Origin of the sequence: Salmonella sp. SAL04162 (genome assembly GCF_046551535.1) — a bacterium.
Classification (GTDB): domain Bacteria; phylum Pseudomonadota; class Gammaproteobacteria; order Enterobacterales; family Enterobacteriaceae; genus Salmonella; species Salmonella enterica.
In genome coordinates this window covers 1-111385 of the sequence record NZ_JBGDVX010000012.1, presented here as the reverse complement: position 1 = coordinate 111385, position 111385 = coordinate 1, and the positions used below count along the sequence as shown (strand labels likewise).

The 111385-nt window shown below is 52.2% G+C and carries 118 protein-coding genes and 6 pseudogenes (1 of these 124 cut by a window edge); 47 read left to right on the top strand and 77 right to left on the bottom strand.

Translation table 11 applies throughout. The features are described 5' to 3' along the window. The 5 genes in view from lsrF to lsrA are tightly spaced (at most 28 nt apart) and all read right to left on the bottom strand, a layout consistent with a single transcriptional unit that may run on beyond the window. Positions 1 to 721: the 5' portion of a 3-hydroxy-5-phosphonooxypentane-2,4-dione thiolase gene (lsrF, locus tag ACLJRH_RS20755; RefSeq protein WP_023137066.1), read on the bottom strand. Its footprint begins 155 nt before the window's first position; 721 of the gene's 876 nt are visible here — the first part of the coding sequence; its start codon is at positions 719 to 721; its stop codon lies off the left edge, out of view. Positions 722 to 749: 28 nt separating this feature from the next. Beyond that, complete coding sequence (gene lsrB / locus ACLJRH_RS20750; protein ID WP_000090737.1) at positions 750 to 1772, bottom strand: autoinducer 2 ABC transporter substrate-binding protein LsrB; 1023 nt, start codon at positions 1770 to 1772, stop codon at positions 750 to 752. 28 nt (positions 1773 to 1800) lie between these two features. Continuing rightward, positions 1801 to 2802 carry an autoinducer 2 ABC transporter permease LsrD gene (gene lsrD / locus ACLJRH_RS20745; RefSeq protein ID WP_000981826.1) on the bottom strand — a complete coding sequence of 334 codons (1002 nt, stop codon included), beginning with the start codon at positions 2800 to 2802 and terminating at the stop codon, positions 1801 to 1803. Continuing rightward, positions 2799 to 3842, bottom strand: coding sequence for an autoinducer 2 ABC transporter permease LsrC (gene lsrC, locus ACLJRH_RS20740; RefSeq protein WP_000911133.1), 1044 nt, complete (start codon positions 3840 to 3842; stop codon positions 2799 to 2801). The genes lsrD and lsrC overlap by 4 nt, the downstream gene beginning before the upstream one ends. After that, positions 3836 to 5371 (bottom strand): autoinducer 2 ABC transporter ATP-binding protein LsrA, encoded by a 1536-nt coding sequence (gene lsrA / locus ACLJRH_RS20735; RefSeq protein WP_001167248.1) that lies wholly within the window; start codon positions 5369 to 5371, stop codon positions 3836 to 3838. The genes lsrC and lsrA overlap by 7 nt, the downstream gene beginning before the upstream one ends. 255 nt (positions 5372 to 5626) lie before the next feature. On the opposite strand from lsrA, the gene lsrR reads away from it, so the two are divergent. The 3 genes from lsrR (at position 5627) to ACLJRH_RS20720 (ending at position 8631) form a co-directional block, all read left to right on the top strand. Further along, positions 5627 to 6586 carry a transcriptional regulator LsrR gene (lsrR, locus tag ACLJRH_RS20730; protein ID WP_001283049.1) on the top strand — a complete coding sequence of 320 codons (960 nt, stop codon included), beginning with the start codon at positions 5627 to 5629 and terminating at the stop codon, positions 6584 to 6586. Between the two features lie 88 nt (positions 6587 to 6674). Then, positions 6675 to 8267 carry an autoinducer-2 kinase gene (gene lsrK, locus ACLJRH_RS20725; RefSeq protein WP_023137065.1) on the top strand — a complete coding sequence of 531 codons (1593 nt, stop codon included), beginning with the start codon at positions 6675 to 6677 and terminating at the stop codon, positions 8265 to 8267. Between the two features lie 13 nt (positions 8268 to 8280). Then, positions 8281 to 8631, top strand: coding sequence for a cupin domain-containing protein (locus ACLJRH_RS20720; protein ID WP_001173080.1), 351 nt, complete (start codon positions 8281 to 8283; stop codon positions 8629 to 8631). 89 nt (positions 8632 to 8720) lie between these two features. On the opposite strand, the pseudogene ACLJRH_RS20715 reads toward ACLJRH_RS20720, so the two are convergent. The 19 genes and pseudogenes from ACLJRH_RS20715 to ACLJRH_RS20625 all read right to left on the bottom strand — a co-directional run. Continuing rightward, a pseudogene (locus ACLJRH_RS20715) lies at positions 8721 to 8861 on the bottom strand (CDP-diacylglycerol diphosphatase); the annotation flags it as partial. 45 nt (positions 8862 to 8906) lie between these two features. Continuing rightward, positions 8907 to 9032: pseudogene (locus ACLJRH_RS20710) on the bottom strand (hypothetical protein); the annotation flags it as partial. Between the two features lie 97 nt (positions 9033 to 9129). Then, the gene (locus ACLJRH_RS20705) at positions 9130 to 9852 is read right to left on the bottom strand and encodes a GntR family transcriptional regulator (protein WP_001535809.1); all 723 of its coding nucleotides are present in this window, start codon (positions 9850 to 9852) and stop codon (positions 9130 to 9132) included. Positions 9853 to 9914: 62 nt separating this feature from the next. After that, entirely contained in the window at positions 9915 to 10955 is a 1041-nt protein-coding gene (locus ACLJRH_RS20700; protein WP_000557882.1) for an ADP-ribosylglycohydrolase family protein, read from the bottom strand. 9 nt (positions 10956 to 10964) lie between these two features. Further along, positions 10965 to 11924, bottom strand: coding sequence for an aminoimidazole riboside kinase (locus ACLJRH_RS20695; RefSeq protein ID WP_023137064.1), 960 nt, complete (start codon positions 11922 to 11924; stop codon positions 10965 to 10967). 10 nt (positions 11925 to 11934) lie between these two features. Next, entirely contained in the window at positions 11935 to 13269 is a 1335-nt protein-coding gene (locus tag ACLJRH_RS20690) for an MFS transporter (protein ID WP_000777307.1), read from the bottom strand. 262 nt (positions 13270 to 13531) lie between these two features. Further along, complete coding sequence (locus ACLJRH_RS20685) at positions 13532 to 14287, bottom strand: CDP-diacylglycerol diphosphatase (RefSeq protein WP_000750757.1); 756 nt, start codon at positions 14285 to 14287, stop codon at positions 13532 to 13534. A 100-nt stretch (positions 14288 to 14387) separates the two neighbouring features. Then, entirely contained in the window at positions 14388 to 15377 is a 990-nt protein-coding gene (locus ACLJRH_RS20680; RefSeq protein WP_000758711.1) for a sulfate ABC transporter substrate-binding protein, read from the bottom strand. Positions 15378 to 15580: 203 nt separating this feature from the next. Continuing rightward, the gene (gene pfkA / locus ACLJRH_RS20675; protein ID WP_000591793.1) at positions 15581 to 16543 is read right to left on the bottom strand and encodes a 6-phosphofructokinase; all 963 of its coding nucleotides are present in this window, start codon (positions 16541 to 16543) and stop codon (positions 15581 to 15583) included. Between the two features lie 184 nt (positions 16544 to 16727). Continuing rightward, a complete protein-coding gene (gene fieF / locus ACLJRH_RS20670) occupies positions 16728 to 17630 on the bottom strand; it encodes a CDF family cation-efflux transporter FieF (RefSeq protein WP_023137063.1) in 903 nt (300 codons plus the stop codon). Positions 17631 to 17866: 236 nt separating this feature from the next. Next, positions 17867 to 18085: a prophage transcriptional regulator OgrK gene (ogrK, locus tag ACLJRH_RS20665; protein ID WP_000468308.1), complete on the bottom strand. Its 219-nt coding sequence runs from the start codon at positions 18083 to 18085 to the stop codon at positions 17867 to 17869. A gap of 81 nt (positions 18086 to 18166) precedes the next feature. After that, the gene (locus ACLJRH_RS20660; RefSeq protein WP_000882949.1) at positions 18167 to 19330 is read right to left on the bottom strand and encodes a phage late control D family protein; all 1164 of its coding nucleotides are present in this window, start codon (positions 19328 to 19330) and stop codon (positions 18167 to 18169) included. After that, positions 19330 to 19809, bottom strand: a complete 480-nt coding sequence (locus tag ACLJRH_RS20655) for a phage tail protein (protein ID WP_000978885.1) — start codon at positions 19807 to 19809, stop codon at positions 19330 to 19332. Before ACLJRH_RS20655 ends, ACLJRH_RS20660 begins: the two co-directional genes overlap by 1 nt. A gap of 14 nt (positions 19810 to 19823) precedes the next feature. Further along, positions 19824 to 22271, bottom strand: coding sequence for a phage tail tape measure protein (locus ACLJRH_RS20650; protein WP_023223134.1), 2448 nt, complete (start codon positions 22269 to 22271; stop codon positions 19824 to 19826). Further along, positions 22264 to 22383: a GpE family phage tail protein gene (locus ACLJRH_RS20645; protein WP_000785970.1), complete on the bottom strand. Its 120-nt coding sequence runs from the start codon at positions 22381 to 22383 to the stop codon at positions 22264 to 22266. The genes ACLJRH_RS20650 and ACLJRH_RS20645 overlap by 8 nt, the downstream gene beginning before the upstream one ends. Before the next feature lie 32 nt (positions 22384 to 22415). Next, the gene (locus ACLJRH_RS20640; protein ID WP_001031303.1) at positions 22416 to 22691 is read right to left on the bottom strand and encodes a phage tail assembly protein; all 276 of its coding nucleotides are present in this window, start codon (positions 22689 to 22691) and stop codon (positions 22416 to 22418) included. Between the two features lie 56 nt (positions 22692 to 22747). After that, complete coding sequence (locus tag ACLJRH_RS20635) at positions 22748 to 23266, bottom strand: phage major tail tube protein (protein ID WP_001251408.1); 519 nt, start codon at positions 23264 to 23266, stop codon at positions 22748 to 22750. A gap of 12 nt (positions 23267 to 23278) precedes the next feature. Next, the gene (locus ACLJRH_RS20630) at positions 23279 to 24469 is read right to left on the bottom strand and encodes a phage tail sheath protein (protein ID WP_001286720.1); all 1191 of its coding nucleotides are present in this window, start codon (positions 24467 to 24469) and stop codon (positions 23279 to 23281) included. A 59-nt stretch (positions 24470 to 24528) separates the two neighbouring features. Further along, the gene (locus ACLJRH_RS20625; protein WP_010835363.1) at positions 24529 to 25122 is read right to left on the bottom strand and encodes a recombinase family protein; all 594 of its coding nucleotides are present in this window, start codon (positions 25120 to 25122) and stop codon (positions 24529 to 24531) included. Positions 25123 to 25353: 231 nt separating this feature from the next. Between ACLJRH_RS20625 and ACLJRH_RS20620 the strand changes: the two are divergent. Next, positions 25354 to 25830 (top strand): annotated as a pseudogene (locus tag ACLJRH_RS20620) (phage tail protein); the annotation flags it as partial. After that, a complete protein-coding gene (locus tag ACLJRH_RS20615; RefSeq protein ID WP_010835343.1) occupies positions 25800 to 26417 on the top strand; it encodes a tail fiber assembly protein in 618 nt (205 codons plus the stop codon). The pseudogene ACLJRH_RS20620 and the gene ACLJRH_RS20615, both read left to right, overlap by 31 nt. A 4-nt stretch (positions 26418 to 26421) precedes the next feature. Here the strand turns inward: ACLJRH_RS20615 and ACLJRH_RS20610 are convergent, their stop codons facing one another. From ACLJRH_RS20610 to ACLJRH_RS20525, 18 genes are all read right to left on the bottom strand, one after another. After that, entirely contained in the window at positions 26422 to 26955 is a 534-nt protein-coding gene (locus ACLJRH_RS20610) for a tail fiber assembly protein (RefSeq protein WP_022631136.1), read from the bottom strand. A 2-nt stretch (positions 26956 to 26957) separates the two neighbouring features. Then, a complete protein-coding gene (locus ACLJRH_RS20605; RefSeq protein ID WP_023167498.1) occupies positions 26958 to 28520 on the bottom strand; it encodes a phage tail protein in 1563 nt (520 codons plus the stop codon). Positions 28521 to 28576: 56 nt separating this feature from the next. Beyond that, the gene (locus ACLJRH_RS20600) at positions 28577 to 29128 is read right to left on the bottom strand and encodes a phage tail protein I (RefSeq protein ID WP_023223103.1); all 552 of its coding nucleotides are present in this window, start codon (positions 29126 to 29128) and stop codon (positions 28577 to 28579) included. Next, on the bottom strand, positions 29121 to 30029 hold the full coding sequence (locus ACLJRH_RS20595; RefSeq protein ID WP_001121478.1) for a baseplate assembly protein: 909 nt from the start codon (positions 30027 to 30029) through the stop codon (positions 29121 to 29123). Before ACLJRH_RS20595 ends, ACLJRH_RS20600 begins: the two co-directional genes overlap by 8 nt. A gap of 4 nt (positions 30030 to 30033) precedes the next feature. Next, on the bottom strand, positions 30034 to 30381 hold the full coding sequence (locus tag ACLJRH_RS20590; RefSeq protein WP_000127163.1) for a GPW/gp25 family protein: 348 nt from the start codon (positions 30379 to 30381) through the stop codon (positions 30034 to 30036). Further along, positions 30378 to 31013 carry a phage baseplate assembly protein V gene (locus ACLJRH_RS20585; protein ID WP_001093737.1) on the bottom strand — a complete coding sequence of 212 codons (636 nt, stop codon included), beginning with the start codon at positions 31011 to 31013 and terminating at the stop codon, positions 30378 to 30380. The genes ACLJRH_RS20590 and ACLJRH_RS20585 overlap by 4 nt, the downstream gene beginning before the upstream one ends. Before the next feature lie 66 nt (positions 31014 to 31079). Beyond that, on the bottom strand, positions 31080 to 31532 hold the full coding sequence (locus tag ACLJRH_RS20580) for a phage virion morphogenesis protein (RefSeq protein WP_001001780.1): 453 nt from the start codon (positions 31530 to 31532) through the stop codon (positions 31080 to 31082). After that, positions 31525 to 31992: a phage tail protein gene (locus tag ACLJRH_RS20575; RefSeq protein ID WP_000917156.1), complete on the bottom strand. Its 468-nt coding sequence runs from the start codon at positions 31990 to 31992 to the stop codon at positions 31525 to 31527. Before ACLJRH_RS20575 ends, ACLJRH_RS20580 begins: the two co-directional genes overlap by 8 nt. Continuing rightward, positions 31955 to 32200, bottom strand: a complete 246-nt coding sequence (lysC, locus tag ACLJRH_RS20570) for an Rz1-like lysis system protein LysC (RefSeq protein WP_016607902.1) — start codon at positions 32198 to 32200, stop codon at positions 31955 to 31957. The genes ACLJRH_RS20575 and lysC overlap by 38 nt, the downstream gene beginning before the upstream one ends. After that, the gene (lysB, locus tag ACLJRH_RS20565) at positions 32100 to 32525 is read right to left on the bottom strand and encodes an Rz-like lysis system protein LysB (protein WP_000040673.1); all 426 of its coding nucleotides are present in this window, start codon (positions 32523 to 32525) and stop codon (positions 32100 to 32102) included. The genes lysC and lysB overlap by 101 nt, the downstream gene beginning before the upstream one ends. Beyond that, a complete protein-coding gene (locus ACLJRH_RS20560) occupies positions 32513 to 32938 on the bottom strand; it encodes a DNZ54_00345 family protein (RefSeq protein ID WP_000736607.1) in 426 nt (141 codons plus the stop codon). Before ACLJRH_RS20560 ends, lysB begins: the two co-directional genes overlap by 13 nt. A 14-nt stretch (positions 32939 to 32952) precedes the next feature. Beyond that, positions 32953 to 33450, bottom strand: a complete 498-nt coding sequence (locus ACLJRH_RS20555; protein WP_001144101.1) for a glycoside hydrolase family 104 protein — start codon at positions 33448 to 33450, stop codon at positions 32953 to 32955. Then, the gene (locus tag ACLJRH_RS20550) at positions 33450 to 33731 is read right to left on the bottom strand and encodes a phage holin family protein (protein WP_000123124.1); all 282 of its coding nucleotides are present in this window, start codon (positions 33729 to 33731) and stop codon (positions 33450 to 33452) included. The genes ACLJRH_RS20555 and ACLJRH_RS20550 overlap by 1 nt, the downstream gene beginning before the upstream one ends. A gap of 3 nt (positions 33732 to 33734) precedes the next feature. Continuing rightward, entirely contained in the window at positions 33735 to 33938 is a 204-nt protein-coding gene (locus ACLJRH_RS20545; protein WP_000846399.1) for a tail protein X, read from the bottom strand. Continuing rightward, positions 33938 to 34447 carry a head completion/stabilization protein gene (locus ACLJRH_RS20540; RefSeq protein ID WP_000988633.1) on the bottom strand — a complete coding sequence of 170 codons (510 nt, stop codon included), beginning with the start codon at positions 34445 to 34447 and terminating at the stop codon, positions 33938 to 33940. The genes ACLJRH_RS20545 and ACLJRH_RS20540 overlap by 1 nt, the downstream gene beginning before the upstream one ends. Before the next feature lie 99 nt (positions 34448 to 34546). Next, the gene (locus ACLJRH_RS20535; RefSeq protein WP_023223104.1) at positions 34547 to 35290 is read right to left on the bottom strand and encodes a terminase endonuclease subunit; all 744 of its coding nucleotides are present in this window, start codon (positions 35288 to 35290) and stop codon (positions 34547 to 34549) included. A 3-nt stretch (positions 35291 to 35293) separates the two neighbouring features. Beyond that, the gene (locus tag ACLJRH_RS20530; RefSeq protein ID WP_001248558.1) at positions 35294 to 36367 is read right to left on the bottom strand and encodes a phage major capsid protein, P2 family; all 1074 of its coding nucleotides are present in this window, start codon (positions 36365 to 36367) and stop codon (positions 35294 to 35296) included. A gap of 58 nt (positions 36368 to 36425) precedes the next feature. After that, positions 36426 to 37280, bottom strand: a complete 855-nt coding sequence (locus ACLJRH_RS20525) for a GPO family capsid scaffolding protein (protein WP_001074420.1) — start codon at positions 37278 to 37280, stop codon at positions 36426 to 36428. Between the two features lie 173 nt (positions 37281 to 37453). Between ACLJRH_RS20525 and ACLJRH_RS20520 the strand changes: the two genes are divergently transcribed. After that, positions 37454 to 39226: a terminase ATPase subunit family protein gene (locus tag ACLJRH_RS20520; protein WP_000156844.1), complete on the top strand. Its 1773-nt coding sequence runs from the start codon at positions 37454 to 37456 to the stop codon at positions 39224 to 39226. Further along, the gene (locus ACLJRH_RS20515; RefSeq protein ID WP_006678249.1) at positions 39226 to 40260 is read left to right on the top strand and encodes a phage portal protein; all 1035 of its coding nucleotides are present in this window, start codon (positions 39226 to 39228) and stop codon (positions 40258 to 40260) included. The genes ACLJRH_RS20520 and ACLJRH_RS20515 overlap by 1 nt, the downstream gene beginning before the upstream one ends. 340 nt (positions 40261 to 40600) lie before the next feature. On the opposite strand, the gene ACLJRH_RS20510 is transcribed toward ACLJRH_RS20515, so the two are convergent. The 9 genes from ACLJRH_RS20510 to ACLJRH_RS20470 all read right to left on the bottom strand — a co-directional run bounded on the left by ACLJRH_RS20510 (position 40601) and on the right by ACLJRH_RS20470 (position 46850). Next, a complete protein-coding gene (locus ACLJRH_RS20510; RefSeq protein WP_023223105.1) occupies positions 40601 to 42433 on the bottom strand; it encodes a hypothetical protein in 1833 nt (610 codons plus the stop codon). Between the two features lie 116 nt (positions 42434 to 42549). Beyond that, a complete protein-coding gene (locus ACLJRH_RS20505; protein WP_023223106.1) occupies positions 42550 to 44832 on the bottom strand; it encodes a replication endonuclease in 2283 nt (760 codons plus the stop codon). Then, entirely contained in the window at positions 44822 to 45097 is a 276-nt protein-coding gene (locus ACLJRH_RS20500) for a DUF5405 family protein (protein ID WP_000027666.1), read from the bottom strand. The genes ACLJRH_RS20505 and ACLJRH_RS20500 overlap by 11 nt, the downstream gene beginning before the upstream one ends. Next, positions 45094 to 45318, bottom strand: coding sequence for a TraR/DksA family transcriptional regulator (locus ACLJRH_RS20495; protein ID WP_001113272.1), 225 nt, complete (start codon positions 45316 to 45318; stop codon positions 45094 to 45096). The genes ACLJRH_RS20500 and ACLJRH_RS20495 overlap by 4 nt, the downstream gene beginning before the upstream one ends. Continuing rightward, entirely contained in the window at positions 45318 to 45620 is a 303-nt protein-coding gene (locus ACLJRH_RS20490) for a DUF5405 family protein (protein ID WP_001277964.1), read from the bottom strand. Before ACLJRH_RS20490 ends, ACLJRH_RS20495 begins: the two co-directional genes overlap by 1 nt. Continuing rightward, complete coding sequence (locus tag ACLJRH_RS20485; protein WP_000288879.1) at positions 45620 to 45844, bottom strand: DUF2732 family protein; 225 nt, start codon at positions 45842 to 45844, stop codon at positions 45620 to 45622. The genes ACLJRH_RS20490 and ACLJRH_RS20485 overlap by 1 nt, the downstream gene beginning before the upstream one ends. Before the next feature lie 63 nt (positions 45845 to 45907). Next, the gene (locus tag ACLJRH_RS20480; RefSeq protein WP_000217677.1) at positions 45908 to 46408 is read right to left on the bottom strand and encodes a hypothetical protein; all 501 of its coding nucleotides are present in this window, start codon (positions 46406 to 46408) and stop codon (positions 45908 to 45910) included. Further along, a complete protein-coding gene (locus tag ACLJRH_RS20475; RefSeq protein WP_001005164.1) occupies positions 46405 to 46575 on the bottom strand; it encodes a hypothetical protein in 171 nt (56 codons plus the stop codon). The genes ACLJRH_RS20480 and ACLJRH_RS20475 overlap by 4 nt, the downstream gene beginning before the upstream one ends. 2 nt (positions 46576 to 46577) lie before the next feature. Continuing rightward, on the bottom strand, positions 46578 to 46850 hold the full coding sequence (locus ACLJRH_RS20470) for a Cox family DNA-binding protein (RefSeq protein ID WP_001308179.1): 273 nt from the start codon (positions 46848 to 46850) through the stop codon (positions 46578 to 46580). A gap of 136 nt (positions 46851 to 46986) precedes the next feature. Between ACLJRH_RS20470 and ACLJRH_RS20465 the strand changes: the two genes are divergently transcribed. After that, a complete protein-coding gene (locus ACLJRH_RS20465; protein ID WP_000777029.1) occupies positions 46987 to 47280 on the top strand; it encodes a helix-turn-helix domain-containing protein in 294 nt (97 codons plus the stop codon). Between the two features lie 69 nt (positions 47281 to 47349). Then, complete coding sequence (locus ACLJRH_RS20460) at positions 47350 to 48330, top strand: tyrosine-type recombinase/integrase (protein ID WP_000985246.1); 981 nt, start codon at positions 47350 to 47352, stop codon at positions 48328 to 48330. 185 nt (positions 48331 to 48515) lie between these two features. Here ACLJRH_RS20460 and cpxP read toward each other — a convergent pair whose 3' ends face one another. Beyond that, the gene (gene cpxP, locus ACLJRH_RS20455) at positions 48516 to 49016 is read right to left on the bottom strand and encodes a cell-envelope stress modulator CpxP (RefSeq protein WP_001233463.1); all 501 of its coding nucleotides are present in this window, start codon (positions 49014 to 49016) and stop codon (positions 48516 to 48518) included. A 150-nt stretch (positions 49017 to 49166) separates the two neighbouring features. On the opposite strand from cpxP, the gene cpxR reads away from it, so the two are divergent. Further along, positions 49167 to 49865, top strand: a complete 699-nt coding sequence (cpxR, locus tag ACLJRH_RS20450) for an envelope stress response regulator transcription factor CpxR (protein ID WP_001033731.1) — start codon at positions 49167 to 49169, stop codon at positions 49863 to 49865. Continuing rightward, the gene (cpxA, locus tag ACLJRH_RS20445; protein WP_000580402.1) at positions 49862 to 51235 is read left to right on the top strand and encodes an envelope stress sensor histidine kinase CpxA; all 1374 of its coding nucleotides are present in this window, start codon (positions 49862 to 49864) and stop codon (positions 51233 to 51235) included. Before cpxR ends, cpxA begins: the two co-directional genes overlap by 4 nt. A gap of 50 nt (positions 51236 to 51285) precedes the next feature. Here the strand turns inward: cpxA and ACLJRH_RS20440 are convergent, their stop codons facing one another. From ACLJRH_RS20440 to sodA, 3 genes are all read right to left on the bottom strand, one after another. After that, positions 51286 to 51681, bottom strand: a complete 396-nt coding sequence (locus ACLJRH_RS20440) for a nuclear transport factor 2 family protein (RefSeq protein ID WP_000133441.1) — start codon at positions 51679 to 51681, stop codon at positions 51286 to 51288. An 11-nt stretch (positions 51682 to 51692) separates the two neighbouring features. Then, positions 51693 to 52382 (bottom strand): 6-hydroxyaminopurine reductase, encoded by a 690-nt coding sequence (gene yiiM, locus ACLJRH_RS20435; RefSeq protein WP_023137062.1) that lies wholly within the window; start codon positions 52380 to 52382, stop codon positions 51693 to 51695. A gap of 69 nt (positions 52383 to 52451) precedes the next feature. Beyond that, positions 52452 to 53072 carry a superoxide dismutase [Mn] gene (gene sodA / locus ACLJRH_RS20430; protein WP_000122632.1) on the bottom strand — a complete coding sequence of 207 codons (621 nt, stop codon included), beginning with the start codon at positions 53070 to 53072 and terminating at the stop codon, positions 52452 to 52454. A 328-nt stretch (positions 53073 to 53400) separates the two neighbouring features. Between sodA and ACLJRH_RS20425 the strand changes: the two genes are divergently transcribed. From ACLJRH_RS20425 to ACLJRH_RS20415, 3 genes are read left to right on the top strand one after another with little or no spacing between them, the layout of a single operon-like run. Then, complete coding sequence (locus ACLJRH_RS20425) at positions 53401 to 54384, top strand: TRAP transporter substrate-binding protein (protein ID WP_000812816.1); 984 nt, start codon at positions 53401 to 53403, stop codon at positions 54382 to 54384. Between the two features lie 18 nt (positions 54385 to 54402). Next, positions 54403 to 54918, top strand: coding sequence for a TRAP transporter small permease (locus tag ACLJRH_RS20420; protein WP_001091413.1), 516 nt, complete (start codon positions 54403 to 54405; stop codon positions 54916 to 54918). Continuing rightward, positions 54911 to 56218 carry a TRAP transporter large permease gene (locus ACLJRH_RS20415; RefSeq protein WP_000566800.1) on the top strand — a complete coding sequence of 436 codons (1308 nt, stop codon included), beginning with the start codon at positions 54911 to 54913 and terminating at the stop codon, positions 56216 to 56218. Before ACLJRH_RS20420 ends, ACLJRH_RS20415 begins: the two co-directional genes overlap by 8 nt. 157 nt (positions 56219 to 56375) lie before the next feature. On the opposite strand, the gene ACLJRH_RS20410 is transcribed toward ACLJRH_RS20415, so the two are convergent. Beyond that, positions 56376 to 57059, bottom strand: coding sequence for an oligogalacturonate-specific porin KdgM family protein (locus ACLJRH_RS20410; protein ID WP_000378716.1), 684 nt, complete (start codon positions 57057 to 57059; stop codon positions 56376 to 56378). 618 nt (positions 57060 to 57677) lie between these two features. Here ACLJRH_RS20410 and rhaT point away from each other — a divergent pair. Beyond that, the gene (gene rhaT, locus ACLJRH_RS20405; RefSeq protein WP_000063541.1) at positions 57678 to 58712 is read left to right on the top strand and encodes an L-rhamnose/proton symporter RhaT; all 1035 of its coding nucleotides are present in this window, start codon (positions 57678 to 57680) and stop codon (positions 58710 to 58712) included. Here rhaT and rhaR read toward each other — a convergent pair. Beyond that, a complete protein-coding gene (gene rhaR, locus ACLJRH_RS20400; RefSeq protein ID WP_000013292.1) occupies positions 58709 to 59557 on the bottom strand; it encodes an HTH-type transcriptional activator RhaR in 849 nt (282 codons plus the stop codon). The genes rhaT and rhaR overlap by 4 nt on opposite strands. A gap of 152 nt (positions 59558 to 59709) precedes the next feature. Next, the gene (gene rhaS, locus ACLJRH_RS20395) at positions 59710 to 60546 is read right to left on the bottom strand and encodes an HTH-type transcriptional activator RhaS (RefSeq protein WP_000217116.1); all 837 of its coding nucleotides are present in this window, start codon (positions 60544 to 60546) and stop codon (positions 59710 to 59712) included. 287 nt (positions 60547 to 60833) lie between these two features. Here rhaS and rhaB point away from each other — a divergent pair, with 287 nt between their 5' ends. The 5 genes from rhaB (at position 60834) to rhaM (ending at position 66114) form a co-directional block, all read left to right on the top strand. Continuing rightward, the gene (gene rhaB / locus ACLJRH_RS20390) at positions 60834 to 62303 is read left to right on the top strand and encodes a rhamnulokinase (RefSeq protein WP_000143973.1); all 1470 of its coding nucleotides are present in this window, start codon (positions 60834 to 60836) and stop codon (positions 62301 to 62303) included. Then, positions 62300 to 63559: an L-rhamnose isomerase gene (locus ACLJRH_RS20385; protein WP_000211472.1), complete on the top strand. Its 1260-nt coding sequence runs from the start codon at positions 62300 to 62302 to the stop codon at positions 63557 to 63559. The genes rhaB and ACLJRH_RS20385 overlap by 4 nt, the downstream gene beginning before the upstream one ends. A gap of 142 nt (positions 63560 to 63701) precedes the next feature. Further along, positions 63702 to 64529 carry a rhamnulose-1-phosphate aldolase gene (gene rhaD / locus ACLJRH_RS20380; RefSeq protein ID WP_001179685.1) on the top strand — a complete coding sequence of 276 codons (828 nt, stop codon included), beginning with the start codon at positions 63702 to 63704 and terminating at the stop codon, positions 64527 to 64529. Between the two features lie 125 nt (positions 64530 to 64654). Then, positions 64655 to 65803, top strand: coding sequence for a lactaldehyde reductase (gene fucO, locus ACLJRH_RS20375; protein ID WP_000009247.1), 1149 nt, complete (start codon positions 64655 to 64657; stop codon positions 65801 to 65803). Further along, the gene (rhaM, locus tag ACLJRH_RS20370; RefSeq protein WP_000619478.1) at positions 65800 to 66114 is read left to right on the top strand and encodes an L-rhamnose mutarotase; all 315 of its coding nucleotides are present in this window, start codon (positions 65800 to 65802) and stop codon (positions 66112 to 66114) included. Before fucO ends, rhaM begins: the two co-directional genes overlap by 4 nt. Before the next feature lie 88 nt (positions 66115 to 66202). Here the strand turns inward: rhaM and ACLJRH_RS20365 are convergent, their stop codons facing one another. Next, entirely contained in the window at positions 66203 to 66751 is a 549-nt protein-coding gene (locus ACLJRH_RS20365) for a helix-turn-helix domain-containing protein (protein WP_001517951.1), read from the bottom strand. A gap of 100 nt (positions 66752 to 66851) precedes the next feature. Here ACLJRH_RS20365 and ACLJRH_RS20360 point away from each other — a divergent pair, with 100 nt between their 5' ends. Beyond that, positions 66852 to 67511: an AzlC family ABC transporter permease gene (locus ACLJRH_RS20360; RefSeq protein ID WP_023137061.1), complete on the top strand. Its 660-nt coding sequence runs from the start codon at positions 66852 to 66854 to the stop codon at positions 67509 to 67511. Continuing rightward, positions 67511 to 67834, top strand: coding sequence for an AzlD domain-containing protein (locus ACLJRH_RS20355; RefSeq protein WP_000527675.1), 324 nt, complete (start codon positions 67511 to 67513; stop codon positions 67832 to 67834). The genes ACLJRH_RS20360 and ACLJRH_RS20355 overlap by 1 nt, the downstream gene beginning before the upstream one ends. Before the next feature lie 355 nt (positions 67835 to 68189). On the opposite strand, the pseudogene ACLJRH_RS20350 reads toward ACLJRH_RS20355, so the two are convergent. Both ACLJRH_RS20350 and fdhD read right to left on the bottom strand, forming a co-directional pair. Further along, positions 68190 to 69286, bottom strand: a pseudogene (locus ACLJRH_RS20350) (DUF3829 domain-containing protein). Positions 69287 to 69478: 192 nt separating this feature from the next. Next, positions 69479 to 70315, bottom strand: a complete 837-nt coding sequence (gene fdhD / locus ACLJRH_RS20345) for a formate dehydrogenase accessory sulfurtransferase FdhD (protein ID WP_023137060.1) — start codon at positions 70313 to 70315, stop codon at positions 69479 to 69481. A gap of 194 nt (positions 70316 to 70509) precedes the next feature. Here fdhD and fdnG point away from each other — a divergent pair, with 194 nt between their 5' ends. From fdnG to fdhE, 4 genes are read left to right on the top strand one after another with little or no spacing between them, the layout of a single operon-like run. Next, positions 70510 to 73560 carry a formate dehydrogenase-N subunit alpha gene (fdnG, locus tag ACLJRH_RS20340; protein ID WP_077248424.1) on the top strand — a complete coding sequence of 1017 codons (3051 nt, stop codon included), beginning with the start codon at positions 70510 to 70512 and terminating at the stop codon, positions 73558 to 73560. A 12-nt stretch (positions 73561 to 73572) separates the two neighbouring features. Next, entirely contained in the window at positions 73573 to 74475 is a 903-nt protein-coding gene (gene fdxH, locus ACLJRH_RS20335) for a formate dehydrogenase subunit beta (protein ID WP_000331361.1), read from the top strand. Beyond that, positions 74472 to 75107 carry a formate dehydrogenase cytochrome b556 subunit gene (fdoI, locus tag ACLJRH_RS20330; RefSeq protein WP_000829025.1) on the top strand — a complete coding sequence of 212 codons (636 nt, stop codon included), beginning with the start codon at positions 74472 to 74474 and terminating at the stop codon, positions 75105 to 75107. The genes fdxH and fdoI overlap by 4 nt, the downstream gene beginning before the upstream one ends. Further along, positions 75104 to 76033, top strand: a complete 930-nt coding sequence (fdhE, locus tag ACLJRH_RS20325) for a formate dehydrogenase accessory protein FdhE (RefSeq protein WP_000027730.1) — start codon at positions 75104 to 75106, stop codon at positions 76031 to 76033. Before fdoI ends, fdhE begins: the two co-directional genes overlap by 4 nt. 46 nt (positions 76034 to 76079) lie before the next feature. Here the strand turns inward: fdhE and ACLJRH_RS20320 are convergent, their stop codons facing one another. Together ACLJRH_RS20320 and ACLJRH_RS20315 are read right to left on the bottom strand one after the other, a co-directional pair. Next, positions 76080 to 76370, bottom strand: coding sequence for a helix-turn-helix domain-containing protein (locus ACLJRH_RS20320; RefSeq protein ID WP_000362050.1), 291 nt, complete (start codon positions 76368 to 76370; stop codon positions 76080 to 76082). Continuing rightward, positions 76371 to 76682, bottom strand: a complete 312-nt coding sequence (locus ACLJRH_RS20315; RefSeq protein ID WP_001159632.1) for a cytotoxic translational repressor of toxin-antitoxin stability system — start codon at positions 76680 to 76682, stop codon at positions 76371 to 76373. It abuts the gene before it with no gap. Positions 76683 to 76899: 217 nt separating this feature from the next. Between ACLJRH_RS20315 and ACLJRH_RS20310 the strand changes: the two genes are divergently transcribed. From ACLJRH_RS20310 to ACLJRH_RS20300, 3 genes are all read left to right on the top strand, one after another. After that, entirely contained in the window at positions 76900 to 77829 is a 930-nt protein-coding gene (locus tag ACLJRH_RS20310; RefSeq protein WP_001609281.1) for an alpha/beta hydrolase, read from the top strand. An 85-nt stretch (positions 77830 to 77914) separates the two neighbouring features. Next, on the top strand, positions 77915 to 78226 hold the full coding sequence (locus tag ACLJRH_RS20305; RefSeq protein ID WP_000558166.1) for a type II toxin-antitoxin system HigB family toxin: 312 nt from the start codon (positions 77915 to 77917) through the stop codon (positions 78224 to 78226). Then, positions 78223 to 78669, top strand: coding sequence for a type II toxin-antitoxin system HigA family antitoxin (locus tag ACLJRH_RS20300; RefSeq protein WP_001259011.1), 447 nt, complete (start codon positions 78223 to 78225; stop codon positions 78667 to 78669). The genes ACLJRH_RS20305 and ACLJRH_RS20300 overlap by 4 nt, the downstream gene beginning before the upstream one ends. 14 nt (positions 78670 to 78683) lie before the next feature. Here the strand turns inward: ACLJRH_RS20300 and fabY are convergent, their stop codons facing one another. From fabY to ACLJRH_RS20270, 6 genes are all read right to left on the bottom strand, one after another. After that, positions 78684 to 79625 carry a fatty acid biosynthesis protein FabY gene (fabY, locus tag ACLJRH_RS20295; RefSeq protein WP_001518251.1) on the bottom strand — a complete coding sequence of 314 codons (942 nt, stop codon included), beginning with the start codon at positions 79623 to 79625 and terminating at the stop codon, positions 78684 to 78686. Positions 79626 to 79669: 44 nt separating this feature from the next. Beyond that, on the bottom strand, positions 79670 to 80107 hold the full coding sequence (gene dtd / locus ACLJRH_RS20290) for a D-aminoacyl-tRNA deacylase (RefSeq protein WP_000560969.1): 438 nt from the start codon (positions 80105 to 80107) through the stop codon (positions 79670 to 79672). Then, positions 80104 to 80976 carry a virulence factor BrkB family protein gene (locus tag ACLJRH_RS20285; RefSeq protein ID WP_000921423.1) on the bottom strand — a complete coding sequence of 291 codons (873 nt, stop codon included), beginning with the start codon at positions 80974 to 80976 and terminating at the stop codon, positions 80104 to 80106. Before ACLJRH_RS20285 ends, dtd begins: the two co-directional genes overlap by 4 nt. Further along, positions 80970 to 81569 carry a glucose-1-phosphatase gene (gene yihX, locus ACLJRH_RS20280; protein WP_001646959.1) on the bottom strand — a complete coding sequence of 200 codons (600 nt, stop codon included), beginning with the start codon at positions 81567 to 81569 and terminating at the stop codon, positions 80970 to 80972. Before yihX ends, ACLJRH_RS20285 begins: the two co-directional genes overlap by 7 nt. A gap of 190 nt (positions 81570 to 81759) precedes the next feature. Next, complete coding sequence (locus ACLJRH_RS20275; protein WP_023137059.1) at positions 81760 to 82563, bottom strand: DeoR/GlpR family DNA-binding transcription regulator; 804 nt, start codon at positions 82561 to 82563, stop codon at positions 81760 to 81762. Between the two features lie 33 nt (positions 82564 to 82596). Beyond that, positions 82597 to 83493 (bottom strand): sugar kinase, encoded by an 897-nt coding sequence (locus tag ACLJRH_RS20270; protein ID WP_023137058.1) that lies wholly within the window; start codon positions 83491 to 83493, stop codon positions 82597 to 82599. A 164-nt stretch (positions 83494 to 83657) separates the two neighbouring features. Here ACLJRH_RS20270 and yihU point away from each other — a divergent pair, with 164 nt between their 5' ends. The 10 genes and pseudogenes from yihU to ACLJRH_RS20220 form a co-directional block, all read left to right on the top strand. Then, entirely contained in the window at positions 83658 to 84554 is an 897-nt protein-coding gene (yihU, locus tag ACLJRH_RS20265) for a sulfolactaldehyde 3-reductase (protein ID WP_000268248.1), read from the top strand. A 22-nt stretch (positions 84555 to 84576) separates the two neighbouring features. Continuing rightward, entirely contained in the window at positions 84577 to 85455 is an 879-nt protein-coding gene (yihT, locus tag ACLJRH_RS20260) for a sulfofructosephosphate aldolase (protein WP_001067413.1), read from the top strand. 15 nt (positions 85456 to 85470) lie between these two features. Next, a complete protein-coding gene (gene yihS / locus ACLJRH_RS20255; protein ID WP_023223107.1) occupies positions 85471 to 86712 on the top strand; it encodes a sulfoquinovose isomerase in 1242 nt (413 codons plus the stop codon). Between the two features lie 3 nt (positions 86713 to 86715). Then, on the top strand, positions 86716 to 87573 hold the full coding sequence (locus ACLJRH_RS20250; protein ID WP_015406200.1) for an aldose-1-epimerase: 858 nt from the start codon (positions 86716 to 86718) through the stop codon (positions 87571 to 87573). 43 nt (positions 87574 to 87616) lie between these two features. Next, complete coding sequence (locus tag ACLJRH_RS20245) at positions 87617 to 89653, top strand: alpha-glucosidase (protein WP_023137056.1); 2037 nt, start codon at positions 87617 to 87619, stop codon at positions 89651 to 89653. 45 nt (positions 89654 to 89698) lie between these two features. Beyond that, the gene (locus ACLJRH_RS20240; RefSeq protein ID WP_000084250.1) at positions 89699 to 91081 is read left to right on the top strand and encodes an MFS transporter; all 1383 of its coding nucleotides are present in this window, start codon (positions 89699 to 89701) and stop codon (positions 91079 to 91081) included. Between the two features lie 45 nt (positions 91082 to 91126). Continuing rightward, a complete protein-coding gene (locus ACLJRH_RS20235) occupies positions 91127 to 92548 on the top strand; it encodes an MFS transporter (RefSeq protein ID WP_000064888.1) in 1422 nt (473 codons plus the stop codon). 67 nt (positions 92549 to 92615) lie between these two features. After that, positions 92616 to 93308: a porin OmpL gene (gene ompL, locus ACLJRH_RS20230; protein WP_000838829.1), complete on the top strand. Its 693-nt coding sequence runs from the start codon at positions 92616 to 92618 to the stop codon at positions 93306 to 93308. Between the two features lie 157 nt (positions 93309 to 93465). Then, a pseudogene (locus ACLJRH_RS20225) lies at positions 93466 to 93573 on the top strand (cytoplasmic protein); the annotation flags it as partial. Further along, a pseudogene (locus ACLJRH_RS20220) lies at positions 93574 to 93645 on the top strand (hypothetical protein); the annotation flags it as partial. It abuts the pseudogene before it with no gap. A gap of 54 nt (positions 93646 to 93699) precedes the next feature. Here the strand turns inward: ACLJRH_RS20220 and typA are convergent. Next, a complete protein-coding gene (gene typA, locus ACLJRH_RS20215) occupies positions 93700 to 95523 on the bottom strand; it encodes a ribosome-dependent GTPase TypA (RefSeq protein ID WP_000572064.1) in 1824 nt (607 codons plus the stop codon). A 375-nt stretch (positions 95524 to 95898) separates the two neighbouring features. Here typA and glnA point away from each other — a divergent pair, with 375 nt between their 5' ends. From glnA to ACLJRH_RS20195, 4 genes are all read left to right on the top strand, one after another. Beyond that, on the top strand, positions 95899 to 97308 hold the full coding sequence (gene glnA, locus ACLJRH_RS20210; RefSeq protein ID WP_001271699.1) for a glutamate--ammonia ligase: 1410 nt from the start codon (positions 95899 to 95901) through the stop codon (positions 97306 to 97308). Positions 97309 to 97582: 274 nt separating this feature from the next. Further along, a complete protein-coding gene (gene glnL / locus ACLJRH_RS20205) occupies positions 97583 to 98632 on the top strand; it encodes a nitrogen regulation protein NR(II) (RefSeq protein WP_000146189.1) in 1050 nt (349 codons plus the stop codon). Positions 98633 to 98640: 8 nt separating this feature from the next. Beyond that, on the top strand, positions 98641 to 100050 hold the full coding sequence (glnG, locus tag ACLJRH_RS20200; protein ID WP_001188782.1) for a nitrogen regulation protein NR(I): 1410 nt from the start codon (positions 98641 to 98643) through the stop codon (positions 100048 to 100050). 112 nt (positions 100051 to 100162) lie between these two features. Further along, positions 100163 to 100273, top strand: coding sequence for a YshB family small membrane protein (locus ACLJRH_RS20195; RefSeq protein WP_001578131.1), 111 nt, complete (start codon positions 100163 to 100165; stop codon positions 100271 to 100273). 89 nt (positions 100274 to 100362) lie between these two features. On the opposite strand, the gene hemN is transcribed toward ACLJRH_RS20195, so the two are convergent. From hemN to ACLJRH_RS20180, 3 genes are all read right to left on the bottom strand, one after another. Next, on the bottom strand, positions 100363 to 101736 hold the full coding sequence (hemN, locus tag ACLJRH_RS20190) for an oxygen-independent coproporphyrinogen III oxidase (protein ID WP_000003520.1): 1374 nt from the start codon (positions 101734 to 101736) through the stop codon (positions 100363 to 100365). A 188-nt stretch (positions 101737 to 101924) separates the two neighbouring features. Beyond that, positions 101925 to 102440, bottom strand: coding sequence for a Der GTPase-activating protein YihI (gene yihI, locus ACLJRH_RS20185; protein WP_000743292.1), 516 nt, complete (start codon positions 102438 to 102440; stop codon positions 101925 to 101927). Positions 102441 to 102558: 118 nt separating this feature from the next. Next, a complete protein-coding gene (locus ACLJRH_RS20180; protein WP_001541209.1) occupies positions 102559 to 102783 on the bottom strand; it encodes a hypothetical protein in 225 nt (74 codons plus the stop codon). A 239-nt stretch (positions 102784 to 103022) separates the two neighbouring features. Here ACLJRH_RS20180 and yihA point away from each other — a divergent pair, with 239 nt between their 5' ends. Beyond that, complete coding sequence (yihA, locus tag ACLJRH_RS20175) at positions 103023 to 103655, top strand: ribosome biogenesis GTP-binding protein YihA/YsxC (RefSeq protein ID WP_000183327.1); 633 nt, start codon at positions 103023 to 103025, stop codon at positions 103653 to 103655. Between the two features lie 334 nt (positions 103656 to 103989). Here the strand turns inward: yihA and polA are convergent, their stop codons facing one another. Continuing rightward, a complete protein-coding gene (gene polA / locus ACLJRH_RS20170) occupies positions 103990 to 106776 on the bottom strand; it encodes a DNA polymerase I (protein WP_023137055.1) in 2787 nt (928 codons plus the stop codon). A gap of 387 nt (positions 106777 to 107163) precedes the next feature. Between polA and ACLJRH_RS20165 the strand changes: the two genes are divergently transcribed. Then, on the top strand, positions 107164 to 108072 hold the full coding sequence (locus ACLJRH_RS20165) for an acyltransferase (protein WP_000196891.1): 909 nt from the start codon (positions 107164 to 107166) through the stop codon (positions 108070 to 108072). A 12-nt stretch (positions 108073 to 108084) separates the two neighbouring features. Here the strand turns inward: ACLJRH_RS20165 and dsbA are convergent, their stop codons facing one another. From dsbA to ACLJRH_RS20150, 3 genes are all read right to left on the bottom strand, one after another. Continuing rightward, positions 108085 to 108708 carry a thiol:disulfide interchange protein DsbA gene (gene dsbA, locus ACLJRH_RS20160; protein WP_000725364.1) on the bottom strand — a complete coding sequence of 208 codons (624 nt, stop codon included), beginning with the start codon at positions 108706 to 108708 and terminating at the stop codon, positions 108085 to 108087. 16 nt (positions 108709 to 108724) lie between these two features. Then, entirely contained in the window at positions 108725 to 109711 is a 987-nt protein-coding gene (locus ACLJRH_RS20155; protein WP_000999264.1) for a serine/threonine protein kinase, read from the bottom strand. Between the two features lie 76 nt (positions 109712 to 109787). Continuing rightward, on the bottom strand, positions 109788 to 110057 hold the full coding sequence (locus tag ACLJRH_RS20150) for a YihD family protein (RefSeq protein ID WP_000649858.1): 270 nt from the start codon (positions 110055 to 110057) through the stop codon (positions 109788 to 109790). Positions 110058 to 110126: 69 nt separating this feature from the next. On the opposite strand from ACLJRH_RS20150, the gene mobA reads away from it, so the two are divergent. Together mobA and mobB are read left to right on the top strand one after the other, a co-directional pair. Beyond that, positions 110127 to 110711, top strand: a complete 585-nt coding sequence (gene mobA, locus ACLJRH_RS20145) for a molybdenum cofactor guanylyltransferase MobA (RefSeq protein ID WP_023137054.1) — start codon at positions 110127 to 110129, stop codon at positions 110709 to 110711. Further along, on the top strand, positions 110708 to 111223 hold the full coding sequence (gene mobB, locus ACLJRH_RS20140; protein ID WP_023892294.1) for a molybdopterin-guanine dinucleotide biosynthesis protein MobB: 516 nt from the start codon (positions 110708 to 110710) through the stop codon (positions 111221 to 111223). Before mobA ends, mobB begins: the two co-directional genes overlap by 4 nt. Positions 111224 to 111385: the final 162 nt, after the last annotated feature.

Below are 111385 nucleotides of genomic sequence, written 5' to 3'. Positions count from 1 at the left end.
GATAGCACATTTCCAATGCTTCACGTTCAGGCAGTTTTTTACCGCCGGCGATGACAATCGGCACCGGACAACCTGCCGCAATACGCTCAAAACCTTTATCGACATAATACGTTTTGATAATTTGCGCCCCCATTTCCGCAGCGATACGCGTTGCCAGTGAAAAATAACGCTGGTCGCGAGCCATATCTTTACCCACCCCGGTCACTGCCATTATTGGCATCCCGACGCGTAACCCGGCATCAATCAGTTGAATAATATTTTTAATCGACTGATGTTCATGCTCACTACCAATATAAACCTGTGCGGCAGCAGCACAGCTATTCAACCGCACAGCGTCATCCATCGCCACCGCAACCGCCTCATTGCTTAATTCAGTGAGAATAGAATTCGCCCCGGACGCGCGTAAAACGACTGGTTTATTAATTGCCGGAGGTACCACACTGCGTAATATGCCGCGAGTACACATTAAGACATCAGCATATTCAAAGAGCGGCGCAATATTGATATCAATACGCTCAAGTCCGGTTGTCGGCCCCTGGAAATATCCATGATCAAAGGCCAGCATGACCGTTTTTCTGGTCTTGGGATTAAAAATCCTCGCCAGTCTGGACTGCATTCCCCAATCCAGCGCGCCACAGCCTTTTAATGTGAACAAAGTGTTAGTTTGTGGTTTATCGGTGTGAAAATCTTTGCCATCTTTAATATCATCTAAATCAGCCATTCTTTACTCCGTCGATACATAACAGTTATCAGAAATCATATTTGTCGATATTGTCTTTGTTGAAAATGACACGCTCCGGCAATAACACAATGCCGTTACCTTTTGCCTCATAGTGATATCCCTGCTCACTATTAGGTGAAACGGTGACTTTGCCGATGCCGGGAATATCCAGTGAATCACCGACATTCATTGGCATATTTTTCAGCAACGCATTGGCGACATATACGGAAATTTTTCCCTGTTGGACGACATCCCACAGGCCAAACTCTTTAACAGTGCCGCGCTGAACATAAGGGCGCATTACATTCGGCGTACTAAAACCAACAATCGCGAGATTATTGCGTTTAAGGTTCTCCGCCGCCTGTGCCGCAGCAGGTAAAGCGTTAGCATCAGGCGCGATGATGGCATCCAGATCGGGATACGCTTTGATGATCCCTTCCGCCGTCTGGAGCGATTTCGTGGCATCGTTATAGCCAAACTGGGTAGTGACTATCTCCCACCCCGGATGTTCCTGGCTAATTTTGGCTTTAGCTTCTTTCACCCACTGGTTCTGGTCGGTCACCGTTGGGCTGGAATAGAAGAAAGCGACCTTCGCTTTCTCTTTATCCACCTGATGAGCGGCCATCTCTACCAACATGCTGCCGAGCTGTTTTGGCGTCCCTTGATTGATATAGTAAGAACGGCACTCCGGCTTGGTATCGGAATCCCAGGTTAATATTTTCACGCCTCTTTGCATTGCCCGCTTCAACGCCGGGCACAGGCCATCAGGCGAAACGGCAGAAACGATAATGGCGTCATACCCCTGATTGACAAAGTTATTCACCAGTTGAACCTGGCCTGAGACGCTGGGCTCTGTAGGGCCATCGTAAGTTACGTCAATGCCCAGCGCTTTTCCCGCTTCCTGCGCGCCATTGCCGCCGCTGGTAAAAAAGCCCACGCCAACCAGTTTAGGAATAAAAGCAATCCGCTCTGCCGCCTGCACGGTCATTGCCGCAGATGCCAGACCAAACGCAGTGAGTAAGGCGATCATTTTAATGCTGTGTCTTGCCATTTTTTTCTCCATAAATTTCAAAAGGAAATCATGCCTGATGCGCATTGCGACGGCGTGAGTACCATTCAAGGATTTGGTGACGATGCAAACTGACGGAACGACCAACGACAACAACAATGAGAAGCGCACCGGACAATGCGCTGGAAATTTGATTCGGCACTCCGGCCATCTGTAGCCCCTGCTGTAAAAATCCCACCAGCAGCGCCGCCAACGCGGACCCCATAATCGACCCGGAGCCGCCATAAATATTGGCGCCTCCCAGCACAACCGCCGTAATGGCCGGCATCAGGAAAGAGGCGCCCAGATCCGAACGTGCGGAGCCAAAGTAAGAAACCAGTAATACGGCGGCGATAGCGGAGGCGCATCCGGTCATGGCATACACGGTATACAACGTGCGATTCACCGGGATCGCGCTGTACTGCGCGACACGGGCGCTCTGGCCAATCAGGAAAACGTTGCGTCCCATATGCGTGCGATGCATGAGCAGCCAGAAAAACAGACAGCACACAAGAAAAAAAATAAGCGGCATGGGAATACCAAGAAATGAAATATTGGCAAAGTCAGTGAACGCTGTGGGAAATCCACCAATACCTTCATAACCCGTGGCGCCAGCCATACCAGATAACAATAATGCGCTACCACCAAATAAATACATGGTTCCCAGGGTAATCACCAACGGGTTTACGCCGGTATAAATAATAAGTCCGGCATTTATCAGCCCACATATTGCGCCGAGTAGTAGGGTAATAATAATCGCTAAAGGTAGCGGCATACCGAGCTGAAACAGCACACCCAGGGTAATCGCGCATAGCCCGATTGTAGAACCAAATGAAATATCCATGCCACCGCTGACAATAACCATTGTTAGCGGCAAAGCGACAATACCGATACAAATAAAATCGCTAGTGCTAAAAAGTAAGACATTAATATCTAATAAACGTGGATTAATCAGACCGAAAGCCAGAATTTCAAAGATCAATAAGGCTGCCAGCGCAATTTCCCAGCTATAGCGTCGCCATGGATTCATCATGCCACCTCTTTGTTTTTATTCTGTTGTGCGTGCGTTTTTGCTTCCGCCTGTAGTGGAGTGGGTGGTGATATAAAACGGGCATATTTCTGGCGGCGCAGATTGCGTTGTAATGCGCAACGCAGCCGCCCATCGAATACCAGTACGCCCAACAATACCAGGCCAGCAATAAAATCGTTCCACCAGGCGGGGATACGCAGCAGCACTAACACACTATCGATTTGCGTAAGAAAATAAGCGCCGAGAATAGCGCCGATGACCGTGCCTGACCCGCCTAACAGGCTAATTCCCCCCAATACGCAGGCCGCGATGGCTTTCATTTCCAGCCCCGTGCCGGTTTGATTGGGAATGAAGCCAATCTGCGAGGCAAACACGATTCCAGCCAATGCCGCCATACCGCCATTAAGTGAAAATGCCATGATGCGTACCATCTCGGTACGGACACCCAATTGCCGGGCACCCTGCAGGTTATCGCCGGTGGCGTAAAAATTGCGGCCAAAGGCGGTTTTCGCCAGGAGCCAGGCCATAAGCAGCGCTAACACCAGGGTAAACCAGCCGATTGCGGAAATTCCCAGAAACACCGGAGCAGAGAGTTGCTTTAAGCCTGCGGGTAATCCTTCAATCCATTTCCCCCCTGTCCATAGCAGCATGATCCCACGATACAAGCCCAGCGTTCCCAGCGTGGCGACAATGGCGGGTATCTTCAACCAGGCAACCAGTACGCCATTAAAAAATCCGGCGACAATTCCTAATATTAGTGTGGCCAGGCAGGCGACCGGCAGGCTATAGCCGGCGTTTAACATCACTCCCAGCAATACCGCGCACATTCCTGTCGTCGAGCCCACCGATACATCAATATTGCGGGTGAGCATTACCATCGTCGCGCCAATCGCCAACAGCATCAAAATTTGCGCGCTACTGAAAACCATTGTCAGCGTTTGCACGCTCAAATACTGGCTATCCAGCGCGCCAGGAAACACGAATAAACAGACTATTGCCAGCAGCGCCGTCGCTTCCCGGTTATTTTGGATGAATTTCAACATGTTGCCTCCGACGCACCATGTTCGCCAAACGCAACGTGCATGATGGTATCAACGTTAATTTCCTCGCCGCATAACGCAGGCCCCCCCAGTTCCCCCTGGTGCATGACATATACGCGATCGGCCATCTGCTCTATCTCTTCCAGATCGGAGGAAATAAACAGCACCGCGACATTTTGTTGCGCGATACTGCGCAACAGCTGATAAATATCGCTGCGGGCGGAGACATCGACACCGCGGGTCGGTTCATCGACAATCAGTAATTGCGGAGAGGCCTCCAGGCATTTGGCAATCAATACTTTTTGCTGGTTACCGCCGGATAAAGTACGCGCCGCCTGTTCGGCATTATTGAGTTTGATATTTAACGCGCGGTGGTAACGTTCAAGGGTGGCGTTATCCCGCTGGGGCTTTATCCAAAATCCTTTTTGGTTGTGGGTCAGCGAACAGACATTCCATGCCAGGGATGCGTCAAGATACAGCCCGGATGACTGCCGATCTTCCGGCAAATAGACCAGGCCGAGCTGCAACCGCTGTTGGGTTGTCAGGGCGTTAATTTCTTCACCATTGAACAGCATCCGCCCCGCATTGACCGGTCTAATACCGTACAGCGTTTCAGCCAGTTCTGTGCGTCCCGCGCCGACCAACCCGGCCAGACCAAGTATTTCGCCTGCCCGCACCTCAAGGTTGATATTCATAAAACCTTCGCCCGTCAGTGACTCCAGCGCTAATACCGTCGCGCCGCGTTCGTTCTGCGGGCGGCTGCCAGGCAATTCCAGCCACAACTTTTGATTCGCGGAAAGACTGACGCCCTGCGTTGCCGGGGTGATAGCTTGAATAATCTCGTCGGTAGAAAGGTCATGCGTTTTTCCGAATAATGCGATTTTACCGTCACGCATCACGCTAACGCAGTGAGCTAACTGTCTAATTTCTGGTAGCTTATGAGAAATAAATACAATTCCGACACCCTTTTTCAGCAACTCTTGCAAACGCGTAAATAACCGGTCAGTTTCGGCTGGCGTTAACGACGCCGTGGGCTCATCAAGAATTAAGATTCGCGAGTCGCGCATCAAGCCGCGCATAATTTCAACGATCTGGCGGTCTGCAACATCAAGCGTACCCGCAGCGCTCGCCGGATCGAGTTGGCATCCCATCGCCTTTAATAGCTGCTGCATTTTTTCCGTGGAGGCCTGACGTCCCTGCAAGCCAAACAAGATATTTTCCCGCACAGATAAACTCGGAAATAACAGAGGCTCCTGGGGAACCAGGTAAATGCCATACTGGTGCGCCTTCAGAGGCGTTAAATGACTGCAACGCACACCAGCAATATCGATAGTCCCTCCATCTGGCGGGACTATACCGGCAATAATCTTCATTAATGTTGATTTACCCGCACCATTGCCGCCAAGCAATGCGTGCACCTCTCCCGCATGCAGAGTAAAGTCAATTCCCTTTAGTACTTCGACGCCGGAATAACTTTTATAAATGTTCTGCACACAAATCAGAGGGGATGCAGTATTGTGACTGATTTGCATGTTGCCTCCGCTCCCTCAATGTTGACTGACGGGACTGAACAAATGTTTTTTGAAAAAGAAATTGTTCAAAACGGTAGTAGTTATTTGGTCAAAAAACTCTCATCCAGATCACGTTTTCTGAATAAATGAATTTTTAGATGATAAATGTTCAGATTTGGCGCGTTTTTGTGGCGTTAATCACGGTTATTTCGGAGTGATAACTGAACAATTGTGTTAATGATTTAGAAATGTTCAAAGTAAAGCCAGGTTATGACAATGAGCGATAATACGTTGGTATCTGATTATGGAATGTGCGAAGAAGAGCAGGTGGCGCGTATTGCCTGGTTCTACTATCACGATGGATTGACGCAGAGTGAAATCAGCGAGCGTCTGGGGCTAACCCGGCTAAAGGTTTCTCGTCTGCTGGAGAAAGGGCATCAGTCCGGTATTATTCGCGTACAAATCAACTCCCGCTTCGAAGGGTGTCTTGAGTATGAAAATGCCTTGCGCAACCACTTCGCATTGCAGAATATCCGCGTGCTGCCGGCATTACCCGATGCCGATATTGGTCTGCGCTTAGGAATCGGCGCCGCCCATATGTTGATGGAGTCACTGCGGCCACAGCAACTGCTGGCCGTCGGCTTTGGCGAAGCCACGATGACCACATTAAAACGCCTCAGCGGATTTATCTCGGCGCAACAAATCCGACTGGTCACGTTATCCGGCGGCGTGGGGCCGTATATGACCGGAATAGGCCAGCTTGATGCCGCTTGTAGCGTAAGTATTATGCCCGCGCCGCTGCGCGCATCATCGCAGGAAATTGCCTGCACGCTGCGCAATGAAAATAGCGTGCGGGATGTGATGCTCACAGCGCAAGCTGCCGATGCCGCCATCGTGGGGATTGGGGCAATTAACCAGAAAGATCAAGCCAGTATCTTAAAATCCGGCTATATCACTCAGGGTGAACAACTCATGATTGGCCGCAAAGGCGCAGTAGGCGATATTCTGGGCTATTTTTTTGATGCTCATGGCGAAATTATTCCAGACATCAAAATCCATAACGAATTAATTGGCCTGAAGTTAAATTCACTTTCCACGATCCCAACCGTGATTGGCGTCGCCGGCGGCGAACAAAAAGCAGAAGCTATTATTGCCGCTATGCGCGGTAACTATATCAATGCGCTGGTTACCGATCAGAAAACCGCAGGAAAAATAATTCAACTTATTGAAAAATAAAAAAAATAAAATAACACTTACCTCAATTCAATAAACAATAACTGACAGGATTTTATGTAACGATGTAAAAATAGCCGAGGATAAAAAAATGGCTCGACTCTGTACCCATACTGAATCAGGACATTACCTGATGGCTCTTGACGCCGGTACCGGTAGCGTCAGAGCAGTAATTTTTGATCTACAAGGAAAGCAAATAGCTGTCGGTCAAGCGGAATGGCAGCATCTGGCCGTGCCGGATGTGCCTGGTTCGATGGAGTTTGATCTTGCCAAAAACTGGCAACTGGCTTGCCAGTGTATCCGTCAGGCACTACAGAAAGCCGCCATCCCTGCAACGGCTATCGCTGCCGTATCGGCCTGCTCGATGCGTGAAGGCATTGTTATTTATGACAGTAACGGCGAACCAATTTGGGCCTGCGCTAATGTTGACGCCCGCGCGGCGCACGAAGTCAGTGAATTAAAAGAGCTGCACGATAACACCTTTGAGGAGGAAGTTTATCGTTGCTCCGGGCAAACGCTGGCGCTCAGCGCTATTCCGCGTCTGCTCTGGCTTGCCCACCATCGTCCGGATATTTATCATCGCGCGTCAACCGTCACTATGATCAGCGACTGGATGGCCTTTATGCTCAGCGGCGAACTGGCGGTCGATCCCTCCAACGCAGGCACGACGGGGTTATTGGATCTGGTGACCCGCAACTGGAAACGTAGCCTGTTACAGATGGCGGGCCTGCGTTCTGACATTCTCTCGCCGGTAAAAGAAACCGGGACGCTGCTCGGTCACATTTCACAGAAAGCGGCTGAACAGTGCGACCTGCAAGCGGGTACGCCGGTCATCGTTGGCGGCGGCGATGTGCAGTTAGGCTGTCTGGGGCTGGGCGTCGTACGCCCGGCGCAAACGGCCGTGCTGGGCGGAACCTTCTGGCAACAGGTCGTCAATCTTCCCACGCCGGTCACCGACCCAAACATGAACGTTCGCATCAATCCTCATGTGATCCCCGGTATGGTACAAACCGAGTCTATTAGCTTTTTTACTGGGTTAACGATGCGTTGGTTCCGCGACGCCTTTTGCGCCGAGGAAAAACTAATCGCTGAAAGGTTAGGTATTGATGCGTATTCCCTGCTGGAAGATATGGCCAGCCGGGTGCCTCCCGGCGCGTACGGTGTGATGCCCATCTTCTCTGACGTTATGCGTTTTAAACGCTGGTACCACGCCGCGCCGTCGTTTATCAATCTGTCTATCGATCCTGAAAAGTGTAATAAAGCGACCCTATTTCGCGCGCTGGAAGAGAATGCCGCCATTGTTTCCGCCTGCAATTTACAGCAAATTGCCGCGTTTTCCGGCGTACAGGCCGACTCGCTGGTTTTTGCCGGCGGAGGATCTAAAGGCAAATTATGGAGCCAAATCCTTGCCGACGTTACGGGACTCACCGTTCACGTACCTGTCGTCAAAGAAGCTACCGCGTTAGGGTGCGCTATTGCCGCAGGCGTTGGCGTGGGTATCTGGCCGTCGCTGGCGGAAACGGGAGAAAAGCTAGTGCGCTGGGATCGGGAGCATAAACCTAATCCTGAAAATTTCGCTGTCTATCAGCAGGCCAGAGAAAAATGGCAGGCCGTTTATCAGGATCAACGCGCGCTGGTCGATGGTGGCTTAACGACATCCCTCTGGAAAGCGCCAGGCCTGTAACAGGAGAATAAGCATGCAAAAAACGAATGAGAAGAATCATGAATACCGCTTTGGCGATAATGGCCCTAAATACTTAATCCGTGGGCCGGGCTGCGATATGGGCGTCGTCATACTACAACCAGGGCAGTCATTCCCTAACCATCGCCATAATACCGCTTGTGAGATTTTTTATACCCTAAGCGGTGAAGTGTGCCTGTATCTGGAAGGAACACCTCATATCCTGCAAACTGGAGATGTTTTACAGTGCGAACCTGGGGAGGCGCATTATCTCATTAATAACGGCGATAAACCCTGGAAAGGCGTGTTTATTAAATCGCCGCATCTGGAAAATGACAGCCACCCCGCGGATCCACCGGCCTGGTAACGCCCACGCCATCGCCAGATTTTGCCGGATAGCGCCACGAGAGCCTTGTCCGGCCTCCAAACGGCATTCGTTAATGCAATATCAAGCTGTCATTTGATGACCTGTTGGTTCAAGATATCACACTGATGATCCTGAATTTCCTCGGCAGAAGCGCGATTGAAGGTCAGTAAATTACGCTCGGTCGCCAGCAGGACAAAAGAGCCATCGCTTTGGCGTACCCCCGCCAGCGCGATACATCACAGCATCCCCGCCCGCGCAGGAACTTTCCCTGGTCCCATCGCCACAGCAAAAAATAGCAGTGCGGTCATAAACTCCGGCAGTAGCGAAGTCGCCCACAGAAGGATAGTAACGCCAACGATGATGGAAGGGAGGAGCAGAGGATGGGACAACCAGAGCGACATACCTGTCTCCTGACGATTTTTTCAGCAAGAATACGACGGACAGTCAGGCAGGTAAACGCCAGATATAGTGGGGTTATCGCAGGATTAAGCGGACAGATCAGTGATAATGAATTTCACCAAAGTATTCAGACAGCACGTAATAGCGGCAATACTCAAAAGGGCTGTCCTTCCCGGCCTGAAACGTCTGTCTGGCGACGGATAACAGCGGTTTATTGGCGGCGATTTGCAATTTTTCGCACAGGTCAGCGGAAGGTAAAATCGCCTCAACTTTTTCTATCGCCGAGTCGCTTGTGACGTTTAATAACGAATAAAGCGACGTATGCTCCAGCGCCTGCGGTGTGAGTTGCAGATCGGGAAAGAAGCTAAGATCGAGATAGATCTTTTCATGGTTAAACGGACGGTTATTCAGGCAACGAATACGCGAAATATAGAGATAGTGATGCTGTGCGGGCAGGCTCAAGCCGTCTGCCTGAGCGTCGCGCGCGCGGCGCGGCGCGATTTCCAGAATACGGTTCTCAATCGCCACGCTGGCGTCCTGGAGATCGCGGGTAATACCGCGAAACGTGTGCCCGTAGCTCACGCCTTCCGGCACCGAGCACACCACCGAACCACTCCCGCGCTGCGACGAAATAATGCCCGCATTGATTAATTCGCTCCAGGCCTGTTTAACCACAATCAGCGAGACGTTGTAGGCTCTGGCGATCTCTTTTTGCGTCGGCAGTTGACTACCTAAAGGCAGGGATCCATTTTGGATCTGCTGACAGATGATAAAAAATAGTTGCTTATAAAGCGGAGTAAAGCTCGTTTTATCAACCTGCAAGCTGCGCACCTCACGTCTTCGCCAGCAGGGGACGTTTTACCGTCCCCGGCAGGGTGAATTCGCTACCCTGCGATTTGCCTGGCCAGTTCTGCCAAATCGAAATGATTCATACGATCCAAAGTCGTTAAATAATCGGCGGGAAAAGCCTCCACGCCATGGAATGCGCCGGAAATCGCCCCGACCATGGTGGCGACAGTATCAGTATCATTGCCGATATTAACGCCGGAGATAATAGCATCTACGGCAGAATTCGGACAACACGCGAACAGGCCAAAGGCCGCCGGCACCGCTTCACTCACGTGCAGCCCGGAGCCAATAATATCAGCAAGTTCCACCACCGCCGTTTCCCAATGGCGATGACGTTTACCGATATCTACGGCCAGCTCAATGCGTCGGGCAACGGAAGGACCTGCCACCATCATCGCACCTTGCTCCTGCGCCAGCAGATAGCCTCTTTGCGCACCGTAAATACCGGCGGCAATAATGCTGTCTGCGTTGGTCTGCGCTCTTAACGCCTCGCTGGTTGCCGCCGCCATCGCCGCTGCGCCGGACATCGCCAGCACGTTATTATGGGTAAAGCGGCAAATCTGCAGCGCGCAGTCAATCGCCGCGTCAATATCACCCGGATGCAGCACCGCCGCTGGCCAAATCTTCATGGCGGCGCCGTTCGTTGCCTCCGCGTTACCCTTATTAATAATCTGTACCGACTGTTTCTCGCCTTCCAGCTCACCCTGTAAAGAGGCACGGTTATCATTGAATATTGCCTTCATTGCCGCACGCGTCGTCGGGCCGGTAAAGTTGGCGTAGTACGGGTAATCCAGCCACTGCTGAAAAGCCTCGCGCATCGCCTCGTCGCTGACCTGGCGTTGATGGCGCAGCAGCGCATCCATAATGTACTTCGCCTGAATAAAATCATCCGTGCACATCCCCGCTTCGTTGCAGCGGCCAAACGTGTCCGCAGGCGGTTTTTGAAAGGTCGTCACCCAGCCGCCAAAATAGTCTTTTATTTGCTGCTGGGTGCGTACTTCCGTCGCGGCTCCCATCGCGTCCGCGGCGGCGGCACCCACCAGGCATCCCAGTATTTTGTTTTGATCAACGTGCATGATGACTCCTTATTTCACGGTCATGGCTTGTGCCAGCGAATGGCTGGACAGAAAAGTGTTGAGCTGCTCAGGAAACGGCAGAGCGGTCATTGCGCCTTTTGCCGTCACCGCCATAGCGCCGCAGGCATTGGCATTGCTGATGGCTTCCGCCAGCAGGGCATGATCCCAGCAATTTGCGCGGGAAAGGGTGAACAGCAGGCCGCCGACAAAGGCATCGCCTGCCCCGGTGGTATCGACGACATCGACGCGTGGTGCGGGAAAATGGAACTCCCCCTCGGCGGTAATCAACAGCGCGCCATCAGCCCCCAGCGAAATGATCGTGGTGTCACAGCCAAGATCGCGCAGGTAATAACGCGCATCCTGCCAGTGGCTGGCCCCGCTGAGCTGGCACAGCTCATCTGCCGAGACTTTGCAGATAGAAGCCAGCGCGGTGGAGCGGGCGATCAGCTCAGGGATTTCATCGGTATTGCGCCACATTTTGCTGCGCAGATTGACGTCAAACAGTACGTAACCACCCGCTTCACGCATTCTTCTCGCTCCCTCAAGACATGCTTCGCGAGCGGGCCTGTCGGTGAGGCCAATTGAGCTGAAGTAAAACCATTCGTGCTGCCTGAACGGCGGCAGGTCCTGCGGCGAGACGTAGGTATCGGCACCCGGATGCACCAGATAGGTAAAGCTGCGCTCCCCATCAGCCGTCAGGTTGACGATCAGCACCGCGCTGGTCAGGGCCGGATCCATGCGTAGAAAAGAGACATCCACACCGTTATCCTGAAAAACCTGGCGCAGGAAACGGCCGGCGTCATCGTCGCCAAGACAGCCAATAAAACCGCACTCTCCGCCCAGCCTGGCAACGCATACCCCCACATTCGCCGACGCTCCGCCGGGGCATTTCAGATAGCTGTTCTGCTTTTCCGGTACCAGGTCAACGGAGGCATCGCCGATAACCCAAACCTTATTCATGGCCTTCATTTGCGCCTCCTTATGCCTGTTTCTGCGCCAGGGCAAGCTGAATATCTCGATAATATTCATTATTAATCAGATACTTTTTCATAAGCAGCCCAACCGCAAGGTGGAACAGAGCCGGAATGAGCGTCATCATCAGCGCAATACCGGTGAGCGAACGTGCGGTCTGTTCAACATCGGCCTGATAGCCAAAGTGGCTCAGCAGGAATCCGAGTATCCCGCCCGCGATCCCCATCCCAAACTTCTGGAAGAAGAGGATGCCGCCAAACGCCAACCCGGAAACGCGCAGGCCGGTTTTCTTTTCTCCGTAATCCACCGCTTCGGCGATAGAGGACCAGAACACCGGCATTTGCATATCGCAGAAGAAATTAATAAGAAAATAGAACGCAAACGCCAGGACAAGATTTTCACGCCCGACGGAGAAATACATCAGCGCGCTCAGGACAAAGGTAATAATCTGGGTGTAGCGGAACATCTTAATTTTGTCCCAGAACTTGGTTATCCAGGTGGTGGCGATCATCGCTAAAATTGAAGCGATGACGCCGGTAGTCAGGAAGGGTGAAATCAGGTTATCTCCGCCGTTCAGATAATACTTAGCGTAATAAGCGGCAACGGAACCGCGAATAACATAACCGCACATCAGCAGCAGAATAACAACGCCGAGAATAATCCACTGATCGTTACGTAACAGATATTTAAACTGTTTCCCCACCGATAGCGAGGTAATTTCCGGCTCGCTGCGTTCACGCGTGGTAAGAAAACAGAAGATAAACAGCAGGGCGCCCATCGCCCCCATCAGCCCCATCGAAAACTGGTAACCCAGCGCCTTGTTGCCCTGCCCCAGCCAGACGGCAAGCATCGGTACGACGATAGTCACCAGGAAAGCGGCAATCTTGGTCATCACAAAACGATAGCCGTTGGCGCTTAACCGTTCGACGGGGTCGCTGGTAATCACGCCAATCATCGAAATATAGGGAATGGTGATCGCGGTATAGACCAGGGTCATAAGAATATAGGTGCCATAGGCCCACGCCAGCTTGGCCATATAAGCCATATCAGGCGTAATAAACATCAAATACACGGCGAAACCAAAAGGAATGGCAAACCACAGCAGCCACGGGCGGTAACGCCCCCAGCGCGTGTTCAGTTTATCGGTCAGAACCCCCATGGCCGGATCGATAATGGCATCAATCATCCGCACAACCACAAACAGTACGCCAACATCAGCGGCGCTCAGTCCGTAGATATCGGTATAGAAATAGGCGAGGAGCAGCTGCATGGCGATAATCACAACGTTTATCGCCATATCTCCCGCGCCGAAGCCGATTTTTTCCACGATAGAAAGTTTCATGTTGATATTCCTTTACGCTTAACAGCGCAAATCTGGTGAACAATTAATGATGTCACTACATGAAATAAAAACGTTTTTATATAAGCCATCCACCAGACAATCTATGGAGGCTATGAAGAGAGTGTAACTAACCACAAAAAGATATAAAGGTATACCTTTATATCTTTTGATCGGTTTCACATATTTTTATAGACACGATCTTACCCCAGTTTTAAACCGGGATAAGAATCAATAAGATAATGAGCAGGGGGTGGAACGAAAATCAGCGGGAAGACAAAATGGCGCAACTATGGTCCTGAATCTCTTCCGCCGATGCGCGGTTGAAGGTCAGTAAATTACGCTCGGTCGCCAGCAGGACAAAAGAGCCATCGCTTTGGCGTACCACCGCCAGCCCATAGCGTCCCATATGATCGCGCGCTTCCGGCACCTCTTCCGCCAACATCATAAACGGACTACGCTGCGCCAGTTCGCTCTCGGTTACCCGGCGCGCCAGGTATTCATGCCCCATCAGGTCGCCCGGTAGCGGAAGCCAGCGAGTGCTGATGCGCGTGAGATCGTTATCCAGTTGTTCCCGAACGTCAGGACGGATGCAAGAAATATGGATATGCAAATGGTCCTGTGAACGACCAAGCCGCGAATTAATCGCCAGCGAGACTGCGCTATCCGGAATATCATGCCCGTATTTTTTACTCATATAGCCGCGAGCCTGCCAGGCCAGCCAGAAAAAGTTGGGCGTAGCGGGTTCCAGCAATAGCGGGCTTTCTGTACCGTTGATACGGTAGGTGGGCATCAATAAATATTGCAACGGACCGTGACGATCTTTAAAGACGACATAGCCGGCGCGAGGTTTGACTTCCGCGCAAGGCGCTGGGTTTTGATGCTGTAACTGATCGGGCAGGCATTGTTCAAGCACGATTTCCCGTAACGCATCAGGATTGCCGGAAAATTTCCAGTAACCGACGCCCGCCGCGGCGACAATCACTATCACCGCCAGTAAAAAGTAACCTGTTTTTTTCATGTTATGCGTTCCCTGTGACCCATAGACGGGGAAGAGTAACGCAAAATTGTGGCAAAGAAAAAACCCGGTAACATAATACGTTACCGGGTTTATAAACGGTTTAGCGTTTGCTGATTTGGTCGAACGTACCGCCATTAGCGAAGTGATCTTTTTGCGCCTTCGCCCAGCCGCCAAACACCTCGTCAATGGTGAACAGCTTCAGCTTCGGAAACGCATCGTCGTATTTTTTCGCCACGTCAGCATCGCGCGGACGGTAGAAGTTTTTCGCTGCTATCTCCTGCCCTTCCGGCGAGTAGAGATACTTGAGATACGCTTCCGCTACCGCTTTGGTGTCTTTCTTTTCCACCACTTTGTCGACCACGGAAACGGTCGGCTCTGCGAGAATAGATTCACTCGGGGTCACTATCTCGAATTTATCTTTACCCAGTTCATTCGTCGCCAGTAGCGCTTCGTTTTCCCAGGCGATCAGCACATCACCGATACCGCGTTCAACGAAAGTATTGGTTGAGCCGCGCGCGCCGGAGTCCAGCACTTCAACGTTTTTAAACAGGGCTTTGACAAAATCCTGCGCTTTGGCCTGATCGTTATTGTTGTGGTGCAGGGCGTAGCCCCATGCCGCCAGATAGTTCCAGCGTGCGCCGCCAGAGCTTTTCGGGTTTGGCGTAATCACCGACACACCGGGTTTAATCAGATCGTTCCAGTCATGAATTTGTTTTGGATTGCCTTTGCGGACCAGGAAAACGATGGTGGAGGTGTAAGGTGCTGAGTTATCCGGCAGACGCTTGATCCAGTTTTTATCGATACGACCACGTTCCGCAATAGCGTCCACATCGTAAGCCAGCGCCAGCGTCACGACATCGGCTTCAATGCCGTTAATAACGGAAGTCGCCTGTTTACCCGAACCGCCGTGCGATTGGCGGATCACGACGTTGTCGCCGGTTTCCTGCTTCCAGTGCGCGCTAAACGCTTTGTTGTACTGCTCGTACAGCTCACGCGTTGGATCGTATGATACGTTAAGTAACTGAATATCCTTTGCCAGAATGCTGGTTGACGCCAGCAATAATGTGAACCCCACGCCCCACTTTTTCATCGCCCGACTCGCTTATGTTGTGTTGTGATGAGCAAAGCGTGCCAGAAAGAGATCCAAACATTAAAGAATAAAAAAAGATTGGCTATAACTTCGAGGAATAAATCTGAGGGATTACCGGATGGCGGCTAGCGCCTAATCCGGCCTACACGTTTCTGCAACCTGTAGGCCGGATTAGCGTAGCGCCATCAGGCGCGCAAAAACAATCAGTACAGTTTTTTCGCGCACTCCATCCAGTCGCTTTTGAACGGACGCTTCATGTTTTCAATCGCATCGATGATGTCATGATGAACAAGCTGCTCGTTCTGGATACCGACACAACGACCGCCATGGCCTTCCAGCAGCAGGTCAATAGCATACGCGCCCATACGGGAAGCCAGAATGCGATCGTAAGGTACCGGGGAACCACCGCGCTGAATGTGGCCGAGCACCGTCGCACGCGTTTCACGGCCCGTTTCTTTTTCAATAAAGTGCGCCAGTTCGTCAACATCGCACATATGCTCAGTAATAGCGACGATAGCGTGTTTTTTCCCTTTCGCGATCCCGGCTTTGATTTCCGCCACCAGATCTTCGCGATTAAATTCAACTTCCGGCACCACGATAAACTCACAGCCGCCAGCAATAGCCGCCGCCAACGTCAGGTCGCCGCAATAACGGCCCATCACCTCAACGATAGAGATACGCTGGTGAGAAGAGGAGGTGTCACGCAGACGGTCAATCGCTTCCACTACAGTGCCGAGAGCAGTGAAATAGCCGATAGTGTAGTCGGTGCCTTTGATGTCGTTATCGATAGTGCCTGGCAGACCGATGCACGGGAAGCCCATTTCAGTCAGACGTTTTGCACCCATATAAGAACCGTCGCCGCCAATAACTACCAGCGCATCGATACCGCGTTTTTTCAGGTTTTCGATCGCGACAGCGCGAATATTTTCGTCACGGAATTCCGGGAAACGGGCGGAACCGAGGAAAGTACCGCCACGGTTGATCATGTCAGATACGCTGTAACGGTCAAGCTGAACCATACGATCTTCATACAGGCCCAGATAGCCGTCATAAATGCCCATGACTTCCAGCCCTTCCGTCAACGCTGCGCGCACAACACCGCGGATTGCCGCGTTCATGCCCGGCGCATCACCGCCGCTTGTCAACACACCGATTTTCTTAATCATGACTACCTCTGAACTTTGGAATGCAAAATGAAATCTATTGCCGGAAGCCGATTTCGCACTTCGAAACGATCCAACGAATATACAGATAGTATAACAATCCCTTCCTGCTGAATTGATTCAGGTCAGGCCAAATGGCGGTAATTTATACACAAAATGCTGGCCTGGCTCACTTTTTAACAATCAATTATACAAGCTCGAACTTCCTGCCTTCCCTGGGGACGACTGAACAGGGATCCTGATGAATAATGACATCTGAACCCGGAAAACGCCGCAAAATCGCCTGCTCTACCTGTTCAGCCACTAAATGCGCCTGAACGAGCGGCAGATTATCTTCCATTTCCAAATGAATCTGAATAAAGCGGGTCGGCCCTGACTGCCGCGTGCGGAGATCGTGCGCGCCGCTGACTCCCGGCCATGACGTCACGATATCAATAATTTCCTGTCGTTCCGCATCGGGCAGCGCGCGATCCAATAATGACTGCACCGCCTCATACCCCATACGCAACGCGCTATACAAAATATAGATGCCGATACCTAACGCAAACAGGGCATCCGCACGATGCCAACCGTACCAGGATAACCCAAGCGCGATAAGAATCGCTCCGTTCATCATAACATCAGACTGATAATGAAGCATATCCGCCCGTACCGCCTGACTTTGGGTCTTGCGTACCACCCAGCGCTGAAACGTGACCAGTATAATAGTGCATATCAGAGCGATGACGGTAACACCAATCCCCACGCCGGGGTCGTTCATTGGCGTCGGCTTAATCAGATTCTGGATACTGGTCAAAAACAGAAACAACGCCGAACCGGAAATAAACATACTTTGCGCCAGTGCCGCCAGCGACTCCGCTTTACCGTGACCAAACGTATGTTCATCATCTGCGGGTTGCAGCGAATAACGCACGACCAACAAATTCGTCAATGACGCGGCAATATCCACCAGCGAGTCCACCAACGCCGCCAGAATACTCACCGATCCCGTATACCACCACGCAAAAATTTTGATCAAAAGTAACGCTGATGCCATCGCTGTTGCCGCGATAGCCGCCCGGCTAACCAGCCGTCCATAAGTTTGATTCATAAATACTCCCGCTATCTTCTGCCGGTAGTATAACGGATGGTTTAAAACAGTAAGCTAATAACAGAATGACAAACTGGAGATAAAAAAAACCCCCACATCATGTGGGGGAAGACAGGGATGGTGTCACAAAAAAGCACCTAACCTGATGATATAAATGGATTTATGTCAACCGCTGTCCACATAGCGTCCACATCGACCATAAATAAAGCCCCTCAACTGAGGGGCTATTTTTGTGATCACATCCACATAATTTGCTGCCCTGACGGCAACGGGTGCGGCCTTACGGCGTGGACTTCTCCCGGCTTCACGATGTATCTCTGTACCGACTCATAGGTGATGAACGTGGCGCTGCAATTCACGTTCTGACACTGGTGATAACGCTCTTTTGTCGTGTCAGTGATATAGCGGCTTGTACGCGCATGTGCGGCATGCTGGCATAAAGGACAATGAAACATCGCGAGCACCTCTTCCGGTTTTGTTGATAGTGCCATTCTAGTTAATTTATCCTTATAAAACAAACAGATAAATAAAACATATCACTCATTATCTTCTGTTTCGTACTCCACATCAGAAAGCCTGACCTCAAGCTCTAAGGACGTCGTGAAGCCGCTATTATTCAGAAAATGTGTCACCTTAGTGATTGTCCAGTCCTGCTCGTCTATGACGCGCTTAAAGCCTGACACTTTGACCGGCGTTTCCGTGTAAATATCTGCACGACCGGTAGCCAGGATGATGGAGAACTCCGCAACGCCCCGTTGCAGTTTATCCCACTTCGCCTGAGCGGCGCGCATGGCCTGCGCTTTCGTGGCATATACCGTGGTCAGGGCAAAAACGTTGTCAGCCTCACCGGCCATGTATTCACCTTCGCGTGCTTCCGGTACTTTTGGCGCTTTCTTCTGCGTGACTGGTTTCGCTTTCGGGTGCTCCAGTGCGCGCAGGTGTTTCTCTTTCTTTTTGCGTTTCAGTTTTACCTTCTGCTTTTGCGGCTTCGGGTCTTTGGTGTGTAACCACTTTGCCGTTACACCGGTATAGGCTCCACGGTCAGCAATCGCAAAATGATGGCGGTCGCCGTCACTGCGGGTGATGGTAATCTGCGGGATTTTTTTACCGCTGGCCGTCACCCCCTGCCCCGCTTTGAGAAACAACAGTTTTCCCATTTTTACCGACACCTCACCGCCGTTGCGTTCTGCAAGACGGGTCAGGAATTTCGCATCAGACTCCTGCGACTGGTCGATGTGCGGGATTTTAATTCCGGCCAGTGACGGAGCGACACTGGCTTCCAGCTTATTACGGGAGGCTATCGCCTCAACAATCGCACCGAGCGTGGTGTCATGCCATGAGCCTTCACGGCGGGAATTGAGCGTCCCGCGAAAATCTGCACTCCGGGCGCGGATGGTGACCACATCCGGTGCGCCCCGGTGTTCAACCTCATCAACGGTAAATTTCCCTTTGCATACCAGGGCAAAACCTTTCCAGCCGATATACACCGTCAGGACAGCGCCACGAACCGGCAGCCCGACCTGCCCGTCGGCATCGTTCAGCTCAATATCAAGCTGGTCAGCCTCAAAGCCCCGGTTATCCGTCAGGGTCATGCTCATCAGACGGTCGCTGATATTGCCGGTAATATCCCTGCTGTCGAGCATCAGCATGTAATCCGGCGTCAGCGTACTGCCTGCATCAAATGTCAGCGCATCCAGCATTATCCCGCCCCCGTCATACCCGTGAATCTGGTCGCCATACTGCCAGCCTTACCGATGAGCGACTCCGCCTGTTTACCGATATCGCCATAAAGCGCGGCCAGTGATTCATCCACGCGGGTGAGCGACAGCGTAAAATCAATTTTCCGGGGTGTGCCGTCTGCAAAGAAAATACTCCCTGTTTCACTCACCCTGCTGATGACATACATGCCGTAAATCATGCCGGAGCCATCCAGCAACGGCCACGCCCGGCCTTCCTCTGCCATCAGTCTGAGCGTGGTCATCGTCAGCTTGCCGCCGGTCAGTTCGGGATAAAGCACACCGGCAAGCGTGATGTTTTCCTCGCCAACACCGAGAAACTGAAAGGCATCCCGTTTACCGATACGGGAATTTGACGGCCAGCGATAATCTGATTCACGCTGCATGGTCTGGTGTGGCAGCGTCTGGCGCATAAAAACAAACATACCTAACGCGAGCATCATTTTTCGTCACCTCCTTAACCGTCATGCATCATGCTGGCACGGGCGCGCGCACGTTTATCCCGCTCGTATTTTTCGAGCGCATCCTGTAACTGGCGGTCAAGCTGTGTCCCCGGCGCAGTACCACCCGTCAGGCTGATGTGATATTCGTTTTTACTCTGGTCCACATAAGAGCGGCCAGCCGGTGCCGTAACCGGCTGATAAGCCTGATAACCTGCATAAGAGCTGGTCGCCGGAATATAACCACCGGTGCCATACGTGGCGGCATGAGTTCTGGCGGCGGTCTGGTCAAGTGTGTCTGACTCTTTGTTGATAACACCGAGTTTTTCCAGTACCCAGTCAATACCGCTGCGCAGTTTGTTGAACGCATTAAGCGGCAGCATCAGCGCGTCAGCCAGTGCCTGCCCGAACATGACCCCCGTGTCACGGCAACGGTTCAGGGTGTCCTGTGTGGCTTTAACCGGGGCAATCAGGTTTTTAAACCACTGCCACGCGGCCTGTAACTTTTCACCCAGCCAGTCAAAAACCGGTTTAAGTGGCGTGAACAGTTCCCCCACCGGCGCAAATGCCGCTTTCAGCCCTTCCACCACACCGCCAAAGAATGCGCTGACAGGCTCCCAGTATTTACGGATAAGCAACGCCCCGGCGACAATGGCGGCCACCACGGCCACAACCGGCCAGCTAATCGCCCCGATGGCCGTCATAACAGCACTGCCAACCGTCGTGAAGATTGCCCCCATTGCGCCTGCTGCCGCGATGATGGCATTAATGCCGGTGATAACCGGCCAGGCTACAAGACCAATTGCACCGATGATGCCAATAAGCGCCAGTGCGCCACCGACAATAAGGCCGATGGTTGACGCCAGTGATTTGTTTTTCTGGATCCAGCCGTCGAGTTTTAACACATACTTTGTGGCCGTCTGCGTGAGATTACGCAGTGCGCCTTCCTGTTGGTCAAACAGGTCAGTCCCCACCGCCTCATAAGCAGACTGAAACTCCTTAAAGTCACCGCCTAGGTTGTCCTGCATGATATTTACCAGCTCGGCGGTCTTCCCGTCTGAGGCTTTAAACGCAGCGGTCAGTTTGTCCAGCTTTCCGGTTGAGGCGGCAGTCATCAGCACGGCGGCGGCTGAGCTGGCCTCCTCCCCGAAAATAGTTTTCATGTATTCAGCCTGCTGGGCAGTACCGAGCCGGTTTTTCTCAAAACTGGCCTGCATTTCTTTCAGAATGGTAAATATTGGCCGGGTGTTTCCCTTGCTGTCTGAGGTTTTCACTCCAAGCTCTTTGAGTGCATCCCATGCTTTTCCCGTCGGTGCCTGCAGGCGGCTTAACACGGCACGGCTTCCCGTCCCCGCCATTGAGCCTGTGATTTTTGCATCATGCAGCGCCCCGACCATTGCGGCGGTTTCTTCAATGCTGACACCGGCATTTTTTGCCACAGGTGCGGCATAGGTCAGCGCATCGCTCATGCCGTCAAAATCGGCGGCGGTTTTGTTCATCGTCATGGAGAGAACATCCCCGATATGAGCGACCTTATCGTTTGAAAGCTGAAAGGCGGATTTCATCCCCATCAGCAGGGCGGCGTTTTCTTCCATCGTGCGGCGGTTCGCCAGCGCCATATTCAGCGTGACCGGCGTTGCCGCCTGAATGGCATCAACATCCCCACCCGCTTTCGCGATGATTATCTGTGCACCGGCCGCATCATCCGCCGAGGCGGCGGTATTGTCGCCGAGCTGGCGCGCCTGTTTGCGTAGTGCGGTCATTTCGGCGGAGTCTTTTGCCACACCGAGCACGGCCTGCAATTCTGAGTTTTTCTGCGCAAACTCATAACCGGGCATCAGCAACTTAACTCCGGCCATCGTTCCCGCCGCCGCAATCCCCACACCGGCAGCGCCCACTGAGGCCATATTTCCGGCCAGTTCCTTTCCGGCCTGATAACGCTGTTTTACTGCATTAAGTTTTGCCTGTTGTGCACTGACACGCGCCAGCGCGTCACGCTGCCGGTTAAGTTGTGCGGTGGTTTCACTGATACGGTTTTTCAGTCCCTGCTCATCATGTGCAAGATTGCGGGTATTAATTCCCACAACGGCCAGTTCCCGTTGCTGGCGTTTAACGGAATCCGTCAGGCGGTTATATTTCGCCTGTAAGTCCTCCGCCGCACGCTTTGCGGATTCCAGCGCTTTCGCCTGAGCACGGGTCGGACGTTCGGTGTTTTTAAACTGTGTGGCAAGGGCTTCGGCTTCCTGCCGTGCCTTTTCAAGTGCATGACCAGTCACGGCGAGCTGTGCACTGGTCTTGCGGAATCCCTCAATACGGGATGCATGACCGTTCAGCTCGCGCAGTGATTTTTGTGTGTCCCGGATATCCCCCGACAGCGACTTACTCGCTGTGCGGATGGATTTAAACGGGCGGGATGCCTGGTCAACAGCCCTGAGCAATACCTGTAATTTTACATTGTTACTCATTCGTGTTTCCGCTTCGCCGGAGCGCCTTTTCGCGCCATGTGATGAGTTCGGTCAGACTCATGGGATACAGTTCTGATGGCGGCCAGTGAAATATCACTGCCACATCCGCCATCAGGTCATCGACCGACAGATTTTTCGGAAACGTTACTGCACCGAGTTCGGCGACAAAAAACCGACCACCTTACCGGCCAGCGCCACAAGGTCAGGCAGTTCCAGCGCGGCGACTTCCTGCTCGGTCAGCATCGGTGCCGTCATGCGCGGCAGCACTTTAATCAGTGCATCGACTTCGGAGTTCGCGACCGCAGCCAGACTGACACCGCGCAGCGTCCCGGCATTAGGTTTCATCAGCGTGACCTGTTCGATAACCTGCTCACCACGTTTGACCGGATTGTCCAGGGTAATCACATTTTCTTTGTTCATGGTTTCCTCACTTCTGAATCGGGGTTAACCGGTCAGCCTGGCTGACCGGATGAAAATCACAGACCGATATTGCGGCGGTGTTGCTCCAGCCGGTCGACGCCGTTCACCTTCTCAATCATGTTGATGGTGTCAATTTCGACCAGCTCCTTACCGTCCATCGTCAGCCGGAAATAGGTGCAGACCACGGAGATTTTCGACTCGGTATCTTCTCCCTGTTTCCCCTCGCCGGTGTCGATTTCTTTCTGACGTCCACGCATGACCACTTCGACGGCCACCGTTTCGCCGGTATCGTCGCGCTGGTAAGAGCCAGCAAAACGAATCGGCACGGCATCCACGCCGGTTGCGGCGTAAAGCTCCCAGATAACCGAATCCGGGAAGCCCCCGAGCGACCACTCCATTGACAGCGCATCGTCATCAAGGCCGAGGTCTACCGGTGCGCTGCCGTTCATCCCCGCACCGCGATAGTTTTCGAGCTTACGGGTCAGTTTTGGTAGCGTGACGGACTTCGCGACGCCCTGATAGCTGTAGCCGTTCAGAAAGACGTTCATTAACTTGAGTTTGCGCGGCATTGCCATCGGTCAGGCTCCTTAATTGCTGTTAATCGAAGTGACCAGATTTGCCAGGTATTTATCGGTAATACGCTGGCGCAGGGTCAGGTTTTCGAGAGGAGGCACCGGTGTATAGTCGTAGTCGATATACAGTTTTCCGGCCTTGAGGGTTTCCGCATCGTTGGATTCTTCGCTGAACCAGCAGGTCGCATCCACGATATAGCCGTTTGTTTTCAGTTCACGGAATTTGGCATTGATGCCGTCAACGATGTCGCGAATCAGCGTTGCGGTGATGGGCTTGTCCACCGCCCACATGTGCGCCTCAGCCATCGTGTCGGCCAGCACCTGCGCGGTGCGGGTGTAGTTTTCAAAGAGGAACAGCGGGTCATCAGAGCAGGTACGGTTACCCCAGAAGCGGAAACCGTCGCGGCGAATCAGCGTAGTGACGCCTGACTCGTTAAGCAGGTCAGCATCGGTGCCGGACTCCTGCAAATCCCAGAATACAGATGCGCTGATGCCGGTAACACCGTTCACCCCGACATTGGACAGCGTTTTATGCCAGCCCTGCTCCTGGTCGATTCTGGCACGCAGACCCAGCGCACGGGCGGTGGCATACGCGGTGGCGGTGGTGCTGGTGACCGTATCCCATGCGAGGAAATCCGGCCAGATGACCATCAGCTCACGCTGGCTGAAATTCTGGCGGTAGGCTTTCACCTCGGAAATGGTTTTACAGCCCCATGCGCTGATATACCCGAAAGCGCGCAGCTTCTGACAGACTGATGCCAGTGCAACAGCCACCTCTTTGGTGTCCAGTCCCGGCACGCCGAGAATACGCGGTTTAACACCGGTTACCGACTCCGCCGCCAGCAGGGCTTTCAGTCCGGTGTACTGACCGTTTTCGTCGGTGGTGCCGATGATATTGGAAACGGTCTGCGCGAGTTTCGTTTCCTCGTCGTCGCCGGTACCGTCCTCCACACGCACGACAACGGTGACCGGTTTTGACTGGTCGGCGATGGCCTGCAACGACGCCGCCAGCGTGCCTTTTTTACCGGCCTTTGCAATTGCGCTCTGCACATTGGTAATCAGTACCGGTTTATTGAGGGGGAAGGTTTCGGCATCCGCATCGCTGGCCGTACAGACCATGCCGACAATGGCCGTGGATACGGTGGAAATGACGCGGGTGCCGTCGTTAATCTCCAGCACCTGCACGCCGTGATGATAGTCACTCATCCGTTTAACTCCGTGGTTAATGGGTGAGTGGTATTTTCAGTTGTGCCGGAGATGTCAGGCTATTTGTCCCGGTTGGCTAAGGGATGACACAATTTATTCTTTATCGCTGATGAGGGGAATTTTTTATAGAGCGTGGACAGGCCAATATCAAAAATCAGCGCCACGCGTTGACGTGACTTCCCCGCAGCCAGCAACCGCCCGGCTTGCTCCCACTCACTCGCGGTGAGTTTCGGACGTCTGCCACCAATACGACCTTTGGCTCTGGCCGCTTCCAGTCCGGCGCGTGTCCGCTCGACAATGAGTTCTCGTTCCATTTCAGCCAGGGCACCCATCACATGAAAGAAAAAACGCCCCATCGGCGTACTGGTATCAATAGCATCCGTCAGGCTGCGAAAATTAACGCCGCGTTCGCGCAGCTCCTCAACCAGAATGACCAGATGCCGCATACTACGCCCCAGCCGGTCCAGCTTCCAGACTACCAGAGTGTCACCCTCCGATAATGTTCTGAGCAGTTTTTTCAGCCCCGGTCGGTCAGACTTCGTGCCGCTGATTTTGTCCTCAAAAATCAGCTCACATCCTGCACACTCCAGCGCGTTACGCTGCAATTCCGTATTCTGGTCATTTGTTGATACGCGAACATAGCCAATAAGCATGAGCATCCCCCTGAATAAAAACCGGAGATGATGCCAGTTAGCCGTTAACTCTGCATTTTCAAAAACGTTGGTTTAGGAGAAACGATAAATCTGGCAAGAAATGCCGTTCCGGCGACACGCCGGATTAACAGTAAACCACTGACCGGTGATATCACCCTGTGGGCGTCAGATGTGGGGGCATTACCAATTGCCGGAGGACGACTGAATGGTGCGTTAGGCATTGGTGCTGATAATGCGCTGGGTGGTAATTCGATTGTGCTCGGTGATAACGACACAGGAATTAAGCAAAACGGAGATGGTGTGCTTGATATTTACGCGAACTCCGCACATGTACTCCGCTTTATCAGTAGCCTCGTGGAGAGCATGGTTTCCCTGAAAGTAAACGGAAACGCTGTAGCCACAGGCGAAGTACAGGCAGGAAATGGCTCATCGCGCATGACTAATAACGGCGACATCTTTGGTTCTGTCTGGGGGAATAGCTGGCTGAGTCTGTGGATTAATAATAATTTTGTCGCAGATGTTCAGTTAGGGGCTGGCACATCTGTGACTACCTGGAACAATGCGGGGTCATGGCCTAACACTCCCGGATATGTAGTTACTTCCGTCTGGAAAGATAATCAAGGCGAAAATATTGATGGTATTAATTATGCGCCTTTGCAAAAACGAGTCGGGAATCAGTGGTATACCGTACAAGGGGGAACGACATAATGAAAAAATATCAGGATATTAAAAATTTCAGACTTATTGACGCGCCCGTAAACAGAGGGAAAACGCAGTCCGAAATAAACATAGGTGCATATTTTCTGGAGTCAGAAGACGGGCAGGACTGGTATGAGTGTCAGTCATTATTTTCTGATGATACTGCAAAAATTATGTACGATCCTGAAGGGGTTATCTGGAGTGTTGTTAATCAGCCAGTCCCGCAACGTGGAAACACATACGCCGTATCAATGTTGTGGCCGGTTAATATGTCTGTTGCGGAAATAGACGCTGCTGACTGCCCTGATGATTGTCGTGGTGATGGCTCATGGTTGTACAGGGATGGTCAGGTTTTACCCGTTCCGGTGGATTATCAGGCTAAGGCGGAAACCACCCGACAGAAATTACTTAACGATGCAAATAATGTCATTAAGGACTGGCGTACAGAATTAACGCTGGGGATTATTAGTGATGAAAACAAAGTCACTCTAATAAATTGGATGGGATACATTAATAAGTTGAAAGATATTGATTTTTCACAAGTTAATGATGAGGCCACCTTTGAAAAAATAAAGTGGCCTGAATTACCTAAATAATGTCTTACTGACTGGCTGGCTTCTCCGGCCAGTCAGGGTCAGATGAATCAACCCGACTGACCAGAACGCTGTAGAGTTCCCATGCTTCCAGCCGCTTCCGCTCCTCATCGGTTGCGATACCCATCTTTACTGCGCGCGACAGTGGCTTAATAACGACTTCGGCTTCTTCGAGTAACTTCTGTTTTTTCGCCTCTGCCTGCTGGCGTAGCTCCTCCGGCGAATAAACACGTTTACTCACCTGCTCACCATTAAACATCCAGCGTCCTGATACATCCGCCCGGCGATTAGCTGTGATATCAGGTAACTCAACAACGCTGCACCCATCAGGATTTATTGCCGAAACATCTTTGTTAATATCCACAATAACATTATTTTTATCGTAGGCAATTTTTAACGAGTCGGCAGAAAATTTCTTCTGTTCCTCATACCAGTTTTTACCATCTTCATCAAACAGCCACACCACACCAAATTTTTTAGTGAGTTGATACTGGTCAGGCGTTTTTGGATTACCGGCTACGATATTTTTCAGATGCATCATAATTAAATACTCACCACGTTATACCACTGGTTGCCAATTAGTTTTTGTATTGGACGTCTGTGCGCTCCGTCAACCAGTTCATCACTATTGCCATTAGTGATGCCGGTTATTACATAACCAGAAGTATCACTGAACCCCGGACCGTTCCATACCTGCCCATATTGCAGGCTACCCAGCCTGATATCCTGCACGTAACGGCTGTCAAAGTTGGAATAGCTATTCGGTTCCATCTGACCATTTACTCTGAACGAAATACTGCCATCTGTATTTCTCTGGCTGTAGAATTGCCATCCCTGATCGTCGTCCAGTTCAATCACTGTGGGTCTGTCTGCACCACCCCATAAATTAAACGTGGCTGTCATTGTCGAGTTATTATTACTCGTCAGTGAAAACTGTTTTCCGTCACCTACTCGTATGCCACCATTAGTGAGAACATTTACTGACATGTGCAGCCCGGAATTGTCGATATAACCGATCCTGGCATTATTGGCGTAAATACCCAGAACGCCGTCGCCATCCTGTTTAAACCCTGTATCGTTATCACCGAGCACAATCGAATTACCACCCAGCGCATTATCAGCACCAATGCCTAACGCACCATTCAGTCGTCCTCCGGCAATTGGTAATGCCCCCACATCTGACGCCCACAGGGTGATATCACCGGTCAGTGGTTTACTGTTAATCCGGCGTGTCGCCGGAACGGCATTTCTTGCCAGATTTATCGTTTCTCCTAAACCAAGGTATGCGAGAAGACCGGCAACATCCTTTCCACTCAAATGAGTCAGCGTCTCATCCAGTGGCTGCTTACCTGACAGCACATTGTTAATGGTGGTGCTGAATTTCGGGTCATTGTTAATGGCTGCAGCAATTTCTTTTAGTGTGTCCAGCGTGGCAGGCGCACCGTTAATCAGAGCGGTAACAGCGGCCTGAACAAACTCAGTGGTCGCAATCCGCGTGGTGTTATTTCCTGCGGCAGGCGTCGGCGCTTTTGGTTCTCCGGTAAATGTCGGATTATGTTTCTGCGCATACTGGGTATGAGGGTCCTGTGCGGCAATGTGGTTTCTCATCTGGTCATCCACATACAGCTTTAATTCCAGGACTTCATCATCCACGTATTTACGGGTCGCCAGTACCACCGACGGGTCGATTTTCAGCGTGATAGCTTCGGTATTCGTGACAACCAGAATCATGCGGATAGTCTGGGTACGACCACTGCCTTCCTGCAACTGCGGTTTGTACGTTTCCGGGCAGTTCGCCACCGCAATGAGTACGCCTTCATCATCATAAAGCCCAATCTCACGGATCCAGAATCCGCCCTCGTTCTCAGGGATGATTTGCTCCGCAATAATCTGGCTCTGGTTGTTCGGGTCAACACTCAGAAGATTCAGCGGCGCGATGCGTTTCTGGTTAATAAGTTTTGTCTGTGCCGGGTCTGGTGTCGGCAAGACACCATTTGCATCACCAACGGCCATTTGCGTCAGATTCAGCTTACTGCCGAGCATCGTCGCGTTAGCCAGCCGTGCCGCGCCCTGATTAGTCAGAATGGCGTAGTATTTCACTGTCATGCGTTTACTCTCAGGTTATCAATTAAATGAATGGCCGAGGCCGGGAAATAATCCCCTCAGACAATAATGGCCTCCGGGGTGTAGGGATAAACCATCAGGGCGTCGCCGTGATAGCATCCCGCACCGGCAAAAATGTTGCCGGTTGTACTTAAACTGATAGCCAGTCCCGTCAGATGGCGGCTTGCAGGTTTTGCATCAGCAACGAGACGCTCCAGCTCCTGATACATTTCCTCGGTAATACCCTGCTCAAGCACGCCAACAACGATGCGGAACGTCCCCGGCTCCTCGTTGAGCTGCCACCACTCCCTCACCTCAATCAGATAGCCGAGCGGCTCCACCACACGGCGAATCGCACCAATAGTGCCCTTATGGCAGTGAATGAAATACGCATCGCGGATAACAGCGCGTTTTGTCGCTTCCGGCCACTTATCATCCCAGCGGTCAACCGAAAATGACCACGCCAGCCACGGCAGCAGATTTGCCGGACAGGTATCCGGGTTCCATAGCTCACGAATACTGACCGGCGTTTTTTCAATTTCCGCACAGGCTTTTGCGGCGGCGACTTCAAGCGGTGATGAGCCGGTCGGCAGCAGTCGCGAATCACTCATCCGAGCCTCCGGTCACGACGCGGTATTCAGTACAGAAAGACGCCTGCGTACTGTTGAGCACGATGTCAGCCAGAGGTGCAGTCAGTTCGACACGCTGCACGCCTTCCACATGCAAAGCGGCATAAATGGCAGACAGACGGATGTCGCGCCCAAGCCGGTGCTGTGCCGTGATGTACGCTTCCAGTTTTTTCACGGCAGCAGCGCGGATGGGTTCGCTTTCGGGACCTGGGTAAAGGTAAAGCGTGGCGTTTATCTGATATTCAACAATGGCGGCAGACTGCACGGTCACGCGGTCGGCCACCGGCCTGACGTCCTCGCCATTAAGGGCGTTACGCACCACGGCCAGCAGGTCTTCGGATGCGACGCCGTTATTTTCACGTGACAGCACGGAGATAGTGACGCAGGCCGGAGACGGACTGGTGACAGAGATATCCGCGACACGCCCGTCAGCACTGCGACCATGATACTGATAGGCTCCCACCGACCCGGCGACGCTTAAGCCCTCAAACGCCTGCTGAATACGCAGACGATAATCGGTGTCAGACTCCATCACTGCCGGTGTCGGCGGGATAGTCGAATCATCTGCCGGGGTGATAATCAGGCGCGTGGTGTTGTAATTGGCACCAATCACATCAAGGTCATTACCGGCGGCACAAGCCAGCATCACCGCCCGTGCGGCCTCATTCACACGCTGACGCCAGATAAGCTCACGATAAGCATTTTCCTCCAGCAGTTTGACGAGAGGCTCGGATTCCAGCGTCAGGGTACGGGCGACCGCCTCCTGCTGGTCTTCCGGGTAAAGGGAAATCAGTGTCGCCTTGCGTTCGGCAAGAATGGTTTCAAAGTCCAGCTCCTCGACCACATCCGGTGCGGGTAGCTGGTTCAGGTCGATAATCGGCATGGTTTCAACTCACAGGGATGGTTAACGAAAGTGGCTGGCCGGTGTCGTTGTGCTGACCGGTTAACGTGACCGTCATTCGCCCGTCAAAACTGCGCGCCGTGGTGACGGATGACAGGGTGACGCGGGGTTCCCATTTCAGCACGGCCATGTAACAGGCGACCTTAATCTGCAACTCAAGCGCCGGGGTCTGCGGCTGGTCAATCATTGACGCCAGCAACGAGCCGTAATCACGACGCATCACCCGTGAGCCGACCGGTGTGCGCAGGATATCGCCGATACTCTGGCTGATATGCTCAAGGTCAGTGACAGTCAGGCCATCACTGCGATTCATTCCGAGATAACGCGCTGTCATAGAGGACTCCCGGTTGTGCCGCCGCTGTCGCCGGGGTGTTTATGGGTATGCAGTACCTTACCGTTTGATGAGAGTTCACCGCCGGTGTGTTCAATGTTGCCGCGCATCGTCCCGCCCTTCTGCACTTCCAGCGTGCCGGTAATCAGCCTGTTGGTGCAGACCACCTCCGGGGTGTCCAGGGTGACGCGGGTTGATGCTTTCACCATGACCACCGGCACCGTGGCAGTAACAGAATCAGAAGCCGTCACGCTGGCCGTTTTAATTCCGCTTACCGTGAGTGCACTGGTTTCAGGTTCATACTCAATCACCGCCCCGTCAGGGAAACGGATATGCAGGGCATCAGCCGACGCAGACGGCGCGGGGTTATCGCCGGAATAAATCCCCGGCAGAACAAACGCCGTGTCGAGTTCACCGCCCACGGCCAGAATCAGCACCTGTTCCCCCACGGAAGGTGCCCACCATGTGCGCGAACGCCCGGCACGATGGGTCAGCCACTGAAGCCAGTCGGTGCACATGCCGCCGGTCTGCACACGGCAGCGACCGGCGTTAAGGTCGGTTTCGACGACAAGGCCGGTACGAATCATGTTGCGCAGTGCGCGCGCGAGTTCCTGAATATTTGCGAGAGTGTTCATAACGGGAAGGATGCCGCCGGGTCATACCGGCGGCAATGTGACGATGAGGTGTCGGGAATGGCACAACTAACGGTCGAGGTGCGCCAGAATAATCTCTTCAATCATCTGCACATCCTCACCGGTAAAGCCGAGCAGGGGACGCGCCGGATAATCAATTTTCTTACCGTCTTTCCGGTTTTCTTCCGACAGACCGAACTGATGCACACTGGCGATTTTCGGTGACTTTCCGCCGTAAAACTCCATTGATGCCTGTTCCGGGCTGGCGCGGATATGCAAAAAACGACTGGTGATAAGTTTCGCAAACATTTTTCGCTTAACGCGACCGGTCTTTTTTCTGGCGCTCTGCTGCTGGCGTGGTGCGTAGGGTGTGCCGTCCGGGGCTTTCTGTGCCATCACCCGACGCTGCTGACTCTGACGCAGACGTTTCGCCAGTTCGGCACTCAGTCGCCGACGCCCTGACGGTGACAGCGATTCAATAAGTCCGGTCAGCCGGTCTTCAAAACGCTTAAACTCATTCATCCCACTTGCTCACCAGTTCGCCATTGATATACAGCTCCACCGGGCGGGTGACCGGCTCCGGCGGCGGAGGTTCCGGGATATTCTTCACATGCAGCGCACCGTCAACCTCACTGACCAGCGTGCGCTCGGTCAGCATCAGGCTGATGCTGATATCAAAGCTGCTGTCATTGTTGATGTCTGCATAAAACGTGAAGCCCTTTTTCTGGCCTTCGTCGGTGGTCATGATGTCGGGCTGATTTTCCCGCAGCCATGCCAGCACCGGCACGATGAGCAGGTCAAAATCACCGGTAAAGTCGGTCACAATGACATTGAGCGTGTAACGCTTTTCGAATGACAACGACGTCGCCAGTGTGGAGGCAATACTCCCGTTATCCACGAATATCCGCAGCATATCGGGGTTAGTTTTCAACACCGTGACGGCATCAGTCAGCGCCCTGCGCAGGCTGTCGGGTTTGAGCATCGTTTTCGTCCTGACAGTGTTTAATCATTTTTACCTGGCTGGCACAGCGTGCCAGCGCGTTCTCAAGCTGCCGGATATCGGCACTTAAATCGCCGTTCGTCTCCGGGTCACTGCCCGGCATCGGGCAAAGACTCACTTTCGGGCAGGCGTTGTGGACAATCACTGGCGTCGGTGCAGGCGGGGCGCTGGTGCAACCGGCGCACAGCATCAGGCAGGTCAGCACCGTACCAGCGGCGAAAATCTTCGTTCTCATTAAGTAACCTCGTGATGGTTTTCTCGCGCTGTGCTTCACGTTTCGCGGCGTTCTCCAGTTCCTGACGCAGTGCAACCTGCGCCAGCTCGTTTTTATCTGCCCTGGTGAGCGCAACATGAAGCTGATTTTTCAGCATGGTGATGGTCGTCTGCTGACCGCTGGCGACGTTGTTCGCCCTGTCCAGCGAGGCGCGCAGGCTGGCGTTTTCATGCTTCGCCAGAAACAGACCTGTCACCGCCAGCGATAACAACACGACCAGCACAATCATCAGCTTTGACATGGTTCCCGCCCCTCAAGACGCTGACGACAGGCCGTACGTATCAGCCGGAAAAACAGCGACGCCACAAGATAAATCAGCGCGGTAAAAATCCACCCGGCAGCAACCAGCGAGATAAATGTCGCCACCATCACCACCAGAGCTACTGCCCGTCTGCGCCACGGCACCGGCTTCAAAAACAGCGACGTGACAATCTTCACGGCCAGCGATTCCGGCGGCAGCTCCCGTCCGTAGCGTTCCAGTACATACTCAGTGGCATACACACCGACACCACCGGCAACCACACAGATAACCGTCGCCAGAATCGCCCAGGTGGCGACAAAACTGACGGCCACGCTCTGCGGGTAAATCAGGGACAGTGCCAGCATCAGCGCCAACGACACGTTCAGCATCAGTGAAAGGGATAATTTCTTCATGGTGTTTACTCCGTTTAAGCCGGTACGCCGCCGGCGGTACGCCAGACGGTGACCAGTTTTTCCAGTGAATGCTCACGCTGACCGTAACCGGCTCCCGGCAGGGACGCCCAGATATTGCGACAGCGTGAAATAGCGCGCTCAATGCGTCCCGCCCGGATGTCATCCAGTGCACCGCGTTCGCGGATCAACTGAATGGCGAGTCTGTCCTGTGACAACGGACTGAAATCCGGCAGGGCAAGCTGTTTGCGGTAATGCGGCCAGAACAGGTAAAGTTGCTGATAGCGACCGGAGGCCGTGGATTTTTCACCGCGACGGTTAAACACCTTCGCCGGTCGGCCATGCGCGAACGGGTGGTCACTGTAGTCGGTGAAAATTTCCGGCTTCCCGTCCAGTCCGGTGACTATCACGTCATAGCCCCGGTTTTTCGTCAGCGGATGATTCGCCGTCCCTTCGGACACTGCCAGCATGTCGAGAAAGGCCGCGATATTCTGATGCGTGTTAATTACCGGCATTACTGTTTCCCCCTGCCCTTAAAACGGCGCTGAATGGCAATCTCAATCACCTGATAACCGGCGATACCCAGCATGGAGCCGATACCGCACACCGCAGGCAGTGACAGGTCAGGAAACTGCACCAGAACAACACCGGCAACCATCGAGACAAAACCACCGAGCAACATGCGCCCGATAAACAGACGCGGGGTGATGGGTTCACCACCGGCAAGCACCTTGCCGACAACAATCAGCACCCCAATCATGAAAAGCGACAGGACGCTTTTTTCTTCTGCTGTCATGCGTTACTCCCACAGATTGACAGTTTCAGCCACGGGCGCGGTCTGAACGTCGGGCAGTTCGACGGCGGTGCCATGTGGCAGCACCGCCCCCAGTTCAGCCAGTCCCGGATTTGCGGCGAGCACAGCCTCGACCACGCCCTCAGTGCGCCCGTAATACCGGACACAAATGGCGTCGAGCGTGTCGCCCTGTAGCGCAAAGGTCTTCATCAGATTTGACTCACGATGCAGCGCGGCTTGTCCTGGATACGCGCCACCGCCCAGCGCATATCCCGCCACAGTTCATCAATAGTGCTGTCAATGCTGTCGGCCTTCTTGTCGCCTTTCGCACTGGCATCCACGCCGCGATAACGCTCATAAAGCGACGCGGTCGCCATCGCACACACGGCGCGCTCGTAGTAAAAAACCTTGATGCTTTCACCGTCGATATCGTCCGCCGGGACGTCAGCCAGACGCGTAAAACCGGCGGCAATTTTCTGTTCGCGGTACTCGTACAGCTCCGCATTCGTCTCCGCCATGCCTGACTTGATGGCCTCACGCAGACGGGCGGGGGCGACGGTCTGCTCAAGGCGCATACGTTCCCGGACGCGCTTCGGGTCGATATCGGGAAAAAAGAACGTGTTTTTAATCACCGGCTCGTCGCCTGCCGGTTGCGGGATGACCACCGTACCCTCACCGGACACGGGAGCCTCCTTTCGCGGAATAATCAGCGTCATCATGACTACCTCAGAAAAGTCGGGCGGTGGACGCCGGTACAGTGTCAGGTGATTCACCCACACTGACCGGCGTGCCGCCCTGGCGCGGGGCGCATTCGGTTGTTAACTGGCTTTCTTTTTCGGGCGTCCACGTTTTGCCGGTGTCACGCTCCGGGTCTTATGCGGGGTACGGGTGGCCGCTTTTGGCTGCGGCTCCGGCTTCGGTTTCAGCTCCCGCTCCAGTCGTTCAATCTCTTTTTTGACGCCTGCCTGACAGTCGAGCTGTGTCGCACGTTGCAGGTGCGCCAGCGCACCTGCGGCATCACCACCGTCACGCAGAAACAGACCGGTGATTTTGTGCAGCTTTGCGCGCACTTCATCAGGCATGTCAGCCGTGGCGGTCAGTTCGAGGGTGTCCGTCAGCAGGCAGGTATCCACAGACTCACCGGCAGCGTGGGCGCGCATGGCCGCAAGTGCCACCTCCTCGGTGAACATGTACGGCGGGGTGCGGCGGTGTTTACCCGGCATGGTCAGACCGTACTTCAGGGCATAACGGGCAATCTCCAGCGCACCGGCAATATCGCCGGTATCCAGACGCCACAGCATGACTGTCATCAGAATGTCATCCTGTGCGCCTTTGCCCTGCTCCAGCACGCCGTTCACCCACGGCAACCAGAACGGCAGCAGTTCGCGTTTTTTCGCGGCCTTCAGCTCTTTTGAGTAAATCGCCTTCAGTGTGCGCTGGTCTGCGGCGAGCTTAACCAGCATCTGCTCATAGACAGTTGCATGTCGCAGCGGGGCGGCTTCCCGCTGCGCGGTCATCGCTGCCGAGACCCGCATCATGTGGCGCTGTGCGGGACTCGTCATCGGTTACGCTCCCGGCTCTGCGGTCGCTTTAGCCGGTGTGGAGAAATCACCGACTTTAATTTTTTCCACCAGACAACCGGCGGCGTAGTCCTCCACCACGTAATCAATGTTCATTGACTCGTAGTTCTCCACGCGGTCGAGTTTCGGGTTTTCCTCAATCACGCGGCGATGGCTGTCATCCATGTAGTAGATGGACAGGTTTTCCAGCTTCGTGATGAGCATCGCATCCGCCGGGAAGTACGGGACGCGTACCGCTGGCAGGTTGCCGATGCGTTTCTGGCTGATGATGACGTCAGCGGCCAGCATTTCGCTGTTGTCCTGCTCCTTGTTCACGATGGGAAAATACTTGTCCGCCAGTAGCTGACGTCCCACAATCACCACAAGGTCAGGGTCTTCCTGATACCACGGCTCAATCAGGTTGTTGGTCGCATCCATCACCAGTGCATCAAGGCTGGCATAATCACCGCCCTTACCCACGCGGATAACCTCAGAGGTGGTGCGGCCTTCCTCGTCAGTGACCTTGCTCATCACGCGCGCCGGGGCTTCATTGCGGTATTTCTGCAGCCAGCCGACCGCCACATCCTGCAGCATCGGATTGCTGCTGCGGTCAGAGGTTTCGGCACGCTTCACGCCGTTAAAACCGGCCATGATGAAATCAAGGGACTGGCGTTTGATAATGGCGTTACGGATACGGAGCTGGAAATCCTGATAACGCGCCCACAGGTCCAGCGTTTTGTAGCGGATATAAAAATCGAAGTTAATCTGGTCGCATTCGTACTTGTTTGACGCCAGCTTCGAGAAGTCCTTCGGCTGACGCTCGGTGCCACCGGCGGTGTCGGTGGTGCTGGCGATGGAGCCGGTGACACCAATACCAATTTTTTCCCCTTTCATTTCGCTGACCGGCACAATGTTGATGCGGGTCAGAAAGTCAGAGGACTCCTGCATGGTGTTCATCAGGGTCTGGGTGACCGACGGTTCAACGGTGAATTTTTTCGACACATCACCGGCGTCGATGCCGTTCAGTTCGGCAACACGGGACAGGTAGGCATTAAATTTAAAGCGGGTTTCCTGGCGCATAGTTTTTCCTGAAATTAAGGGTTAATCGTGAAGGTTTTCCCGGACTGACTGACGCCGGTCAGCAGTTCGTCATCAGGGCGTCACCGCCACCGCCGGTGGCTTTGCTGCGGCGCTGCTGGGTCAGACTTTCGGTGTGGTCGAGACTGTTTTTCAGGCGGGTGAATGCCTGACTGGTTTCATCCGCCCTGTCAGTCACATCCTGCTTAAGTGCGGAAAAGGCGGTTTCCATCTCAGCAAGGCGCTGCTCAGTGGCGCTCAGTTTTTCCTGCACATGCTCAGCGACAGCGGTCACCGCTTCATGCACGTCATTCAGACGGGCGTCATCGCTGGCCTGTTTGCGGCCAAAAATGGATTTCACCTTTTCGGTCAGGGCTGTGAACACGGTTTCAGGCAGGTCTTCAAATTCCAGCTCAACAGGCGTTGCCACTGAAATCAGGTTTTCAGGGCTTAATTTGAAGCGGTTCAGAGGGTTGTGTTTTGCCGTGCGGCAGAATTCCAGGTATTCCGTGCCGAGGCTTGCCGGGTCATCGGTGACGGCCAGACCCACCAGATAACATTTGCCTGTATTGGCAAAGTTCGGCTGAATTTCCATTGAGGTATAGACCTTCTGCGCGGCCTTGTTCATCGCGATAAGGTCATCGGTCGGGGTGATTTTCGCAAACAGCGCCCATTTGCCTTTCAGCGCCGAATCATCGTCAATCTTTTCGGCCTTCAGTTCGACCACATCGCCATAACGCTTAAAAATACCGTCAGGCAGGATGCCGCGCAGATGTTCCAGGTTAATGCGGCAACCATAGACTCGCGGGTCAAAGGTTTCGGCCATTTCCTGAATATCCTGCGCACTGATGACACGCCCGTCACAGGTGTCACCCTCAACGCCGATACGAAAGAATTTTGATGCTTTTTTTGCCATTGTCAGGAGTCCTGAATAGTGATTAGAGGAGTCACATGTCGGCATCAGTTTCCCGACGATGCGCATCCTCCGCCATCAGTCCCGGATGGCTTATCACTGACACAACAGCACCTTAGCGAATCGCGGGGCGCGACTCAGTAGCCTTGCCGTGTATTCATCACGGCGAGGTATTCATGACCATCACCACAGACACCACTCTTTTACACGACCCGCGTCGTCAGGCGGCGCTGCTGTACTGGCAGGGGTTTTCCGTGCCGCAGATTGCCGCCATGTTGCAGATGAAACGCCCGACGGTGCAGAGCTGGAAACAGCGCGACGGCTGGGACAGCGTTGCTCCCATCAGCCGTGTCGAAATGAGTCTGGAAGCGCGGCTGACCCAGCTCATCATAAAACCGCAGAAAACCGGCGGTGACTTCAAGGAAATTGACCTGCTCGGACGCCAGATTGAACGACTGGCACGGGTAAACCGCTACAACCAGACCGGCAACGAGGCAGACCTTAATCCGAACATCGCTAACCGCAACAAAGGCGGGCGGCGCAAACCGAAAAAGAATTTTTTCAGCGACGAAGCCATCGAAAAGCTGGAGCAGATTTTCTTTGAGCAGTCTTTCGAATATCAGTTGCACTGGTATCGCGCCGGGCTTGAGCACCGCATCCGCGATATCCTGAAATCCCGCCAGATTGGCGCGACGTTTTATTTTTCCCGCGAGGCGCTGCTGCGCGCCCTGAAAACCGGTCATAACCAGATTTTTCTGTCGGCCAGTAAAACGCAGGCGTATGTGTTCCGCGAATACATCATCGCCTTTGCCCGTCTGGTTGACGTTGACCTGACCGGTGACCCGATTGTCCTGGGCAATAACGGTGCAAAACTGATTTTTCTCGGCACCAACTCCAACACCGCACAAAGTCATAACGGCGACCTGTACGTCGACGAGATTTTCTGGATCCCGAATTTTCAGGTACTGCGTAAGGTGGCATCAGGTATGGCCTCACAGAGTCACCTGCGCTCGACCTATTTCTCCACCCCGTCCACGCTGGCGCACGACGCCTACCCGTTCTGGTCGGGTGAACTGTTTAACCGGGGACGCGCCAGCGCCGCCGAACGCGTGGAAATCGACGTCAGTCATAACGCCCTTGCCGGTGGGCTTCTCTGTGCGGACGGCCAGTGGCGGCAGATTGTCACCATTGAGGACGCCCTGAAAGGCGGCTGCACGCTGTTCGACATTGAACAGCTTAAACGCGAAAACAGCGCCGACGATTTTAAAAACCTGTTCATGTGTGAATTTGTTGACGACAAGGCGTCGGTGTTCCCGTTCGAGGAGCTGCAACGCTGCATGGTCGACACGCTGGAAGAATGGGAAGACTATGCACCCTTTGCCGCCAATCCGTTCGGCTCACGCCCGGTATGGATTGGTTACGACCCGTCACACCGTGGCGACAGCGCCGGATGCGTGGTACTGGCACCGCCGGTGGTGGCCGGTGGCAAATTCAGGATCCTTGAGCGTCACCAGTGGAAAGGCATGGACTTTGCCACTCAGGCGGAATCCATCCGCAAACTCACCGAAAAATACAACGTCGAATACATCGGTATTGATGCCACCGGCCTCGGTGTCGGCGTGTTCCAGCTCGTGCGCTCGTTCTATCCCGCCGCGCGCGACATCCGCTACACGCCGGAAATGAAAACCGCAATGGTGCTCAAGGCAAAAGACGTCATCCGCCGTGGCTGTCTGGAATATGACGTCAGCGCCACCGACATCACCAGCTCGTTTATGGCTATCCGCAAGACCATGACCAGCAGCGGACGCAGCGCCACCTATGAGGCCAGCCGCAGCGAGGAAGCCAGCCACGCCGACCTCGCCTGGGCGACCATGCACGCCCTGTTAAATGAGCCACTCACCGCCGGTATCAGCACCCCGCTGACATCCACCATTCTGGAGTTTTACTGATGAGCAAGAAAAAAGGGAAAACACCGCAACCTGCGGCAAAAACAATCACCGCCAGCGCCCCGAAAATGGAGGCATTCACCTTTGGCGAGCCGGTGCCGGTACTCGACCGCCGTGACATTCTGGATTACGTCGAATGTATCAGTAACGGCAGATGGTATGAGCCGCCGGTCAGCTTTACCGGTCTGGCAAAAAGCCTGCGTGCTGCCGTGCATCACAGCTCACCGATTTACGTCAAACGTAATATTCTGGCCTCGACATTTATCCCGCACCCGTGGCTTTCCCAGCAGGATTTCAGCCGCTTTGTGCTGGATTTTCTGGTGTTCGGTAATGCGTTTCTGGAAAAGCGTTACAGCACCACCGGTAAGGTCATCAGACTGGAAACCTCACCGGCAAAATATACCCGCCGTGGTGTGGAGGAGGATGTTTACTGGTGGGTGCCGTCCTTCAACGAGCCGACAGCCTTCGCGCCCGGCTCCGTGTTTCACCTGCTGGAGCCGGATATTAATCAGGAGCTGTACGGCCTGCCGGAATATCTCAGCGCCCTTAATTCTGCCTGGCTGAATGAGTCGGCCACGCTGTTCCGCCGCAAGTATTACGAAAACGGCGCTCATGCCGGATATATCATGTACGTCACCGATGCCGTGCAGGATCGCAACGATATCGAAATGCTTCGCGAAAACATGGTCAAGTCGAAAGGCCGCAACAACTTTAAAAATCTGTTTCTCTATGCCCCGCAGGGGAAAGCCGACGGAATTAAAATTATCCCGCTCAGTGAAGTGGCAACGAAGGACGATTTTTTTAATATCAAAAAAGCCAGCGCCGCTGACCTGCTGGACGCGCACCGCATCCCCTTTCAGTTGATGGGCGGCAAGCCGGAGAACGTCGGGTCGCTGGGTGATATTGAGAAAGTGGCAAAGGTCTTTGTCCGCAATGAGCTTATCCCGTTACAGGACAGGATTCGGGAAATAAACGGCTGGCTCGGTCAGGAGGTCATCCGCTTTAAAAACTACTCACTGGACACTGACAACGGCTGAACATCGCCGCCTGCGGGCGGCTTTTTTACACCCCGCCATCACGCCCTCACACGCTCACCACCGCACAAAACATCCCGCAGACACACCAACGCCCCCAACGGGCAGACTAAACGCCGTCACGACGCGCTCAGACGCTGAAAAAATAAAATCAGCACCACCGCCAGCGCGCAGTGCTTTCCCCGCCTCGCCCGCCCGCTTCATGGGTCGGTTTGAATGCAGTTGAATTACAACTACCAAACCAAGCAATCCCTACTATTACGCAGAAAATGCATACTGAAATACCTCGTGCAAATTGATGCAGCTAAGTATGCATAGGTTTTATGCCTCAACGTATACGTTATCAAACAGAGCCCTGCTCAAATACAGTATCAAAATATGGTAGGAGAGGATAAGCACACAGAAAGAAAATCAGGATGCATGCATATGTCGTTGTTTCATCGTAACAAGCATTAGTATATAAATTACCATGTGCTAATTTATGTCTTAAGGTTGCCCCACTCTTTCTATTAAAAAGAACATCGATAGTTAAAACAAGATTCTTAGAAAAGATACTTTCCAAATCATCTCTGCATTTATCTAGAAGCTGAGAAATACTTGTTGACTCCTCTAATCCCTTATCCAAATATCTAGTAGCATCCTTTCCACTAAGCTCATAATAATAACGAACCATACCTTCCATTTGTGGTATTAAAAGATAAGCTGCACTGATGTAATCTCCCTGCCATAATTTGTAAAAGCCCAAATTAAAAATCTCCCTAAACTCCGGCTTGACAATTGGACTAGTTGTAACTAATTTAACGAATGTTGACAACGTCAAGCCATGTTCTTGAGAAAGTACATAGCGAGCAGGTTCAAAGACACCGTTTACAAAAATCTTATGAGTAATCTCGAAATTTCTTAGATATTGATCAATAACAACATCATCACTTATATCTTTTTTATTATCCAACGGCGGGATTGTATATACCTTACGCCCACTCTCATCATTAATTTCTGTTCCAACAAAACTAGAGAATAAACTTTTTTCTGATAATCTTAAAACTTGCTCCCTCATGCTTTCAATATTTTCAATCGGTGTTTCACGCATTAAAACTTTGAATATATCGGGCAAAGAACGCCCCGTCAGTTTTTTTTCACTTTCAGCAACCAAGTCACTAATATCAATAGAATGGCTTAAAGTGACATATTCACTCCTTACTTCTTCTCTCAAATTAGCAAGTTGTTCCTTTAAATCTTCTATCTGTTGGCTATCACCACCGTACTGTCTTAATTCAGAGATAGCTGTTCTTAACCAAGAGATCTTACCCATATTATCAGGTCGATCTGTTGCAACTTTAATAGTAATATTTGCAGATGCCAGTTTACATCTCTTGGCACGTTCATACTCACCATTTTTTTCATAAATAACTGCACTTGTCATATAAAGTGATTTTACAGCATCATAATATTTTTTATCTTTATGCTGCTCAGCCATCTTCTCAGCATTTTCCGCATACTGCAGATTATACCCATCAAAATCACGCACCATAAACCAAGTCAAATTATTGAAACCTTCAAAGATTAATCTTTCATTTTGAATACTATAAAGAGAATGAATGGCATTTTTAATCGCCATGTTTCCTTCTGATTTTCTAGGGTAGACCATTTTATTAATGTGCAAAGCCCTAGCAATATAATCACGAGCAAAAATAAAGCAATTTAAATCACTTTCATCCATGCTTTCGTTTTTTATTATTAGTTTTTCAATTGCTATATTTAGCATTTCAGCATAGGAATCAATTGCTTTAATTGCCACGTCTTTATTTTTCCGATTATTACACCAAACAACATCATATATTCTTGATAACAAAAATGGATTGGTTATTTTTTGAGAAACATATAAAAGACAGTCATTCACCTGCTCATCAAAATCTTCAGGCAATATTGATCTTTTATTACCCCAAATCATTTGGGGTTCAAATGATGGAGTGTTGTTAACAACTTGCAAATTGAAACTATATAGCATACCAAAAAGAGATGCTAATTTTTTCTCTTTGGGGTTTTCTGATGATTCAGCAATCCCATCCAGATATTTTTTTATTTTATGTGCATGAAATGTAACTGGTATATGCATAAAAACACTATAATCTAGTGTTTCAAGCTCTTCCCTTGTAAGAACAAAGATATCATTCATCGTTTTCACCTTTTTCAGTATAAATTTGCACACATTATTAGCAACATAATTATCAATAGTTAACACATGCAGATAAACAGCAATTTTACTATTATGCAACAAATTAAATCAGATGTTTATTGCTCTGAATAACAATAAAACCAACTCCACTCATCAGCGACCGGATACGTAAATTTTTTCCCGTTGTAATCTACGGTCGCACCACGCGCCAGCGCCTCAAGCTCCCATCGCTGCGGCCTGATACCGTTCTGAGCAAGGTCAACGCGGATACGGGTAATTTGCATTCTTTCCGACCGGGTCAGTCTGGCCGATGGCGCTATTTCATGCGGTTTTAACGGGCTTCCGTTTCTTTGCTGACGGTTTGGTCTTCTCAGGCCGTGTTTTAATGCGCCCCTGAGCGCCCTCACGACCTCCGGGTCATTCCATTCGATAACACCGTCATCAACCAGATTAAGCACTGCTGCGGCGTGCACAGAAGGCGTGGGAGCCGGTAACGAAGTATCACCACCGGTGAGCTTTCCACAGTTATTGACAGGACTCCGAGGCGCGGCGATGCCGCTTTTTAAAGTCAAAGGCTCAACGACCGGAACTTTCGGCACAATGCGCCAGTCCGTCGTTCTGGTGATATGAATATGACGCGCGCCGAGATGCGGCGCGTAAATGCCGACCACTCTCTCGACTTCTTCCTCGTACTCGTTAACGTCATCCGACGGGCTACGGGCAACCCTGACAGTCTGACAATCGCGTGGGACATTTGCCCCGCCCTGCGCGCTGATATACAACGCAAAATCACCACTGTCTGCGGCGGCGCGTGCAGCCTCGACGCGTTCGTCAAACTCATCAGCAATGCTGACGCCGCGAGGCAATTTGCGTAGTTCACGGTAAGCCCCCATTGTCGGCAGACCAACCGTTTTAAATTGCGGGATACGCCACGTTGACGCCCATGCGGTAACAGCCGCTGCAGTGTCTTTCAGCGGTCTGCCGGTATCGTTATCGAGCTGCCCATCCAGTGCATAGCCGTCGATATTTTTTGAGATGTATTTCGCGATATACCCCGCAGCACCGCCCCGGTTAAGGTGTTTCGCCTGAAAACGGTTTCGCGCGGCTCCTCTTTCGTCGCCATCCTCTTTGAGCGCATAGCGACGCATGATTTCGATAATCTGGTTACGCTGGCGTGGATTACAAAAAAGCATCATATGCCAGTGCGGCGTTCCGTCGTGGTGTGGCTCGACGACACGCAAACCGTAGACCTGTAAATCATTATCCTTGAATGCCGTGCGCATCAGGCTCCAGATACGGCAGAGATAACGCTGCGCATCCTTTGGATTAAATGCCTCATCGTTCCAGCCGTGATTTAGCTGGACGGTTTTACTTTCGCCTTTTCTGACCTGACGTGTCGGATGATACTTTGACGGCGCGGTCAGCGTGATAAACATCCCCACATCACCCTCTGCGGCAGCGTAACGCTCAATACCGGCGATGGTGTTCATCAGCTCCATCCGGCGAATTTCAGGATTAGAAATACTGCCCATCACCTTACTGATAAGGTCGATGCGCTCGCCGGTTTCCCTGTTTTCAAGGTCACACGATTTAAGAAATTCCAGATTTGCCTGGCGGCGTGCACGTACATCACGAATGGCATGTTTACTGGCATAAGGAGAACGGTCTTTATTCACCTCCCCGACAGCAATCAGTAACGCCTCATGCCAGCGCATACGCTGGCCTTTAAGCTGATGAGTCCACCACTCATCGTTAAACAGACGGGCAATGGCAGAATATGCCTGCCTCGTGGTTATCTGTCCTTTACGGTATTTTTTCCAGTAGAGCGGGGAAATATTGAAAGCACGTGCAGCGCCAGCAACATGACCATACAGATGATCCTGCGCCTCATCCGTAAACAGCGATTCTTTTTCGCCATGCGCATCCACCCAGGCATCGCAGAGTTCCTCATACATCATGAAAAGCTGCGATGAGATACGGGCAGCAAACTTTTTCAGCTCCTTGTCATTCATTCCAGGCAGGCGCGCATAGTGGTCACGCTCTGCCAGAAACAGCAACGACGCGTCGGTATTCATTTCATGACGCTGATTCACGCGCTCAATGCGCGGCCATAAACGACGCTGAAAAGTGGATGTGAGGAAATAAAACCCGTGCACCGGGCTTTTATTGCGCCGAATGTAGTCATAGCGTGAAGTAAACAGCGAGCGCAAAAAGTAAGGCAGGCGGTTAATCGTGGATAAAACACCTTGCACCTGACGCATCTCGTCACGTGTAAGGGGTCTTTCGCGCCCGACAGCCTCGCGTGGCGCGTTCCATGCATAAGCACCGGTAAACGTCTTACCGGTGCCTGCGGCAAATGCTGACGGAGGGACAAAACGCCCGGAGGCTTTAACGGTCATATGAGCCCAAAGCCTCTGAACAACGCTTGCTGAGTTGCTCAACCTGCGCGTTTAAATCAGCAAAAGACTTTGCGCTTCCGGTCAGAATATCGTGATGCATCAGGCCGGAAACGAGCTGGCTTAATTTCGGGTAATAACCAACCACCGCCAGCCATTCCTGACCGGCGTTTTTACCGCTTTCCGCTCTCTTTTTCTCGTGGAGAATAAACTGAAAGCTGTCACTGGTAACGACATAACGCTCGCCAATTTCAATACGAATACTCATGCCATTCTCCGGTAATGTTTGTTTTTTGCTTCAAAAACTGACTGACAGGAAACACAACGCGTGGCTGACGGATAAGCCGCACGACGGGCAGCAGGTATTGGCGCATCACACTCTTCGCAAACCAGCGAAGAAACACCGCAATGTTTTACCCTTGCCGCGTTAATCTGGCGCTCCAGTAATTCAGCCTGTTGTTCCTGAATAAAATCTACGTTGTCCGGCATTACCAGTTCCTTTTGTCGTTCAGTTTTTTAAATTCATCAGCGCAATAGCTGGCGATTTCTGTCGTTAATTTCGTCAGTTCATCCACGGAGGAAATTTGCTTGTGAAATACAGCGCGTTTAACAAGTAAATTGACCACATCAGACAGGAGGTTTAATTCATTCTGATAAATCGCGATAACAGATTCAGTTATGTCGCGCTTTTCTTTATCAAGACAAAGTTGAATAAGAGACAAATCACCATTTTCCATAACGGTGATTTTTAAGGCGTTATTCAGTAATACAACTGAACGAGAACAGGACATCAAAGCACCTCCCCGCGAGACAATCCGATATTGTGAAATTTTTCCGACTCCTGACTGAGCAGCTCGACTATCTCCACGCGGGATAACTCCGCCTTTGTGATGTGGCGAATCATGGCGTCAAGATGAGAAGAAAAGCGCGTCGCAGCGTCGGCCTGTGCTTCGGTTCTGGCCTGTTGCAGCAGTAATGCGTATTTACCGCACTGATTTTCAGAAACTGTATACATGACTTTCTCCAGGCAAAAAGAAGCCCCGCACAATTAAGTGCGTTAAAAACTCTGGTTAATTATTTAATGCAGATATTGCTCTGGTTTTACCGACGTCAGAATTGTCGGTGCATACTCAAACAGGCTGAATAATTCACGTAATGCACGGAATAAAGCATCACGCCAGTAACATGACTCTTCATTAATTCGCCAGTATGGCTGGTTGAATTCTTTTTCAGTCAATCCGGCATGCATAAATAAAGTACGGCGCTGACTGACAGTTAAAAAGCTAATATATGCATACTCACTTGCGCCAACCTGACGGCGTTTTGAGAATGCCCCGCGCAATTCATCAATTGCACAAACCAGCCGTTCACGTTCGACGTCGTTCATTTCTTCAAAACGCATCGTTGCGTGACGCTGTTTTAACTGTGCATGAAAGCAAACCGTTAGCCGTTCGCGCTCCATCATCTGATTATAATAATCACATGTCTCCTGCCAGCGAGGGACGGCAAGATGCTTGCCAATTATCCGGCGCATAGCTGCTGGCTGTTTTTCAACGAGATTGAGCGTCATCACTGTCATTTCCATACCCTCCGGCTTTTCAGAAAGGTCAGAACCTTTTTTAACGGACTCTGTTTTTTGGTGCGGATAATGATTCCCTTACGCCCCTTACCGTGGGTGATGGTGAAGTCAATCGCCCTGGGGCTTTCGTTACGCAATAACTGAGCAATACAACGCGGCTCATTCATAATCACAACCCCATCCACAAAAGCCATGCATCACGCTGTTCAACCGGTCGGTTATAAAACGCCTCACGTACAGCGCGATTAAACTCAGGAATGAAAACCCATTTTTCACCGGCACGAGCCTTCGGTTTGCAAGGATCACGCAATTCAATAATTGGTAATTTATTTGCCTTCACCATTTCACTGACGGCTGTCTTTGGCTTCCCTAATAAATCAGCAAATTTATCCACATGAACCGCATCAAGCGGATACTGAATCACATAATTTTCAGCGTCCATATATGGTACCCTCATAGGATCCAGCCCTTTCTAAACCACTCAAAACCGTTTAGACGCTGGTTTATTCTCAAATCAACGGAACCTATATAGGTTCCAGTTTTGAGGGAATTTAGTCCCTATATAGGCACCATGTCAAATGAAATTAAGCGAAAAGATTAAGGCCTTGCGTGAGGCTGAAGGGCTAAGCCAATCAAAATTCTGTGAAATCATAGAGTTACCGCTAAGCACACTTAAAAAATATGAAGGAGGAAACTTTGAACCCGGTGGCACAGCTTTGCTAAAAATCACTATGCATCCCACATTCCAAAAATATGCTCTATGGCTTATGACAGATAAAACCGCGCCGGACGCAGGACAGATCGCACCGGCTCTCGCGCACATTGGGCCAGAGTCAACAGAGTCCAACCACTCCGCGAAAAGGATTGGCTAACTCTATATAAAGATTACATTTTCACCATTTGCTACCAAGATGGTGAATACAGCGCCGGAGGGCTTTCTTATGGCAATTAAGAAGCTCGATGATGGTCGCTATGAAGTGGACATTAGACCTCGCGGTCGCGACGGAAAACGCATCCGCAGGAAATTCGAAAGAAAAGCTGAAGCACTAGCATTTGAGCGATACACAATCGCCAATGCCAGTCAGAAAGAATGGGGAGGCCAGCGAGCAGACCGCCGAACTTTGAGTGAGTTGCTGGACATCTGGTGGAAATATCACGGGCAAAACCACGAGCATGGAACAAAAGAGTTTAATCATCTACTCAAAACCATCAGCGGCATAGGTGATATACCAGTGAGCCGGATGAGCAAAAGGGCTTTGATGGATTATCGTTCCATGCGACTACGTGATGGTATCAGTGCCGCAACGATAAACCGTGACATGTACCGATTATCCGGCATGTTCACAAAATTAATTCAATTGGATGAATTTTCCGGGCAACACCCAATTCACGGACTGCCGCCACTGGCGGAGGCCAACCCTGAAATGACGTTCCTGGAAAAAGCAGAAATCGAAAAACTGTTAAATGTTTTGGCTGGTGATGACTTACTTGTCGCGCTTTTATGTCTGAGCACTGGAGGAAGATGGACGGAAGTTGCCACGCTAAAACCAGCACAGATTACAAATTGCAGGGTTACCTTCCTGAAAACCAAAAACGGTAAAAAGCGAACCGTGCCGATTTCTGAGGAACTGGAGAAAAAAGTTAAAGAGGAGGCCAGCGCCAAATTATTCAAAGTTGATTATGAGAAATTTTGCGGGATTTTACGCAGAGTGAAACCTGATATACCACCCAATCAGGCAACCCACATCCTGCGGCATACATTCGCAAGCCATTTCATGATGAATGGGGGCAATATAATCGCACTGCAACAGATTCTGGGACATGCGAGCATTCAGCAGACGATGGCCTATGCGCACCTTGCGCCTGACTACCTGCAAAATGCCGTCGCTCTGAATCCACTAAAAGGCGGAGTGACATTATAAATTTCCCCCTCTGAGTGTCCACATAGTGTCCACACTCAAGAAATTTTGAAACCACTCCAAACCCTTACAGCTTTCGATAAGTGACTGTTTTTACTTTTGATTGCATGTAAGTAATTGATAAAAAAAACCCCCACATCATGTGGGGGAAGACAGGGATGGTGTCTATGGCAAGGAAAACAGGGTTGTTACTGGGAACGTGAGTTGCTACTACTCAATAATTTCAACGATGAACTTTTTTGCCATTGCGCCACGTCGCGCAGTTGCTCCATTCGTTGCTGATGCTTTTCATTCAAAACCGCTTGCTGCTCCGGCGTTAACAGGCGATACATCTGGTTACGCACGCGGGCCATTTCGACCTGGCGGGCAACCTGCTCTTGCGCCATTTTTTCTGCCTGAGCGCGCACAGCGCTTTCATCAAATTTTTCTGCGGTGACAAGCCGATGCATTGTCTCCATTTCGCTAACATTAACAGGAGGCTGTTCGTGCCTTGCCTGTTGCATAAGATCTCGCATCTGCTGACGCTGATGTTCGGTTAAACTTATGCCGTCAAACATATGATTTTGCGCGCTACGCTGCGTGGCCCCGTCACCGGGGTGCCAGTTATCGCTTGTAACAACTTCAGCTGCGTGGCTTAAAAAACTGAATGCCAGCGTTGAGGCCATAACAGCAGCGGTAACTTTGCGCATCGCTTGCTCCCAAAATCTTTTCTGTCGCGATTCAACGAGAGACAGTTTACGATTCGGGCTGCAAACATGCGTCAGGGGGTGTAAAACAACGTAAAGTCATGGATTAGCGACGCCTGATGACGTAATTTCTGCCTCGGAGGTACGTAAACAATGAATAAAATCCTGTTAGTTGATGATGACCGAGAGCTGACTTCCCTGTTAAAAGAGCTCCTCGAAATGGAAGGTTTTAATGTCCTGGTGGCCCACGACGGCGAGCAGGCGCTTGAGCTTTTGGATGACAGCATCGATTTACTTTTGCTTGACGTCATGATGCCGAAGAAAAACGGTATCGATACGTTGAAAGCGCTTCGCCAGACACACCAGACGCCTGTCATTATGCTGACCGCGCGCGGCAGCGAGCTGGATCGCGTTCTCGGCCTTGAGCTGGGCGCGGACGACTATTTGCCCAAACCGTTTAACGACCGCGAACTGGTAGCGCGCATCAGGGCTATTTTGCGCCGTTCCCACTGGAGCGAACAGCAGCAGAGCAGCGACAACGGCTCGCCGACGCTGGAAGTCGATGCGCTAAGCCTTAATCCGGGCCGCCAGGAAGCCAGTTTCGATGGCCAAACGCTGGAGCTGACCGGTACGGAGTTCACCCTGCTCTATTTGCTGGCGCAACACCTCGGCCAGGTGGTTTCCCGTGAACATTTAAGCCAGGAAGTGCTGGGTAAGCGCCTGACGCCGTTCGATCGCGCCATTGATATGCATATTTCTAACCTGCGCCGCAAACTGCCGGAACGCAAAGACGGTCACCCGTGGTTTAAAACATTGCGTGGTCGCGGCTATCTGATGGTTTCCGCTTCATGATAGGAAGTTTAACCGCGCGCATCTTCGCCATCTTCTGGTTGACGCTGGCGCTGGTGCTAATGCTGGTACTGATGTTGCCCAAGCTCGATTCACGCCAGATGACCGAGCTGCTGGACAGCGAACAGCGCCAGGGATTGATGATAGAGCAACATGTAGAAGCTGAACTTGCGAACGATCCGCCCAACGACCTGATGTGGTGGCGTCGCCTGTTCCGCGCAATTGATAAGTGGGCGCCGCCTGGACAGCGGTTATTACTGGTGACCTCTGAAGGACGCGTGATCGGCGCTGAACGCAGCGAAATGCAGATCATTCGTAACTTCATTGGTCAGGCGGATAACGCCGATCATCCGCAGAAGAAAAAATATGGCCGCGTAGAGATGGTGGGGCCGTTCTCCGTTCGCGACGGAGAGGATAATTACCAGCTTTACCTGATTCGACCGGCCAGCAGTTCGCAATCCGATTTTATTAATCTGCTGTTTGACCGCCCGCTCCTGTTGCTCATTGTCACGATGCTGGTCAGTTCGCCGCTCTTGCTATGGCTGGCATGGAGTCTGGCGAAACCGGCGCGTAAGTTGAAAAACGCGGCTGATGAAGTGGCGCAAGGCAACCTGCGTCAGCATCCGGAGCTGGAGGCGGGTCCGCAGGAGTTCCTCGCCGCTGGCGCCAGTTTTAACCAGATGGTGACGGCGCTGGAACGGATGATGACCTCGCAGCAGCGTTTGCTGTCAGATATCTCCCATGAGCTGCGAACGCCCCTTACGCGCCTGCAACTGGGTACCGCGCTGCTGCGTCGTCGTGGCGGCGAAAGCAAAGAGCTGGAGCGTATTGAAACCGAAGCGCAGCGTCTGGACAGCATGATCAATGACCTGCTGGTGATGTCGCGTAACCAACAGAAAAATGCGCTGGTCAGCGAAACGATGAAAGCCAATCAGCTATGGGGCGAAGTGCTGGATAACGCCGCCTTTGAAGCCGAACAGATGGGCAAGTCGTTAACGGTAAATTATCCGCCGGGGCCGTGGCCGCTCTATGGCAACCCAAACGCGCTGGAAAGCGCGCTGGAAAATATTGTTCGTAATGCGCTGCGCTATTCACATACGAAGATTGAAGTCGGCTTCTCGGTGGATAAAGACGGTATTACGATCACGGTCGATGACGACGGACCGGGCGTCAGCCCTGAAGACCGCGAGCAGATCTTCCGTCCGTTCTATCGCACTGATGAGGCGCGCGACCGTGAATCCGGTGGTACTGGCCTGGGTCTGGCGATTGTCGAAAGCGCCATGCAGCAGCACCGCGGCTGGGTTAAGGCTGACGATAGCCCGCTCGGCGGGTTGCGGCTCACGCTGTGGCTACCGCTGTACAAGCGAACCTAAAAACCATCGGCCTGCGAATGCAGGCCGATTTTTTATCTCGCCGTCGAGATTTACCGGGAAATGTCTGGCGCTAAAATCCACTCGGCGCTGTCATTCCACACGTCCATCCGGGTAATTTTGCCATCGCGCACTTCGAAGCGGTCGATAAAGCGGTTATCGGCAAACGGGCGACCGTCGGGCCATTCGCCATACAACGTACCGTTGGAATAAATCACAACGTAATCATCATGCTGCACCGCATCAAACTCGCCCAGCGCCTTCTTCACCCACTTGTAGCGAGCGCCGTTAAACTGCGCGATATCTGCCGCGCCCGCCATCGCCCGGCCTCCGGTGAAGGTAATTTTCACCTCCGGGTGCATATACGTTGCGGCGCGTTCAGCATCGGGAATCATCGAGGCCACCAAAAATTCTTTTACGATCGCCACCGCATTTTCAGCTTCAGTCATAATCCTTCCTTTCATTTTGGCGGAGTTTTATCCCCCCACAGTCGTCTGGCGCTATCTTCAATTTTGCCGCTCAAACGACGCTTCTGCATGGTACGGCTCCAGCTCGCCGACAGCCCGGCGGCGCTCAACAGCCGGTGATATTGTTCGTCATCAAACGGCATAGACCAGGCGATAACACCCGCTTCATGAATCGAGACATCGCTCAGACGCGACGCCAGTTCCAGCGGCGCATCGCTGGAGACTTTACCTGGCGCAATGACCCGATACAGCCAGCCGGTTTTTCCGCTGTTCTGCATAAGGAGGGCCATGTCGCTGATGGCAAAGTGGAAATTAAGTTTAAAGCATGGAGAGCGCGGCTGAGTGACCTGGATCAACGCCTCGCCCCAGCGGTAGATATCGCCAATAAACACGTTGTGTTCGGTCATTCCGTCCGTCGACAGATTCTCGCCAAACGCCGGGGCGCAAAACAGCGTCGCCTGCTCGGGGAACTGGCGAATCCAATCAGTATAGTGTTCACGGGGGTAATGGCATAGCGCGCGGTCGGGGCCGCCGTGGATTTTCTTTTCGGCCTGCTGATCGCCTGCCAGACCCAGCTCGGTCAGCATAAGTTCGCCGTCGATTTGCACCTTGGCGATAGCGCTCGGGCGGCTGCCGTCATAGTCACGAATTTTGCCAATAAACACGTCAACCGGATAATGCATCTGCTGCTCCTTACGCGGATACAAAAAAAGCGAGTCATCAGACTCGCTTCTACAGACGTGCAATGCAAATTATTTTTTAGCGGCGAAACGCGCTGCTGCTTCGTCCCAGTTCACCACGTTCCAGAACTCTTTGATGTAGTCCGGGCGGCGGTTCTGGAATTTCAGGTAGTAAGCGTGTTCCCACACGTCCAGACCCAGGATCGGGAAGCCGGAAGCGCCGGAAATGGCTTCACCCATCAGCGGGGAATCCTGGTTTGCGGTAGAAACCACAGCCAGTTTGTCGCCTTTCAGCACCAGCCACGCCCAGCCGGAGCCGAAACGGGTTGCTGCTGCTTTTTCGAATTCAGCTTTGAAGTTGTCAACGGAACCGAAGTCACGCTCGATAGCCGCTTTCAGGTCGCCCTGCAGAGTGGTGCCTTTTTTCAGCCCTTTCCAGAACAGGCTGTGGTTAGCGTGGCCGCCGGCGTTGTTACGCAGCACGGTTTTTTTGTCCGCTGGCACCTGGTCCAGTTTAGTAATCAGTTCTTCAACCGGCAGGTCAGCAAACTCAGGCAGGTTTTCCAGCGCCGCGTTAGCGTTGTTGACATAGGTTTGATGGTGTTTGGTGTGGTGAATCTCCATCGTCTGCTTATCGAAGTGCGGTTCCAGTGCATCATAAGCGTACGGCAGGGATGGCAGTGTATAACTCATAATCATCTCCATTATTGTCGAGCGGCACAGTGTTAACGCCGCGTAAGCAGTTGGTTCATTATAGTTAATTAAATGATATTGAAAATGATTATCAATGCCGTACTTTTTCCAGGGTTATAAACGTTACGGCATCCGCTGAAAAAAACCGTTTTTTACGCCTCCAACCGAAACCGCCTGTTGATGAATTCCTGGAAATCATGAAATGTGAAACAGGGTTTCAAAATCTTTCTTTTGGTGCCAAATTTTGTCATCGGTGGCAAAATCAAGAAGGTTATAATTTCACCATGCAATTACATTCCCGGTAAATTATTACAATTGCGAGGGAATTATGAAGCAACCTGGTTTTATACGTCTGGCTACGTTGGCCTTACTCTCCACACTCTCTTTCTTCTCCCACGGCGAAACCATTTTGCGCCTGGCCTACGCTGAAAATAGCCAGCCGGTAAAAGATGCGTTGCACTTCCTGGGGCAGCAAGTTGAAGAGAAAACGGGCGGCGATATCAAAGTACAGTACTTCCCGGACGGACAGCTTGGCGGCGAGCGCGAACTGGTGGAGTTGACGCAGGTCGGCGTCGTCGACATCACTAAAGTGTCGTCCGGGCTGATGGAGAGTTTTTCGCCTGAGTACGGCGTGTTCTCACTTCCCTACCTGTTTGCCACCGTCGATGAATACTACCGCGTAATGGATAACCCACAGGTGATGGAGCCTGTTTATCAGTCCACCGCCGCACAGGGGTTTGTCGGCGTAGGCTGGTATGATTCCGGCGCGCGTAATTTTTATATGAGCAAAGCGCCGGTTAAACGCATTGAGGATTTACGCGGGAAGAAGATCCGCGTCATGCAGAGTGAGACGGCGATCCAAACTCTCAAACTGCTGGGCGCTTCGCCCATCGCCATGAGCCAGGCGGAGGTCTATACCTCGTTACAACAAGGCATTCTCGACGGCGCGGAAAACAATGAGTTCGCTCTCACCATCGCCCGCCACGGTGAAGTCGCCCGTTATTACACCTACGATATGCACACCCGCATTCCCGATATCCTGCTAATGAGTACCCTCACGCTGGAAAAGCTGACGCCGGAACAGCAGCGCATCGTCGAAGCCGCCATCAAGGCGTCGATCGAATTTGAGAAAGCCGCATGGGACAAGGAAATAGAGAAAACCAGGCTGGCGGCGGTAAAAGATTTCAACGTTGAATTCTACGAGATCGACAAAAAACCCTTCCAGAAGGCAGTACAGCCTATTTACGACGGTCTGAAAAACAAACCGCGGCTTTACGGGCTGTATCAACGTATCCAGACAGCAAAAAATTAATCTAATCAGGAAATTAAGATGAACACATTCAGAAAAGGACTTGATTTATTGCTGGGCGCTATCTGTTGCCTGGTGCTGGCGATAATGGTTGGCATCGCCTGCTGGCAGGTGGTGAGCCGCTACATTCTGGGCGTTCCCAGCACCCTTACCGAAGAGATGCTGCGATTTCTCCTGGTGTGGGTATCAATGCTGGGCATGGCTTTTGTCGCCGGTCAGAAACAGCATATCAGCCTGACTCTCTTACTGGATAAGGTGTCGCCGACGATTCGCGGCTGGTGGGATATTATTCTGCAGGTCATTTTTATCGCGTTTTCCATTTGGGTATTGATTATCGGCGGCTTAAAGATTTCTGCGATTTCTATGCTGCAAATCTCCCCTGCGCTGGGCATTCCGATGGGGAAAATTTATTACGCGCTCCCCTGCGCGGGCGTACTGATCATCCTCTATGGGCTGCTGAATATCGTTGACGCCCTGAAAGCTATCCATTCCGCCACGGATACCACTGAGCACACTCTGGAGAAATCACATGATTGACCCTATTTTTGCGTCCTGTACGCTAATTGCCGTCTTTGTTGTTTTACTGGCCATGGGCGCGCCTATCGGGATCTGCATCGTTATCGCCTCTTTCAGCACCATGATGCTGGTACTGCCTTTCGATATTTCGATGTTCGCCACCGCGCAAAAAATGTTCTCCAGCCTGGACAGTTTTGCCTTGCTGGCCGTGCCGTTCTTCGTTTTGTCCGGGGTGATCATGAATAGCGGGGGAATTGCCGCCCGGCTGGTCAATTTTGCCAAACTGTTTACTGGCAAACTGCCCGGCTCGCTCTCTTACACCAACATCGTCGGCAATATGATGTTTGGTGCAATTTCCGGATCGGCAATTGCCGCCTCAACCTCCATCGGCGGCGTGATGGTGCCGATGAGCGCGCGCGAAGGTTACGATCGCGGCTTTGCGGCCGCGGTGAATATCGCCTCCGCGCCGACGGGAATGTTAATTCCGCCCACCACGGCTTTTATCCTTTATGCGCTGGCAAGCGGGGGAACATCGATTGCCGCTCTGTTCGCCGGCGGTCTGGTTGCGGGTGTGCTGTGGGGCGTTGGCTGTATGCTGGTCACGCTGGTGGTCGCTAAGCGTCGAAATTATCGGGTTTTCTTCACCGTCCAAAAAGGCATGGCGCTAAAAGTTGCCGTTGAGGCCATTCCCAGCCTGCTGCTGATCGTGATTATTGTCGGCGGCATTGTGCAGGGGATTTTCACCGCCATTGAAGCCTCCGCGATTGCCGTGGTGTATACGTTATTGCTGACGATGGTGTTTTACCGCACGCTGAAAATTAAGGATTTGCCTTCGATTTTGCTCCAGACAGTGGTAATGACCGGGGTCATCATGTTCCTGCTGGCAACCTCTTCGGCGATGTCCTTCTCGATGTCGATCACCAATATTCCTGCGGCGCTGAGCGATATGATCCTCGGTATTTCCGCCAATAAACTGGTTATCCTGTTAGTCATTACCGTCTTTTTGTTGATTATCGGCGCATTTATGGATATCGGTCCGGCCATTCTGATTTTTACCCCGATTCTGCTGCCGATCATGGCTAAACTGGGCGTCGATCCGGTGCATTTCGGCATTATCATGATCTATAACCTGGCGATTGGCACTATTACGCCGCCAGTTGGCAGTGGTTTATATGTCGGGGCGAGCGTCGGTAAGGTCAAAGTTGAGGAAGTGATTAAACCGTTGCTGCCTTTTTACGGCGCGATTATCGGCGTTCTGTTATTAATTACCTACATTCCGGAAATCACACTGTTCTTACCCCGTCTACTGGGCATCATGTAAGCGCATAGTTTCCTGCACATCTCGTTGCCGGATGGCGATTCGCGTCTTATCCGGCCAACGCACGATAATAATTATCCGCAGGTCATCACCAGGTAAAAAAAACCGGCTACCTATAAAGTAGCCGGAAAAGGGAATAAATAATAAACAGGGATAATGATTAGAATGTGTAGCCTATACCCACGCGGAAACGGGTTTGTCTTTCATCGCTGTTGCTATTGACGGAAACATTACCTACCTCAACGAATGGCGACCATTGATCAATAATATAGGCAGTTCTGAAGTTATATTCATAGTTATCTTTGCCGCCATCGTAAAGATCATATTTATCAGCTTTCTTATAAATTCCTTCGATTGTCCAGTCAAAGTTGTTCCATTTATAACCCGCCCAGACATCCATACGATTGATGGTATCATCATCACGGATATCAGAAGAACGGCGTACATATTCAAAACGATAGCGCGCACCAACCCACCAGCTTTCATTTAATGTCCACGTCGCGCGGAAGTAAGGCTTATAGGTAGAGTAACCATTGCCGGTTTCCAGCACAAAACCCGGTTGCCAGGCGACATCACCGGTTTTAAATTGGTAGCTTATCGTATATTCGTTGCCCTGTGTTTCCAGGTCATTAAACGCTTTATTGGTGTCATCCCCGCCTGATTTTGAGATAGCTTCTATCGCAAAACCAAAACCATTCGCAAACCGATGAGAAATATACGCACGGTCATAGTTAGCTTTACTGTCATCAAGATATTCATGACGAACATCGACATATACTGCATGCGCATTTGTTACAACAAGAGGTAATAGTAAGAAAAGAGATTTTCTCATAACAGAATCCATTTAATTTAAAATTAAAACGTTGTTTTATGTCAGGCCGTTACAACCATAATACGCAATGTGAATGGCGACAATATAGGCAAAGATCTTTAATTTAAAATTGGGATAATGTTCAAAAAGCAAAATAAAATAAATGAAATTTATATTCGCCATATAACATAAAAATCAAAACACCATCAACAAAGCCAATATAGGGATTTCCCTATATTTATATTTCATTGATTCCTAACGTTAATTTCAATATATTTAAATTGTAAATACAAATAAAACAACTAAATAATTACTGTATAACTACCTTTTTATCAAACGGTAAGTCAGACTATTCCCATTATGTGAGCTCACGCAGCGTTTTCTTTGCATTGCTGCCAGCTAAGTCGTTTCGTGTCGTTATGATGAAGGTATTTTAGAAAACCAATATTACCCACTGATTTAAATAACATCCAGACGGTCATGATGCGCTCCGACTTTTTTAAAACGTGAAGTTAATCACTTCATTAACGTGCTGATTGCCAGAATACACCCAACGGCGGCAATCGTTATAAGGTTACCAGGCGGCGTAATTTTTAAACTCATGCAAACGGAAGGGGTATCCCGTCCATAAAAAATAATGAGGAACATGTCATGAGTAACGCGATTACGATGGGTATTTTCTGGCATTTGATAGGGGCGGCCAGTGCAGCCTGCTTCTATGCTCCGTTCAAGCAAGTGAAACAGTGGTCATGGGAAACCATGTGGTCAGTGGGCGGCATCGTCTCCTGGCTTATTCTGCCGTGGACAATTAGCGCTCTGTTACTGCCTGATTTCTGGGCCTATTATGGACAGTTTAACCTCTCCACCCTTTTACCGGTTTTTCTGTTCGGCGCCATGTGGGGCATCGGCAATATTAACTACGGTCTGACTATGCGTTATCTCGGGATGTCGATGGGTATCGGCATCGCTATTGGCATTACGCTTATCGTCGGCACGCTGATGACGCCTATCATCAACGGTAACTTCGATGTGTTAATCCATACCGAAGGGGGACGCATGACGCTACTTGGCGTTTTTGTCGCGCTGATCGGCGTCGGGATTGTGACGCGCGCCGGACAGTTAAAAGAACGCAAAATGGGCATTAAAGCGGAGGAGTTCAATCTGAAGAAAGGGCTTCTGCTGGCAGTGATGTGCGGTATTTTCTCGGCGGGGATGTCTTTTGCCATGAACGCCGCGAAACCGATGCATGAAGCTGCTGCCGCGCTTGGCGTTGACCCGCTCTATGTCGCGCTGCCGAGTTACGTGGTGATTATGGGCGGCGGCGCGCTGGTTAACCTCGGTTTCTGTTTTATCCGCCTAGCAAAAGTACAAAATCTGTCGATAAAAGCCGACTTCTCGCTGGCAAGACCGTTGATTATCAGCAATATTCTGCTGTCCGCGCTTGGCGGTCTGATGTGGTATTTGCAGTTCTTTTTCTATGCCTGGGGTCACGCGCGCATTCCAGCGCAATATGACTACATGAGCTGGATGCTGCACATGAGCTTCTATGTGCTGTGCGGGGGGCTTGTCGGTCTGGTGCTAAAAGAGTGGAAAAATGCTGGCCGCCGTCCCGTTGCCGTATTAAGCCTCGGCTGCGTGGTAATTATTATCGCGGCGAATATTGTCGGTTTAGGCATGGCCAGTTAATCGCTTTGATTACTGAGATGGCGCCATTGGCTCGGCGTCATCCCGGTTTCCCGCGTGAACACCACTGAAAAATAATTACTATCTTCAAAACCGCACTGCATCGAAATCTCACTAATCATCAGCGGGCTATGCTGAAGCAGATACTGCGCGTGGCAAATACGGACCTGGCGTAAATATTGATTAATCGTCATCCCGGTTTGGGCGCGAAACTGCTGCCGCAGCACCCGTTCGCTGCATTGTTCCTGCTGGCAAAACGCATCCAGCGCAAAGGGACGCTCAAGGCTATTAGCCAAAGCGGTAATTAATTTATCCAACAGGGTTTCTCTGGAGGTTGCCGGAAGATCGTCGGTCGCGTAGCGATGCCGTTTTAACGTCATCACCAGTTGACCAAACAGCAATTCCGCCATCTCATTCGCCAGCGGATCGCGCCCATTACTCTCATGTTCAAGCTGGTTAATGACCTGCCGCGCCTGATTCATTCCCATACTGCCCAGCCGCCAGTGAGGATGCCACTGCGCTCCCTGAAAGCCGGGAATCATCGCCTGCCAGTTTACATTGAGTTTCAAACGCTCCGGGCAGTAAATGATATTTTGCAGCACCAGATCGTTAACGGAGGTATAGGAGTGTTTGTCTTCAGCACGAATGTAAAACAGATCGCCGCGGGTAATTCTGTATGGGCGCTCATTAAGAACGTGTAGGCCATTGCCCCGCCAGACCATCACCAGTTCACAAAACTCATGCGTATGTTCCGCAAAAACATCCTGTGGATAGCGATCGGCAACCGTAACGGCCTGCTGCTCATCAGTAAAAAAATCTTTTTTCAAAAGGATTAACTGATTTGCCACCGCAGCACCTCATGTTGAATGCTTGCCGGATGGCGCTACGCTTATTCTGTCTACCGCTCGCCGCCGTAGGCCAGGTAAGGCGCAGCCGCCATCCGGTATTAAAGGGTATAATTATCAGCATATTGGCGACGAAAACGTTGATAGCGTTCGCGTTACTGGATTATCGCATCGCGTCCCTGACGGATATCCCGCGGCGACCAGTTAAATTCTCGGCGAAACAGAGTCGAAAAGTGGTTACTGTCGCCAAAACCGCAGCGGTACGCGATTTCTGTCACGCTATGATCGCTATGGCGTAATAAATGCCGGGCTTTGATCAAACGCAGGCGATTAAGGTAACGTTGCGGCGTCAGCCCGGTATGCTGTTTAAGCTGACGATGCAGCGTGCGTAGCGACAGCGAAAACTGTTCAGCTACCGCCTCCCAGCAGACCTCCTCCGCAAAATGTTCTTCCAGCCATGCCATCAGTTGGTTGAGTTTGGCGTCGTTATTGGTTGCGCCTTCCATCAGGCTACTGCGGCGCAACAACACCAGTAGTTGCATAAACAAAATTTCGCGATTCGCCACGGCAGGCGCATCCATGCTGTCTCCGGCGCGCTCCATCAGACCGACCAACTGGCGCACCTGCTGCAACACACTCTGATTCACCCGCCAGTGCGAAGGATAGTAACCATCCTGCTCCTGCGGCAGCAATTGATCCAGCCCCGCCAGGAATTGGAAAGCGTCCGGCGAACGCCACAGTACATTCGTCAGGCATAGGTTGTCGGTATGTTCATATAAATGCCGGTCGTGATCGCGAACAAAACACACGGTACCGCCGCTGATGGTATACGGCTGCCCGTTGAATACATGAATGCCCGTACCGTGTTCCACAATCACGATTTCATGAAAATCATGATGATGTTCAGGGAAAGCGGCTTGCGGCAGACGGGGTTCAATCGCCACGGGCGCTTTACCTGATGGAAAAAAATCCACGCTATGCAGTACGGTCATGGTTGCTTCCTCCTGAATTCAACATGTCCGAATAGTAATTAAGGGCTATCGGCCTCACCTTAAATTTTTGACGCTAAAGCGCGCAAACATGGTCTTTTTTTCAAGAAAAGGCGGGAAAAAGCGGGAAATGCGGACGACATCACACCGGCCTATTAGTAGAAACTGTGAACGCTATCACGTTCATCTTTGCCTTGTTGCCAGCGGCTCATTTTCCTGTCAGTAACGAGAAGGTAGGTCTTTGAGGGCTTTTTTAGACTGTGCGCAATGACTCTAAGAAGGACCTGATTATGACTTTTCGCCATTGTGTCGCGGTTGATCTCGGCGCATCCAGCGGGCGCGTGATGCTGGCGCGTTACGACAGCAAACACCGTACCCTGACGCTACGTGAAATTCACCGTTTTGTGAACTGCCTACAAAAAACAGACGGGTTTGACACCTGGGACATCGACAGTCTGGAAAAGGATATCCGTCTTGGTCTGAAGAAAGTCTGCAATGAAGGCATTCTTATCGACAGCATCGGCATCGACACCTGGGGCGTCGATTATGTCCTGCTGGATAAACAAGGTCAGCGTGTCGGCCTGCCGGTATCCTACCGCGATAACCGTACCACGGGCATCATGTCGCAAGCGCTGGTCCAGATCGGCAAAAGCGAAATCTATCGCCGCAGCGGGATTCAGTTTCTGCCGTTTAACACCATCTATCAGTTACGCGCGCTGACGAAGCAACAGCCTGAGTTAACGGCGCAGGTCGCTCATGCGCTGCTGATGCCCGATTATTTCAGCTACCGCCTGACCGGTGAAATGAACTGGGAATACACCAACGCCACGACCACCCAATTGGTCAATATCAATACCGATGACTGGGACGATACCCTGCTGGCGTGGACTGGCGCGAAAAAGGGCTGGTTCGGCCGCCCCTCGCACCCTGGCAATGTTATCGGCGACTGGATTTGCCCGCAGGGCAACCGTATTCCGGTGGTAGCCGTCGCCAGCCACGATACCGCCAGCGCCGTTATTGCCTCTCCGCTGGCAAATAAACATAGCGCTTACCTGTCTTCAGGCACCTGGTCGTTGATGGGTTTTGAAAGCAAAATGCCCTACACCACTGACGAGGCGCTGGCTGCCAATATCACCAACGAAGGCGGCGCGGAAGGGCGTTATCGGGTACTGAAAAACATTATGGGTTTGTGGCTGCTCCAGCGTGTGCTGAAAGAACGGCGCATTACCGATCTGCCTGCGCTTATCGCCCAAACAGAAGCGCTGCCGGCCTGCCGTTTCCTGATTAACCCGAATGACGATCGCTTTATCAATCCTGACGATATGCGCGCTGAAATCCAGGCAGCCTGTCGCGAGACCGACCAGCCCGTTCCCGTCAGCGATGCCGAACTGGCGCGCTGCATTTTCGACAGTCTGGCGCTGTTGTATGCCGACATTCTGCACGAACTGGCAAATCTGCGCGGCGAAAAATTTACCCAACTGCATATTGTCGGCGGCGGATGCCAAAACGCGCTACTTAACCAGTTGTGCGCCGATGCATGTGGTATTCGCGTGATGGCCGGGCCGGTTGAAGCCTCCACCCTTGGCAATATTGGTATTCAGCTTATGACCCTCGACGAATTAAACAACGTCGATGACTTCCGTCAGGTCGTCAGCGCTAACTACGACCTGACAACCTATATCCCTAATCCTGATAGTGAAATTGCCCGCCACGTTGCGCAGTTTCAACCCAAACGACAGACAAAGGAGCTTTGCGCATGACCACTCAACTGGAACAAGCCTGGGAACTGGCAAAACAACGTTTCGCCGCAGTAGGTATTGATGTCGAGGAGGCGCTGCGCCAGCTCGATCGCCTGCCGGTTTCCATGCACTGCTGGCAGGGCGACGATGTTGCCGGATTCGAGAACCCGGAAGGTTCGTTGACGGGCGGAATTCAGTCAACCGGCAACTATCCGGGCAAAGCGCGTAACGCCACCGAACTGCGCGCCGATCTGGAGCAGGCGCTGCGTCTGATCCCTGGCCCAAAACGGCTGAACCTGCACGCCATTTATCTTGAGTCGGATACGCCGGTTGCTCGCGACCAGATCAAACCGGAGCATTTTAAAAACTGGGTGGAGTGGGCGAAAGCGAACCGGCTGGGGCTGGATTTCAACCCCACCTGTTTTTCTCATCCACTGAGCGCTGACGGTTTTACCCTCTCTCATCCCGACGCGAAAATTCGCCAGTTCTGGATCGATCACTGCAAGGCCAGCCGCCGCGTCTCGGCATACTTTGGTGAGCAGCTCGGTACGCCGTCGGTGATGAACATCTGGATCCCGGACGGCATGAAAGACATTACCGTCGACCGTTTAGCTCCGCGCCAGCGCCTGCTGGAAGCGCTGGATGAGGTCATTAGCGAGAAATTCGACCCGGCGCACCACATCGACGCCGTCGAAAGCAAACTGTTTGGCATCGGCGCGGAAAGCTACACCGTCGGCTCCAATGAGTTCTACATGGGCTACGCCACCAGCCGTCAGACCGCGCTGTGCCTGGATGCGGGCCACTTCCATCCCACTGAAGTGATTTCCGACAAAATTTCCGCCGCCATGCTCTACGTGCCACGGCTGCTGCTGCACGTCAGCCGCCCGGTACGCTGGGATAGCGACCACGTGGTACTCCTGGACGATGAAACTCAGGCGATTGCCAGCGAGATCGTCCGTCATAACCTGTTCGACCGTGTGCATATCGGTCTGGATTTCTTCGACGCCTCTATCAACCGTGTAGCCGCGTGGGTTATCGGTACCCGCAACATGAAAAAAGCGCTGCTGCGCGCTCTGCTGGAACCCACAGATCAACTGCGTCAGCTTGAGGCCAGCGGCGATTACACCGCGCGTCTGGCGCTGCTGGAAGAGCAGAAATCTCTGCCGTGGCAGGCCGTCTGGGAAATGTATTGCCAGCGTCACGACACGCCGACTGGCAGCCAGTGGCTGGACAGCGTTCGCACCTACGAAAAAGAGATCCTGAGCAAACGTAGCTGACAGCGACACCTGATCTGTAGGCCGGATAAGACGCCCGCGTCGCCATCCGGCAATAAATGAAACACGATTGCCGGATGGCGCTGCGCTTATCCGGCCTACGTAAGACCCGAATAACCTTCGGGCAATAAATGGGAACACGAACATGCAAAATATTACCGATTCCTGGTTTGTCCAGGGCATGATTAAAGCCACGTCTGATGCGTGGCTGAAAGGGTGGGACGAACGTAATGGCGGTAACCTGACGCTACGTCTGGATGAAGCCGACATCGCGCCTTTTGCGGCTAATTTCCACGAAAAACCGCGCTATATCGCGCTAAGTCAACCCATGCCGCTGCTGGCGAATACGCCGTTTATCGTTACCGGTTCCGGCAAATTCTTCCGCAACGTTCAGCTCGATCCGGCAGCCAATTTAGGCGTGGTCAAAATCGACAGCGACGGCGCAGGCTACCACATTCTGTGGGGCTTAACCCACGACGCGGTCCCCACCTCTGAACTCCCGGCGCATTTCCTCTCCCACTGCGAACGCATCAAAGCCACCCACGGCAAAGACCGCGTCATTATGCATTGCCATGCGACTAACCTGATCGCCCTCACCTACGTACTGGAAAACAACACTGCGCTGATCACCCGCAAACTGTGGGAAGGCAGCACCGAATGCCTGGTGGTATTCCCGGACGGTGTCGGCATTCTGCCGTGGATGGTGCCAGGCACCGATGAAATCGGCCAGGCCACCGCGCAAGAGATGCAGAAACATTCGCTGGTGCTGTGGCCGTTCCACGGCGTGTTCGGAAGCGGACCTACGCTGGATGAAACCTTCGGTTTGATAGATACCGCAGAGAAATCCGCTGAGGTATTAGTCAAAATCTATTCGATGGGCGGTATGAAGCAGACCATCACGCGCGAAGAACTGGTCGCCCTCGGCAAACGTTTTGGCGTGACACCGCTGGCCAGCGCCGTAGCGCTGTACTGATACCTCCCAACTCAACGCCGGATGCAGCTTGCCTTATCCGGCCTACAGGTCGGTGCGCATTTTACCGTAGGCCCGATAAGCGTAGCGCCATCGGGCAACAGGGAATCTTTTTAAGGAGAATAGTGATGAGCTTTATGTTGGCACTGCCAAAAATTAGCCTGCATGGCGCTGGAGCGATTGCCGATATGGTGAACCTCGTGGCGAATAAGCAATGGGGCAAAGCGCTGATCGTTACCGATGGTCAACTGGTAAAGCTGGGCCTGCTGGATAGCCTGTTTAGCGCACTGGATGAACATCAAATGTCTTACCACCTGTTTGATGAGGTGTTCCCAAACCCGACAGAAGAGCTGGTGCAGAAAGGTTTTGCGGCGTATCAGAGCGCAGAATGTGACTACATTATCGCCTTCGGCGGCGGCAGCCCGATCGATACCGCTAAAGCGGTGAAAATTCTGACCGCCAACCCAGGTCCATCTACCGCCTACTCCGGCGTCGGCAAAGTGAAAAACGCCGGCGTACCGCTGGTAGCGATTAATACTACGGCAGGTACCGCGGCAGAGATGACCAGCAACGCGGTGATTATCGACTCTGCCCGTAAGGTCAAAGAGGTGATCATCGACCCGAATATCATCCCGGATATTGCCGTGGATGACGCCAGCGTCATGCTGGAAATCCCGGCGTCTGTGACCGCCGCAACCGGCATGGATGCCCTGACCCATGCGGTGGAAGCCTATGTCTCCGTTGGCGCGCATCCGCTCACCGACGCTAACGCGCTGGAAGCGATTCGCTTAATCAATTTGTGGCTACCGAAAGCGGTTGACGATGGCCATAACCTCGAAGCCCGTGAGCAAATGGCATTCGGCCAGTACCTGGCAGGTATGGCGTTCAACAGCGCCGGTTTGGGGCTGGTTCACGCGCTGGCGCACCAGCCGGGCGCAACCCACAATCTGCCGCACGGCGTCTGCAACGCTATCCTGCTGCCAATTGTCGAGAACTTTAACCGTCCGAACGCCGTCGCGCGTTTTGCCCGCATCGCACAGGCGATGGGCGTGGAGACGCGCGGTATGTCTGACGAAGCCGCAAGTCAGGAAGCGATTAACGCTATCCGTACGCTGAGCAAACGCGTCGGCATTCCAGACGGTTTCAGCACGTTGGGCGTCACAAAAGAAGATATCGAAGGCTGGCTGGATAAAGCCCTCGCCGACCCGTGCGCGCCGTGTAACCCGCGCACCGCCAGCCGCGATGAAGTTCGCGAGCTGTACCTGGAGGCGTTATGATCCGCAAAGCCTTTGTGATGCAGGTAAATGCCGACGCGCACGAGGAGTATCAGCGTCGTCATAACCCAATCTGGCCGGAGCTGGAAGCCGTATTAAAATCTCACGGCGCGCATCACTACGCGATTTATCTCGATCAGGAGCGCAATCTGCTGTTCGCCACCGTTGAGATTGAATCCGAGGAACGCTGGAACGCCGTTGCCAGCACCGACGTTTGCCAGCGTTGGTGGAAACATATGCGTGACGTTATGCCCGCGAATCCGGATAACAGCCCGGTCAGCGCAGAGCTAAAAGAGGTGTTCTATCTGCAGTAAGTCGTGTGCCCGGTGGCGCAAGCTTACCGGGCCTACGGTTTTATTTTTTGTCGGCCGGATAAGGCGGTTACGCCGCCATCCGGCAATTTCAATTCTGCTCCGCTACCAGGATAGCCTGAGTATCCGGTTCCAGCGCTTTAAAGATATGCGCCTGGTCGCCGGGATAACAAATGTAATCGCCCTCCGCCAGCTCTTCCGGCGCCTCGGTTAAGCCGACGAGGGCTTTTCCCTGCGTAACAATAATATGTTCCACCGACCCCGGCGGATGCGGGTGAGAGATCCGGTCGGCCCCCGGCTGCGTCAACAGCAGATAGATATCACGCCGCGCGCCGGGCGGACACGCCGCCAGTAATATCGCCTGATAATGCGCCTGCTCCGCCACGACTTTGGTGCCTTCTCCGCGGCGAATCACTTGCGTTTTTTGTACCTGCGGCTCCAGCAGCCTGGCAAAGGGAATGTCGAGCGCGACGCATAGCGACCATAACGTCTCCAGGCTGGGGTTGCCGTTCCCTGCTTCCAGTTGTGAAAGCGTAGATTTAGCGATGCCTGCGCGCCGCGCAATCTCCGCCAGCGACAGTCCGGTTCGCTGGCGTTCGCGCACCAGGCTTCTGGCAATGACGCTAATAGGTTGTGTCATAAAGCATCCAACGTTCACTATAACGAACGAAATGTTCGTCTTGTAAAGCAAATCTGTTCCGTTCATTATAATGAAAATTCGTTCGATATGACTAAAGAAGATGAAACACTATTTTTCCTGTCTCAAGGGAGACACGATAAAAGCGATATTTTTAGTGTGCCTGGCCGTGGGCGTCGTCGGCATGTCCTATGGCTCACTGGCGATGGCCTACGGCTTCCCACTGTGGGTGCCGTTTGTCCTCTCTATTTTTGTACTGGCGGGCGCGTCCGAATTTATGTTTATCGGCATTGTTGCCAGCGGCGGCAATCCGTTAGCGGCGGCGGCGGCAGGACTGCTGGTGAATGCGCGCCACGTGCCGTTTGGCGTAACGGTGCGCGATTTGGTTGGCTCCCGCGCCGCCAGCTTTTTCGGCTGCCATATCATGAATGATGAGAGCGTGGTGTTCGGCCTGTCGCAAAAAACACCCGAACAACGTAAAGCCGCCTACTGGCTATGCGGTCTGGGCGTCGCCCTATTCTGGCCGATTGGCACACTGATTGGCGCAGGTGTCGGCAAACTGCTCCCAGCCCCAGAAACCATCGGTCTGGATGCCGTATTCCCGGCAATCTTACTGGCGCTGGTGATCCCGGAGTTTAAAAACCGCACCACATTGATTCGTGGTTGCAGCGGCGCCGCGCTGTCGCTTGCCGCCGTTCCCTTTGTGGCGGCCGGATTGCCGGTGTTGCTTTCGCTGCTTGGCCTACTGGCGAGGAAAAAATAATGGGCAATATGACGCTATTTATTATCGGTATTGCTCTTCTGTCTGCGGGAACCTATTTGATGCGCCTCGGCGGCGCGAAACTTGGCAGCCGTCTGGCGCTGTCTGAGCGTTCACAGGCGCTGCTCTCGGATGCGGCAACGGTGCTGCTATTCTCCGTCGCGCTGGCAACCACCTTTTACGAAGGCGAACATTTTGCCGGAATGGCGCGCGTTCTTGGGGTTGGCTTCGCCGTATTTTTAGCCTGGCGTAAAATGCCGCTTATTGTGGTGATTATCGCCGCCGCGCTGGTGACAGCACTGCTGCGGCTGGCGGGTATTAATTAACGTCTTACAGAACAGTTGGGCGTGACACCCTATAAGTGATGAAGGCTGGGCCGCCCTATGCTGAAGAGGCCCAGAATTTTCGCATCAGGCGGGATAAATGCTTTCCATATAAATGCCGATCCTCAATTACACTACCAGTGTCTTCCAACGTGACGTCAACATCTTGTGATAGCTTCAGATTACTGGTTTTTCTAATAACTCTCTTTAGTTAATGTTTACGTCGGCTATTTTTACGGATATTGCCTGACGAAGAATACATGGACGAAAAAAGCGCCTGATCGGCGCTTTTTATTGGCGTTATAGCGTAATTTTATAGGCACTTGCGCCAGCCTGCACGCAGTTAATGTGCCGTCACTCAACGCAGGCGGTTATAATCATCCACCATCTCGTTATAACTTCTCAACGACGCCGGATAAGAATCCGCAACCATCCATCCTGTTGCAGGGTCCTGCACCCGTTTCTTTTCAAAATCAGAATACTCAACATTGTCTCTGATGCGACGAATATATTTTTTAGCTTGTAGCTGATAATCAGCCGCAGAGCTGATGAATGAAGAATTACGGCCATCAGTATTCACTTCTTTCAATTGCGCAATCATTGTTTCCAGTTCCGCGACTTTTTTCATCATCGCTTCGGCATCAAAGGTATCGGCAGAAATAACCTTGTTGATCTGCTTTGCCGAGATCATGACAGCCAGAGAATAATAGTTAAATGTTTTACCTTCCGCTTCTTCTATTCTCTTCAACTGTGTCAATTGCCGCCTGTCATTTATCTCCTGAATAGCCTCATGATATTTTTCCGAGACGGGTTTAAAATCCTCGATATTCTTCAGTAATGTCTGATGCAGCGCCTTACCTTTAGCAAAGGCATCATCTTTATAGTTTTCCTGGGTATAATATTTTTCCATTTCGTTAATGGTATTACCCAGCGCGGCGGCGCTATCAATATAGCTAACGGCAACGCCATCAATAGGCTCAAGTAATGGCGTTAAGGCGGCCACCTGTTTCATCTCTTTCTGGCAATTCGTTATGTAAGACTCCGTAATACCATAGATGCCATAAACCAGGCTCTCTTTCCCTGTCGGACCTTTTTTAAAGTCTTTCACCCAATCCGCGTAACGCGCCAGACTGTGCTGAACGGGCAATTGAAGTTTATTAAAACAATCGATATAGACATCCATTTTTTCACTATAAACTTCTTCAGCGTCAACCTCCGGCTGAGCTGGCGTTTCTGGCTTCGCCGCCGGGGTCTGAGTTGCCGTTTCTGGCTTCGCTGCTGGGGGCTGCGCTGGACTTTCGCCAGATTGCGCGGCGCCTGAGAAGGCGCTGGCGTCGCAGGCTGACCGCTGGCGGCCGGAGTCGCCTCGGTTTTAACATTATTGTCATCACATCCTGTTGCGCCCAGGGTCATTAGCGCAATGATTATCGCTGAGGATAATAAATTCCTTTTCATTTAATTGCCTTTTGTATATTTACATTGGGGTTCTCTTATTTTAACGAAAATATGGCCTCGCCACTATACGTCATTCCGTTATTAAGAGAGGCTGTAAAATCCAGAAAATATATATTTCATACACCATCATTCTACATAAAATATATATTAAATTAATAATATATATTTTACGCAAATGTAGAGGGTACTATTTTAGTCTGCGATTAACCGCTGCGGATGGGTATAAATCGTCGCCCGACCCGGCTTACAGAACCCCACCAGCGTAAGATTACACCGTTCAGCGACGTCAACCGCGAGCGTGGTGGCAGCAGAAACCGCAAACAAAATTTCCACACCGCACATCGCCGACTTCTGCACCATTTCGTAACTCGCGCGACTGGAAACCAGCGCCGCGCCTTGCCGCCATTCCTCACCCTCTGTGGCGCGGCGACCGAGCAATTTATCCAGCGCAACGTGGCGTCCGACATCTTCATGGCCCCCCGCCAGTTCACCCGACGGCATGACCCACGCCGCAGCGTGCGTACAACCCGTCAGCTTACCCGTCGGTTGAAAATCATTCAGATGTTTTAACGCGCGATCAAGGTTACCGAGATTAAACGTTTGGCTAAACGGCAGCGGTTGCACCGGCTTACCGATGTCATTGAGCTGTTCCACGCCACATACGCCGCAACCGGTGCGTCCGGCCAGCGCGCGACGACGCGCTTTCAGCCCCATAAATCGACGGCTGGAAAGATCAATCCGCACTTCAAGTCCGTTACAGGACGGTACAACGTCCATGCCATAGATTTCACGCGGGCTGTCAATGATCCCTTCCGATAGAGAAAACCCCATTGCAAAATGCGTCAGATCTTTCGGAGAAGCCATCATAACGACATGCGAAATACCGTTATACACCAGTGCCACTGGCACTTCCTCGGCAACATCATCAAGTTGGGGGGACTGCAAATCCTCGCGTTTCCAGAGAGTCAACTGGCGTGAGGTTGTGAAATCAGTCACATTTAGGACTTCTTCAGACAGTATATTGTTCACTTTCTTTTAACCATATAAGAACACACACACCAACATTATGGTATTCTGTTACAACTCCTCCCGGATGGAGGAAAATTTATCCAATTCTGAACCTTTGCGGGCCCGTCCGCAAAGAAAAATAACAACCACTCCCTGAGCGTTTCGGATAGAGAAATGTGAAAGAGAAGTGACAATGTCGAAACAAGGAGCAAACCATGCAGGTCAGCAGAAGGCAGTTCTTTAAGATCTGCGCTGGCGGTATGGCAGGCACCACGGCGGCGGCACTGGGCTTCGCGCCCGGCGTAGCGCTAGCGGAAACACGGCAATATAAACTGCTGCGCACCCGCGAAACCCGTAACACCTGCACCTACTGTTCCGTTGGCTGCGGGCTGTTAATGTACAGCCTCGGCGACGGTGCGAAAAACGCCAAAGCATCTATTTTCCATATCGAAGGGGACCCGGATCATCCGGTAAGCCGTGGCGCGCTGTGCCCGAAAGGGGCCGGTCTGGTGGACTTTATCCACTCTGAAAGCCGCCTGAAATTCCCGCAATACCGCGCGCCGGGTTCAGATAAGTGGCAACAGATCAGTTGGGAAGAAGCCTTTGACCGCATCGCTAAACTGATGAAGGAAGATCGCGACGCCAACTATCAGGCGCAGAACGCCGAAGGCGTTACCGTTAACCGCTGGCTCACCACCGGGATGCTGTGCGCTTCCGCATCCAGTAACGAGACGGGTTATTTAACGCAAAAATTCTCCCGCGCGCTGGGTATGCTCGCGGTCGACAACCAGGCGCGTGTCTGACACGGACCAACGGTAGCAAGTCTTGCTCCAACATTTGGTCGCGGTGCGATGACCAACCACTGGGTCGACATCAAGAACGCCAACCTCGTCGTGGTGATGGGCGGTAACGCCGCAGAAGCTCACCCGGTCGGGTTCCGCTGGGCGATGGAAGCCAAAATTCACAACGGCGCGAAGCTGATTGTGATCGATCCGCGCTTTACGCGTACCGCGTCGGTGGCCGATTTCTATGCGCCAATACGCTCTGGTACTGACATTGCCTTCTTGTCAGGCGTGATGCTGTATCTGCTGACCAACGAAAAATACAACCGTGAATACACCGAGGCCTATACCAATGCCAGCCTGATCGTGCGTGAAGATTTTGGCTTCGATGATGGTCTGTTCACCGGCTACGACGCAGATAAGCGGCAGTACGATAAAACCAGTTGGCACTATGAGCTGGACGAAAACGGTTTTGCCAAACGCGATACGACACTGCAACACCCGCGCTGTGTCTGGAATCTGTTGAAACAGCATGTCTCACGCTATACGCCGGACGTGGTAGAAAATATCTGCGGTACGCCGAAAGCGGACTTCCTGAAAGTGTGCGAGTACATTGCAGAAACCAGCGCAAAAGATAAAACCGCGTCGTTCCTGTACGCGCTGGGCTGGACGCAGCATTCCATCGGCGCGCAGAACATCCGTACTATGGCGATGATCCAGCTTCTGCTCGGTAACATGGGGATGGCGGGCGGCGGCGTTAACGCCCTGCGCGGTCACTCCAATATTCAGGGACTGACCGACTTAGGACTGCTGTCGCAAAGTCTGCCGGGCTACCTGACGCTGCCGAGCGAAAAACAGACCGACCTGCAAACCTATCTGGCTGCCAATACGCCGAAGCCATTGTTGAAGGATCAGGTCAACTACTGGGGCAACTATCCGAAATTCTTCGTCTCAATGATGAAGGCCTTCTTTGGTGATAAAGCGACAGCGGAAAATAGCTGGGGCTTCGACTGGCTACCGAAGTGGGACAAAGGCTACGACGTGTTGCAGTATTTCGAGATGATGAAACAGGGCAAGGTCAACGGCTATATCTGCCAGGGCTTTAACCCGGTGGCCTCATTCCCGAACAAAAACAAAGTGGTCGCGTCGCTTTCCAAACTGAAGTACCTGGTGACTATCGATCCGCTCAACACCGAAACGTCCACCTTCTGGCAAAACCACGGTGAGTCGAACGACGTTGATCCCGCGAAAATCCAGACCGAAGTGTTCCGTCTGCCTTCCACCTGTTTTGCCGAGGAAAATGGTTCCATCGTTAACTCAGGTCGCTGGTTACAGTGGCACTGGAAGGGCGCGGACGCCCCGGGAATTGCCATGACCGACGGCGAAATCCTCGCCGGTATCTTCTTACGCCTGCGTAAGATGTACTCTGAACAGGGCGGCGCCAACCCGGAACAGGTGTTGAATATGACCTGGAACTACACCAAACCATACGAACCCGCCTCTGAAGAAGTGGCGATGGAAAGTAACGGTAAAGCGCTGGCCGATCTTATCGACCCGGCAACCGGTGCGGTGGTGGTGAAGAAAGGTCAACAGCTCAGTTCGTTCGCGCAACTGCGTGATGACGGTACGACGTCCAGCGGCTGCTGGATTTTCGCCGGTAGCTGGACGCCGGAAGGCAACATGATGGCGCGTCGTGATAACGCCGACCCGTCTGGTCTCGGCAACACGCTGGGCTGGGCATGGGCATGGCCGCTTAACCGCCGTATTCTGTATAACCGCGCTTCCGCCGATCCGCAGGGTAACCCCTGGGACCCGAAACGTCAGCTACTGAAATGGGAAGGCGGAAAATGGGCCGGATGGGATATTCCGGACTACAGCGCCGCCGCGCCAGGCAGCGACGTCGGACCGTTTATCATGCAGCCGGAAGGGATGGGTCGCCTGTTTGCCATCGATAAGATGGCGGAAGGGCCGTTCCCGGAACACTACGAACCGTTTGAAACGCCGCTGGGCACTAACCCGCTGCACCCGAACGTTATCTCTAACCCTGCCGCCCGTATCTTTAAAGACGATGCCGACGCGCTGGGTAAAGCGGATAAGTTCCCGTATGTCGGAACCACTTACCGTCTGACCGAGCACTTTCACTACTGGACCAAGCACGCGTTGCTTAACGCTATCGCCCAGCCGGAACAGTTTGTGGAAATTGGCGAGAAGCTGGCGAATAAGCTCGGCATCGCGCATGGCGATACCGTGAAGGTCTCCTCAAACCGCGGCTATATCAAAGCCAAAGCGGTGGTGACCAAGCGTATTCGCACGCTGAAAGCGGACGGCAAGGATATCGATACCATCGGTATTCCTATTCACTGGGGCTACGAAGGCGTGGCGAAAAAAGGCTTTATCGCCAATACGTTAACGCCTTTCGTCGGTGATGCGAACACGCAAACGCCGGAGTTTAAATCCTTCCTTGTGAACGTGGAAAAGGTGTAACGGAGACGACCTATGGCTTATCAATCGCAAGACATCATTCGTCGTTCCGCCACTAACGGTTTCACCCCCGCGCCCCAGGCGCGGGACCACCAGGAAGAGGTGGCGAAACTCATCGACGTCACCACCTGTATCGGCTGTAAAGCGTGTCAGGTGGCGTGCTCCGAGTGGAACGACATCCGTGATGAAGTGGGCAATAACGTCGGGGTGTATGACAACCCGGCTGATTTGACCGCGAAATCCTGGACGGTGATGCGCTTCTCGGAAGTGGAACAGAACGACAAACTGGAGTGGCTAATCCGTAAGGATGGCTGTATGCACTGCGCCGATCCCGGCTGCCTGAAGGCCTGTCCGGCGGAAGGGGCGATCATTCAGTACGCTAACGGTATTGTCGACTTCCAGTCCGAGCAGTGTATCGGCTGCGGCTACTGTATCGCTGGCTGCCCGTTCAACGTGCCGCGCCTCAACCCGGAAGACAACCGCGTCTATAAATGTACGCTGTGCGTCGACCGCGTGACCGTGGGGCAAGAACCGGCCTGCGTGAAGACCTGTCCAACCGGCGCCATTCATTTTGGCTCGAAAGAGGATATGAAAACGCTGGCGGGCGAGCGGGTGGCGGAACTAAAAACCCGTGGTTATGACAACGCGGGTCTGTACGATCCGGCGGGCGTAGGCGGTACGCATGTCATGTACGTGCTGCATCATGCCGACAAGCCGAATCTGTATCACGGTCTGCCGGAAAACCCGGAAATCAGCGAAACCGTTAAGTTCTGGAAAGGCGTCTGGAAACCGCTCGCCGCGTTCGGTTTTGCCGCGACCTTTGCCGCCAGCGTCTTCCACTATGTCGGCGTCGGTCCGAACCGCGCGGAAGAGGAAGATGACAACCTGCATGAAGAGAAAGACGAGGTGCGCAAATGAAACGACGTGACACCATCGTGCGCTATACGGCGCCGGAACGCATCAACCACTGGATCGTCGCCTTCTGCTTCGTGCTGGCGGCGGTGAGCGGGCTGGGCTTTTTATTCCCATCCTTCAACTGGTTGATGCATATCCTGGGCACCCCACAACTGGCGCGAATTCTGCACCCGTTTGTGGGCGTGGTTATGTTTGCCTCGTTCATCATCATGTTTTTCCGTTATTGGCACCACAATCTAATCAATCGGGATGATATCTTTTGGGCGAAGAATATTCGTAAGATCGTCGTCAACGAGGAAGTGGGTGACACCGGGCGTTATAACTTCGGTCAGAAATGCGTATTCTGGGCGGCGATTATCTTCCTGGTGCTGCTGCTGGTGAGCGGGGTAATTATCTGGCGTCCGTACTTTGCGCCTGCTTTCTCAATCCCGGTGATCCGATTCGCGTTAATGTTGCATTCTTTTGCCGCAGTAGCGTTAATTGTGGTTATCATGGTGCATATCTACGCCGCCCTTTGGGTGAAAGGCACCATTACCGCGATGGTGGAAGGCTGGGTAACCCGGTCGTGGGCGAAGAAACATCACCCACGCTGGTACCGAGAAGTCCGCAAGACAACGGAAAAAGAAACTGAATGAGTATTCGCATAATCCCGCAAGATGAGCTGGGGTCGAGCGAGAAACGTACGGCGGATATGATTCCGCCGTTATTGTTCCCCCGACTCAAAAACGTCTACAACCGCCGCGCCGAACGTCTGCGCGAGCTGGCTGAAAATAACCCGCTGGGCGATTACCTGCGCTTTGCCGCGCTTATCGCGCACGCGCAGGAAGTGGTGCTGTACGACCATCCGCTGGAGATGGATCTGACCGCACGCATTAAAGAAGCGAACGACCAGGGCAAGCCGCCGCTGGATATCCACGTGCTGCCGCGTGATAAACACTGGCAAAAACTGCTGCATTCGTTGATTGCCGAGCTAAAACCCGAGATGAGCGGCCCGGCGCTGGCAGTGATCGAGAACCTGGAGAAAGCCTCAGAGCAGGAGCTGGAGCAGATGGCCAGCGCGCTGTTTGCCTCGGATTTTGCCTCCGTCAGCAGCGATAAAGCCCCGTTTATCTGGGCCGCGCTCTCCCTTTACTGGGCGCAAATGGCCAGCTTGATTCCAGGCAAAGCCCGCGCGGAATACGGTGAAGCGCGCCAGTATTGCCCGGTGTGCGGTTCGATGCCGGTCTCCAGCATGGTGCAGATCGGCACCACGCAGGGGCTGCGTTATCTGCACTGTAACCTGTGCGAAACCGAATGGCATGTCGTGCGCGTAAAATGCAGTAACTGCGAACAGAGCCGCGACTTACACTACTGGTCGCTGGAAAATGAGCAGGCTGCGGTGAAAGCCGAAAGCTGCGGCGATTGCGGGACTTACCTGAAGATTCTGTATCAGGAAAAAGACCCGAAAGTGGAAGCAGTGGCCGACGACCTCGCCTCGCTGGTGCTGGACGCGCGCATGGAACAGGAGGGCTTCGCCCGCAGTTCCATCAACCCGTTCCTGTTCCCGGGGGAAGGGGAATAAGTTCTCTGGTATACCGGCTAGCAATCTACGTTAGCCGGATCATTGCTCAATAACGCAATGCTTGTATAACGTTTCTCGGGTCGTTGGCAATGGCGCGAAGTAATGCTTTGGCTGGCCCTGTCGGTGAGCGTCTTCCTTGCTCCCAGTTGCGCAGCGTATCCACGTTGACCGAAATCAGTTCTGCAAACTTAGATTGCGACAACCCAGATGCCTGCCGTATTTCTTTAATCTTCATTGCATCAATATGAAAGGTACGAGAAGGCTCACGGGTCCCTTCAATGATTTCATTCATTTGAGACATACTTTGAGTTAATCGCTCAAATAACACTTTATCCATCTACCACCTCTCATTCAGCATACGAAGCACCGCTTTTTCCTGCGGCGTGAGATCATCTTTAATGCCTTTTTGATAAATCAGAAGCAAGCGAATCTCATACCGTTGACTACGGTGAAAATAGATAATTCGCACACCACTACGCTTTCCTTTGCCTCGCGATCCCCAGCGCATTTTTCTCAGGCCGCCCGTTTCCTGAATGACATCACCACAATCTGGATGCTGAGCCATAAAAACCTGAAGCTTATGGTATTCATCATCATCGAGCAGTTTTTTAACATCTTCAGTAAAGAGTTCCGTTTCTATAAATTGCATATTCCATACGCCATTGGCTTATAGTAGTGAAAATAATCTATACGTCAATGGCGTATAGCATCATCATTTCACAGTACAAAAATTAAAAACCCAGCGCCAACCGCATTCCATTTTTTGCGAACCTCTATCCAGAATCATTATCCCCTCATTTCACCACTTTCCATCCCCAACAAATCAGGTTATAAACTGTACATACATACAGCTTAAGGAGCCTTATATGCCACTGGAAAAAGGAATTGCCGAACTGGTCGCCGGGTTTATCGCTGCGGGCCGCCCCTCTTCACGAGAGCAGAATATTGATGATCGGAGGGCGGGTTATATTGCCAGCACGTCGCTGGCGGGCGAGAAAGAGATTCGCGTAAAATCTGAAGATATCGTGCTGGAAGGGATGACATTTCGCGTCGTTTCGCCGCTAAACGCATCAGGTTCGCTACCCTGTATCCTCTACTATCACGGCGGCTGTTTTGTTAGCGGCGGCTTTCTGACTCATGACCCCCAGCTACGGCAACTGGCCTGGAAAAGCGGCTGTAAGGTGATTGCCATTCAGTATCGCCTTGCGCCAGAGCACACCTTCCCTGCGGCTCATGACGACGCTGAACGCGGAGCCAATATCGTCCATCAATACGCGGAGCAGTTAGGTATCGATCGTGAACGTATCACGCTTGCTGGCGATAGCGCAGGCGGGCATTTGGCATTGGTCAGCGCGCTACGCCTGAAATCCACCGCCCACTGGTCTCCGGCGAAGCTGCTGTTGATCTACCCGATGCTTGACGCTACTGCCAGTTTCCCCAGCTATGCCAGCAACGGGCAAGACTACATCATCACCCGCGACACACTACTATCAGGCTTCGAAATGTATCTCCAGGGTACCGACCTCCGTCACCCGGAAGCCAGTCCGATATGGCGTGAAGATTTTGCCGGTTTACCGCCGGTGCATATCCTCACCGCAGAGTTCGACCCACTGCGTGATGAAGGCGAAGCGCTATATCACCGTCTGAACGACCAGGGTGTGGAATGTACTTGCCAGCGCTATCTCGGCGTTATCCACGGGTTTTTCCAGCTCGGAGGCGTGAGCCAAGCGGCACGAAGCGCCATGCGAGATGTGGCCTGGCGTGTTGTAAGTCCATCAACAGGCAAAATGACCTAAAATTCAATTTTGTTTTCAACTTGAAAACTGGATAACGTTGCGCTAAATTGTTTTCAGGTTGAAAACTTTGTAATGGAACTACATTGTGCATGTTATCAGCCGAAAACCGTTCAATGAAGCGATGCTCATGTATCCAAACCATGAGCTTGCTCTCACTGAGTTGCTGAATGTTCTGGAGAAAAAAACATTCACTCAGCCTGAAGAGATGAAGCGGTATATTCCTTCACTGGATAATTTTAAGTACAGAGATAAATGGTGGGTGATTGATGTTTCTGGTAACAGCCTGAGACTCATTTCCTACATAGATTTCAGGTTACATAAGATATTTGTGAAACATATCGTTTCCCATGCCGAATATGACAAACTGACCGCATATTATCGGGGTAATAAAGAATGAGAACTCATCGTCAGATGGATGCAACCAGCGCAAAAAAGATCGTTGATACCTTCAGCGATGCGGTAAAAACCGTCCCACTGATGGGGGAAGACCGAAATGACAATGAGTATCGCAGGGCACTAGCGCTAGTGGAGTTTCTGGTCGACCACGACGATCTTGAAAACCCACTATTTGAATTGCTCTGTGCCCGAATCAGTGAATACGAAAAACATGCGCCGGAATTCAAAGCACTCAACCAACACCTGGAGAAAACGCCCCCTGGCGTTTCAGTATTGCGAACGCTCATGGATCAATACGGTCTCAAAGCAGCAGATCTTGCCAACGAACTTGGTTCTAAATCGAACGTCAGCAACATCTTAAATGGCCGCAGAGCACTAACAGTTAATCATATTAAAGCGCTTACACAACGCTTTAAACTACCAGCGGATGCCTTCATCGAGTAGTTGGATATGTCCAGCTACTCCTCCTCATTCCCGCCCTCTTCATACGGGCCGAACGGTTTCGCGGGTAGTACGATATAAATGCCTTCGAAAATTGCCCCAGCGGTCTCGCCGCCCAACAGTTCAACCTGCAACTGGACTCGCGCTTTTTTACCCCGCGCCAGCCTGTCCAAATCACCGCTTAGCGAGCCCAAATCAGCCACGGCGTTTGGCTTTCCGCTAATCGGTTTACTGTAGCGAATATGGGCGTCAGCAAGAATAATCGTCCCGCCCAGGTGGCGTTCACGGAGCATCAGCCAGATAAGTCCCCATCCGGTCAGCGTCGCCAGGGAGAACAGGCTGCCGGCAAACACCGTGTGATGCGGATTTTGATTACCGGTTTCCGGCATCGTGGTAATAAATTTTTGCCCGGTGTACTGCTGAATGCGCACCCCCATCTTTTCGCTCAATGGAATGTGCTCATACCAGGCCTGCTGAAGCTGCCCGCACCAGTCGCCGCGATGCAGGATATCATCCAGCGATGCTACCGGTTTAATCATCAGAAAATGGCGGATTGGCGTAGTTGTGGGCGTAGTAATCTCCCCTTGATTGACAAATCCGAGTTTGGCAAAGAACTCAACCGCATCTTCACGTGCGCTACAGGTTACACGCTTCACGCCTTCCTGGCGGGCGACAGACTCCAGAGTCATCGCCATTAATGTCCCCAGCCCTTTATCCTGTACCGAGGGATGTACAGCCATAAAACGGATAGACGCCTCGTTATCTGCATTGATATACAGGCGGCCCACTGCAACTAAGTTTCCTTCTTCGTCCACCACCATTTGATGGTGCGCCAACGCATCCCAGCCATCCCGTTCCGACCCTTTCGGCTGGTGCAGCGGTTTACGCAGCATCTCCCAGCGAAACTGGTAGTAACGTTCTAATTCTTCTTCTGTTTGCGGAACTCGAAGGTGATACATAGCCGTACTCTCTCTTGTTATCCGCGGCCACGCCGGAAGCTGACTCATACCTGGAGCCAGAATGTCACGGGACCGTCATTAACCAGCTCAACCTGCATATCGGCAGCGAAGCGTCCGGTTTGCGTGTTTATCGCCTGCTGGCGGCAGCGTTCGACAAAATATTCATAAAGCGCCTGCGCGCGATCCGGCGCAGCCCCGCCGGAAAAGCTTGGTCGCATACCGCGCTCGGTATCTGCCGCCAGCGTAAACTGCGACACCACCAGCACGCTGCCGCCAGCCTGTTGTACATTCAGATTCATCTTGCCGTCAGCATCGCTGAAGATACGGTATCCCAGCACGCGCTCGCACAGACGATTCGCTTTTTGTTCGTCATCTTCTTTTTCGACACCCAATAACACCAAAAGTCCTGGGCCGATTTCACCCGTCACCTCGTCCTCCACGGTGACGCTGGCACGGGTTACGCGTTGAATTAATGCAATCATGGTTGGTCAGCTTCTTCTTGTTCTGCGGCTTGTTTGAGTTTTCGGTATTCCCCGAGAGTGACAGTTATTTCTGCGCCAAGCAAGACTATACACCAGGTCCAGTATACCCAGACAAACAGGATAGGGATCACTGCCAGTACGCCATAAATGAGCTGATATGACGGGAACATGGTGATATAAAGCGCGAAACCTTTCTTCCCGGCCTCGAACAGCAACGCTGCGACAAACGCGCCGACAAGGGCGTCACGGTTCGGTACGCGAGTTGTTGGGACAATACTGTAAAGTAACCAGAATGAGATCCACGAGAGCAGCAGCGGAAGGATGCGCAATACATTGTCGATGACCGTATTCAGATCGCTGGCCCAGCGTAAAGAAAGCAGGTAGGAGCTGATCGCCAGGCTGGCGCCAGCGAGAAGCGGGCCGAGCGTGAGGATCATCCAGTACACCGCAAAAGAGTACACTTTTGGCCGTGTGCGTTTGCTGCGCCAGATAGTGTTTAAGGCGCTATCAATGGCGTACATCAACAGCAATGCCGTCACAATCAGTCCACAGGCGCCTACCGCCGTCATTTTGTTGGAGTTAGCGACAAACTGCTCAATATAGCGCTGAATCACGTCTCCGGTGGCTGGCATAAAGTTAGCAAAAATAAAATGGCGTAACTGAATGCTGACATCAGAAAACATCGGAAAAGCAGCGAAAAGGGCAAAAACGACGGCAATAAGCGGTACTAAGGAGAGTAATGAGACATAGGCGAGATTTCCCGCCAGAGTCGTCATATTATCCTCATCGATACGCTGCCATAATAGCTTGAGCCAGGCCCGAACAGGGCGCGTATGGCGTCCAGCTTTTTGGTGAACGGTTTTTAGCATAACAGCTTCGCGAAGTAGTCAGGGATGGTGGCTTTATCCTTCACCAGAATGCTGGTGATCCCCAACTGGTTGGCCCCTTCTATATTATCGGCATTGTCGTCGAAAAAGACCGCATCGGCAGCGGAAAAACCTTCTTTCTGCAGGACGTGCTGATAAATACGCGCTTCCGGCTTACGCATTCCCAAATCCTGCGATAAATAGATATGGTCGGCGGCAGCGCGCACCTCCGGGTATTCCTCCGGCCAGAAGTGGGTATGCAGTCGGTTAGTATTGGATAGCACCACCACGCAATGCCCCTGCTCGCGCAGTTTATGCATGATAGCAATCACTTCGGGCCGTAATCCGACAAATACCGCCTGCCAGCCGTGCGCAAATTGTTCATAACTGAGCGATAACGCCATTTCATGACAGAAAGCTTCAGCAAACGCTTCGTCCGTTATCTCACCGCGTTCATGTTGGTGAAAAGTCTCGCCCATCGTAAATTTTTGCTTCAGCGAAGCCAGCGGTACTCGACTCAGATCGCTCCACACACCTAATACGCGGTTAAAGTCGATGTCGACAATCACATTACCTAAATCAAAGATGTAGAGCATGTCATTCTCCTTGCTAACCGGGGATGAATAACTGTAGCGGGAAAGGAGAAGTTTGACTATGTATCCCTTTATAAATCAATTAACAAAAAGACAATAGAAACGCAGACGATGCCCAATATCGCCTGCATCACAGCGCCGTTTTATTGGCCGGATAAAGCGCTGACGCGACCATCCGGCGCAAGGGCGCTTGTCACGCTGAAATGGCGTCGTCCAGCGAAGGACTCACCTGAACCACTTCGATTTGCTGGGATTGAAGTAAATTCTGTAATGCCGGACCGGGATACTCGTCCGTAAACAGAGCGGTAATCTGTGACACATTGCCGATCTCAACCGCCGCAGAAGCATGGTATTTCGTATGATCGGCGGCCAGCAGAATATGTCGCGAGTGGGCCATCATGGTTTTCACTACGCTGGCTTCGTTGACATCAAACTCCAGTAACGCGCCATCGCTCTCTATCGCGCCTACGCTGGTGACGAGATAGTCCGCCCGGAACCCCGCGACAAACGCCGCCGCGGATGGCCCGATAATGCCGCTATTATGCGGGCGCAGCGTGCCGCCCGGCACCATCACTTCAAAGCGAGGGTTATTATAAAGAATGTGCGCGACGCGCAGGCTATTGGTGATAATGCGCAGATGATTATGGTTGAGCAGCGCGCGCGCCACCTGCTCAACCGTCGTTCCAATCGTGATAAATATCGTGGAGCCATCCGGAATATAGTCAGCCACGGCTTCCGCAATGGCTTTTTTCTCTTGCGTCCAGGAGACCTCTCGCTGCTCAAAGGCGGTATTGACCACACTGGACGCTCTGCCGGCGCCGCCGTGATGACGCGTAATCAGCCCCTGCTCGCTTAATTTACGAATATCGCGGCGAACCGTCTGGGTAGAGACCTCCAACAAACTGGCTAACTCATCGATATTCATATAGCCGCGCTCATCAATTAGCATTAACAGCCGATCGTGTCGCGGATTACCGGTCAGTTCGGTAAGACTCATGAGCATTCCTCTAAAAGCTTCCTACTGCTCATATTATACAAAAAGTGACAAGAAAGATCGGGTTTGCTCACAATCAGGGATACCCGCCCGGCCACCCGGGCGCGTACACTTCAGCGCGGCAACGCCGCTGGCGAATCTGACAGCCTCTTCGATGGCGTATCCGCTTGCCAGGCCAAATGCCAGTGCGCCATGAAAAACATCGCCCGCGCCGGTAGTATCCACCACCTCCACGGTAAAACCCGGTTGGTGGCGTACCGCCGCTTTTTCCAACCAGTTGCAGCCTTCACTGCCTCGCGTGACATAGACATGTCCATTTGTGAGCATTTGTGCTTTTTTTAGCGCATCAATGGCTTCGCTCATCCCCGTCAGGCGTGCCAGCCCTGGCTCGGAGAAGGCGGCGTGGTCGCTTAACGCCACCAGCTCGCTAATATCCTGCGGCGTAATATCGCCATCAAGAACAGTCATGACGCCAGCCTGACGCGCCAGCGTAAACGCCTGTTTTGCGCCGTCATGCCAGCGCACATCCGCCAACACCACATCCCACTGCGAAAAATCGATGTCGTTAAGCCAGTCGGCGTCAGGCAATAAATCCGGGCTGGGATAATTAACGATAATCCGCTCTCCTTTGGCATCCACCATAATCGCTGACTGCGACGACCTGGCCTGCGTGTAGCGGCGGGTATAGCGGGTATTTACCCCCAGGGATTCCAGTTCCGCCAGCAGGCTGTTTCCGGTGTCGTCATCGCCCACACGGCCAATAAAGTCCACCTGCGCGCCCAATTTCGCCGCAGCCACGGCAGCGGTCGCCGCAGGCCCGCCGCCCACTTCCGTATAGCGCTTCGCCACATATTTACCCCCTTCTGTCGGTAATCCTTCCACGTAATAGATGCGATCCATCACGGTAATACCTACACAAGCAATACGAACCATGGTCATTCCTCAAGCATTTTCGATGTGCTCATTTTAATTTCACGAAATGTTTAAAAAGTGACGGCTGTCAATTTTTTGACTATAAATTACAAATACGATCACAAACAGACAGAAAAAGGCTCATTAATGACAAAAAATGACACCACCGTGTTCAGGAGAACGATATGGCAGTTATAGCATTTATCGGGTTGGGACAGATGGGCTCTCCTATGGCGAGCAATCTGCTAAAGCAGGGCCATCAACTCAGCGTCTTCGATGTTAATCCCGACGCCGTACAGCGTCTGGTAGACAAAGGCGCGCAACCTGCAAGCAGCCCGGCTCAGGCAACCATCGGCGCTGAATTTGTTATCACCATGCTCCCGAACGGCGATCTGGTTCGTTCCGTTTTGTTTGGCGAGCAAGGCGTTTGTGAAACCCTTTCCCGTGAAGCGCTGGTCATTGATATGTCCACTATTCATCCGTTGCAAACCGATAAGCTGATTGCCGACATGCAGAGCAAAGGGTTCAGCATGATGGATGTGCCGGTAGGCCGGACATCCGACAACGCGATTACCGGCACATTGTTGCTGCTGGCAGGCGGTACGGCGGAGCAAGTAGAGCGCGCTACCCCTGTTCTGATGGCGATGGGTAATGAGCTGGTCAACACCGGCGGCCCGGGAATGGGTATTCGCGTAAAACTGATCAACAACTACATGAGTATTGCGCTAAATGCGCTCTCCGCCGAAGCCGCCGTGCTGTGTGAAGCGCTGGGGCTTTCCTTCGACGTGGCTTTAAAAGTGATGAGCGGCACTGCCGCAGGCAAAGGGCATTTCACCACCACCTGGCCGAATAAAGTGATGAAAGGGGATCTGTCTCCCGCCTTCATGATCGATCTGGCGCACAAAGATCTTGGCATCGCGTTGGATGTCGCCAATCAACTGCACGTACCGATGCCGCTCGGTGCCGCCTCCCGGGAAGTTTATAACCTGGCGCGGGCCGCAGGCCGCGGTCGGGAAGACTGGAGCGCCATCCTGGAACAGGTGCGCATCAGCGCCGGGCTGACCGCCAACGTAAAAAAGTAACGACTGTATAAAGGAAAATTGAATGAACAACTACACCATCAAAGACATTACGCGAGCGTCCGGCGGGTTTGCCATGCTGGCTGTCGATCAGCGCGAGGCGATGCGTTTAATGTTTGCTGCTGCTGGTGCGAAAACACCCGTTGCCGATAGCGTGCTGACGGATTTCAAAGTGAATGCGGCGAAAATTCTTTCCCCGTATGCCTCTGCCGTTCTGCTGGATCAGCAGTTCTGTTATCGCCAGGCCGTAGAACAAAACGCGGTCGCTAAAAGCTGCGCCATGATCGTCGCGGCGGATGATTTCATCCCGGGCAACGGTATTCCCGTTGATAACGTTGTCATTGATAAAAAAATTAATGCGCAGGCGGTAAAACGGGATGGCGCGAAAGCCTTAAAACTGTTGGTGCTGTGGCGCAGCGACGAAGACGCGCAGCAGCGTCTGGATATGGTCAAAGAATTCAATGAATTATGTCACTCCAATGGTTTGCTGAGCATTATCGAACCGGTTGTACGCCCGCCGCGCTGCGGCGACAAGTTCGATCGCGAGCAGGCGATTATCGATGCGGCCAAAGAGCTGGGCGACAGCGGCGCCGATCTTTACAAAGTTGAAATGCCGCTCTACGGCAAAGGCGCGCGTTCCGATCTTCTTACCGCCTCACAACGCCTGAATGGGCATATCAATATGCCGTGGGTCATCCTCTCTTCCGGTGTGGACGAAAAACTGTTCCCTCGCGCGGTCAGGGTCGCCATGGAAGCTGGCGCATCCGGGTTCCTGGCGGGACGCGCGGTCTGGTCATCAGTGATTGGTCTACCGGATACCGAGCTGATGCTACGTGATGTTTCCGCGCCTAAGTTGCAACGTCTGGGCGAGATCGTCGATGAAATGATGGCGAAACGTCGTTAATACGAGGATGAAAGAATGAAATGGTTTAACACGTTGAGCCACAACCGCTGGCTGGAGCAGGAAACCGACCGCATCTTTAATTTCGGTAAAAACGCCGCGGTGCCGACAGGCTTCGGCTGGCTGGGAAATAAAGGGCAAATCAAAGAAGAGATGGGCACCCATCTTTGGATCACGGCGCGTATGCTGCACGTTTATTCCGTGGCGGCGTCGATGGGCCGACCGGGCGCTTATGATCTGGTCGATCACGGTATCAAAGCCATGAACGGCGCGCTGCACGATAAAAAATACGGCGGCTGGTATGCCTGCGTTAACGATCAGGGCGTGGTGGATGCCTCTAAGCAGGGTTATCAACACTTCTTCGCCCTGCTGGGCGCGGCCAGCGCCGTCACGACCGGGCATCCTGAAGCCAAGAAATTGCTGGATTACACCATAGAAGTGATTGAGAAATACTTCTGGAGTGAAGAAGAGCAGATGTGCCTGGAGTCCTGGGATGAAGCCTTTAGCAAAACCGAAGACTACCGTGGCGGCAACGCCAATATGCACGCCGTCGAAGCGTTCCTGATTGTTTATGACGTTACCCATGACAAAAAATGGCTGGATCGCGCGCTACGTATCGCGTCGGTAATTATTCATGATGTGGCGCGCAACGGTGATTACCGCGTCAATGAACACTTCGATTCACAGTGGAACCCTATCCGCGACTACAACAAAGATAATCCTGCCCACCGTTTCCGCGCCTACGGCGGTACGCCAGGTCACTGGATTGAGTGGGGCCGTCTGATGCTCCATCTCCATGTTGCGCTGGAGGCCCGCTTCGAAACGCCACCCGCCTGGCTGCTGGAAGACGCGAAAGGTCTGTTCCATGCCACTATCCGCGACGCCTGGGCGCCAGATGGCGCAGACGGCTTTGTCTACTCAGTCGACTGGGACGGTAAACCTATCGTACGTGAACGCGTGCGCTGGCCGATTGTGGAAGCGATGGGTACGGCCTACGCCCTCTACACCCTGACGGGCGATAGCCAGTATGAAGAGTGGTATCAGAAATGGTGGGACTACTGCATTAAGTATCTGATGGACTATGAAAATGGTTCCTGGTGGCAAGAGCTGGACGCCGATAACAAAGTGACCACCAAAGTGTGGGACGGCAAGCAAGATATTTACCATCTGCTGCACTGCCTGGTCATTCCTCGTCTGCCACTGGCGCCAGGCCTGGCTCCAGCGGTCGCGGCGGGTCTCCTGGATATCAACGCGAAATAGGTCATGAGGATGGCAGCCATGCACAGCGGTGGAAAAACTATTCAGCTTAATGCGGGCCATTACCAGGCGAAAATCGTCACGGTTGGCGCAGGTCTGGCGGAACTGACCCATCATGGACGCCATGTGGTCATCCCGCATAAACCGGAAGAAATACCCATGGCGCATCTGGGGAAAGTATTGATTCCCTGGCCCAATCGCGTGACAAATGGCTGCTACTCCTATAACGGCAAGGTTTTCCAGCTTGCCGTTAACGACCCGGTTTCGCAGACCGCCATTCACGGTCTGTTAGCCTGGCGAGACTGGCAGATTAATTATCAGTCGGCGACGGAAGCGTCGCTAACGATTTTTCTGCCGCCCTCTTACGGCTATCCCTTTGCGTTGATATCGGAAGTAATTTATCGGTTAGATGCCGCCAGTGGGCTGCGCGTATTGATTCGTACGCAAAACATTGGCGATGAATCAGCCCCTTATGGCGCGGGCGCACATCCTTATTTGACTTGTAATTTGCAAAGCATCGATAGCTGTGTATTAACACTGCCTGCAAGCGAAGAATTGCCCGCAGGCAGGGATTTTTCCGCATCATGCCTGCTCGGCGAAACGCGCCTTGATCATGCGGTTAAGACCGCGACGACCCCGGCTGAGTGGGAGGTCAGACTTACCAGCCCAACGCAGAACATGTCTACATTTTTACGCAGCAATCAACCCTGGCTACAGATCTATACCGGCGAAAAACTCAGCCGAAAAGGTCTCGCGGTAGAGCCTATGAGCTGCCCGCCCGATGCATTTAATTCCGGGATCGCGCTGATTCATCTTGCCCCAAAAGCGATCCATCAACTGCATTTTTCCATCGGCTGCGACTAGCCCAAATGGATTACCGAATTACCCTACATTCACGGAGATTACAATGAATTCTCTACCACAACGGTCAACCGATTTTGAACTGACAACATCACAGGATGGTTTTGCACTTAGCTGGCAGCAGCGCCTGATTTTACGCCACAGCGCCGAAACCCCCTGTCTGTGGATTGGCGCGGGCGTTGCCGACATTGATATGTTCCGCGGCAACTTCAGCATCAAAGACAAACTTAACGAAAAGATTGCATTAACGGAGGCCACCGTCAGCGAGCTACCCGACGGCTGGCTGGTACAATTCAGCCGTGGCGCAACAATTAGCGCCACCCTTCGCATCTCCGCCGATGAGGCGGGACGCCTGACGTTGGATCTGCAAAACGACGACCTGCACCATAACCGTATCTGGTTACGCCTCGCAGCTAATCCAGACGACCATATCTACGGCTGCGGCGAACAGTTCTCTTATTTCGATTTGCGCGGCAAGCCGTTCCCGCTGTGGACCAGCGAACAGGGCGTTGGCCGTAATAAAACCAGCTATGTCACCTGGCAGGCAGACTGTAAAGAGAATGCCGGCGGCGACTATTACTGGACCTTCTTCCCGCAACCGACCTTTGTCAGCACGCAGAAGTATTACTGCCACGTCGATAATAGCTGCTATATGAATTTCGACTTCAGCGCGCCGGAGTATCACGAACTGGCGCTGTGGGAAGATAAAACTACGCTGCGTTTTGAGTGTGCCGACACCTACATCGCCCTGCTGGAAAAACTGACTGCGCTGTTAGGTCGCCAGCCGGAGCTGCCGGACTGGGTTTATGACGGCGTCACGCTAGGCATTCAGGGCGGTACGGAAGTTTGCCAGCAAAAACTGGATACCATGCGCAACGCAGGCGTAAAAGTGAACGGTATTTGGGCGCAGGACTGGTCCGGTATCCGCATGACCTCCTTTGGCAAGCGCGTGATGTGGAACTGGAAGTGGAATAGCGACAACTATCCACAGCTGGATAGCCGGATCAAACAGTGGAAAGAAGAAGGCGTCCAGTTCCTCTCTTATATCAACCCATACGTCGCCAGTGATAAAGACCTCTGCGCTGAGGCGGCGAAACACGGCTATCTGGCGAAAAACGCCACGGGCGGCGACTATCTGGTCGAGTTTGGCGAATTCTATGGCGGCGTGGTCGATCTGACCAATCCTGAAGCTTACGACTGGTTCAAAGACGTCATCAAAAAGAACATGATCGCGCTCGGCTGCAGCGGCTGGATGGCGGATTTCGGCGAATATCTGCCGACCGACACGTATCTGCACAACGGCGTCAGCGCCGAGATCATGCATAACGCCTGGCCTGCGCTGTGGGCGAAATGTAACTACGAAGCGCTACAGGAGACCGGCAAGCTCGGCGAGATCCTGTTCTTTATGCGTGCGGGTTACACCGGCAGTCAGAAATATTCCACCATGATGTGGGCTGGCGACCAGAACGTTGACTGGAGCCTTGATGATGGTCTGGCCTCTGTCGTGCCTGCGGCATTGTCGCTGGCGATGACCGGCCATGGTCTGCATCACAGCGATATCGGCGGCTACACCACCCTGTTTGACATGAAACGCAGCAAAGAGTTGCTGCTGCGCTGGTGCGATTTCAGCGCCTTTACGCCGATGATGCGCACCCATGAAGGCAACCGCCCCGGCGATAACTGGCAGTTCGACGGCGACGCGGAAACTATTGCCCACTTTGCCCGCATGACCACCGTCTTTACCACGCTGAAACCGTATCTCAAGCAGGCGGTGGCGCAAAACGCGGCTACCGGTCTGCCGGTCATGCGTCCGCTATTCCTGCACTACGAGAACGATGCCGCAACCTACGCCCTGAAATATCAATATCTGCTCGGTCAGGATCTGCTGGTCGCGCCGGTTTATGAGCAGGGGCGTTGCGATTGGACGCTGTACCTGCCGGAAGATCACTGGGTGAATATCTGGACCGGCGAAGCTCACCACGGCGGTGAAATTACCGTGGATGCGCCCATTGGCAAGCCGCCGGTCTTCTATCGCGCGAAGAGCGAGTGGGCTTCACTTTTTGCTTCTTTACGGAATATCTAATACGGCTCGCCCGCAGGGAAACCTGCGGGCAGATGGAGAAGAATAATGAGTCAAACATCATCGAATCCGGCAACCCTACGCTTGCCGTTTAAAGAAAAACTTGCCTATGGACTGGGGGATTTAGGTTCCAATATCCTGTTAGATATCGGGACCCTCTATTTACTCAAATTTTATACCGATGTGCTGGGTTTACCAGGGACTTACGGCGGGATCATTTTCCTGATCGCCAAATTTTTCACCGCATTTACCGATATGGGTACCGGCATTATGCTCGACTCGCGGCGTAAAATTGGTCCGAAGGGCAAATTCCGCCCGTTCGTGCTTTACGCGGCATTTCCGGTAACGCTACTGGCGATTGCTAACTTTGTCGGCACACCGTTTGAGGTGACGGGAAAAACCGTCGTCGCAACGATGCTGTTTATGCTGTATGGGCTGGTTTTCAGCATGATGAACTGCTCGTATGGCGCGATGGTGCCCGCGATTACCAAGAACCCGGATGAACGCGCCTCGCTTGCCGCGTGGCGTCAGGGCGGCGCCACTCTCGGCCTGCTGCTGTGTACCGTTGGCTTTGTGCCGGTCATGAACCTGATCGAAGGCAATGCCCAGCTCAGCTATATTTTCGCCGCCACGCTATTTTCATTGTTTGGCCTGCTATTTATGTGGCTGTGCTACGCCGGCGTTAAAGAGCGCTACGTCGAAGTGAAACCTGTCGATAACGCGCAAAAGCCCGGATTATTGCAGTCGTTCCGCGCCATCGCCGGTAACCGTCCGCTGTTTATTCTGTGTATCGCCAACCTTTGTACTCTCGGCGCCTTCAACGTCAAACTGGCGATTCAGGTTTATTACACACAGTACGTTCTTAACGACCCGATCCTCCTCTCCTGGATGGGCTTCTTTAGCATGGGCTGTATTTTTATCGGCGTCTTTTTGATGCCCGGCGCAGTAAGGCGTTTTGGCAAGAAGAAAGTCTATATCGGCGGGCTGTTAATATGGGTGGCGGGCGATCTGCTCAACTACTTCTTTGGCGGCGGCTCGGTCAGTTTTGTCGCCTTCTCCTGCCTGGCGTTCTTCGGTTCCGCCTTCGTCAACAGCCTGAACTGGGCGCTGGTTTCCGACACGGTGGAGTACGGTGAATGGCGCACCGGCGTCCGCTCGGAAGGGACGGTTTACACCGGCTTCACCTTCTTCCGTAAGGTCTCCCAGGCGCTGGCAGGGTTCTTCCCCGGCTGGATGCTGACGCAAATCGGTTATATCCCGAATGTGGTGCAATCGGCAGGCACCGTCGAAGGCCTACGCCAGTTGATCTTTATTTATCCTTGCGTGCTGGCGGTCATCACCATTATTGCGATGGGCTGTTTCTACAACCTCAACGAGAAGATGTACGTGCGAATTGTGGAAGAGATTGAGGCCCGGAAACATACGGTTTAACAACAATAAAATATAACGCCCTGCGGGGCGTTTTGAGAGGCGATTATGTCTAATCATGATCCGCTAACGCTAAAGTTGAGCCTGCGGGAAAAATGCGCCTATGGCGTGGGCGATTTCGGCTCAAATCTGATGCTGTGTATCGGTACGCTGTATCTACTGAAGTTTTATACCGATGAACTCGGGATGCCTGCATATTACGGTGGAATTATCTTTCTGGTGGCGAAATTCTTCACTGCTTTTACCGATATGCTCACCGGCGTATTGCTGGATTCACGCCGTAATATTGGCGCAAAAGGAAAGTTTCGGCCTTTTATTCTGTATGCGTCATTTCCGGTGGCTCTGGTTGCTACTGCGCAATTCTTTGCCACTCACTTTACTTTACCCGTTAAAACAGCCTTCGCGACGGTGCTGTTTATGTTGTTCGGTCTGTTCTACAGCCTGATGAACTGCTCATACGGCGCGATGGTACCCGCTATTACCAAAAATCCGCATGAGCGGGCCCAGCTCGCCGCATGGCGACAAGGCGGCGCTACCATTGGCCTTCTTCTTTGTACCGTAGGTTTTATGCCCATTCAGGCGCTGTTTACCCGTTCCCCTTCGCTGGGTTATCTGATTGCAGCAGTCATTTTTTCGGTCTGCGGGCTGTTCAGCATGTGGTGGTGCTTTAGCGGGGTGAAAGAACGGTATATCGAAACCGTACCTGACACGCATAAACCCAGCATATTGAAATCCTTCTGCGCGATTTTTCGTAATCCGCCGCTGCTGGTGCTCTGCGTCGCCAATTTGTGCACGCTGGCCGCCTTTAATATCAAGCTGGCCATTCAGGTTTATTACACTCAGTACGTGCTGAACGATATTCATTTGTTGTCATGGATGGGTTTTTTCAGCATGGGCTGTATCCTGATTGGTGTTTTATTAGTACCTGCTGCGGTAAAACGCTTCGGGAAAAAACAGGTTTATCTTGGTGGTCTGATATTGTGGGCCGTTGGCGATATCCTGAATTTTATCTGGGGTGGAACGTCATTCCTGTTTGTTATTTTCTCTTGTATCGCCTTCTTCGGTACCGCTTTCGTCAACAGCCTGAACTGGGCGCTGGTTCCGGATACGGTTGACTACGGTGAATGGAAAACGGGTATTCGCGCTGAAGGCTCGGTATATACGGGTTATACCTTTTCCCGCAAAATTTCCGCTGCGCTTGCTGGCTTTTTGCCAGGTATTATGCTGACGCAAATCGGTTATATCCCCAACATAGCTCAAAGTGACACCACGTTGCTTGGTTTGCGTCAGCTCATTTTTTTATGGCCTTGCGGTCTTGCCATTATCGCAGCACTAACGATGGGCTTTTTTTATAAGCTCAATGAACAACGTTTCGCTTTTATTATCGAGGAAATTGCCCAACGAAAGAAAACAGGTAATCAAATTGTCGCGACTAATAATAAACAAAGTATTTCTACTGTAAATAATTAAACGACGCTTGCCGCTTTATCCATCCCGATGGATGGCGGCTTCCCTATATTTGAAAAATGGATTTATTATGAAATCTCTGAATACTCTAGTGATATTAACTTCAGTAATATCCACCTCTGTTTTTGCTGGCGCTTATGTAGAAAACCGTGAGGCCTATAACCTGGCGTCTGACCAAATGGAGTTTATGCTGCGCGTCGGCTATAACTCCGATATGGGGGCCGGAATTATGTTGACCAATACCTATACGCTACAGCGTGATGATGAATTAAAGCACGGTTATAATGAGATTGAGGGCTGGTATCCGTTATTTAAACCTACAGATAAATTAACCATTCAGCCAGGGGGGTTAATAAACGACAAAAGCATTGGTTCCGGCGGCGCCGTCTATCTGGATGTTAACTATAAATTTACCCCGTGGTTTAATCTTACGGTACGTAACCGATATAATCACAATAATTATAGTTCAACCGATTTGAATGGCGAACTGGATAATAATGACAGCTATGAAATCGGTAACTATTGGAATTTTACCATTACCGATAAATTTTCTTATACCTTTGAACCACACTATTTTTATAACGTTAATGATTTTAATAGTAGTAATGGTACGAAGCATCATTGGGAAATCACTAATACCTTCCGTTATCGTATCAATGAACACTGGTTGCCCTACTTTGAATTACGCTGGTTAGATCGTAACGTGGGTCCCTACCATAGAGAGCAAAACCAGATTCGTATCGGGGCGAAGTATTTCTTCTGATATTATTGCCTCTATTTTCCGAATCTGCATCACAGCGGGTAGTTGTTCTGCCCGCTCATTCATCCTGAATCAGACTCCCGATATCCTGCCCCTAAGCGCCATGATAATATTCACAAAGCGTTTTACCGTATTCATGCTTATAAGAGAAGGGAAACAAATGAATAAGCGATTTAATATTGATTGGGACAATGAATTAACCCAGGAACAGCTCATTAATTTAATTTTAACCGATGAAGATCTGCCAAAGCTTCGCTCGCTGACCATTGTCATTGGTCGGCATAATACGCCAGCGATTGCTGATTTTTTGGCAACCTTATCTCTTTATCAATGTGAATAAAAAAACCCCGCCGAGTTTTCATTTCGACAGGGTTTTTATCCGTAAGAACGTTAATTACTCTTCTTTCTGACCACGGTTCGCACGGCGGCGATCGTTTTCCGTCAGGTGACGTTTACGGATACGGATAGAGGTTGGGGTGACTTCTACCAGTTCGTCGTCATCAATGAACTCCAGCGCTTGCTCAAGGCTCATTTTAATTGGCGGAACCAGAATCACCGCTTCATCCGTACCGGACGCACGCATGTTGGTCAGTTTCTTACCGGTCAGGCAGTTTACCGTCAGGTCGTTGGAGCGACTGTGAATACCAATAATCTGGCCTTCGTAAACTTCCGCGCCGTGACCCAGGAACAGCTTACCGCGATCCTGCAAACCGAACAGCGCAAACGCCACCGCTTTACCCTGACCGTTGGAGATCAGTACGCCGTTCTGACGCTGGCCCACTTCACCCGGACGAATATCGTCGTAATGGCTGAAGGTGGAGTACAGCAGACCCGTACCGGAAGTCATGGTCATAAATTCTGAACGGAAACCAATCAGCCCACGGCTTGGGATCACGTAGTCGAGACGTACGCGGCCTTTACCGTCCGGATTCATGTTTTTCAGGTCGCCTTTACGCTCGCCCAGCGCCTGCATGACAGACCCCTGGTGCTGCTCTTCGACGTCCAGCGTCACGTTTTCGTACGGCTCTTGTTTACGACCGTCGATTTCACGGAAGATAACTTTCGGACGGGAAACCGCCAGTTCGAAACCTTCACGACGCATATTTTCAATCAGCACGGACAGGTGCAGTTCGCCACGACCGGATACACGGAACGCATCCGCATCTTCGGTTTCTTCAACGCGCAACGCCACGTTATGCACCAGCTCTTTGTTCAGACGGTCAAGAATCTGACGAGAAGTCACAAACTTACCTTCTTTACCGCAGAACGGCGAGGTGTTAACGCAGAAGAACATAGACACGGTCGGCTCATCAACGGACAGCGCCGGCAGCGCTTCAACGTTCTGCGGGTCGCAGATGGTGTCGGAAATGTTCAGCTCGCCCAGACCGGTGATCGCAATGATATCGCCCGCTTCGGCGATATCGCTGTCGATACGCTCCAGACCCAGATGCGTCAGCACTTTACCTACTTTCGCGTTACGGGTTTTCCCTTCACTATCGATGATAGTGACCTGCTGGTTCGGCTTCACTTTGCCGCGTTTGATACGGCCAATGCCGATAACGCCAACATAGTTGTTGTAGTCCAGCTGGGAGATCTGCATCTGCAACGGACCATCGAGGTCAACGTCCGGCGCCGGAACATGATCAACGATCGCCTGATACAGCGGGGTCATGTCTTCCGCCATATCTTCGTGGTCCAGACCCGCGATACCGTTCAGCGCCGAAGCGTAGATGATCGGGAAGTCCAGCTGTTCGTCGGTCGCGTCGAGGTTAACAAACAGGTCGAATACCTGGTCAACAACCCAGTCAGGGCGCGCGCCAGGACGGTCAACCTTGTTGATAACCACAATAGGTTTCAGGCCATGAGCAAAGGCTTTTTTGGTCACGAAGCGCGTTTGCGGCATCGGGCCGTCAAATGCGTCAACCACCAGCAGCACAGAGTCAACCATGGACATGACGCGCTCTACTTCACCACCGAAGTCAGCGTGCCCGGGAGTATCAACGATGTTGATACGGTAATCATTCCATTTAATAGCGGTGTTTTTAGCGAGGATAGTAATACCACGCTCTTTCTCCAAATCGTTGGAGTCCATCACTCGCTCTTGAGTTTCGGCACGCGCGTCGAACGTACCGGATTGCTGGAGCAGCTTATCAACCAGGGTAGTTTTACCATGGTCAACGTGCGCGATGATGGCGATGTTACGCAAATTTTCGATCACAACTTTGCCTCAGGCATTAGAAATAGCGCGTTATTGTACACGGATTAATCGCACTACAAAACAGGATCACAAACATCCTCCGCAAACAAGTATTGCAGAGTCTCTTTGTGATCGCTTTCACGGAGCGTTAAAAGGGTGGCTTGCGTTCTATTGCACCAATGTGGTGCTTAATGTTCACATTGAAGCACTATTTTGGTGCAACATAGTCACCGTGGTGCAGCCCTTTTGCACGATGGTGCGCATGATAACGCCTTTTGGGGGCAATGTGAAAGTTGGCACAGATTTCGCTTTATATTTTTACGGCGACACGGCCAGCAGAATTGAAGATCTCGTTACCACGACGACCGACCATGACCAATCCGGGAGAGTACAAGTATGTCCGCTGAACACGTTTTGACGATGCTGAACGAGCACGAAGTGAAGTTTGTCGATCTGCGCTTCACCGATACCAAAGGCAAAGAACAGCACGTCACGATTCCTGCTCATCAGGTAAATGCCGAATTCTTTGAAGAAGGCAAAATGTTTGACGGCTCCTCTATCGGCGGCTGGAAAGGCATTAACGAATCCGACATGGTGCTGATGCCCGATGCGTCCACTGCGGTTATCGACCCGTTCTTCGCGGACTCTACCCTGATTATCCGTTGCGACATCCTGGAGCCTGGCACTCTGCAAGGTTATGACCGTGACCCACGTTCCATCGCAAAACGTGCGGAAGACTACCTGCGCGCGACCGGTATCGCCGATACCGTCCTGTTTGGGCCGGAACCTGAATTCTTCCTGTTCGACGACATCCGCTTCGGCGCATCTATCTCCGGCTCACATGTTGCGATTGACGATATTGAAGGCGCCTGGAACTCCTCTACCAAGTACGAAGGCGGCAACAAAGGCCATCGTCCGGGCGTGAAAGGCGGTTATTTCCCGGTTCCGCCAGTCGACTCCGCGCAGGATATCCGTTCTGAAATGTGTCTGGTCATGGAGCAGATGGGCCTGGTCGTTGAAGCGCACCACCACGAAGTAGCGACCGCAGGTCAGAACGAAGTGGCGACCCGCTTTAACACCATGACCAAAAAAGCCGACGAAATTCAGATTTACAAATATGTCGTGCATAACGTGGCTCACCGCTTCGGTAAGACCGCGACCTTTATGCCAAAACCGATGTTCGGCGATAACGGTTCCGGTATGCACTGCCACATGTCGCTGGCGAAGAACGGCACCAACCTGTTCTCTGGCGACAAATATGCCGGTCTGTCTGAGCAGGCGCTGTACTACATCGGCGGCGTCATCAAACACGCCAAAGCCATCAACGCCCTGGCGAACCCGACCACCAACTCCTACAAGCGTCTGGTCCCGGGTTACGAAGCGCCGGTGATGCTGGCCTACTCCGCCCGTAACCGTTCCGCCTCCATCCGTATTCCGGTGGTGGCGTCTCCGAAAGCGCGCCGTATCGAAGTTCGCTTCCCGGACCCGGCGGCTAACCCATATCTGTGCTTTGCCGCCCTGCTGATGGCCGGTCTGGACGGGATTAAGAATAAGATTCACCCGGGCGAAGCCATGGACAAAAACCTGTATGACCTGCCGCCGGAAGAAGCGAAAGAGATCCCACAGGTAGCGGGTTCTCTGGAAGAAGCGCTGAACGCGCTGGACCTGGACCGCGAGTTCCTGAAAGCAGGCGGCGTGTTCACGGATGAAGCGATCGATGCGTATATTGCGCTGCGTCGCGAAGAAGATGACCGCGTGCGTATGACCCCGCACCCGGTAGAGTTTGAGCTGTACTACAGCGTTTAATCGTATATTAAAGATCCGACGAATTTCGCGTTGCTGCAAGGCGGCAACTGAGCACATCCCCAGGAGCATAGATAGCGATGAGACTGGGGTAAGCGAAGGCAGCCAACGCAGCAGCAGCGTGAAAGGCGTCAGGAGTTTTTGAGTTGCCGTGGAAACTTTCAGCCCATCCCAGGATGGGCTTTTTTCTCCACCAACAATCTGATCTCACGCGCTTTTTAGTGGTAAAAAGCTATAATGCACTAAAATGGTGCAACCTTTTCCAGGAGACTGCTGAATGGCAAGCGGCATACAGCCCGATGCTGGGCAGATCCTCAATTCGTTAATCAACAGCGTGCTGGTGGTCGACGACGCGCTGGCAATCCATTACGCCAACCCTGCCGCGCAGCAGTTGCTCGCGCAAAGCTCACGCAAACTGTTCGGGACGCCGTTACCTGAACTGTTGAGCTATTTTTCGTTAAACATTGACCTGATGCGCGAAAGTTTAGCGGCAGGGCAAGGCTTTACCGATAACGAAGTGACGCTGGTGATTGATAGTCGCTCGCATATTCTCTCTTTGACCGCCCAACGTCTGCCCGACGATTTTATACTGCTCGAAATGGCGCCGATGGATAACCAGCGTCGTCTGAGTCAGGAGCAGTTGCAGCACGCGCAGCAAATCGCCGCCCGCGATCTGGTGCGCGGTCTGGCGCACGAAATCAAAAATCCGCTCGGCGGCCTGCGCGGCGCGGCGCAGCTACTCAGCAAGGCGCTGCCCGACCCGGCGCTAATGGAATATACCAAAGTCATCATTGAACAGGCCGACAGACTACGCAACCTTGTCGATCGTTTGCTGGGGCCGCAGCACCCGGGAATGCACATTACCGAGAGCATACATAAAGTCGCGGAGCGCGTGGTGGCGCTGGTGTCGATGGAACTGCCGGATAATGTCCGGCTTATCCGCGATTACGACCCCAGTCTGCCAGAACTGCCGCATGACCCGGAACAAATTGAGCAAGTACTGCTGAATATTGTCCGCAATGCCTTGCAGGCGCTGGGGCCGGATGGCGGCGAAATTACGCTGCGTACCCGTACCGCCTTCCAGTTAACGCTGCATGGCGAACGCTATCGCCTGGCGGCGCGTATAGACGTTGAAGACAATGGGCCGGGCATTCCTCCCCATTTACAGGATACGCTGTTCTACCCGATGGTCAGCGGTCGCGAAGGCGGCACCGGGCTTGGGTTATCTATCGCCCGCAATCTTATCGATCAACACGCCGGCAAAATTGAATTTACCAGTTGGCCGGGGCATACCGAGTTTTCGGTTTACCTGCCGATTCGGAAATAGAGGAGTTTATGCAACGAGGAATAGTCTGGGTCGTCGATGATGATAGTTCCATCCGTTGGGTGCTTGAGCGTGCTCTCGCCGGGGCAGGGTTGACCTGTACCACCTTTGAGAATGGTAATGAAGTACTGGCTGCGCTGGCCAGTAAAACGCCGGACGTCTTGCTGTCGGATATCCGAATGCCGGGAATGGACGGGCTGGCGCTATTAAAGCAGATTAAACAGCGTCACCCGATGCTTCCGGTCATCATTATGACCGCGCATTCCGATTTAGATGCCGCCGTGAGCGCCTATCAGCAGGGGGCGTTTGATTATCTGCCTAAACCGTTTGATATTGATGAAGCCGTCGCTCTGGTCGAGCGCGCGATTAGCCACTATCAGGAGCAGCAGCAACCGCGTAATATCGAGGTTAACGGCCCGACAACAGACATGATAGGCGAAGCGCCCGCCATGCAGGATGTGTTTCGCATTATTGGTCGGCTGTCGCGTTCTTCGATTAGCGTGTTGATTAACGGCGAATCAGGAACTGGTAAAGAACTGGTCGCCCATGCGCTACATCGTCATAGCCCGCGCGCCAAAGCGCCGTTTATCGCGCTCAATATGGCGGCCATCCCGAAAGATTTGATTGAATCCGAACTGTTTGGCCATGAGAAAGGCGCTTTTACCGGGGCGAATACCATCCGGCAGGGCCGTTTCGAGCAGGCTGACGGCGGCACGCTGTTTCTGGACGAAATTGGCGATATGCCGCTGGATGTCCAGACTCGTCTGTTACGCGTGCTGGCTGACGGACAGTTCTACCGCGTGGGCGGGTACGCGCCGGTAAAAGTGGATGTGCGCATTATCGCCGCCACCCACCAGAACCTCGAACGACGCGTTCAGGAAGGGAAATTCCGCGAAGACCTGTTCCACCGCCTGAACGTGATTCGTATCCATCTTCCGCCGTTGCGCGAGCGCCGTGAGGATATTCCGCGCCTGGCGCGCCATTTTTTGCAGGTCGCCGCCCGTGAATTAGGCGTGGAAGCCAAATTATTACATCCGGAAACCGAAACGGCGTTAACGCGCCTGGCATGGCCTGGTAACGTGCGTCAGTTAGAAAATACCTGCCGCTGGCTCACCGTCATGGCCGCCGGACAGGAGGTATTGATCCAGGATTTACCGGGCGAACTGTTTGAAGCCTCGGCGCCGGATAGCCCGTCCCACCTGCCGCCGGATAGCTGGGCTACATTACTGGCGCAATGGGCGGACCGCGCCTTGCGATCCGGTCATCAAAACCTGCTTTCTGAAGCGCAGCCAGAACTGGAAAGAACGCTACTGACCACGGCGTTACGCCATACGCAGGGTCATAAACAGGAAGCCGCCAGGCTGCTCGGTTGGGGGCGAAACACCCTAACGCGGAAGTTGAAAGAGCTGGGAATGGAGTAAGCATTACCCGCGAGTGTAAAGATTAATAATTGAGCGCAAAACGCTGCTATTTTGCGCTTTACTGTTCCGATGAGTTCAGTATGATCATGCCCGGCAAACGGGGGGATTCATTATGTTAGAATCTATTATTAATCTGGTATCGAGTGGAGCGGTCGACAGCCACACGCCACAAACTGCGCTAGCCGCCGTATTGTGTGCCGCGCTGGTGGGACTGTTCAGCTGACAATGTGCCGGATGGCGCTAATGCTTATCCGGCCTACAGGTTGTCGCAACGTGTAGGCCCGGTAAGCGCAGCGCCACCGGGCAACCCGGCTAAATGACGCGCGAGAACTGCTGCATCCGCGCTTTCTGGCGCAGATACGCGTCAAAGCACATGCAGATATTGCGGATCAGCAAACGACCTTTCGCCGTCACCTGAATTCCCTTCTCGCTAATATCCACCAGCCCATCTTTTGCCAGCGGCGACAGTAACTGCAAATCTTCGGCAAAATACTCAGCGAAATGCAAACCCCACTGTTGTTCGACAGCGTTAAAATCCAGGCGGAAGTTACAAATCAGCGCTTTGATAACATCGCGACGAATGCAATCATCACGGGTCAGCGTAATACCACGCCATAGCGCATTGCCCCGCTCATCCACTTGCTGGTAATAACGCTTCAGCTCTTTCTGGTTCTGCATGTAGCCATCGCCAATCATGCTGATAGCAGAAACCCCCATCCCCAGCAGATCGGTATCGCCCTGGGTCGTATAGCCCTGAAAATTACGGTGCAGCACGCCTTCGCGCTGCGCGACGGCCAGTTCGTCGTCCGGACGGGCAAAATGGTCCATCCCGATAAACTGATAACCAGCCTGAGTAAGCGATACGATCGTCTCCTGCAAAATATCCAGTTTCTGCTGCGCGCTGGGTAAATCGGCATCTTTAATTTTACGCTGGGCGGCAAAAAGCGTTGGCAGATGCGCATAGTTAAAGACGCTCAAACGATCGGGGTTCAGTTCCGTCACACGCTTCAGCGTGAAAGCGAAGCTTTCCGGCGTCTGTTTCGGTAGACCGTAGATCAAATCGATATTGGTCGAGGTAAAGCCGATATCGCGGGCGTGATTAAGCAGCGCAAAGATGAATTCTTCATCCTGCTCGCGGTTAACCAGGCGCTGCACCTCTTTATTAAAGTCCTGCACCCCCATACTCAGGCGGTTAAAACCTTCCGCACGTAAATGATCGAGCACATCCAGCTCAATTTCACGGGGATCGACTTCGATCGAGATTTCCGCGTCGGTATTAAAGTGGAAATTTTCACGCAACAGCGTCATTAAGCGGCTGATTTGCGCTTTATTCAGGTAAGTAGGCGTACCGCCGCCCCAGTGAAGCTGGCTGACATGACGGTCTGCAAACAGCGGCGCGCGATGACGAATTTCCTGCTCAAGCGCGTCAAGATACTGGTCAGCTTTATGCTGTTGGCGGGTGACAATCTTGTTGCAGCCGCAGAAATAACACAACTTGTGACAAAACGGGATATGCACATACAGCGAGAGCGGACGTTCAGGATAACGCGCCACAGCCTGCAAGAATGCGGCGTCCTCGAAGTCTTCAGAAAACTCCAGCGCGGTTGGGTACGAGGTATATCGTGGCCCGGAATAGTTATATTTCTGGATCAGGGCCAGATCCCAGTCTATTTGCTGTTCAGACATGCTCACTCCTTCCGATGGCGTCTCTGGCGGGTACGGCGTACCGGCTTCACGCCATGACGGGCGGCAAGCCGGCTGCGCAGCCATTTCTGTCGCCGCGACAATCGCTGTAGTTTAACGAATAACCACACCAGATAACATATAACCGGAAGGGTTATAAGCAGGACGGGCAAGCCCACGGTGTAAACCCGTTAGTTGCCGCCTCTTAGCAGGCGCATCATATCTTCCTGCTTCTCGTCCTCTTCGTCGTCTTCTTCGTCGTCATCGTAAGACAGACCAAGCTTCTGCATCAGTTCATCAATACGATCCAGTTTGGCATCTACCCAGGCTTGATCTTCCGCACTCAGGGTTTCGCCCGCTTCCAGACGTTCTAACAGCGCATCCAGGCGCTCATCCGTTTCCAGTAAATCCAACTCCGCCTGCGGTGAAAGCATAGGTTTCTCACTTTTCGGTTTATGCTGTTGGGTCACTTTTTCAGTCACGCCCAATGGAACAGGTGTTTTACTGCCAATACGTGGATCTTTTTGTTGATTCTGATTGCCGCCGCCCGAAGCGGAATTGCCGCCCGCCGCGCGACTTCCCGGCGCATGACCGCGATGTTTTTTCAGGCGTTTACGGTCGCGCGCCTCCTGGTTTAACTCTTCACGCGTTTTACGACGCTGTTTGCCAAAGGCTTTACTGCGCGGTGCAGAGGTTGGTTTTTTCATGATGTCAGATCTTTAAGCCGTTTTATTCAGTATAGAATTGAGGCGGAATCTAGCAGAAAGCAAGCAAAGAAAAAAGGCGACAGAGTAATCTGCCGCCTTTTTTCTTGACTCACGACCCTTAACGGGTTCCACCATCCCTGTTGGCTATCAACACGCCCTGTTTTTCCCTTAGCCTGGAACATTCCATGTTGTTTCCATTTCCTTTTACTAACGTCTCCGGACGTTTGTCTTCCTGACAATCCTGTGTCTTCGCCTCCTGGCGCTCCTGACCCTCATCCTGAGTCGTTGATCCTGTTAGCGTCCTCGCTATGTGCATTACTTTACTCTTTTGGGGTAAACTCACAAGATACCGACACGGCAAATCCCTTTTTTTCAGACAATTACCTTTCTATAAATTCATGATTTAACTATATTAACTGGCTTTGAGCCTGACAACGACTCTGTCATGTCGCATAAGTGCAATGGACAATGTCTCACAAAGCGTATGGCTTTTACTTACAGCACCGCCGCGCCGAAAAATCCGTCTTTTGCTGGCGTTCAGGTATAATCGCCACAATGCTTTGACTGACGGAGACGACCGCTTTGACTAACCTGAATTATCAACAGACGCATTTTGTGATGAGTGCGCCTGATATTCGCCATTTACCTTCCGATTGCGGAATTGAAGTGGCTTTTGCTGGCCGTTCCAATGCAGGCAAATCCAGCGCCCTGAACACATTGACCAACCAAAAAAGCCTGGCGCGCACCTCTAAAACGCCGGGCCGTACCCAATTGATTAACCTGTTTGAAGTCGTAGATGGCAAACGGTTGGTCGACCTGCCGGGCTATGGCTACGCGGAAGTCCCGGAAGAGATGAAACGCAAGTGGCAACGCGCGCTGGGGGAATATCTGGAGAAACGTCAAAGCCTACAGGGCTTAGTCGTTTTAATGGATATCCGCCATCCGTTGAAAGACCTCGACCAACAGATGATCCAGTGGGCTGTAGAGAGCAATATCCAGGTTCTGGTTCTGCTGACCAAAGCGGACAAACTGGCCAGCGGCGCGCGCAAGGCGCAGTTGAATATGGTACGTGAAGCCGTGCTGGCTTTTAATGGCGATGTGCAGGTAGAAGCGTTTTCCTCGCTGAAAAAGCAGGGCGTGGATAAGTTACGTCAGAAGCTGGATAGCTGGTTTAGCGAACTGGCACCGGTCGAAGAGATTCAGGACGGGGAATAATCATCCGCTATGCCGGATGGCGCCGCTGCGCGTCTTATCCGGCCTACGGTGCGAGCGAAACTTTTCTTACGTCCAATAAAAAACGCCCCAGTCATAAACTGACTGGGGCGGCTAAAATATTCAGCCAAATCCGATTACGTGAAGTAAAAGGTCTGAAAGATAGAACATCTTACCTCTGTACCCTACGTGAATAACTTTACTCTTTTTTGAGCAACACAGAAAGACCTTTTCGTAATTTTTTTTCATTCTTTACATAGGGAATTCTAATGCCCATCACAAAACCCCCGTGCTTATGTTGCTTAATTACGAAAAAAGCGCGTTATTCCTTAAATGCTTAGTGCGCTTGATCCCAATTTTCTCCGCTACCGACTTCCACCAGCAACGGCACATCAATACGCGTGCAGTTTTCCATCAACTGATGGATACGTTTTGATACCGCATCTAAGTCGTCTTTATGCACCTCGAACACTAATTCATCGTGTACCTGCATAATCATCCGCACGCGCGGCTGCTCGGCCTGTAGCCAGGCATCGACGGCAATCATGGCGCGCTTGATGATATCGGCAGCCGTTCCTTGCATGGGAGCATTGATCGCCGCGCGTTCCGCCCCCGCGCGCCGCGCCGCGTTGCTGGATTTAATATCCGGCAGGTAAAGGCGGCGTCCCTCCAGCGTTTCCACATAACCTTGTTCTTTTGCCTGAGCGCGTGTGCGCTCCATATATTCCAGCACGCCAGGGTAGCGTTCGAAGTAGAGATCCATATACTTCTGCGCCTCTTTACGCGGAATATTAAGCTGGCAAGAAAGACCGAAGGCGCTCATCCCGTAAATCAGGCCAAAGTTAATGGCTTTCGCACTTCGGCGCTGTTCCCCGGTCACGCTATCCAGCGGCAAGCCAAAGACTTCCGCCGCCGTTGCGCGGTGAATATCCTTCCCTTCGGCGAACGCCGTAAGCAGTCCTTTATCACGGGAAAGATGCGCCATAATACGCAGCTCAATCTGTGAATAGTCCGCAGATACGATGAGATAATCCTCAGGCGCAATAAATGCCTGACGAATGCGGCGGCCTTCTTCATTGCGCACCGGAATATTTTGCAGGTTCGGATCGGTGGACGATAAACGTCCCGTCGCCGTTACCGCCTGATGATAGGAGGTGTGGACGCGCCCGGTTTTCGGGTTAATCATCAGCGGCAGCTTATCGGTATAGGTGGATTTTAGCTTCGCCAGACCACGATACTCCAGAATCACTTTCGGCAGCGGATAGTCCAGCGCCAGCTCCTCCAGCACCTCTTCCGACGTTGACGGCGCGCCGCCAGGCGTTTTCTTCAGCGGCTTAATACCCTGCTTTTCAAACAGGATGGTCTGCAACTGCTTCGTTGAGGACAGGTTGAACGCCTCGCCCGCAATGTCATGCGCTTTCTTTTCCAGTTCCGCCAGACGTAGTGTGATTTCTTCCGAATGTTTGTGCAGGACGGCAGGATCGATTTTTACGCCATTGCGCTCAACGCGTGACAGCACCGGCACCAGCGGCATTTCGATGTTTTCGAAAACATTCAGCGGGCCTTTGTGCTGCTGGAGCTCTGGCCACATTTTGAGATGCAACTGTAACGTGACATCCGCATCTTCTGCCGCATAGCGCCCCGCTTCCTCCAGTGCGATCTGGTTAAAGGTGAGCTGGTTTTTACCTTTACCGGCAATGTCTTCAAAGGTGATAGTTTTGTGCTTCAGCCAACGATCGGACAAGCTGTCCATATCATGGCGTCCGGCGACGCTGTTCAGAATGTAAGACTCAAGCATGGTATCGAAGGCGATACCGCGCAGCTCAATACCGTAATTTTGCAAGACGCCGCGATCGTACTTGAGGTTTTGCCCCACTTTGCGCACTTTTTCATCTTCCAGCAGCGGCTTCAGCAGTTCCAGAGCACGCTGGCGGGAAATTTGATCCGGAGCGTCCAGATAATCATGCGCGACAGGTACATACGCGGCAACGCCAGGTTCGATGGCAAACGAGAGGCCCACCAGGTTGGCGGCGATATTATCCAGGCTGTCGGTCTCCGTGTCGAAAGCAAAAACTGGCGCTTTTTTCAGCTTTTCAATCCAGCTTTCCAGCGTAACGTCGTCCAGAATAGTGACATAATTTTCATAAGAGAGCGCCGCTGCCGGTTCGCTGGGCGATTCATCAATAACGACCGTTTCCTGCGGTTTGGCCGCCGGTTTCGCGCCCTTTGCCTGTAGCCATTTGCCGGACTCAACGTCCGCCGTCCAACGCTTAAACTCATATTTTTTAAACAGGCCCAGCAGTTCATCCGCAATCGGCTGCTGTACTTCAAGCTGTTCGCAGGTCAGCTCCAGTTCAACATCCGTTTTAATGGTGGCGAGTTTATAAGACAGGTACGCTACGTCTTTATTCTGCGCTAATTTAGCGGCCATCGTTTTGGCGCCGCGGAAAGTGAGACCGGCAATTTTTTCCGGCTCGGCGTACAGCGTATCCAGGCCGCCCAATCCCTGAAGCAAAGCTTGCGCCGTCTTCTCACCCACGCCAGGTACGCCTGGAATATTATCCGAGGAGTCCCCCATCAGCGCCAGAAAGTCGATAATCAGCTCAGGCGGCACACCGTACTTATTAACGACTTCATCCGGGCCGAGGATGGTGTTAGTCATGGTGTTGATCAGCGTAATATTCGGCGTCACCAACTGTGCCATATCTTTATCGCCGGTGCTGATTAATACCGGACGCCCCACCTTCTCCGCTTCTCGCGCCAGTGTACCGATAACGTCATCCGCTTCTACGCCAGAGACCGCCAGCAGAGGTAACCCCATGGCTTTAACCATGGCATGTAACGGCTCTATTTGCGCACGCAGATCATCCGGCATCGGAGGGCGATGCGATTTGTAATGTTCAAAGAGCTCATCACGGAAGGTTTTTCCTTTGGCGTCAAACACCACCGCAGCATGCGTCGGCTGATACTGCATGATCAGGCTGCGCAACATGTTGAGGACACCATACATTGCGCCCGTAGGTTCTCCCGCGCTGTTGGTTAACGGCGGAAACGCATGATAGGCGCGATAGAGATAGGATGAGCCATCTACGAGAATAAGTGGATTTTCTGGGATCTGAACCATAATGTCCGTGCCTGTTTAACAGATTATGGTTAAAGGATGCCACATACAGGAGGAAAACTTGAGTTTTTCGCCGCATTTGCGGAAAAGTTTTGTCGATCTTCAGGATCGCTCGCAAAAAAACCTGTGGATAACTTTGTGTGTAAATTCTTACCATTACTTTAAAATCAGCGCGATAGCCTTCTCCTCTTAATAATTACCCATTATTTTCAATGAGTTGTTAACATCACGTTTTTCTGATTATCTGATTCATGCCGTTATCATAATGTGGATAGTTGTTACGAGTGTTTCTATTTCACTCAGTGCCATCATTAGCATCGTTTTCTGATAGAATCAGCCTCTTGCGCCCTTTTCGCGCACCGTTTATGGCTAACTTTTGAATAATTTATTATGACGAGAATACTCGCGGCTATCACGCTCCCATTGAGTATCGTATTGACCATCCTGGTCACTATTGTTTGCTCAGTACCGATCATCATTGCCGGTATGGTAAAGCTCCTTTTGCCTGTTCCCGGTATCTGGCGCAAGGTCTCCATTTTCTGCAATTTCATGATGTATTGCTGGTGTGCTGGTCTTGCAGCGCTGTTACGCCTTAATCCGCACTTGCAATGGGATGTAGAAGGGTTAGAAGGGCTGAGCAAGAAAAATTGGTATTTACTGATTTGTAATCATCGTAGCTGGGCCGATATCGTTGTGCTTTGCGTTCTGTTCCGCAAGCATATCCCAATGAATAAGTACTTTCTTAAACAGCAATTGGCCTGGGTGCCGTTCATTGGCCTGGCGTGCTGGGCATTAGATATGCCGTTTATGAAGCGCTACTCCCGTAGCTACCTGCTCCGCCACCCCGATCGACGCGGCAAAGATGTTGAAACAACTCGTCGCTCTTGCGAAAAGTTTCGTCGGTATCCCACCACTATCGTTAACTTTGTTGAAGGCTCGCGATTTACGCATGAGAAACGTCAGCAAACGCATTCACCTTATCAACATCTGTTGCCGCCAAAAGCAGCCGGGATTGCAATGGCGATTAATGTTTTAGGCTCACAGTTCGATAAGCTGCTTAATATTACGTTGTGTTACCCAAACAACGATAGTCACCCCTTCTACGATATGCTAAGCGGTAGGCTGACGCGTATTGTTATTCGGGTGCAACTGGAACCCATAAATGAAGAACTGCACGGCGATTACGTGAACGACAAAACATTCAAACGCCGTTTTCAACGTTGGCTTAATACGCTGTGGGATAAGAAAGATATACAGATAGAAGAGATTAAAACATCTTATAAAAACGCCGGTCAGTGACCGGCGTTCTTTTTATTTTTTATCAACCAAATATTTCACGGTATCAGCATACTGCTGAACAAAAACATCCATGCTGCTGGTATCCATGCCTTGTGGGTTAATCTGATATTTGCCATTGACGAACATCGCCGGAACGCCCTGCAGTTGCAGGTCAGCCGCGGCCTTCTCCTGTTGCGCAACCAGTGATTTCACCACGAAGCTGTTCCATGCCGCATCGTAATCTTCGCCTTTGACGCCCGCATCAACGAACACTTTACGGATATCCGCGGCAGATTGTACTGTCTGGGTTTTCTGTACGGCTTCAAACAGCGGGACCGTGACTTTATCTTCTACACCCAACGCCATCGCCACCGCCCATGCCTGGGTGAGCTCCTTGCCCAACGGCCCCAGGAACTCAACGTGGTACTTGGTCATTTTGGTGCCTTCCGGCAGCTTTTTCTTCACATTGTCAGACACATGAAGCACTTCTTCAAACTGATAACAATGTGGGCAGTAGAAGGAGAAAAACTCCAGTACCTGGGGTTCGCCAGCGACCGGTTTATCCAGCGTGATATACTGTTTACCGTCGCTGATCTGTGCTGCCGAGGCGCTAAAAGCTAAAACCATACCAGCCAGCGCCAGCCAAATCTTTTTCATGATCAACTCTCTCCGATTAATACATTGGCGTTAATTGTAAAGGGGGTTCGTGCAAAATTTTAGTCTGCTCAATAAAAGTCGTTGTCTGTCGCTGCCAGTAATCTTCCCCTGTTAACCAGGGAAAGTTTTTTGGAAACGCAGGATCGCCCCAACGACGAATCAACCAGGCAAGATAATAAACTAAACGCATGGCACGTAAAGGTTCAATGAGGCCAATTTCAGCCGTATCGAACTCACTAACTTCTTCATAAGCTTCAATAATGGTTTCAAGCTGCATTCGCTGTTCGGCTTTGTCGCCGTTCAGCAGCATCCATAAATCCTGTATCGCCGGACCGTTACGGGCATCATCTAAATCGACAAACAGCGGTCCATCACGCCATAGAATGTTGCCGGCATGACAATCGCCGTGCAATCGCAGCGTGGCGAAATCGGTGCGCCAGCATTCGGTAACTGCAGACAGTAGAGTATCAGTGGCTTTCAGGAAAGCCGCTTTTTGCCCGGAGGGAATCAGTGCGGCATCTTCGAATACCTGACGAGGTTCAAAAAGATACTCTGCAAGCCCAATGTCAGGCCGGAAAGTGAAAGGACGTTTTCGCCCCGTCTGATGCAATCGACCAAGATAACGCCCTACCGCCTCCATCTGATCAATATTGTCTGCTTCAAACTGACGACCGCCTACGCTGGGGAAAATGGCATAATGATAGCCCTGATGCGCTAACAGCGTCTGGCCATTAAACGCGAGCGGAGCAGCAACCGGAACCTCATCCTTCACCAGTTCAAGCGCGAATTGGTGTTCTTCCCGAATTTGATCAACAGACCAGCGTTCAGGACGATAAAACTTAACGACAAAACGTCGACGGTCTTCATCCTGAAACTGATAGACGCGGTTTTCATAACTGTTTAGTGGAGTCAGCCCGGAATCCACCCTGATCCCCTGTTCAAACAGCGCATCCATGATGGTTTCCGGGTGTAGCGTCTGGAAAGTAAAAGCGTTGTCGTTCATCCCATCATCCGGAAAATACTACGAATGATTCAGGATATCATTTCGTGACGATTTCGGTGGCGCCGCTTACAAGGTTTTACTCTTTAATAACGCCGCGGGCGCGTAAAAGCGCCGTTTTAAAGTCCTCTTCATAGTCTTTTTGAATCCCTGGAATGGCGGCGTCTTTGGCGGAATCGCGCATTTTCAGATGGTAGATCAGGATATCATCAGTTAAATCTTCCAGTTTGCCGTCAAAACCTGACTCTTTCGCCAGTTTCTGCAAAAATTGCGTCAGATTAAGATCAGGCTCTTTCTGCCAGGCTGGCTGGAGGAGTTCAATGACTTCATTCAGGCGTTTACATTTCATAGCTGTGCTCCTTATTCTTGATACAGACACGGTAGCAGGGTCAATCCCACAATAAAAGAGGCGATATCGGTGAATCTGGATGAAGTAATAACCGGCGTGGTGCTGGCAGGCGGTAAAGCCCGGCGGATGGGAGGTGCGGATAAAGGTTTGCTTGAACTGGACGGGAAACCGCTCTGGCGACACGTTGCCGACGCGCTCGCGCCACAACTTGCTACGGTCGTCATTAGTGCTAATCGCCATCTGGATATCTACCAGGCCAGCGGCCTGAAAGTCATTCCGGATTCAATCGCTGACTTTCCCGGTCCGCTGGCGGGTATGCTTTCCGTTTTTCAGCAGGTAGCAGGCGACTGGTTTCTGTTTTGTCCCTGTGACAATCCCTGTATCCCCCACAACCTGGTCGATCGTTTAGCAGCGCAGCGTCATGGCGCACCCGTGGTTTGGGTTCATGATGGAGAACGCGATCATCCAACGATCGCGTTGATTAATCGTGCCGTTGAGCCCCAGTTGGCAGATTATTTGCAAGCAGGCGAGCGGCGGGTAATGATTTTTATGCGCCAGGTAGGCGGACACGCCGTTGATTTCAGCGATTGTAAGGAGGCATTTGTGAACGTCAACACGCCGGAGGAACTCGCGCAATGGCAAAAGAGACCATGATACCGCTACTCGCCATTGCCGCGTGGAGCGGCACGGGAAAAACAACACTGCTGAAAAAACTGATCCCAGCACTTTGTGCGCACGGTATTCGGCCAGGGCTGATTAAGCATACCCATCATGATATGGATGTCGATAAGCCGGGTAAAGATAGCTACGAGCTGCGTAAAGCCGGGGCGGCACAGACGCTGGTTGCCAGTCAGCAGCGCTGGGCGTTAATGACGGAAACGCCGGAGCAAGAAGAGTTGGATCTGGCATGGCTGGTGAGTCGGATGGATGCATCAAAACTGGATCTGGTGCTGGTAGAAGGGTTTAAACACGAAGCAGTTGCGAAGATCTTACTTTTTCGTCAGGGATGTGGGAACAGCGAGGAAGAATTAATTCTTGATGAGCATGTTATTGCGGTTGCCAGTGATATTCCACTTGCCGTAGCGGTACCCGTTTTGGATCTTAATGATGTATCGCAGATTTCTGCCTTCATTTTGCGGTGGTTAGAGAAAGCACGCACCTTGTAGGCCGGATAAGGCGAAGCTGCCATCCGGCGGTGCATCCCCCTTTCAGAACGCAAAAAAGCCCATCCGTCAGGATGGGCTTCTTCACTTATTTGATGCCTGGCAGTTCCCTACTCTCGCATGGGGAGACCCCACACTACCATCGGCGCTACGGCGTTTCACTTC

Bases quoted from the DNA above. Each gene is read 5' to 3' on its own strand.
- lsrB (WP_000090737.1), bottom strand. From the start codon at position 1,772: ATGGCAAGACACAGCATTAAAATGATCGCCTTACTCACTGCGTTTGGT.
- lsrD (WP_000981826.1), bottom strand. From the start codon at position 2,802: ATGATGAATCCATGGCGACGCTATAGCTGGGAAATTGCGCTGGCAGCC.
- lsrC (WP_000911133.1), bottom strand. From the start codon at position 3,842: ATGTTGAAATTCATCCAAAATAACCGGGAAGCGACGGCGCTGCTGGCA.
- lsrA (WP_001167248.1), bottom strand. From the start codon at position 5,371: ATGCAAATCAGTCACAATACTGCATCCCCTCTGATTTGTGTGCAGAAC.
- lsrR (WP_001283049.1), top strand. From the start codon at position 5,627: ATGAGCGATAATACGTTGGTATCTGATTATGGAATGTGCGAAGAAGAG.
- lsrK (WP_023137065.1), top strand. From the start codon at position 6,675: ATGGCTCGACTCTGTACCCATACTGAATCAGGACATTACCTGATGGCT.
- ACLJRH_RS20720 (WP_001173080.1), top strand. From the start codon at position 8,281: ATGCAAAAAACGAATGAGAAGAATCATGAATACCGCTTTGGCGATAAT.
- ACLJRH_RS20700 (WP_000557882.1), bottom strand. From the start codon at position 10,955: ATGCACGTTGATCAAAACAAAATACTGGGATGCCTGGTGGGTGCCGCC.
- ACLJRH_RS20695 (WP_023137064.1), bottom strand. From the start codon at position 11,924: ATGAAGGCCATGAATAAGGTTTGGGTTATCGGCGATGCCTCCGTTGAC.
- ACLJRH_RS20690 (WP_000777307.1), bottom strand. From the start codon at position 13,269: ATGAAACTTTCTATCGTGGAAAAAATCGGCTTCGGCGCGGGAGATATG.
- ACLJRH_RS20685 (WP_000750757.1), bottom strand. From the start codon at position 14,287: ATGAAAAAAACAGGTTACTTTTTACTGGCGGTGATAGTGATTGTCGCC.
- ACLJRH_RS20680 (WP_000758711.1), bottom strand. From the start codon at position 15,377: ATGAAAAAGTGGGGCGTGGGGTTCACATTATTGCTGGCGTCAACCAGC.
- pfkA (WP_000591793.1), bottom strand. From the start codon at position 16,543: ATGATTAAGAAAATCGGTGTGTTGACAAGCGGCGGTGATGCGCCGGGC.
- fieF (WP_023137063.1), bottom strand. From the start codon at position 17,630: ATGAATCAAACTTATGGACGGCTGGTTAGCCGGGCGGCTATCGCGGCA.
- ogrK (WP_000468308.1), bottom strand. From the start codon at position 18,085: ATGTTTCATTGTCCTTTATGCCAGCATGCCGCACATGCGCGTACAAGC.
- ACLJRH_RS20660 (WP_000882949.1), bottom strand. From the start codon at position 19,330: ATGCTGGATGCGCTGACATTTGATGCAGGCAGTACGCTGACGCCGGAT.
- ACLJRH_RS20655 (WP_000978885.1), bottom strand. From the start codon at position 19,809: ATGATGCTCGCGTTAGGTATGTTTGTTTTTATGCGCCAGACGCTGCCA.
- ACLJRH_RS20650 (WP_023223134.1), bottom strand. From the start codon at position 22,271: ATGAGTAACAATGTAAAATTACAGGTATTGCTCAGGGCTGTTGACCAG.
- ACLJRH_RS20645 (WP_000785970.1), bottom strand. From the start codon at position 22,383: ATGGCGGATGTGGCAGTGATATTTCACTGGCCGCCATCAGAACTGTAT.
- ACLJRH_RS20640 (WP_001031303.1), bottom strand. From the start codon at position 22,691: ATGAACAAAGAAAATGTGATTACCCTGGACAATCCGGTCAAACGTGGT.
- ACLJRH_RS20635 (WP_001251408.1), bottom strand. From the start codon at position 23,266: ATGGCAATGCCGCGCAAACTCAAGTTAATGAACGTCTTTCTGAACGGC.
- ACLJRH_RS20630 (WP_001286720.1), bottom strand. From the start codon at position 24,469: ATGAGTGACTATCATCACGGCGTGCAGGTGCTGGAGATTAACGACGGC.
- ACLJRH_RS20625 (WP_010835363.1), bottom strand. From the start codon at position 25,122: ATGCTTATTGGCTATGTTCGCGTATCAACAAATGACCAGAATACGGAA.
- ACLJRH_RS20610 (WP_022631136.1), bottom strand. From the start codon at position 26,955: ATGATGCATCTGAAAAATATCGTAGCCGGTAATCCAAAAACGCCTGAC.
- ACLJRH_RS20605 (WP_023167498.1), bottom strand. From the start codon at position 28,520: ATGACAGTGAAATACTACGCCATTCTGACTAATCAGGGCGCGGCACGG.
- ACLJRH_RS20600 (WP_023223103.1), bottom strand. From the start codon at position 29,128: ATGAGTGATTCGCGACTGCTGCCGACCGGCTCATCACCGCTTGAAGTC.
- ACLJRH_RS20595 (WP_001121478.1), bottom strand. From the start codon at position 30,029: ATGCCGATTATCGACCTGAACCAGCTACCCGCACCGGATGTGGTCGAG.
- ACLJRH_RS20590 (WP_000127163.1), bottom strand. From the start codon at position 30,381: ATGACAGCGCGTTATCTCGGAATGAATCGCAGTGATGGCCTGACTGTC.
- ACLJRH_RS20585 (WP_001093737.1), bottom strand. From the start codon at position 31,013: ATGAACACTCTCGCAAATATTCAGGAACTCGCGCGCGCACTGCGCAAC.
- ACLJRH_RS20580 (WP_001001780.1), bottom strand. From the start codon at position 31,532: ATGAATGAGTTTAAGCGTTTTGAAGACCGGCTGACCGGACTTATTGAA.
- ACLJRH_RS20575 (WP_000917156.1), bottom strand. From the start codon at position 31,992: ATGCTCAAACCCGACAGCCTGCGCAGGGCGCTGACTGATGCCGTCACG.
- lysC (WP_016607902.1), bottom strand. From the start codon at position 32,200: ATGCTGTGCGCCGGTTGCACCAGCGCCCCGCCTGCACCGACGCCAGTG.
- lysB (WP_000040673.1), bottom strand. From the start codon at position 32,525: ATGTCAAAGCTGATGATTGTGCTGGTCGTGTTGTTATCGCTGGCGGTG.
- ACLJRH_RS20560 (WP_000736607.1), bottom strand. From the start codon at position 32,938: ATGAAGAAATTATCCCTTTCACTGATGCTGAACGTGTCGTTGGCGCTG.
- ACLJRH_RS20555 (WP_001144101.1), bottom strand. From the start codon at position 33,450: ATGCCGGTAATTAACACGCATCAGAATATCGCGGCCTTTCTCGACATG.
- ACLJRH_RS20550 (WP_000123124.1), bottom strand. From the start codon at position 33,731: ATGACAGCAGAAGAAAAAAGCGTCCTGTCGCTTTTCATGATTGGGGTG.
- ACLJRH_RS20545 (WP_000846399.1), bottom strand. From the start codon at position 33,938: ATGAAGACCTTTGCGCTACAGGGCGACACGCTCGACGCCATTTGTGTC.
- ACLJRH_RS20540 (WP_000988633.1), bottom strand. From the start codon at position 34,447: ATGATGACGCTGATTATTCCGCGAAAGGAGGCTCCCGTGTCCGGTGAG.
- ACLJRH_RS20535 (WP_023223104.1), bottom strand. From the start codon at position 35,290: ATGACGAGTCCCGCACAGCGCCACATGATGCGGGTCTCGGCAGCGATG.
- ACLJRH_RS20530 (WP_001248558.1), bottom strand. From the start codon at position 36,367: ATGCGCCAGGAAACCCGCTTTAAATTTAATGCCTACCTGTCCCGTGTT.
- ACLJRH_RS20525 (WP_001074420.1), bottom strand. From the start codon at position 37,280: ATGGCAAAAAAAGCATCAAAATTCTTTCGTATCGGCGTTGAGGGTGAC.
- ACLJRH_RS20520 (WP_000156844.1), top strand. From the start codon at position 37,454: ATGACCATCACCACAGACACCACTCTTTTACACGACCCGCGTCGTCAG.
- ACLJRH_RS20515 (WP_006678249.1), top strand. From the start codon at position 39,226: ATGAGCAAGAAAAAAGGGAAAACACCGCAACCTGCGGCAAAAACAATC.
- ACLJRH_RS20510 (WP_023223105.1), bottom strand. From the start codon at position 42,433: ATGAATGATATCTTTGTTCTTACAAGGGAAGAGCTTGAAACACTAGAT.
- ACLJRH_RS20505 (WP_023223106.1), bottom strand. From the start codon at position 44,832: ATGACCGTTAAAGCCTCCGGGCGTTTTGTCCCTCCGTCAGCATTTGCC.
- ACLJRH_RS20500 (WP_000027666.1), bottom strand. From the start codon at position 45,097: ATGAGTATTCGTATTGAAATTGGCGAGCGTTATGTCGTTACCAGTGAC.
- ACLJRH_RS20495 (WP_001113272.1), bottom strand. From the start codon at position 45,318: ATGCCGGACAACGTAGATTTTATTCAGGAACAACAGGCTGAATTACTG.
- ACLJRH_RS20490 (WP_001277964.1), bottom strand. From the start codon at position 45,620: ATGTCCTGTTCTCGTTCAGTTGTATTACTGAATAACGCCTTAAAAATC.
- ACLJRH_RS20485 (WP_000288879.1), bottom strand. From the start codon at position 45,844: ATGTATACAGTTTCTGAAAATCAGTGCGGTAAATACGCATTACTGCTG.
- ACLJRH_RS20480 (WP_000217677.1), bottom strand. From the start codon at position 46,408: ATGACAGTGATGACGCTCAATCTCGTTGAAAAACAGCCAGCAGCTATG.
- ACLJRH_RS20475 (WP_001005164.1), bottom strand. From the start codon at position 46,575: ATGAATGAGCCGCGTTGTATTGCTCAGTTATTGCGTAACGAAAGCCCC.
- ACLJRH_RS20470 (WP_001308179.1), bottom strand. From the start codon at position 46,850: ATGGACGCTGAAAATTATGTGATTCAGTATCCGCTTGATGCGGTTCAT.
- ACLJRH_RS20465 (WP_000777029.1), top strand. From the start codon at position 46,987: ATGAAATTAAGCGAAAAGATTAAGGCCTTGCGTGAGGCTGAAGGGCTA.
- ACLJRH_RS20460 (WP_000985246.1), top strand. From the start codon at position 47,350: ATGGCAATTAAGAAGCTCGATGATGGTCGCTATGAAGTGGACATTAGA.
- cpxP (WP_001233463.1), bottom strand. From the start codon at position 49,016: ATGCGCAAAGTTACCGCTGCTGTTATGGCCTCAACGCTGGCATTCAGT.
- cpxR (WP_001033731.1), top strand. From the start codon at position 49,167: ATGAATAAAATCCTGTTAGTTGATGATGACCGAGAGCTGACTTCCCTG.
- cpxA (WP_000580402.1), top strand. From the start codon at position 49,862: ATGATAGGAAGTTTAACCGCGCGCATCTTCGCCATCTTCTGGTTGACG.
- ACLJRH_RS20440 (WP_000133441.1), bottom strand. From the start codon at position 51,681: ATGACTGAAGCTGAAAATGCGGTGGCGATCGTAAAAGAATTTTTGGTG.
- yiiM (WP_023137062.1), bottom strand. From the start codon at position 52,382: ATGCATTATCCGGTTGACGTGTTTATTGGCAAAATTCGTGACTATGAC.
- sodA (WP_000122632.1), bottom strand. From the start codon at position 53,072: ATGAGTTATACACTGCCATCCCTGCCGTACGCTTATGATGCACTGGAA.
- ACLJRH_RS20425 (WP_000812816.1), top strand. From the start codon at position 53,401: ATGAAGCAACCTGGTTTTATACGTCTGGCTACGTTGGCCTTACTCTCC.
- ACLJRH_RS20420 (WP_001091413.1), top strand. From the start codon at position 54,403: ATGAACACATTCAGAAAAGGACTTGATTTATTGCTGGGCGCTATCTGT.
- ACLJRH_RS20415 (WP_000566800.1), top strand. From the start codon at position 54,911: ATGATTGACCCTATTTTTGCGTCCTGTACGCTAATTGCCGTCTTTGTT.
- ACLJRH_RS20410 (WP_000378716.1), bottom strand. From the start codon at position 57,059: ATGGATTCTGTTATGAGAAAATCTCTTTTCTTACTATTACCTCTTGTT.
- rhaT (WP_000063541.1), top strand. From the start codon at position 57,678: ATGAGTAACGCGATTACGATGGGTATTTTCTGGCATTTGATAGGGGCG.
- rhaS (WP_000217116.1), bottom strand. From the start codon at position 60,546: ATGACCGTACTGCATAGCGTGGATTTTTTTCCATCAGGTAAAGCGCCC.
- rhaB (WP_000143973.1), top strand. From the start codon at position 60,834: ATGACTTTTCGCCATTGTGTCGCGGTTGATCTCGGCGCATCCAGCGGG.
- ACLJRH_RS20385 (WP_000211472.1), top strand. From the start codon at position 62,300: ATGACCACTCAACTGGAACAAGCCTGGGAACTGGCAAAACAACGTTTC.
- rhaD (WP_001179685.1), top strand. From the start codon at position 63,702: ATGCAAAATATTACCGATTCCTGGTTTGTCCAGGGCATGATTAAAGCC.
- fucO (WP_000009247.1), top strand. From the start codon at position 64,655: ATGAGCTTTATGTTGGCACTGCCAAAAATTAGCCTGCATGGCGCTGGA.
- rhaM (WP_000619478.1), top strand. From the start codon at position 65,800: ATGATCCGCAAAGCCTTTGTGATGCAGGTAAATGCCGACGCGCACGAG.
- ACLJRH_RS20365 (WP_001517951.1), bottom strand. From the start codon at position 66,751: ATGACACAACCTATTAGCGTCATTGCCAGAAGCCTGGTGCGCGAACGC.
- ACLJRH_RS20360 (WP_023137061.1), top strand. From the start codon at position 66,852: ATGAAACACTATTTTTCCTGTCTCAAGGGAGACACGATAAAAGCGATA.
- ACLJRH_RS20355 (WP_000527675.1), top strand. From the start codon at position 67,511: ATGGGCAATATGACGCTATTTATTATCGGTATTGCTCTTCTGTCTGCG.
- fdxH (WP_000331361.1), top strand. From the start codon at position 73,573: ATGGCTTATCAATCGCAAGACATCATTCGTCGTTCCGCCACTAACGGT.
- fdoI (WP_000829025.1), top strand. From the start codon at position 74,472: ATGAAACGACGTGACACCATCGTGCGCTATACGGCGCCGGAACGCATC.
- fdhE (WP_000027730.1), top strand. From the start codon at position 75,104: ATGAGTATTCGCATAATCCCGCAAGATGAGCTGGGGTCGAGCGAGAAA.
- ACLJRH_RS20320 (WP_000362050.1), bottom strand. From the start codon at position 76,370: ATGGATAAAGTGTTATTTGAGCGATTAACTCAAAGTATGTCTCAAATG.
- ACLJRH_RS20315 (WP_001159632.1), bottom strand. From the start codon at position 76,682: ATGCAATTTATAGAAACGGAACTCTTTACTGAAGATGTTAAAAAACTG.
- ACLJRH_RS20310 (WP_001609281.1), top strand. From the start codon at position 76,900: ATGCCACTGGAAAAAGGAATTGCCGAACTGGTCGCCGGGTTTATCGCT.
- ACLJRH_RS20300 (WP_001259011.1), top strand. From the start codon at position 78,223: ATGAGAACTCATCGTCAGATGGATGCAACCAGCGCAAAAAAGATCGTT.
- fabY (WP_001518251.1), bottom strand. From the start codon at position 79,625: ATGTATCACCTTCGAGTTCCGCAAACAGAAGAAGAATTAGAACGTTAC.
- dtd (WP_000560969.1), bottom strand. From the start codon at position 80,107: ATGATTGCATTAATTCAACGCGTAACCCGTGCCAGCGTCACCGTGGAG.
- ACLJRH_RS20285 (WP_000921423.1), bottom strand. From the start codon at position 80,976: ATGCTAAAAACCGTTCACCAAAAAGCTGGACGCCATACGCGCCCTGTT.
- yihX (WP_001646959.1), bottom strand. From the start codon at position 81,569: ATGCTCTACATCTTTGATTTAGGTAATGTGATTGTCGACATCGACTTT.
- ACLJRH_RS20275 (WP_023137059.1), bottom strand. From the start codon at position 82,563: ATGAGTCTTACCGAACTGACCGGTAATCCGCGACACGATCGGCTGTTA.
- ACLJRH_RS20270 (WP_023137058.1), bottom strand. From the start codon at position 83,493: ATGGTTCGTATTGCTTGTGTAGGTATTACCGTGATGGATCGCATCTAT.
- yihU (WP_000268248.1), top strand. From the start codon at position 83,658: ATGGCAGTTATAGCATTTATCGGGTTGGGACAGATGGGCTCTCCTATG.
- yihT (WP_001067413.1), top strand. From the start codon at position 84,577: ATGAACAACTACACCATCAAAGACATTACGCGAGCGTCCGGCGGGTTT.
- yihS (WP_023223107.1), top strand. From the start codon at position 85,471: ATGAAATGGTTTAACACGTTGAGCCACAACCGCTGGCTGGAGCAGGAA.
- ACLJRH_RS20250 (WP_015406200.1), top strand. From the start codon at position 86,716: ATGAGGATGGCAGCCATGCACAGCGGTGGAAAAACTATTCAGCTTAAT.
- ACLJRH_RS20245 (WP_023137056.1), top strand. From the start codon at position 87,617: ATGAATTCTCTACCACAACGGTCAACCGATTTTGAACTGACAACATCA.
- ACLJRH_RS20240 (WP_000084250.1), top strand. From the start codon at position 89,699: ATGAGTCAAACATCATCGAATCCGGCAACCCTACGCTTGCCGTTTAAA.
- ACLJRH_RS20235 (WP_000064888.1), top strand. From the start codon at position 91,127: ATGTCTAATCATGATCCGCTAACGCTAAAGTTGAGCCTGCGGGAAAAA.
- ompL (WP_000838829.1), top strand. From the start codon at position 92,616: ATGAAATCTCTGAATACTCTAGTGATATTAACTTCAGTAATATCCACC.
- glnA (WP_001271699.1), top strand. From the start codon at position 95,899: ATGTCCGCTGAACACGTTTTGACGATGCTGAACGAGCACGAAGTGAAG.
- glnL (WP_000146189.1), top strand. From the start codon at position 97,583: ATGGCAAGCGGCATACAGCCCGATGCTGGGCAGATCCTCAATTCGTTA.
- glnG (WP_001188782.1), top strand. From the start codon at position 98,641: ATGCAACGAGGAATAGTCTGGGTCGTCGATGATGATAGTTCCATCCGT.
- ACLJRH_RS20195 (WP_001578131.1), top strand. From the start codon at position 100,163: ATGTTAGAATCTATTATTAATCTGGTATCGAGTGGAGCGGTCGACAGC.
- hemN (WP_000003520.1), bottom strand. From the start codon at position 101,736: ATGTCTGAACAGCAAATAGACTGGGATCTGGCCCTGATCCAGAAATAT.
- yihI (WP_000743292.1), bottom strand. From the start codon at position 102,440: ATGAAAAAACCAACCTCTGCACCGCGCAGTAAAGCCTTTGGCAAACAG.
- polA (WP_023137055.1), bottom strand. From the start codon at position 106,776: ATGGTTCAGATCCCAGAAAATCCACTTATTCTCGTAGATGGCTCATCC.
- ACLJRH_RS20165 (WP_000196891.1), top strand. From the start codon at position 107,164: ATGACGAGAATACTCGCGGCTATCACGCTCCCATTGAGTATCGTATTG.
- dsbA (WP_000725364.1), bottom strand. From the start codon at position 108,708: ATGAAAAAGATTTGGCTGGCGCTGGCTGGTATGGTTTTAGCTTTTAGC.
- ACLJRH_RS20155 (WP_000999264.1), bottom strand. From the start codon at position 109,711: ATGAACGACAACGCTTTTACTTTCCAGACGCTACACCCGGAAACCATC.
- ACLJRH_RS20150 (WP_000649858.1), bottom strand. From the start codon at position 110,057: ATGAAATGTAAACGCCTGAATGAAGTCATTGAACTCCTCCAGCCAGCC.
- mobB (WP_023892294.1), top strand. From the start codon at position 110,708: ATGATACCGCTACTCGCCATTGCCGCGTGGAGCGGCACGGGAAAAACA.